Genomic DNA, 115343 nt, shown 5'->3' on the forward strand with positions numbered 1-115343 from the left:
CAAACCCCAAGGACTGGTTTTCCTGCCTCAGCCGCTTCCCGGATTTGTGTGATGACATCAGACGTCGAGGCAATGGCACCTGAACGCAGGTAGTCACCATAAGAGAAGCCGCCCGGCAGTAGAATCCCGTCATAGTTTGCTAGATTCGCTTCCTTATACCAGACAAGATCCGCTTCTGCTCCAAGCTGATCCTTCACAGCAAAGTACATATCACGGTCACAATTCGATCCTGGAAAAACGATGACAGCGAATTTCACGTTAACCCGCCTCCTCAATCGTGTAGCTGTAATTTTCGATGACAGGGTTGGCAAGAAGCTGGTCACACATGCGGTCGATTTCCGCTTCGAGGTTGTCACTGTCTTCAACCATCACTTCCATGTATTTTCCAACGCGTACGTCCTGGACATTGTTGTATTCCAACGATTGCAGAGAATTGTGGACGGCTTTCCCCTGCGGATCAAGGACACCTTCTTTTAATGTGATATGGATCTTTACTTTGCGCATATGCTCTCCTCCAGTCGATGTAGTATGTTTTTGTACGTATCGATCAAGTCACCGGTACTTTCCCGGAAGACGTCTTTATCCATTTTCTCGCCTGTTTCCTGATCCCAGAGCCTGCACGTATCCGGGGAAATTTCATCAGAAAGGACGATCGTGCCGTCATTGAGGCGGCCGAATTCCAATTTGAAGTCGACAAGCGTCAATCCTGCTGAGTGGAAAAGCTTTTGAAGTTCTATATTGATGTCTAACGCCTGCTGTTTAATAAACGTGAGTTCTTCTTCCGTGATGTTCGTCAGGTGATAGGCATGGACATCGTTGATGAGCGGGTCATTCAATTCGTCTTTCTTGTAAAACAATTCAATGATCGGTGGAGTGAAGCTCGTTTTTTCCTCGATCCCGAGCCGGCGTGTAATGCTGCCAGCCGCCTGGTTGCGGACGACGACTTCAAGGGGAATGATGTTCGTTCGTCTGACCAGTTGTTCGGTATCGTTCAGAGCTTTAATAAAGTGGGTCGTAATGTTGTGCTGGTGTAAGTATTGAAATACTTTCGAGGTAATCAAGTTATTGAGGCGTCCTTTGCCTGCGAACTCATCTTTTTTCTTGCCATTAAATGCTGTAGCGTCATCTTTATAAGATAAAACGAGCTGATCCGACTCATCCGTCGTATGATACACCCGTTTCGCCTTCCCTTCGTACAATAAAGAACCCTTCATACAAAAACACCTCGCTAAGGAATTGGGATTTTTTGTATGACCTGGTACACCAGTTTCTGGCGTACCAGGTCATACAGTATTTTCCATAATCTCACCGTTATCTTTCGGCTGCTTTTTACAGGCCGATGCGGTCGAAGATGCGGTCGACTTGTTTCAGGTGGTGCTTGTAGTCAAAGCATGCATCCAACTGTTCTTTGGACAGGGTGGATGTGATCTTATCATCTGCTTCAATCAGCTCACGGAACGGAATGCCGCGCTCCCAGGCTTCCATAGCTTTCGGCTGGACGAGGTCATACGCTTCTTCGCGCACGAGACCTTCATCGATGAGCGTCAGCAATACACGCTGGGAGAAGATGAGTCCGTATGTTTTCTCCATATTTTCCTGCATCCGTTCAGGGAAGACCGTCAAGTTCTTCACGATGTTGCCAAAACGGTTCAACATATAATTCAAAGCGATCGTTGCATCAGGCAGGATAATGCGCTCTGCGGAAGAGTGAGAGATGTCACGTTCATGCCAAAGCGGTACATTTTCAAAGGCCGTCAGCATATTACCGCGCAGCACGCGTGCCATTCCGGTCATATTTTCAGAACCGATCGGATTGCGTTTGTGTGGCATCGCTGAGGATCCTTTTTGCCCTTTAGCGAAAAATTCCTCAACTTCACGCGTTTCCGTTTTTTGCAGCCCACGGATTTCCACCGCAATTTTTTCAATGGAAGTAGCAACCAAAGCAAGTGTGGAAACATAATGAGCATGACGATCACGCTGCAAAGTCTGTGTTGAAACTGGGGCCGGCTTCAGGCCAAGCTTTTCACACACATATTCTTCAACAAAAGGATCGATGTTCGCATATGTTCCGACCGCTCCAGAAAGCTTACCGAACTGAATGTGGTCCATCGCAAGGTCCAAACGCTCTAAATTACGTTTCATTTCTTCATAGTATAGAGCAAGCTTCAGTCCAAACGTCGTCGGCTCAGCATGAACGCCATGGGTGCGCCCCATCATGACCGTGTGTTTGTGTTCCTTTGCCTTTTCACCAAGGATTTCGATGAAGTTGACGAGGTCTTTGCGGATGATTTCATTCGCCTGCTTCAATTGATAGGAGAGGGCCGTGTCCACAACGTCTGTCGAAGTCAGCCCGTAGTGCACCCACTTGCGTTCTTCTCCGACCGTTTCAGAAACGGCACGAGTGAAGGCTACCACGTCGTGACGGGTTTCTGCTTCAATTTCGTGAATACGGTCGATGGAGAAGGAAGCACCCTCGCGCAGCTTCTTCACGTCTTCTTTCGGGATGACCCCAAGTTCACTCCAGGCTTCACACGCTAAAAGTTCGACCTCAAGCCAGGCCTGGTATCTATTTTCTTCTGTCCAAATTGCACCCATTTCCGGGCGTGTATAACGTTCGATCATTGTCTTCCTCCTACCATAAATGGATCTGATTTTCTGTGATGCGTTTGTCGATTTCTTCTAAGTTGTCACCAACAAAGGTGATGTGCCCCATTTTTCGGGTCTGACGGGCTTCTTTCTTTCCATAGTCATGAAAATGAAAGCCGTGGTAATATTCCAGACGATCCAGCAAAATGCCCCGGTGTTTGCCGAGCACGTTCACCATCACCGCTGCGCCGAACGAATGAACAGGTAACAGTGGGAGACCGCAGATCGCACGGATGTGCTGTTCGAATTGCGATACGCTGCACGCTTCAATCGTATAGTGGCCGGAGTTGTGAGGTCGTGGAGCCATTTCGTTGATGAAAATATCATCACCTTTCACGAACATCTCCACAGCGAATGTACCGACCACTCCGATTCGTTCAGCTAAAACTTCAACCGCTTCACGCGCGCGCTCTTCCACATGACCAGGAACAGTTGCTGGAACTCTTGATTCATGCAAAATGTGGTTCTTATGGATATTTTCCGCAATCGGGAACGGGATGATACGTCCATCCATTCCTCTTGTGAACACTTGAGAAATTTCAAGGTCGAATTCAAGCCACTGCTCTACGATATAGGTGCCGCCTTCTTTCATAAAAGAGCGGACCTCTTCGAGATGCGTTTCATCTTCGATTTTCTGCTGTCCCTTGCCATCATAGCCGCCGCTGACCGTCTTGATGACAGCAGGGTAGCCTGTGACCTCCAGCGCGGGTCCCACCTCTTCAAAAGTGTTTACGATGCGATACTCAGGAACCGACAGTCCAGCATCGACCGCGACTTCCTTTTCTTTCGCTCTGTTCTGGGTCACCTCAAGCGCGAATGCTCCTTGCGGCAGCTTCCCTTTTTCTTCAAAAAGCCGGGCGACATCAAGGTCGACGTTTTCAAATTCATAGGTGATCACGTCACTGACCGTACTCAATCGCTCCGCTGCTTCCAAGTCATCGTATGCAGCGACGATGTGTTCCTCGGCAATCGAGGCACAAGGACAGTTTTCTGCAGGATCAAGCACGGCGATTCGATAGCCCATATGTCTCGCTGCGACAGCCATCATCCGGCCGAGCTGTCCGCCTCCTAGAATTCCAATCGTTCTTCCTGGTCGAATCACGTCAGCTTTCACGAGATCCCTCCTCATTCCGTCCACTTTATCTACCATCTGACGGCGATAGTCTGATAGTTTTGCTGCTACTTTCTGATCGAAAGCTCCAATCATTTCAGCTGCCAGAAGTCCAGCATTCTTCGCTCCTGCTTTCCCGATTGCAACGGTTGCAACGGGAACGCCCCCAGGCATCTGAACAATGGATAAGAGTGAATCCAGTCCTTGCAAAGCTTTCGATTCTACCGGAACTCCGATAACCGGCAGTGTCGTTTTGGATGCGACCATTCCTGGTAAGTGAGCCGCACCCCCTGCTCCTGCAATAATCACTTTCAACCCTTTTTCCCGGGCTGTATCTGCGTATGTGAACATATCTTCCGGTGTACGATGTGCCGAGATGATTTCTTTTTCATAATCGATCGAAAGCTCATCCAAAACGCTGCACGCTTCTTTCATCGTTTCCCAATCTGAAATGCTGCCCATGATGATGCCTACACTTGCCATCGAATCCCTCTTTTCTTTCGTAGCATTAAAAATGCCTGCTCGACGCCCCTCAAAAAATGAGAGGAGTCGAACAGGCACACGTGTGTCCGGTCTGAGAAAGCGTTAAAGCTTAAGCTCCCCTCATAGTCCGGAAATTTACGGTTCCCAGGTAGAGACGTACGGGCCATATCCCCGTCATATATGAGGTCGTCTATGCAATTCTGCCTTCATCATATCAATTCCTGTTTGCAGATGTCAACGCAAATATCGAACATTAACAAAAACCTAACAAATGATCGTTCGGTTTTATCCCTTTACAGCATGAAATACAATCGTTTTACCTACAGGTTCCATCACTTTTTCGCCATTACGAGTTTCTTCACGGAAAACAGGTTCTTCCGCGCGACGGATCGGAGTGTAACCTTCTTTCTTCATGCGGTCGAGACATTGACCGATCGTTTCATTTTCCCCGACTTCAAAGCGCTTCTTGTTGTTCTTTTTGGGCATCGCGAATTTTTCCTCTCTTTACGGATTTCACCCAGAATCCACCATGGATCTGCTTCGGTTCATACGCCACGATAAAAGCTTTTGGATCAATATCCCGGATCGTTTCGTACAACGACAGCTCATACTTCCGAGGCGTCAGAATCTGCATCGCTAAACGGTCACCTTCCATGCCATACGCGTACCAGCTTGTAACCCCGTATCCTTTTTCACGAAGTCTGCGGGTGAATTCGATGTCTGGGTCTGAAGATATCACATTAACTGTAATATACCCGAGAGCGAGCTTCTCTTCAATCTTCATCCCAACGATGACACCAAGACCATACCCGACGGCATAAGCAATGACGTTTTCAATTTGATCCAGGCGGTCGAGGACGAGCCCCAGCCCGAAAATGTACGTCACGATTTCGAACATGCTGATGAACGCAGCAAAATAACGCTGTCCCTTCAGTGTAAAAATCATCCGGAGGGTAAAAAACGAAACATAGACAATGTTGACAGCTAAAATGATTCCGATCAGCAATAATGGGTTTTCAAGCATATTAGAGAGCCTCCTACACTAGTGTTTGGCAAAAAACGTGACATTCACCTAGTCGATGTTCTTTGCATACACTATAAACCATGAGAAGAGACGTGCACAACAGATTTATAACGCAATCTATGACATTTTTTGGAGGCCGATGATATGAATCAATTCAAAGATTGGAAAACCAACCTCGACCGCTTCTTCGGGCAGGATTTCTGGGGAGACTTCGACGGCATGATGAAACCCGCCGTTCCGGCCATCAACCTGTATCAATACGACAATGAACTGCTTTGTTTCGTTAACATTCCCGGGATGAACCACCCGAAAAATGTTGACGTCCTTGTCGATCATTCAACATTGACTCTGAGTGGAAAGATTGAAATCAACAACCGCGGGGGACATCAGATCAAATCAGAGATCGCCGACGGCTCGTTTGAAAGAAGCATTGATCTTCCTTTTCCGGTAAGGCATGACAAAGTGGAAGCGACGTATAAGCATGGACTGCTTGTGATTCAGCTTCACCGCTATATATCCGATTCCACAAAACAGCGACCGATTACGATCCGCCATTTAGAGGATGAATAAAACCGGCAGCCGATTGCGGCATGCCGGTTTCTTTTTGCCGATCGTGGCGGGTCGCTCTAGCTTCCGCTGATATATTAGCAGCTTTGGTGCTGTTAATAGCAGGTTCATCGAATATATTAGCAACTTTCAGCATATATTAGCGAGTTTTCCTATTATATTAGCAACTCCACCTTATCGGTGGCTTTAGACACTTTATCGGTCAGTTACACCAGTTTATCAGCGACTTCAGCCCATTTATCAGTCAGTTTCGCTATTTTATCCGTATCTTTACGCCAGGAAGATAAAGTACAGCACAAAAATAACAAACAGGAAGTACATAATCGGGTGAATCTCTTTTCCGCGCCCCTTCAACAGCATCGTAATCGGATAGAAAATGAATCCGATGGCAATACCCGTCGCAATGCTGTAGGTCATCGGCATTGCAGCAATCGTAAAGAAGGCAGGAACAGCGATCTCAAACTGATCCCAATCGATATTTTTCAACGTAGAAGCCATGAGCACACCAACGATAATCAATGCTGGCGCCGTCACTTCCGCGGTAACCACAGATAGTAGTGGTGAGAAGAAAAGCGCCAAAATGAAGAATCCAGCGGTGACCACAGAGGTGAACCCTGTACGTCCTCCAGCTCCAACACCAGCGGTGGACTCAATGTAAGAGGTCGTCGTTGAAGTACCGACGGCCGCACCAACGACTGTCGCTGCTGAATCGGCAAATAATGCACGGTTGGCACGCGGCAATTTATTATCCTTCATAAAACCAGCTTGCGTCGCTACAGCTACAAGCGTCCCAGCTGTATCGAAAAAGTCGACGAATAAGAAAGTTAAAATGACGACAAGCATCTCAATCGTAAAAATTTCACCGAAATGTGTGAAGGCGGCACCGAAAGTCGGCGCAACACTTGGAGCAGTACTCACAATATCTCCAAAGCCAGACGGTGGAGCAATCAATCCTGTCACCATTCCTGCGATGGATGTCAGGACCATTCCGTAAAAAATACCGCCTTTCAAGCCCATCGCCATCAGCATGATACTGACAATGATTCCAAAGATCGAAAGCAACGTCGGCCCTGCCGTCAAGTCTCCGAGCTGTACGAGTGTCGCATCACTGTTCTGCACAATCCCGGAGTTCTGAAAACCGATGAAGGCGATAAACAAGCCGATTCCGGCACCGACCGCTAGCTTTAGGTTTGCAGGAATCGCATCGATGATCATCGTCCGCAGGCCTGTTACAGTTAATACAATAAAAATAAGTCCTGAAGCCAAAACGCCTGCGAGCGCTGTTTCCCAAGGAATTCCGAAACCTAAAACGACCGTGTAGGCGAAAAATGCGTTCAAACCCATGCCCGGAGCAAGAGCGATCGGATATTTCGCGAACAAACCCATAATCAGTGTACCGACAGCCGCTGCAACCGCCGTTGCTGTGAATACGGCTCCTTTATCAATCCTTGTTACACCTTCCGGAAGCTGCTCAATTCCATCAAGTGCAAGAGTAGATGGGTTGACGAACAAAATGTACGCCATCGCGAGGAAGGTCGTTAAACCTGCCATAAACTCTCTGCGATACGTCGTCCCAAACTTTTCAAACTTAAAAAACTTACTCATAACCATTTCCTCCCCTTTTCCCTCTATTTATCTCACGCCGCCACTCTATACGTGCCCAGTACGAAATAATAATTTCCTATACACGACACTTGGGTCGCCACCTGGTCCGCTTTCTCTTTTTATCGAACCAGGTACCAAAAAAAAGACACTCCTGGAAGCTCCAAGAGTGTCTACATCTATACGAAGGAAACGGACGAAAGGTGCAACCTATAGAGGTCTCCCTTATCATCTATTCACCAACGTAGTCAGACCGATTTACGGTAGTCTGGTAGAAACTCATGGGCCTTATCCCCAAAATTATACGACGGCGTTGCTTTATTCATTTGTCTCTATCTTACAAGCTTCGACATCGTTCGTCAACCCTAAACCCGAACATTATTATAAAAAATGAACCTAACGTTCGATTATTCCCACTCGATTGTTGCAGGTGGCTTACTCGTTACATCGTACACGACGCGGTTGATGTGGTCGACTTCGTTGACGATTCGAGTAGAGATTTTCTCAAGGACGTCCCATGGGATACGCGCCCAGTCTGATGTCATTCCATCAATGGATGTAACGGCACGGATCCCGATGGTGTAATCATACGTACGCTCATCGCCCATGACTCCAACGGAACGGATGTCCGGAAGCACGGTGAAGTACTGCCAAATGTCACGGTCAAGACCTGCTTTTTTAATTTCATCACGAAGGACATAGTCTGATTCGCGGACGATTTCAAGTTTCTCTTCGGTCACTTCACCAAGCACACGGATGGCAAGTCCCGGTCCCGGGAATGGCTGGCGCCAGACGATGTGCTCAGGCACACCCAGCTCTGTTCCAAGCGCACGGACTTCATCTTTGAACAAAGTGTTAAGAGGCTCAATCAATTCGAATTGCATGTCCTCAGGAAGGCCACCAACATTGTGGTGAGACTTGATCGTCTGTGCTGTCTCTGTACCACTTTCGATAATATCGGTGTACAACGTTCCTTGTGCCAGGAAGTCGATTTCCTTCAGTTTTTCTGCTTCATCATCAAAGACATAAATGAATTCATTGCCGATGATCTTACGCTTCTTCTCAGGATCGGATACACCCGCAAGCTTGCTCATGAAACGGTCTTTGGCGTCAATTTTAAGAATGTTCATATTAAAGCCGTCTCCAAGGGTGCGCATAACATCATCCGCTTCATTTTTACGAAGCAATCCATGATCGACAAAAATACATGTGAGCTGATCACCAATGGCACGGTGGATCAAAGCAGCGACGACAGAAGAATCCACGCCACCACTCAAGGCACACAATACTTTGCGGTCGCCGACTTGTTCACGGATTTTCTCCACTTCCATCTCGACGACATGTTCCATCGTCCAATCATCGGTCGCCTCACAAACATCGAAAACGAAACTGCGGAGGATGTCGTTTCCATATTCAGAATGACGGACTTCCGGGTGGAACTGAACCCCATACATGCGCGCTTCATCGTTACTGATAGCGGCTACCGGGCAGGACGGGCTTGTCGCATCCACCTGGAAACCTTCCGGAGCTTCGATGACTTTATCACTGTGACTCATCCAAACCGTTTGTTCTCTCGGTGTTTTAGCAAAAATAACCGGCTCTTTTGCCACGTTAATATCTGCTTTTCCATATTCACGCTCTTTGGCACGTTCGACTTTTCCACCGAAATGATGGGTCATCAATTGCATGCCATAGCAAATTCCAAGGACTGGAATACCAAGTTCAAAAATCTGCTCGTCACAACGGAAGCTGTCCTCTCCATAGACACTGTTCGGTCCACCGGATAGGATGATTCCACTCGGGTTCATTTCCTTAATCTCTTCGATGCTCATTTTGTGAGAGTGAAGCTCACTATACACACCGAATTCACGGATTCTTCGTGTGATCAATTGGTTATACTGGCTCCCGAAGTCCAGCACGAGAATCATGCCTTGTACTTGTTCCATTTGTTCCACTCCTTGATCTATAGACTTTGATTTTCATAAAAAAATGGATGGATCCCCTGCCTCAAATCAACGACGACGAAGGCAGAAATCCATCCATGTACATACATGTCACGTGATTCCCACCTTCATAGTCAGGGCGTTTACGGTGCCCCGGTAGAGACTCTCGGGCCATATTCCCGAGGATATACGAAGGAAGAATGCATCTGATAATTTTCATTCATTCTATCAACCGCATGAAAAGGAATCAAGACAATGTCTTTTTAATTAAATTTTCCCATAATTCAGTGACTTTAGGCCACTGTGTACTTTGAGCCTCATTCCTGTAGATGACACGTTCATAATGGTTGGTCAACCGCCGCATGTCATTCGACTGGTAATGCTGATCGACCGAGATCGCAAACTCCCGCAGCGTTTGTTCAGGCTTACGCTTGAATCCTTTATGATCAAGCACTTTCAATAAGTAATGATAGGCTTTTTCGTACGTTTCTTCATCTTTGTTCTTCCGGTACTTACGAATGAGCAGCGCTGTCATCCAACGGTACCTGGTAAAGTAAAGAATGATCGCTGCCACAAGAATTGCGCTTAACAGCACCCATAACCATGTGTAACTTTGATTGGATGAGCCTGCCGCTCCTGCAGCATCAGAACTTTCCTCTTCTTCCATTTGCTGCGGATTCCCCATTTGATCTTCCGGTGTTCCACTGTCCGGGGCCGCTGCTGGATCTTCCCCTTCTTCTGTATCCACGTCTGTATAAAAATCTGTGTTGTTTGTGAATCCTTTCGTCGGCTCGAAAGGCACCCAGCCGATCTCAGGGAAATAAACCTCAACCCAGGAGTGGGCGTTCCCGCTTGTGACTTGATATACATTCTGCAAATCATCACTAAGCTCAGTATCCCGTGTGTCTATACGCTCTCCTCCGGTGAACCCTTTTACCCAGCGGGCTGGAATTCCTTCAGAACGGAGCATGACGACCATGGATGTAGAAAAGTTATCACAATAACCGAGCTGGGACTCGAATAAGAACTGATCGACATAGTCTTCATTTTCGTCCGGCACCGGAACGTCAGTCGTCGAGTATTCAAAGCCATTGGAAGAAAAGTAAGACTCGATCGCTTTGGCACGATCATATCGATTGTCTTCGGCCTCTACAATTTGACCAGCCAGGTTTCGCACACGGTTCGGCAAACCATCCGGAAGTTGAAGGTACTGATCACGGATTTCTTGAGGGTCGTTATCTCCCGCTTCACGTAATTGGTTGTATGCAAAGGAAGGATACTCATAATTGGCGATGAACTCATTCACCTTCGCTGGCGAATCTCCTTTCACGGTATCCATCTCCCCTGTGTTCTCGTGGACACGAAGTTCATAGTCATTCGGGAACCTGACGAGGGAAGAGAGACCATAGGGATAGACCAACTTTTGGAAAGAAGCCTGTCGTGACATTTCAATCATGACCGTCTGCTCTTCCACTTCTACATTGTCCGTAAACAAGTCATAGGTGATATTTTGCGGGTCCATAGTGGTCACTGGCTCTTCCAGCGTATCTTCCCACCCTTTTCCGGTGTACGTATCTTTCGACTCGATCCGCCAATAACGCTCTCCATCAGCGGTCGCACGGAACACAGGGGTATCATCTTGAATGAAAGAGCCGCCCAGCCGGCTGTCGTCTTCTCCATACCCGACTTTTTGAACGGTGCCGCTGCCACTTCCTCCCGGTCCAGCTCCGCCTGCTGCACTTTCGATATAAGGGACAGGGTCCGGCCACTGCGGATCAAGTTTCGGTGAAGCGTAAGCAGCTGCAGAGGAAAACAGAATGATGGCAAGAAGTGGGAGAGCCCATACTTGCGCTTTCTGCAACCCTTTAAAGGAAATCGATTCTTGATCCATGACTTTTGCAAAACTCGATAAGCCGAGGGCAACCATACCCAGGATAAACGTTCTAACAATCGCCCATTTGCCATCAAAAATCGTAAATGTATCAACGACTGTGACGTAAATGAGTGTCAATACGACAAAAAAGAACATCCGGCGGGCTACGACGAACCAATAATAAAGCAGATAGCTCATCAGCCATAGAAGAATCAAAAACAATAAACTTCGGAAGAGCGGCGTCATCTGCCACCATTCCTGCGACTGGATCATCTGGATGTTGAATAGAACCTGCTCATATAAAACCGAAAACCAGTCACGTGAAAAAATCCGTTCTGCGATATAGAGTCCATCCATGATGAACGCAAGTCCAAGCCCTTTCAAAGGGATGGATAGATACCACGGCACTTGTAAGAAGGAGACAAAAAAGCAGAACGTCGCGTAGATGAAGAATACTCGCACATCATTTGTTTCAGAGATCTGCTCCATTGGCCGCATCCATTCACAGAATAATAGAAAACCAGTAATGTAGAGTATCAGTTTATAGATGAACGATTGTCGCTCTTCCATCATGTGTTCACCTCAAATTGTTGTTGCGTCAGCTGTTCCTCATTCAATACGTTGACAACGACGCCCTGAGTTTTCATCTGCTTCACTGCTTGATGATCCCGGAACGACATTTGTCCATGAGGACGCACATAGAAAAAGACGACACGTTTGCTTCTTTTTGCCAGTTTACTAATGGCCACCTGGATATCCTTATCCAAATGATGACTCACGATCATGAGCATCACACCACTTGGAATCAACGACTTTTCACGTTCCAGCTGTTGTGCAAATGGAATGCGCCCGACAGGACGGATTCTTGCTAAATGTCCCTGCATTTGCTGCTGGTGAGCGTGGTCCTGATGAAAAGGAAAGTATTGACGTCCGTCACCGAGGGACATAAAGGATAGCGGAGAAGATGTTTTATGGAACTCCTTCATCAAAGAAGCCGTAAACTCCACCGCTCCTTCAAAACTCAATTCACTCATCTCCGGATGATAGACGCCATTCAGGATGAGCATCATGTCGACACTTTTTTCCTGTTCAAATTCTTTCGTCATCATCTCATTCTTCTTCGCGGTCGTTTTCCAGTCCACCCAGGCAAAGCGGTCGCCAGGCATGTATTCACGGACACCTGTTACCATATTCGTGTTCTTTTCATTCAGCTTGAAGGATGGACTCGCCCCCTGTTCAAAGCTGTACACCCGGTCTTTCATTTTCACAGGTCTGATATAAGGAAAAACCAACAATTTACTTTCGTGATGATAGATGTGCTCTTTTTTTACAAAACCGAAGAAATCACCAGTCTTGATTCGGAGTGCTTTCAATTTATGGTCACCTCGGGGGACTTTATCAAGTTGGTACCGGTAAGTAATCGTCTTACTGAACCATGGAAAAACAACCTTTTTCACTTTACGAGATTCATAAAATTGATCTGTTTTAGCCATATCCTTGTATTTGTCCAGGTGCTCGTCCACTTTCTTCAGAGATTCCGGTAAGTGTTCTTCGATAATACAATAATAGATGGGAAAAGGAACTTTCCTCTTCAAATTCACTTCGACACCGATGGTTTCACTTCCCATCGCCATCCGTTTAGAAAGATTCCGTTCGATTTTCCAATTATGGACCGGATAAATGAGGACGGCCGCCATATATAGAAGAAACGGAAGAAATGCATAAAAAAGAAACCAGCTGACAAAACCACCCTGGAACATGGCATAGGAAAAGAGGATGACGAAGAGGATCGCTACGACAAGACTTCTAGCGATGATTCCAAGTTTCCGCCTCATTCACTAATGTTCCTCTTCACTGGAATGGACGTGGAGGAGAGCAGGCTGTCAATGATCGACTCAGCCGTCTGTCCTTCAAACCTTGCTTCCGATGTAAGAATCATCCGGTGGGAAAGGACATAAGGAGCCATGAATTGCACATCATCAGGAACGACATAGTCACGGTCGTGAATGAACGCATAGGCCTTAGCCGCTTTCATCAATGCCATCGATCCACGCGGGCTCACCCCAAGGTAAACGCCATCATGAGTCCGCGTTCCTGTTACAAGGTCGATGATATAACGGTTGACCGTTCGATCGACATAAACCTCCAACACTTCTTTTTGTAAACCAACGAGCTCTTCCCTTGTCAGCACAGCGGAAATCTCATCGATCGGGTGGCCATGCGAAGTTCTTGAAAGCATCTCCATTTCCTGCTTGGCTGTCGGATACCCCATCTTCATTTTTATAAGAAAACGGTCGAGCTGCGCTTCAGGCAATGGGTAAGTCCCTTCATACTCAATCGGGTTTTGCGTCGCCATGACGAAGAACGGATCACTGAGGGGCACTGTATTCCCATCCACCGTTATACTTGTCTCTTCCATCCCTTCCAAAAGAGCGGACTGCGTCTTCGGTGATGTCCGGTTGATCTCATCTGCTAGAACAATATTGCCGAGAATCGGGCCAGGTCTGAATTCGAATTCCATACTTTTCGGATTATATATGGATACACCCGTCACATCAGAAGGAAGCAAGTCTGGCGTGAATTGGATGCGTTTAAAGTCACAATCCAGAGATTTAGCGAGCGTCTTCACAAGCATCGTCTTTCCGACACCCGGAACATCCTCTAAAAGGACGTGCCCTTTCGCAAGTAATGCGACAAGGCTCAACATCGCTGCTTCTTCCTTCCCGATCATGACCTTCCTCATATTTTTAAGTACTTCCGATATTTTCGGTTGATACAAAAATGTCTGCTGAGTCATTTGGTGTACCCCTTTCTCCCTAAAATACTATTTTTTCTGAAAAATCAAGCTCATTTTAACTATACTATAACGCACGGGCATGAACAAAGGTTGTGAACCATTGGATATTATAGGAAATCGCGTCATTACAGGGTTTATACTTCATAAAAAAATTTGTCGATAGAAGAGGAATAAGATCCTGCTTGGACTTTTTTCTTTTTTCAAAAAAATGGTTAACTTCCATGACTATTTATGGTATCTTGAATTTGAGCCATCTTAATTAAAGATATATAAAGATGATAAGAGACGAAAGTTTGTATAGGTATAGGTGGCGGGGCCTCAGCGTTGAGCTGAGGCTTTATATATATTTAGGTTGTGAATGTATGAGCAGCAAGCCTGGCACCGTTGAGATTACTTGTAGTGGCACGCATTAGAGGCATATCCCCCAGCTCCACGCAGCAAAAAAGCGCAAACCTTTCGTCTACGCTTGCATTGGCAATGTTATAGAGAAACAGTGCTTCCGGCCGTCTGTTTCCAATTGAATCTGCCCTTCATGCCGTTCAACGATCTGTTTACTGATCGAAAGCCCAAGACCCGAACGACCGTCTGAACGGGAGGGATCGACACGATAAAAGCGATCAAAAACTCGATCCTTTTCATGCACAGGAATCGTTTTCCCTTCTCCTTTTACCTGAATGACGTAGGCTTCTCCTTCTGTCCTACCTACGATCTCTACTCCATCGGCACCCTCATGGTAATCCAGAGCATTTCTCAATAGATTCGTGAGAACCTGTTGGATGCCTTGTCTATTTATGGGAACTTTCGCAGCTTCAACCTCACTCTTCAATCCAATCCCTTTTTTCTCAAATTCCAAATTGAACATCTGGCTTACCTGTGAAATGACCTGTGTCATTTCCTCCAGGCTGACCTCCAGTGGCTTGGCGGGGGGCACCGTTCGCCATGATTCCATGTCATCCAGCCGGGATAACAGTTGAGAGACACGATCCGTTTCTTCTGCCAGGGAACGGTAGATCGCCTGGTCCCCTTCAATCACCCCTTTTTCAAGGGCCTCTAAATACCCCTGCAAGTTGGATAACGGTGTCCGGATTTCATGCGATAAATCACGAAGCATTTGGTGCCGGGAACGCTCCTGCTGCTGCAAACGTCGGTTCATGCGATTGAAGTGATCGACAAGCTCCCCTATTTCATCGTTGGTTTGGACGTCCAAATCTCCAGGGTAAGTCCCTGATTTCATTGTTTCCATGGCATTTGTCAGCTCTTTGACAGGTACAAGCACTTTCCTTGTTACCGTTGAATATAAAAAAGCGCCCATCACGATGACGACTCCCCCGATCACCCAGGCATAAATGAGCAAGGAGTTGTTGAAGGTCAGCTGGGCTTCACGCTCGACACCTGTAATATCAGCGGCGAGAAAACATGCCGTCTGATAGAGGGTCACGCCTGTAACGATGACGACTCCAATGAGAAGTGCAATGTTTACGATGGTCATTTTCACCCAAAGTTTTGGTGGCAGGAGACGTTCAATGAGACGCATATTTATACCCCATCCCTCTCACCGTCACAATCCTCTTCGGGACAGATGCATCCGCTTCTATTTTCCGACGAAGCTTTTTGATGTGCGCATCAATGGTACGGGCCATAATATCTGCTTCGCCGTACGGATGAATTTGTTCGAGGAGCTGCTCTCTCGTAAACACTTGATCTTTGTGGTCCATCATAAAATAAAGCAGGTTGAACTCATAGTGCGTTAACTCCAGACGTTCACCATCCAACCACACTTCCCCTTTACGCGGCTTCACTTCAAGCCCGTCATGAGAAAGCTTTTGACACACATGACCTGTCCTCCGCAAAACGGCTTCCGCATGCGCCATCAATTCTTCCGGGCTGAACGGTTTCGTCATATAATCATCCGCACCAAGGCGCAGTCCTGAAATCCGGTCTTCCGTCGTTCCCTTCGCAGACAGCATAATCACTCCCGGGGAATCTTTGCTTTCTTCTTTTACAAAGCGGCATAATTCTTCCCCACTCCATTTAGGCAGCATCAAATCAAGGATCAGCAGGCAGGGGCGGTGCAGAAGAAAGAGCTCTTTCCCTTCTTCCCCGTCATAAGCCTGTTTCACGCTGTACCCTTCATTCGTTAAGTAAATGCTTATCAAATTTGATATCTTCCGGTCATCTTCAACGATCAGTATTTCCGGTTTCATGTAATCACCCTTACATTTCTTCCATCCTTTGTACCATCATATCGTAATTCATCGCCCCGAGCATAACAGAACTGATCTTCCCTTCTTCATCGACAAAAACGGAAGTAGGGACGGGGTTGACCTCATATTGATTGGCAACGGACACATCTTTATCAAGCAAAACTGGAAACGTCAAGCCGAATTCATCTACGAAGTCCTGGACACCTTGTACACTCGCTTCCGTCTCTGTTAAATTGACAGCCAATACTTGGATGTCTTCATTTGCAGAAAACTCCTGCATGTCCGGCATTTCGGCCCGGCAAGGTGGGCACCAGGTGGCCCAGAAATTGATCATGACTTTTTCCCCACGATAATCGGATAAAGAAACCTCTTCGCCATTAAGCGTCTCCAGGGTGAAATCCGGCGCTTGCTGCCCTTTTTCCAATCCAATATCGACTTCCTCCGTGGCCGCACCTTCAGCGACCATCTTCTCGCCTTCCTCAACTGAATCCTGAGTTTCACCTTCATATACAAAGTCATAAACAGCCCACACAAATAAGGCGGTTACAATGACAATGAGGCCCCATTTTTTCATTCAATCCCCTTCCTTTCTATTAAAAAATCATCCCTAGATTGGCAAGCCACGTATCCTGGACTAAATTCAACAGCAACGTGGAAATTCTCGTCATATACCCGGTATAGAGAAACGCACCAGCTATAACCATTGCAACTCCGCCGATTTTCATAATCTGCTCACTATATTTCAAGATGACTCGTGTGGACCCTATGAAAAAGGAGAAGAGGAGAAACGGCAGGGCGAACCCGATGACATAAACGACGGTGTACAAGATCCCCTGTGTCGGGTTGCTTGCTGACAGCAGAAGAATGGATGCAAATATCGGGCCGATGCAAGGCGTCCACCCTGCTGCAAACCCCATACCTGCAAAAAAAGTTCCCGCCAGACTCAGTGACGTTTTCGGTTTCGTCTGCACCCTTTTCGTTTTCATAAACCAGCCGATTTTCAACCAGCCGGCGACGAACAGTCCCATTAAAATGATGAAAACTCCTGCGAGCCGCTGCAGCAGCAGCCCTGAGCTTCCGGTTAAAATATTCTGCACAGCACTCCCTACATAAGAAGCGCCAATCCCTAAACTAATAAAGATTGAAGATACGCCTAGAAGGAAGAGGATAGAATGCGTGAGTAACCTCTTTTTCACGTGAAGACTACGATTCTCCTTCATCTCTTTCACACTCATCCCGGTAATGTAAGATAAATAGGCCGGGAACAAGGGCAGGGTACACGGTGATAGAAAAGAAATGATCCCTGCGCCGAGTGCCAGCCAAAGCGTTACATCAGACCCCATTTTTCAAACCTCCCTATAATGTATTTCTCAGAACATCGACTTCCTTATGTTCTCCTAATCTATGTAGACATGTTTTCATGCCCGTTTTCTTCTGCTTAAAATATAGCCCCATACCATCAGACTGAGGATGACATAAAACCATACGTTGATCCTGTATCCCATGAGCTCCGGTGCTTGATACAGCCATCCGCAGACCACTCCAATTGTGGATGCAGCGGCGATTTTCACAGCAGGTTTGATCAAAAATAACACCAGAAGAAAAAAGACAAAAGCAAAGGCCACATCAACCAGATTCCCCTGAGCAAGCACAAGCTGACGTAAAAGCGCAAATGCCAGCAGACTAGTCGCAAGAACCAAAATGGAAGAGCCGGCAAAACGCCGGTGTACCATCCTTTTGCGCCATTCAAAAACAATAGTCAAAAATGTGGCAATGTACAATTCCATCGCCCCGCCAGGGTATGAGAGGACTGATAAAGGATAGTCAAACACGAGATCCCACCTCGTCACAAACTTCGCTCCTATAAAAACGAAAATCCATGTGGTCAACAAGGATAAAAAACTTTCAATGCTTTCCTTCTTCTCCTTCTCTTGCAAAATCCATAGAATTAGCACCCCGGCGGCAATGGATACTGCCCGAATTACCAGTATAGGCTGTATAATCATAGATTTCCTCCGCTCGAACCTGTTAAATTTACCGTTCCAAAATCCAGTATAAAACAAGTTTATGAAAATATGATGAAAGACAAAACCCTTTCACCTGGAATGGACCCGGCAAAAGGGGAAGCACGTTTTCCTTTTTGATTTTTAAAATACATGAGGGAACACTTTCCGATCTCTGATGATTGTGACATATGAACTTTCATACATTTCTGTAAAACCGGCTTAAGGTTCTCCTTTCTGTTTGACTTGACGATTGATCTCCACCCAATGGGGATTCCTCTCTAAAACATCCAAAAGATCCTGAAAGGTAAACGCCGGGTTGGTTGGATACAGATGCTCGAGAACGGTAGAGACAAATTGGAAATCTTCCAATGTATCAACGGTCCAGCGGTGATGACTTTCATCCGTGTCATGAGTAACCTGCGCGATCCCCTGGTCTCCGACTCTCTTGACAATGAATGGCGTCACATGTTCAAGGTCATGGGGGGAGTTTGCATTCATATAGGCATCTTTTAGAACTTCATAAGTGAAAACTTCTGTATCCAGGCCTCTTGGATAGGAACGGGTCCTTGTGTTCGACACATACAGGTAATTTGGAAAGTGATCTTGAAAATACGTGATGACTTTATCGATGACACCCGGATCAATGAATGGACAATCGGCAGTCAGCCTGACTACGGCATCTGCTTTATAATGTTCACATGTCTCATAAAACCTTCCAAGTACATCTTTTTCAGATCCTCTAAAAGTATCCACATTCAAATCTTTGCACAAATCAATAATCGGATCATCCAGGTCTTTCTTTGTTGTGCTGATCACCAGATGATCGATTTTTTTTGAACGCTTCATTCTTTCCACTTGATACTCAAGCAAAGATTTCCCATTGACATTTTTCAGCACTTTTCCAGGGAGCCTTGTCGACCCCATCCGAGCCTGAACAATAGCTATGATTTTCATGATTCCACCTCTTTTGTTACCCGATAAGGTTCCACGACATCGGTGTCCCCCTTGGCACATTTTTATTTACTTTTTTACCAAGAAGCAATTCATAATATTTAGGAGGCAGACCGAAACCAGGCCGGATGGATCGCAGGTTATCTTCCGTCAAAATGTCTCCTGCCTTGAGGTTTTCTGTAATGTATAAGGAACGCCGGTATTGACCTGACGCTTTTTCACTGTGGGTCGGACCGTAATTCACCGTCCCCAGAGCCAGCCAGGCTCGTTCTGTTTCTTCAACTAACCGAGCCATTTCATCGGGTTCCAATGAAAATTGTGCATCCACTCCACCGTCTTTGCGTGCGAGGGTAAAGTGTTTCTCGACAACGGTTGCACCGAGTGCTACGCTGGCAACTGCCACACCGGTGCCCAGCGTATGGTCGGACAAACCGACCTGGCACTGAAAAAGATCCCGCATATGGGGGATGGTGGCAATATGAGAATTTTCAGGTGTGGAAGGATAACTGCTTGTGCACTTCAACAGGATCAGATCTTTCCCTCCCGCTTCTCTGAAGGCTTGAGTCATTTCAGCCATCTCCCCTGCCGTAGCCATTCCTGTCGAGATAATGAGAGGTTTCCCTGTTCTCGCTACTCTCCGAATTAAAGGGAGGTCGGTATTTTCAAAGGATGCGATTTTGTAGAGAGGGACATGCAGGCTTTCTAAAAAATCCACCGAGGATGCATCGAATGGCGTGCTGAAACCGATGATCCCAAGCTCCCGGCATCGATCGAATATCTTTTCATGCCACTCCCACGGGGTGTAGGCTTCCTTATAAAGATCATAGAGGCTCTTTCCTTTCCAAAGACTCTCCGGATCTTCAATTTGAAATTCGTCACCCTTATGCTTAAGCGTCATTGTATCTGCGGTATAGGTCTGGATTTTCAAGGCATGCGCCCCCGTCTCTGCTGCCTTATCTACGATTTCCATGGCTCGAGCGAGTGACTGATTATGATTTCCCGACATTTCTGCAATGATGAATGGAGGATGATCAGGACCGACCTTTCTTCCTATGATTTCGATTTCCATCATCCTGCCCCCTTTTTAAGATTACACGCCTTTTGAGCCACCCATCTTTAAATAAACCCATAGGAATAACATCTATGAATTTCCCTTCACGCACTATTTGTTCGATCAGCCGCCCTTCAGGAACGAATCCAAGTTTTTCATGAAACCGAAGACTGGCAACATTAATATCCAGGACTTCTGCACAAACTTTCCGGATGCCGACCGTTTCGAACATAAAATCCAGCCCCAGGATACCCATAGCCGTCCCGGCGCCTTTTGGTGCCTCAGGATCACCAATATAAAAACCCCATTCACACGTTCCCTGTTTTTGATCGATATTGGTGAACCTGACAACCCCGAGCGGGCGCTCTTTGTAAATGAATAACTTGGTGTAAGAAGAAGGGTTCTGCTGATCCCTTTCAAACCATGAAACATGGTCCTCCCAGGGAATCCACTGGTCATGATACATATGAATCCGAATATGCTCGGCGTTCCGCCACTTCCAAATCATCGGCAGATCCGCACGCTCGACGTCACGTAAACGAAACTCATCCATCGTTTCCAACCCCCATCATCAACCGGGAAACGCCGTAAGGCTTATGGTCTTTCATCAAATGCTTTCCTGTTTCAAGAGCCTTCTTTATCAGGTCTGGTTCAGCTATGAATCTTTGTAAATGTTGAGAAAGAAGATTCACATCCACTTCTTCACTTTTCCCCAAGTAAAAGACCACACCTTTTTCCTGGAGGGTGGAAATGACTTCCCTTTGATTTGCCGCTGTTTCAATGATTAACGATGGTAGATCCATGTAACAACGTTCCCAAACAGAACTGCCCCCAGCTCCAACCGCAAGATCCGCATGTTCCATAAGCCGGGCCATTTCCTTCGTTTGTACGTGCAGCTGCATACCTTCCTTCCTCTCACAAATACGAGCAATGTCTTGCCTGCACGAGTGAGAGCTCCCAATTACGATATCAACCATAAGCGGAACGTTTAACTTCTCAATGGCCTTGAGTGTTTTCAACGTTTCATCGGTAGGATCACTACCGCCAAATGACACGAGGATGCGTCTTACGTTTCCATCCCATTTTCGGTTACACGTAGATTGTAAGAATTCTTCTCTTAAAAGGGTGAAGGCCGGACCAAGAAGAAGTTTCGTCCGATCAGGAACGAGTCCTTTGTACCTTTGTTCCATATTTTTATACAGATTCTGGTCAAGAAGCAGGTCACAATCATGAGGGCGGTCCGCAAGATCATCAATGACCATTAATTTTTGAATATGAGGTCCTACCGCTTTCTCCCAACGGGCGTCCAGCCCATAATGATCCACCACAAGCCATTCAGCAGTCCCAATGTTCTCTAAAATCTGGATCGTTCTTACTGCGTCTTCTTTCCAGGAGACATTGTAAGCCCCCGTCATTTCATAAACGCGGTAACCACTCTCCTGTATAAAGTCAACTAAATCTCCCGGCCGTCTTCTGCACATAAAAAAAACCTCTGCTCCAAGTGTTCGAAGCTCACCTGCGAGCGTAAGGCACCGCATCACATGTCCTGTGCCTCCTTTTGTAGAGGCATCTACTCTAAATCCTACTCTCATTGACCGGCACCTTCGGCCGTTTCATAATGACAGATCACTTTTTTTACTGCACACACAACATCTGCCACATCACTCTCTGTCATACCAGGAAATAACGGCAGGCTTACAATCCCTTCGTAAACCTCTTCAGCCACCGGACACATCCCTTTCGTATAACCACGGTCTTTGTAGTAGGGTTGGGTATGAACCGGCATGTAGTGCACATTCACCCCGATATTTTCTGCACGGAGCGCCTCAAAAATCTCTTTTCGGAGGCCTTTTAGAGTCCCTGTCATGCGTAGAATATAAAGGTGATGAGAAGAGTTGGCTTCCAGTAGTTGCTCGGGAGTGATGACATTTTCCATTTGGCAGAATTCCTTGTTATAGACGTTGACGAGAGCCCTTCGCTTCGCTACGAAAGCATCCAATTTAGTCAGCTGACTGCTACCTAGGGCTGCCTGCAGATCTGTCATGCGGTAATTGTATCCAAGAAACTGCATTTCATATTCCCATGGATGCCGCTTCTCGAGCATATGCCCGGCGTCTTTCGTTATCCCGTGCGTGCGGAACATCATCAACTTCTCATAATACACTCGGTTATTCGTAGTAATAATGCCCCCTTCGCCTGTGGTAATATGCTTCACTGGGTGGAAGCTGAACATGGTCATATCACTGTATGATCCCACTTTTTCTCCTTTGTACTCCGCCCCTAAAGCATGAGCGGCATCTTCAATGACGACCAGTCCATGCTGATCGGCCAGGGCTTGAATCTTTTCATAATCAGCCGGCTGACCTGTAAAATCCACAGGAATGATCGCTTTGGTTTTGGATGTCACTAAGGATGCAGCCGAATATGGATCAATATTATACGTCTTCGGATCAACATCAGCGAACACCGGCTTTCCTCCGGTGTACAACACACAATTAGCACTCGCAACAAACGTCAAAGGAGTCGTGATCACTTCATCTCCTTTGCCGATTCCCGCAGCAAAACAAGCGGCGTGCAACGCTGCTGTACCATTGGAAAAAGCTACAGCATACACCGCCCCTACGTAATCAGCCACCCCTTTTTCAAATGCTTCGATGGCAGGCCCGGTTGTAATATAGTCACTTTTCAAGGCATCGACAACGGCTCTGACATCCTGATCGTCGATGGACTGCTTCCCGTATGGAAGCAGCGAATCACGGACGGGTTCTCCTCCGAAAATCGCTAACTTTTCTTCCACATTCTTGAACTCCTTTAAATTAAATTCGTGCTGTCAATCCATTCCTCTGTTCTCCGAATTCCTTCCTTTAAAGAAATCGAAGGCTCCCATCCCAAGAGACGTTTAGCTTTATCATAGTCACAAAGCAGTTTAGGAATCTCGCTTTGGGGATGGATGTGTTCGACATGAAGGATATGATCAGGGCTCTTTGCAATCAACTCGGCAAGGTCATTAATCGCAATATCCTCCCCTAACCCCGCATTGACAATTTCTCCGTTCACTTCATCCCTGTAGCCTGCCTGCACTACAAACCGTGCACAGTCTTCCACGTAAAGCAGATCACGGGTCTGCTTTCCATCTCCATAGATTTGCAAAGGAAGTCCGTTCAACTTATTTTTAATAAAGATGGCCACGACACCACCTTCTCCTCCTGTTTTTTGATAGGGACCATACGTATTGAATGGCCGGATTACCGTTACTGGCAGCCCATACGCATAATAATAGGACAGAACCATATTTTCAGCGGCGATCTTCGCCCCTGCATAAGGGGATGCCGGTTTGATTGGATCTGTTTCTGATATCCCATCTTCATCTTCTGCCCGGTCATAGACCATACATGTGCTCATGAACACCATTTTGACCTTATGCTTCCGGCACTGCTCCAGTAAATAAAACGTCCCGATTGTATCATTGTTGAACGTTGTTTCTGGATCATCAATGCTATCCTGGACATTGATGCTTGCAGCCAGGTGATAACACAAATCAATGCCTGGATAAAAAAGACTCTCGACCGTTTTCCTGTCTTTGATATCCCCATGAATGAATGCCTTGAAATTTTTATGCACGAGTAGTTCCTCAATGTTTTCTATTCTTCCGTTCGACAGGTCATCGAGCACCCATACCTTGTGCTGTTCATCCAATAATCTTTTCACGACCCACCGTCCGATAAAGCCGGCTCCGCCTGTTACTAAAATATTCACGGACACACCCCTCCCTTATATTCCCATTCATATTTTTCTATGCTTGCCCTTATGTTAGCTTTCGTTCAAGCCCATCTCTTTAATAGATTCATCAAACGTTCCCTTAATGACTGTTCCCGTGTACCTCATCTTACTTGCACGGATGTAATCGGAGAATATTCTTGCTAATTCTCATCAGTCCTTCAGTTCGCAAGGCCCTAATTCGAGAAATAACTTGAATAACCTAATGGAACAATTCAAATTAAAGACCTTTTTGCAACCCAGATAAGGCCAACTGTTGGAAAATAGAGTACAACGACTTCATCTGATGGTAGAGGGTTAATCTTCACTGAGTTTATCTGCAAAATAAGATTCATCTGTAGAAGTTCAAAACACTTAGAACTAAGTATAAATCCCTATGATTTCCATCATTCGCACCCTTCCTATATCTCCTAAAACTTTTTGATTTAAATTAACCCTTGGCTTTTCAAGACCTCATACAATTGACCAGAACTGATAGGGCCATGGCCTGATGAACTGTACATTCCCGGTTTTGCTTTTTTTGCGTTTTTATAGGGTACGTCTTTTTTAAAGGAATAAGGAATCACATACATGTCAGGCAATTCCCAGGCAGTCAATGACTCTTCATGTGTCATTAACTCTTCGTACATCTTCTCCCCCGGTCGGAGTCCTATTTCTTCAACTATGATTTGCTCAGGGTCTTTACATAGTTGTATACACGTATCTTTGATTATCAATGAGGCAAGATCATCAAGAGAAACAACAGGCATCTTCAGAACAAAAATCTCTCCCCCTTGAGCTTCTTCCAACGCTTTTATCGTTAGGGAAGTTGCCTGTTCCAAGGTCATCATAAACCTTGTCATTGAACGGTCTGTTACAGTTATTTTCCCCTGATTGAGGATTTGTTTCTTGAAAAGGGGGATGACTGACCCGCGTGAGCCCATGACATTACCAAAACGAACACTCGCAAAGACCGTCTGTCCCTGCCCTTTGCTGTATTCGGCAGCTGTAATTAGACGCTCAGCCGTTAGTTTCGTCGCCCCATAAGCATTTGTCGGGGAAATGGCTTTATCCGTACTAGTGAAAACCACTTTTTTCACTCCTTGCGCCAGTGCTGCCCGGACCACATTGTTCGTTCCATGAACATTTGTCAGTACCGCTTCATAAGGATTGTATTCACACGATGGCACATGCTTCATAGCAGCCAAGTGAAAAACATAATCGATGCCCTGCATTGCTGTATGGACACGATCGTAATCCCTGACATCTCCTATTAAATAACGGAGGTCTTCTCTCTTCCCCCATTCAATCTGCAATTCATGCTGCTTATGTTCGTCTCTGCTGAAAACACGGATGACATCCGGTGATTGCCCAAGAAGCGTCTTTACGATCCCGCGGCCGATGGTTCCTGTACCTCCTATGACTAATACCTTTTTACCTTTAAAGAACAATTGCTTCCTTCTCCCTCTTCACGTAATCTAGTACCTTCACCCAGGGAAGGCAGTCTATTTCATCGTTGCTGATTACTATATATATTCAAAAACTAGAATTCGGTGAATATAATAGGTTTCAACCTAAGGAGCGTCATTAAAAGGTGGATTTCTCGGCTTTAAAAGTCTTAGTGTACAAAAAAAAGCGTTGATCGCTTCTTTTCGTACTTAGGTACGTAAAGAAGCGATCAACGCTTTCAAGAGAAATGTGGACTTTTGATGCGAAGGAATATAAAAATGCTCCCAAACCTGATCTGTATGCACACTGGATCTATCATTCCCTATATCTATAAAAGCAAGCACCTCATCTACAAGGGGTTCAGCGGATGGGAAGGTCGAAACAGGGAGCTTTGAAAAGTAGTCCGTCAGCCCAGCCTGATTCAACTTCCACACAAAGGTCTTCTTTCCATACAGCATAGACTCCAACACGAGGGTAGACTCGTAGCTGATAACCCCGTCCACATTGGCAAGCAAGTCATAGAGATGCATCCGTCTGACCAGGTGGACTCTTTTATACTTTGTATACTCATCAAAGGCGCGGACCCCTTTCTTAACCTTGACGATCAATTCTAGATCCGGGGCTTTATCCGATAGAAGATCCAAAATCCGATAGGTTATTCTTTTATCTGTATGATGATCAATGAGAAGGATTCTTTTCCGGGATGGGTGGATTCCCAATGTTTTATTGAATAACGAAGCTCTAAGAATATTCCTAGTTACCATTTCATCAAACCGTGGATGCCCGATGGCCGGCACAAATTCTTTATCCACGCCACGACTTTCGTAAAGCGTTTGCTCATACCTTCCGTAAACCCCTTGATAATCAGCTACTTTCGGAAAGTATCCAAAGGGGGAAATGATGGCTCCGTGCTGGAGGCTGATCGTAGGGATGCCTCTCTTTCTTGCTGCTAAAGCAAGTGCTCGCGTGTCGGTGCTGTTAGTTTCACCCAAAACAATAAGCGAGACATTCTCTACCATTAGAAATCGCTCGCATCCTTCTATAAAATGCAGGATTCTTTCTATCTGCTTTCTCATAGACAAAATGAAAGAACGTTTACCGAACAACGGATGATTTTTAAGCTTTCCTGCAATCGAAGTAAAACGCTTGATTTCCTTCTTGGCCTGCGCACTTATATCAACAGCATATTGATTTAGACCTCTTATGACAGCCCCCTCAACCTGCTTCTTTTTCACATTTGTGATGTCGGGTTTAAGGATAAGCGATTCAACCGGCGAAGTTAACTGTTTGTAGAAGGACGAAGGAATACCTAGTAACGGATCATAATAAACGACTTTCCCATGCTGCATTGTTTCCGCTTCTTTCATAGGAAAAAAAGCTTCAAATCGACTTTGCAAGACCTTTCCATTAGACCATGATTTTGCATAAGCCGGATCTATAAGAGACTTTCCGAGCCCTGCTACCCCCTTCACTAAAGTGGGAAAATGTACACATAAGGAAAGAGAGAGACCTCGATACGTCCAATCGTGGAAAGCGGTCAAGAAATCAAAGTAAAGTCCCCAATAGTTTTTCTCATACGTATTCATCATGAATGCCCCGGTGTCATTAACATTAAGCGATCAGCTAGGTGATTGATTTTAACCCGCATATTCTTGTGTTCCACTTCATTCACCTTATGGAAGAACGTTTGAATTTCTTCCTTTGATAAAGATGGAAAAAGATAGCGTATTTTTCTTCTCTTGTCTTTTTGATAGCGGTGCGAAATGGTTGGAACTACTGTATGGGAAGAGGAATCGATCCTTTTCATTTGGTCCAAGATCCTCTCATAGGCATACTCTCCTGTTTCTAGGTTTCCATACGAGTCTCTCAACAAAGATGAAGGACTTCTTTTTGTAGTGGTTTGATTTTTTAAATGAAGAATTAGCGCATCTGAATCATGGATGGTTACGCTAACATCCCTGGGAAGATCGACATCATAAATGGGTGAAGTCACAGGTTCATAGGAGTAAACGTTCTGATCAAGAAGGTAGGCTTCAATACCTGTAGTACACCCATTATGAATGAGCGCCTCTGCACCCATGACCCAGGGGATGACCGCCCCTTCATCTTTCACAATTACATTCCCACACCCCTTCAAATCTTCTTTATAGCTGTCTTTATTCTCCGAAGGATGGGGTCGTAAGATGATCGTCATGTCGGGCAGTTCTCTATTAATCTGTTTAATCATGAGAACAAAGTGCTGGTATAGCTCACGGATGTATCGTGCTTGAGGAGTTAGTCCGGATTCTTTCTTTCCTTTGATCGTGTTGTACAAAGTGAACCTGGTATTCACCAAGAGATAAGGACCATACGTTTTCTTCAGCTGGGCGGATCCCTTTCGGTACATGCTTCGATACTTAGGTGTAAGTAGATCAAAACGCGGGTTCCCTGTAATCAGGCAGCGTCCCTTCAATTCAGGATACTCTCCTTCAATCATCCTCTTCTGTCTCGCCCCCCAGCAGTATACATGATCATGGTAGGGGACCCATATCCTGTTCATCCTCGTTTTTAAATAAGTGGATTCATCAGTATAGATCAATCCTTCCTCATCCAGATTCGCTATGAAATGACCGGCCTGTTTTGCCCCGACAACTACGCGCTTCATGTAACCACTAGGATACCCCTTGCAAAAAAATACACCAGCGGGGTATATTCGGGACGCTTCTTCCACTTTGCTGTGCTCCCCAATAATCACACTCTTCCCCCTTAACAGGGCATGATAAGCGAGCAAGAGCTTGCCGTGCAGCTCTCTCGCCTTTATTTCAACCGGTAAATACAGCACCGAATCCCCCTCTCATTATAACCTCCTACGCTCTTCCAAAGACAAATTCAATTTCATATACTATAACCTTCTTCATTGTGACCGTTTATCATTTTTTGAGAGAACGGGAGACGTGATAAAGAGATTCACCACGCCTATCCGTGTCCCTGAAATCAGTTACATCAATTTTAGGATGATGTTTTCCCTTGCGGATAAGTATAGGCAAGGAACAACTTCCGTTTAGAGGACTTTATTTCACGAAACTTCTCACTAACAAATTAACGATTAACTAGATTTGAGAGACCAGTCCTTTGAAGTACATTGATAATTTTTCCACTTTGACAAAAGGTTGTCATTTATATATCAATCATGTCTTTGAATCGTTAATAAGAAGAGCAATACGTTCCACTTGGGTTTTAAACGCTTCTTTTAATGTCTAAAGTCAATTAAGAATGCATGTGTTTCTGGATCAACCAAAACTTGCTTTAAAATCGTTACCACATGAAGGTGGATGGATTGACCATAACAAACCAAATATCCCTCATAAATGTATTCATCATATTCACACTCTTATTTTGTGATCGAGTTAACCAAAGCTTTTAATTTCCCGCTGCTGGTTCCTGATTTATGCGGATAATAAATAGAAAGGAACTGCTCTCTCTCTTCCAACCAGCTGTTATTCCGAGGGGCGTCCATATCAGTAATCATCTGGTTGACGAGCTTCTGCGCGTTATCATAGATATACGTTCTGAGATCGTCATAATAATTAGTCGAACTAGCTTGAAGGCTTTTCAGTCTCCATATATAAACAGGCTTATTTGCAAGTATGGCTTCAAGCACGATTGTAGACTCATAGCTCACCACAGCATCCACATTATTCAATAAATCATACAGGTGCATATCATCGGCAAATTTGACTTGGGGGAATTTCTTTTGCAAAGCCAGTGTCTGAGATGTCTTCCTCTGTTTCCCATTTCTTTGTTTAATGATTACGTTGACCACTTCTTTTTGTTCCAGTTCTTCTATCAAGGTTTGCGGAAAGGTGGTTTCAATATGATGGATTACCAACAATACGGTTTTCTTATTCTCATCCAAATTGAAGTGACGGGCAAAGGCTACCTGGTTTAGCGTCTTCCTAGTAACTAATTCATCAAACCTCGGGTGTCCAATGGATTTCAACGAATTATTAGGTACACCTTTACTGGTGTACCACTGAACATCCTTAGGTCCATACACAGCTTGATAGGAGGAAACCCTCGGGAGGTACCCGAATTCTAGCATTACGACGCCATGCTGAAGACAAACACTCGGGATCCCTTTTGAAGCAGCAATTAAGGTTAGTATTCTTGTGTCACTGCTGTTCGTTGTACCTGTCACAAGGCAAGATACTTCATTCACCTCAAAAAATCCCTTCGCTGCCCCAATTAGTTTCATCATGTTGGGAATCTGTTTGACAAACTCCTTCTGAAATTCCTTATTCTTGTAAATGGGATGATTTTTGGCTTTATTAAAATAGGTCCACGCTCGCCGTTGATACGCCTGAATCGTTTTAGACTGAATGGTTTGGTACCGTTCAAGGCTATCGACAGGAATTGCATTTTCAGATTTCGCCCCATAAGCGTTCGATTTTCTCTTGAGGATGAGGGACTCTGTTGGAGTGAAATTTGCTCTCATAAGTGGATCAGGGAAGCGCAGGACATTATCATAGAAAACGACTTTTCCTTCCCTTTTGCTCTCTTTTCTCTTAAATGTCGAGAAGTGAGCATCGAATAAAGATTGAATTTGTTTGGAGCTGGTTAATTTTGTATTCAACTTTGTGGACTTACTTTCCAATTTATTCAGAAGAGCTTTCTTCCCGTTTACAAGAACATAATAAGGACAAACGAGGGAAAGTGGTATCCCTAGGTAAGCAAAATGTTTAAAATCCTGAATGAAATCCAGACAGGAGGACCAATAATTACGTTCGAAATGGTTCATCTTTTCCTATCCCCTCCTCCCATCCCATGTATAAGAATGGTTATTAGCTAACATCTATACTGAATCATCTTATGTAGAAGTTTTCGGAAAAATTAACCAAAGTAAAAAGCCAGGGTGCAACCCTGCACCCTGGCTTCCGTTATTCCTATTCTTTTTCTATTTCTTTCGTACTCCTCACTGTGTCGATCGGACGTACATAATTCTCAATTTCTGTTCTTTTCGGTTCAAGTTTAGGAGGAAGGGACAATTTCTCTCCAAGAGTTTCATACGGCTCATCCCCCATGAATCCCGGTCCATCCGTCGCCCATTCAAAGAGGATTTGTGGAGCAACTTTAGCGTATAAAGAACCAAAGTAATGACGATTGACGAATCCTGAGTTCCTCAAACCAAACTTCGATAAACGTTCGATCCAGGACTCCAGTGCTTCTTTGTCTTCCACACGGAAAGCAGCATGGTGGACGGTTCCATATCCTTGGCGCGCCGGAGGGAGAATGGAGTTATATTCCACAATCACAGAAGCACCATTTCCACCTTCCCCCACTTCGAACAAGGTGAACGCTCCTTCTTCATCCACTTCCCTGAAATTCATGACTTTCACAAGCATTTCCTTGAAGTATTCCTTATTATCGACTCGCACGAACAAGGGACCGAGGCCGGTAATGGCGTACTCCAATGGAACAGGCCCGTTCTGCCATGGTGTACCTGGTGCTACTCCATCATCGGATTCATCGGATACAAGTTCATAAGCTTGGTCATCGAAATCGACGAACGGAAGCACTTTTCTGCCGAACCGTTCCTGGATTCCTTTGTGTTTCACTTCCAAACGGTTGAATCGTTTCACCCAGTAGTCCAAAGCCTCGTCACTCGGTACACGGAAAGATGTTTTCGCAATCTCATTCGTTCCATGGGATCCTTTCGGAATGCCAGGAAAATCAAAAAAGGTCATATCCGTACCTGGATTCCCTTCATCGTCCGCGAAAAATAAATGGTATGTTTCAATATCATCCTGGTTGACCGTCTTTTTCACAAGACGCATGCCAAGGACATAGGTGAAAAATTCATAATTTTTCTCTGCACTGCTTGTTATGGCGGTGACATGGTGAATCCCTTTCAATTCATTCATTCGATCGCCTCCCATTTATATATAGCTACTTGGTAATTATCTCAGTTTCAAGATAAATATAATACATCTCCTTTTCCTTGTCAATTTATTGAGTTCATACATTAAACCTCCTGCTCATACCTTCTGTATATGGAGGCTCCATTTATTTTTCTTATTGACAGATGTTAAATACTGGTGTAAATTTAAAGCCGACCATTTCAATCGGTTTAATATACTAATGTTTAAAAGGAGGTAGTAAGAACATGGAAACATTTCTCGTTATCGTCAACATCGCTCTTATTTTAGCGCTTATATTTGTACTCATCCGTATGCAGCAAAAACACGTCTCTTTCAGCAAACGCGTCTTTGCGGGGCTTGGACTCGGGGTGCTCTTAGGTGTGTACTTACAGTTCGCTTTTGGAACTGATTCCAGCATCACCGCACAGACAACAGATTGGTACAACATTGCCGGACGTGGGTATGTACGCTTACTTATGATGATTGTCATCCCGTTAATTATGGTGTCCATCATCCAATCCATTATCAACCTTGAAAAAACGTCACAGTTAGGGAAAATCTCCCTATGGATCATCGGTGTCCTTGTTGGAACCACGGCAATTGCAGCACTTGTGGGAATCGGAAGCTCCTTTTTGTTCGATTTGAATGCAAGTGAAATTGAAGCCGGTCAAGCGGAAGAAAGCCGGGGGTTATATTTAGAAGAACGCCTGACCGATGTTCAGGATATGTCCACACCACAAAAGATACTCGAATTTATTCCAGCGAACCCTTTTCTTGACATGACTGGAGATCGCGCGACGTCTACCATCGCCGTCGTCATCTTCTCTGCCATCATCGGAATCGCTGTCCTCGGGGTGCGTCGTAAACAGCCGGAACAAGCAGAAATGTTCGTAAAAATTGTTAACTCTTTTTACGCAGTTGTCATGCGGATTGTCACGCTTGTCCTACGCCTCACACCAATCGGAATTTTAGGACTGATGGCAACCACTGTAGCGAACACGGATATAGCCGGAATCCTTGAATTAGGAAAGTTCGTCCTCGCTTCCTATGCCGCCTTAGGTGTGATGTTCATCATCCACCTTGTGTTGATCGGGATCTTCGGGTTAAATCCTTTCACATATTTACGGAAAGTATTGCCTGTGCTAAGCTTTGCCTTCACATCAAGGTCCAGTGCAGGAACAATCCCACTGAATATTTCTGCACAGAAAAACAGCCTCGGAGTTGATGAAGGGGTTGCAAACATGTCAGCTTCCTTCGGTGCGACCATCGGGCAAAATGGCTGTGCCGGCATTTATCCAGCCATGCTCGCTGTTATGATTGCCCCTTCTGTCGGAATCGATCCATTGAGCCCTGGATTCCTTATCCAGCTCGTGTTGATTGTGGCCATCAGTTCATTTGGTGTGGCTGGTGTCGGTGGCGGAGCAACATTTGCGGCATTAATCGTGCTCTCTTCCATGAACCTCCCTGTCGCCCTTGCCGGATTACTTATTTCGGTTGAACCTTTAATTGACATGGGACGTACAGCATTGAATGTTAATGGTGCAATGACATCGGGAACATTGACCTCACGTGTCATGAAGACCTTGAATCTCGAGCGATTCAACGATAAAAAAGCCGTTGAAAAAGATATTGCGGTTTAACCCAAAAAAGGCCCCTCCATTTAAGGAGAGGCCTTTTTCATCTATTGTGCTGTACTCACATCATCCATACCATCCTGGTTCCCAATCTGCCATGTTCCTAAACGTCTAGGATCTCCGCCTCCGTACATTTGGAGGACATCCCCATTCGTGCGTATCCCAAGTCCCTGGATACCGCCATAGAAAACAGGAGAATCATGCTCAATGACAGAGTAGCCTTTCAGATCCCTTAAGCGGGCGATCGGCTGCTGCTCAATCAAATTCTCAACATGGACGACGTTATCTTCTGTATAAAAACGACTGCGGCTGATTGCCTGCTGCAACGTCAGCTGTTCACCAGTGTCTTCATTCCGCCCATATTCGTATTGGATCAAGGTTTGGATCAGCATGGCCGGGATTCTTTTCCCACCAGGAGAACCGATGCCGAGGACTGCTTTTCCGTCTCTTGCGAAGATCATCGGTGAGACGAACGAACGAGGGCGTTTGCCTGGTTCATAAGCGTTCATCGAATCTTCGGCAGTATCAAAGTTGTTCATTTGATGATTTAAGAAGAACCCATCCACGTACAGTCCTGAACCGAAGAATTTACCGAGTGAGTTCGTCGCGGAAACCATCATCCCGTCCTTATCAACAACCACAAAATGTGTTGTATTACGGTGATCCGCTTTTTCACCTGGTGCGGTATACAAGTCCGCAGAGCTTGTCAGTGCCTCACCACCGACAGAGAATTCCTCTTCAAACAACTGGTTTGTATATTCCGTTGAGGTCAATTTCTCCTGCTCGACTTCTTCAAACTCAGGGTCGCCCAGGGTGTAGACCCTGTCGGTGTAGACTTTGTCGACGATCTTATTCACAAGGTGGATATAGATATCTTCATATTGTTGGTCATTGACAATCTGTTCCATATTCTCAGGAAGGTTGCCATCAAGGAACGCTGGCCATCCGCCACCAGGCAGGGCATATTCCTCTTCCAGCACTTCATCCAGGTTCACTTCCAACTGTTCCAGCATCTTCAATGCCTGGATCACAATGATCCCAGATGTCGGAGAGGATCCGGCATACAAAGTCTGTCCCTTGAACTCCCCTTTAGGTGCAGGGCGCTTACCGACTTCATAAGCTCCAAGGTCGCCCGGTTGGAAACCGAGCTGGCTTGTTAATGAGTCAGCAATCTCCCCTTCATAAAAAGATTCTGCCCCTTGCTGCTGCAGTGTTTTTAATGTTTCCGCAAGTTCTGCCTGCACAAGAGTATCATTGATCTGTAACGGCCGGTCTTCAGGGTAAAACATGTTGTAAATGGCCGGATCTTCATTCCCTGATTGAATGAAACGCCTGGAGTTCTGAAGCTGCTCATTGAAGATCCGCCCGACTTTAATGCCTTCTTCACTGTGAGTAACGGCATCTTCCAGCAGCTCATTCCACTCCATTTTGTCTCCGTAATCTTCGTAAACCTCGCCCATCCCTTTCACAAAGCCAGGCACAGCAATCCCACGTTGTGGGCGCGCCCCGCTGACAGGAGCCGCTTCGCGGTAATCATACGTGATGGCTCCTTCATCCGGTTCGTGGACAATCATTTGTCCACCCCCGCCAATCCCGGAGCCATAAGGTTCAACGACATTCAGTACAAAGGAAACAGCAATGGCTGCTTCGGCAGCATTCCCTCCATCGTTTAACACCTTCATCCCTGCTTCTACAGCAAGGGGATGTACAGCACTGACGCCATACACAAAAGCTTCTTCCCCTGAAGAAGTATCCACTTCAACCGTCTCCTCACGACCTTGGACTTCGTAAGGTTCACGGAACTGGTCAAACTCTTCTTCAAAATAAACATTCCATCCAACTAAGCCGACAAAGATGATGCCGGCTAGTATATAGGTCACTTTCAAATCATTCAAACCTGTGGACCTCCTATCCTTCAATGACGCCAGCTTTTTTCAAATCGATCACAAGTCTGCCGTCTTCCATCCGCCATAGTTCATCGTCCAGTTCTTTCCTGAGCGTGCGGAAAATACGGTAATCACGGAATGGCTTCAAAATTCCATCTGTTTCTCTCGGTCTCGTATCGGATATTTGCATTGGGACGAAGGAAAGTTCCGCCCCCCCGTTTTGTAAAAAGTCGAGTTGAGCAAGTGTGGAGTCTTTCGTACGCGACCATCCCTGGTCAAAGACGAAATTCCCGAGACTGTTCATGACGATCGACGTCTTATCTTCACTCTGTGGGTCATCCGGATCTCTCTCGATATGTACACGAGTGATGGGCTCAAGCACGTGAGAGTGGTGGCCGATGATGACATCCGCACCCATATCGGTCATCAAATACGCTAGCGTTTCCTGCGTATCATTTGAACCGACCTGGTATTCATCTCCCCAGTGCGTATGGACCATAACGATGTCTGCCTGTTCTTTCGCTTCACGAATACGACTTTGCAAAACACCGAGACCAGCATTCGTCAAAACCCCGCCGACGTATTCACTGGCACTGTAACCTTGTACGAATACATCCGTGAATCCTAGAATCGCGACATTTCTTCCGTCCGCATCGAAATAATGAATTTCACCTGCATCCGTCAATGTTTCCTCTTCCTCAAACATTCCTTCTGCAGGGTCCAGGGCCCGGCCGATTCCCAGCAGATCAAGATCGAGACCTTCCATATGTTTCAGGGTTTCTTCTAATGAAAGATTCCCATAGTCCATCATATGGTTGTTTGCTAGATTGACAGAATCGAAGCCAGCATCCACCAGCGCCTCTTCAGCACCTTTGTCTGCATACAGGTGGATGTCTTTATTACGTAGTTCAAAATCTTCCATGACGGCCTCAACTTCAGGATTATCTGCATCAATGACCGGGTTTTCAAAATTCCCTGTGACATAATCAGACTCTTCAAAGTATGGAGTCACATAATCAAACACACGGCCAATCGGTTCTCCACTTCTCACCGCGGCATCACGGACGTGACGCCCAAGCATCATATCCCCGACCATCGAAATTCTGAACTCTACATCATCCGGGCGTGTATCTTGCGGCATCTCCGGCTTATCGATCCATTGATGACCGAAAAAAGGCACAGCCAATAGGGCTGCGAGAACCATGGAGTGGAAAGGCGCCTTTTTCTTATGCTTCTTGGTCCATACTTTCATCTTATATTTAAGATCTTTTTCTTCCATTGAAAAATCTCCTCTAAATCAAATGGTACGCCGAAATCAATACAAAAGTTGCGAACGCAATAAGGAAAGTGGCACTAAATGTAGGCAGCACTCCCTGCTTTTGTATCGAGTTTGCGATCAATCCAGGGACAATGACTCCGATTCCCCTTAATTCCATGACAGGAAATGGGGTGAGGGGATATAAATAATCCATCGACATCTTCATCAAAACCCCGACGGTCAACATCGCAGCAAATTTACGACGACCGTAAAGAACCGTAAACCTTGAGAGAACTTGAGAAACGAGTAAGTATGTAACCAAGCTGATCAATCCAACAGCTAATACGTACATCACTTGATCGAATATCAAAGCTATGTAGCCCGGGACAACCAGACCCGCGGGCACAATTCCTGTTTTCTCTGCATACAACAAACTTAATAAAACACCAATGACAATCGCGATATATAAATCAGTACCGAACACGTGGACTCCAACTCCCTACCATTATTTGTTCGTCTGCAGAACCTTTCGAGAAAAAGATCGGCTCGTTTCCGACTCTTCTATGACATCCCAGCCTGTTTCTTCTCGGGAAGAAGGACGGAATTCAAGCTCCTCGACAGCCGCCGCCACTTTCTCACCAGCTCCGACGATGTTTCCAATTCCGTAAATGACACTATCATCCGGAAGCTCTTTCAGATGATCGACAATAACCTCCGTCGATGCTTTTTCCAAGTTTATAAGATTGAGAGGCCTGATTTCCCCTTCCTCATAGGCTTTGGTAATCGGCCACACACTTTCTCCCATGACAATTAACCGCTCCATTTCGATATGGGGCAGGACATTTTCTGCAAAGTCGATCGTCCGCTCTACCCGGTCGCTTCGGCAGCTCATAACGACCGTACGCTCCTGATCCGGGTAATCCAACTGTTGAATTCTTTCCCAAATGTTCAACGTTGATGTCGTATCATTCGCAGCGAAACCGTTAAAGAAGTACTTAGGCGCTTCCTCCTTACCGAAACGGTGGACACGCATCGCTCCTGGATCGACAGGTGCCTGCAGCATGCCTTCGAGCGCAACTTCACGATCGATATCCAAAATTTCTGCAACCGCCATCGCAAGAGCCGCATTTTGAGGGAAAATCATGAACGGGAACTTTTGTAAGTACGCTTCATCAATCCAGCTTTCATCCGCAACGACGACTTTCGAATTCTTCCGGCGCGCGACTTTCTCAAAATACTTCTGATATGGCGTTTCCGGTATGATGACATAGCCGTTTTCCGGAATGGTCGAACTGAAAGCTTCCGCAATATCATCAAGGGTCGGACCCATCACATCCATATGGTCTTCAATGACATTGGCGATAATGGTAATATTCGCCTTCACCAGGCGCTCCTGGAAGACCTTCTGATATTCAGGGTTTACAGCCATACATTCACTGACAAAAGCATCCGCTCGCCGCTTCACCACTTGTTCCGTAATTTTCATTTGTTCATTAATATTCGGACCTTGCAGACCACGGACAATCGGTTCTTCCTCATCCTTATCCCAATAAAACATCCGTGCTGACGTCCCTGTCGTTTTTCCAACCACTTTCCGCCCGTCCTGTTTCAGAATTCCCATAACAAGACGAGTGACCGTCGACTTACCCCGGATTCCATTTACAAGAATCCTTGTAGGAATTTTTTTCAATCGGCGATCAAGCTTATATTTTTCCCAAAGACCTACAACAAGCACAAAAACAAAGAAGATCATCAGGTACGCTAACTCATCCACTAACTTTCACATCCTTATCTAGTTCCAAAGATACCATGAACTCACTCTCTCTAAAACTAACAGATTATTACAACATACGCCACCGCTCGGCATAAGTCCTAGTATTCTACCATACCCTATTGAGAGATTTTTAATTAGAATTTTCGAAATACTTACGCAGAAATAACCTTCGCTTAGAAGAATTGTCCACACCTATTTACCGGAGAATAATTGGTGCTTTTTCAACTGTTCTTGAACACCCATTAATACCCAATAAATCACATACTCCTTATGCTCAGCGCCTCCTCTTTTTGGCATGATAATTGCTTATTAATTATTGAAATGAAAAATTAGAAAGGAGCATGCACGATGTACAATCGAAAATGGCTATTCATAGTGTTCGTGACGATTATGACTTTTTCGTCTTTCGTTCCTTCTGTCTCAGCGGTAAAAAGTGAAAAAGAGGGGATTAAAGGGAGCCTGGTCATTGTAGGAGGAGCTCTTGGCTCAAGCAACCGTGAAGTGTATAAGAAGTTCATCAATCTTGCCGGGGGAGCAGAAAAAGCCCGGATTGGTATCGTCCCCGCCGCTTCAGGTTCCTTGAGGTCCTCGGAACAATTCAAAGAAGACATGATCACCTTTGGACTGGATCCATCAGATGTGGAAATTCTCGAATTATCAAATCATGACTTTAAAGAAACGGAAGCGAATGAACGAAAATGGAAAAGCAACGCACAAAAAAATAAAGTGACCAATCAAATTAAGGAGCTTACAGGCATTTGGTTTGTTGGGGGAGATCAATTAAAGATCACAGACACCCTTCTCAAACCGAACGGAAAGAACACAAAAGCCCTTGACGCTATATGGGAAATCTACAAAGACGGAGCCGTTCTTGGCGGGACAAGCGCAGGAGCAGCGATCATGAGTGACGTCATGATCACAGGGGGAGATAGTCTTGGTGGATTCAATCAATCATTCATTTATGAAGATATTTCAAACCCTGATGAAGAATCTTCGCCTGTTTTCATTGAACAAGGTCTCGGTTTCTTTCAATGGGGGATTGTTGACCAACATTTTAACGAACGATCAAGGCTTGGCAGGTTAGCTGCCACTGCACTGAAGTATGAAGACCAAGGGAACTTTGCTTATGGAATTGACGAAGACACGGCAATGGTTGTATCCAATGAACAACAAACCATTGAAGTGATTGGCAGAAGTACCGTTACAGTCCTTGATGTTTCCCATGCTTCTGTTGACGGAGGGTCCATAAACGGATTGGGTTTAAGCTACCTGGCAGCAGGAGATCAAGTGAACGTACAAGATAAAAGTTTTCATATAGATGAAGCACGCAGCCTCGAAACAACAGGCTATGAGTATTTCAACTTTGAACCTCTCCCTGCTACGGGTGTGCTGACTTCCTATGGTACATTACCAAATTATCTTTCCTACTCTCTTGTAGATAACGCTGCAGCTGAAAAAGTAAAGAGTTACCTTTATGACAGTACAGGGGAAGGGTATGAACTGACTTTTAAACAGACGACTGATACGAAAGGATATTGGGGATATGAGGACGGGCAAAAAGATTCCTACTCTATTACACATGTCACAATGAATGTAACCCCTGTTAACGTACAGTTCAAAGACAATACAGACCTTTTTAACGATTACCAGTCGTCCTCTTTCATTATGCCTGACTATTCCTTTAACCCCGATACCCAAGGATCGCTTATCATGGCAGGTGGTGCCCTGGGAAGCTCAAACGAAGATGTGTACGAAGCGTTCATCGCAAGAGCTGGAGAGGATGGAAAGTATGGAATCATCCCTGCTGCAAGTTCAAGTCTGAAAAGTTCCAACCAATTCAAGGAAGATTTAATATCCTATGGAGTTGATTCAGAAAAGGTAGACATCCTCCCTCTATCGAATCATGATTTTAAGAATACGAAAGAGGATGAGAGTCAGTGGTTAAAGAACAGAAATGATGAAGGTTTAGCAGAACAAGTAGAAAGCTATGACGCCATATGGTTTGTTGGTGGCGATCAGACGGATATTACAGATTCCCTGCTGAATAAGGATGGATCACAGTCTAAAGTTCTGGATAGTCTATGGACGATTTACGAGGAAGGCGCTGTATTAGGAGGAACCAGTGCAGGCGCTGCGATTATGAGCGATGTGATGATTGCTGGCGGTGGAAGCTTTGATACATTAAGCAAAGGATTCACAAAAACCTATGACAGCATGTCTCAGCAGGAAGGCGGCCCTGCGTATCTTGAAAAAGGTCTGGGCTTCTTCCCCTACGGGATCATCGACCAGCATTTTGATAATAAAGCACGAATAGGTCGATTGATTGCGACAGACGCTGCTCATGGGGCCAACGATGAATTTTCCTATGGCATTGACGAAGATACCGCTCTAATTCTGGACAACAAAGAAAAAAATTTAAGCGTGGTCGGTCGTGCAGGGGTTTCTGTCATCGATATGGATGAACAAAAAGAAGACGATGATTGGAAAGGTTACGAGGGGATCGGTCTATCATGGCTTACTTCCGGCGATCAACTGAACCTCGATACGAAAGAATTCTTGATCAGTGACCATAAAGTGTCGACCAAAGACTATGAGTATTTCGATTATGAAGCCGCTCCAAACTCAGGTGTGTTAACTCCACATGCAGATTTAAACAAATATTTATCTTATGCTTTATTGGATAACGTTCGCGAAACAGAGGTTAAAAGCTACAGCTTTAATAAAGGAAAAGGTTTCGAACTGACCTTCAGAGAAGGAGATGACACTGAAGGATTCTGGGGCTACAAAGATGGTAACAAGGATGACTACTCTTTCTTGAATGTCTACTTAGATATTCACCCCGTTGAAGTGAACATCCAACACCGTTAAGAACAGATCAAAAAGGTATAGACAAATGACAAAAGGTTCTTCCCGAAAAGGGAAGAACCTTTTGTTTTATTGCAACTCTTCGAAAATATTCTTCACTTTCGGCACAACATAGTGACTTCCACCCTCAGCATCTTCAATCATCATCGAAACCATAAGATCCTGACTTTCCGTATCCCACGCAATGAACCATCCATTCTCCTGTCCATCCTCCTCCTGGGATTGTTTTAATTCGGCCGTTCCTGTTTTCCCAGCAAGAGTCATCCCTTGCATGACAGCCTCATGAGCTGTCCCTGCCGGATCCTCCACAACAGCTTTCAAATCTTCCCTTATGATCGAAGCTGTTTCTTCACTCATCACGTTCTCATGCCAGATCTTCCCCTCTTCTTCAGAAGCGACCAACCTTGGTTTCATAACGTCCCCACCGGTCACGAAAGGCGTGTAAGTAAGCGCTAAGTGAAGACTGCTCATTTGGACTTCCCCTTGACCAAAACCGGTGTCACCGAGTAATGCGTCCCTGTCGAATTGCTCTCCATTCAACAGCTGAGAATTTTCAATTGGAAAACTCAATGGAAGCTCTTCACCAAAGCCGAATTCACGTGCCTCCTGAAGGAAGGTTTCCCCACCGATTTCGAGGATCTTGCGGGCAAAATAAATGTTATCTGAACGCACAAGCGCGTCTCTTAAATTCACTTGTTCATCTTCGGCTGCCCCTGGCACCCTTGTTACTGTGTATCCGTTCTGCTCAAACGTCGTTCCTTTAATGGAGAGTTCTTCTTCTGGTGTAATGATCCCTTGTTCCAGACCTACGGATGCGGTGATCGGCTTGAATGTCGATCCGGGTGAATAGGTGCGGTTGAATTTGTTCAAGGTCGACTTTTCGTCGCGACCTAGTAAAATCGCATTTGGATCATATGCAGGAGCACTGACAAGAGCAAGGACATCACCTGTCATCGGATTTACTGCAGAAGCTGCCCCTGATTCTCCTGACAATTGTTTGTGAAGGGATTCCTGCACTTCCGATGATATCGTCAGGTTAAAATCTTTTCCGTCCTTCGCCGCTGTTTCAGCTAAGACCTCTTTCGTTTCTTCCGCGTCTGTCTGTATAACGACCTTTCCACCTTCCTCCCCCCTCAATTGATCTTCAAGAACACTTTCAAGCCCCGTTTTCCCTAGTTGATCTGCAGCTGTATAGCCTTCACCTTCCAGCTCTTCAAGTTCATCTGCTTGAATCGGCCCTACATATCCAATTAAGTGAGCAGCCGCTTCTCCTAAAGGATAGCTCCTCGCTTCTTGATCAGCTTGGAATGTAACTCCACTGGGCAGGTCATCATCCTTAAGTGCCTCGATCGTCTCTTGATCATTTTCAGCTACAGCTCCCACAGGTACGAATGTATCTGCCGTAACCCAGGATTGATTCAACTGCTGATCGATGTCCTCTACAGTTGTATCCAAAATCTCAGCGACCGCTTTTTTCAGCGTCTCTGTTTCCTCTTCCGTGTGTTCTTCCATCCAATCCGGTACGAGACCAACCTCAAGAACACCTCCATTTACAGCCAGCGGACTTCCATTTGCATCAAAAATTTCACCACGTTCCGGATCCAATGTCCATGCTCTTACCTCGTCTCCCTCTTCCATTTGAGGAAAGATCATCGAAGAGTTCCACTGCACAGCCCATTGGTCACTCTCCTCTCCTTCTTCATAGACGAGCGTGGCCGCGTGAGAAAATTTAATCGATCCTCCCAATGAATCCAACGCCCCTTCAAATTCAAAGGAAGGTGTATCTTCTGTTTCATACTCCTGTTCTTCATCTGGAAGTTCGTATGTAAGCGAGAGGTTTGCCATGTCAATTCCTTCATAAATCGTTGTATATCGATCGACAAACTCCTCTTTACTCAAGAGTTGCTTGGAATTCTCACTGAGAGCCTCATACATTTTCCCATATTCTCCATTCTCCCAGTGATCCATATAGGAATGGAAAGCATCTCCCGGCTTCGGCTGTTCCGAGCAGGATACTAGTAAAATCAACCCAATTCCAACAAACATGAACCGCCACCACTTCATATTTACCTCTCCCCTTTACATATATAGACAAAAATAACCTATTTTCATCATAGTACATTCCTGACTAAATGAACAGAAAGCCACACCACATATAAAACCCCCTCCTCATAACATTATGAAGAGGGGTACGGTTTACCTTATATTATGGCTCCATGCACGATCTTCATCGATCATGCGCTTCGCAGCGTAAATGAGGATGAATTGAATGATGATGACTGGTAGACCCATTAATCCAGAAATGACCTCCAGCGGTGCCAACCCACCGATCCTCATCAGAACAAGAGCAAACCCAGTAATAATTGCGGCAATGATAATCCTTAATATCTTCGGTGGTTCAAATTTACTCATGTCCCTTGTACTTGTGTAGGCGGCGACGGTGTAGGTGGTCGAATCCAGTGTTGTCGTCAGGAAAATGAGAGCGACAATCATGAAAATAATGATAGCCACTTCACCGAATGGAAGAGTAGAAAGAATATCAGGAATCGCAGCCATTCGATCATTTTCTTTAACCAGATTCAAAACGGAAAGATCTCCAGAGAGATAGCGGTGGACACCCAGTCCACCGAGTACCCCTGTCGCTATCCAGGAAATCAGTGTAGGTGCGAGCAAATATGTCAAAATCATTTCCTTGATTGTCCGCCCCCTTGAGATCTTTGCAGCAAACACACTGTGCAGCATCGCCCAAGTCGCACTGTAGGCGTACCAGAAAACGGTATTACTCTGAACATGCGAAGCTTCTCCCTGATGAACGGAGTCTGTATTCAGTGACATATTCAAATAATTGGATAATAAGAACGATACGCTGTCCGAGAAGTAATTGAGGATGAACACACCAGGTCCGCCAATTAAAATAAACACAGCAAAGAAACCTGCAATACACATGTTCCACGTACTCAATCTCTTGATTCCCCGCTCGATGCCGAGATAGGCACTTAACGAGAATAAAAGCACCCAAATGATTGTAACGGTAATCGTCAGGGTGAAGTTCACTTCAATTCCAAACAAGTGAGATAAATTCTGCGTTATTATCGGTGCTCCAAGACCTAACGTTACAGATGCACCTGCAAGAATACTGATTAAGAACAGAACATCCAGCATTCGGCCTCCGATGCCGTCTGTAAACTTATCACCGAACAGCACCCGGCACGCTTCTGAAATTCTCATCAACGGTCGCTTGCGGACATGAAGAATGTACCCCATGGCAGGAGCTATCATGACGAAAATGGCGAATACTTGGAACCCCCATAAAAACATACTGTAAGCATTCCCCCACAGCAATGCTTCAGCGGATCCTGCTTCCACCCCGGCAGGTGGATCGTTAGCTACAGAAGTCCATTGCAGCATCCCTGTCCGCATGATGGTCGAACCGACGCCCATCGCAATTAAGATGGAGGCATATTCAAATAATGTAAAACGTGGCTTTTCTTTGGGATCACCAAGAACCACCTGTCCATATTTAGAAAAAGATAAATACAACCCGGCTGCCACTAAAATGACACCATACCAAAGATAACCCCAACTGAAGTTATTCACGATGGAATCAAAAATGGCATTCAGCAGTTCCAGTGATTCTGCCTCATACAAGGCGAATGGAATGCTGATGCCAATCATTATGATCAATGATGGAACAAAAATTTTATAGTCGATCAACTTCTTTCTCATCCAATCCTCCTAAGTTATGTAAGATTCTCCTCCCTTTCTACCCGCTGGAGCCTTATCCATAACTTAAATGAAACAATTTTCATATAACGATTTGGATGATGGGATTCTTCTAATTCACTCTCTTCAATTCTTGAGCGTTTTCCACACCTTCACCATCTTCTTGTTCCTCATCTTCCTCCTTCTTTATCTGCTCATAACGCTGGCGCTGGCGGTAGCCATAAGTGGAAGAAAGAACCACCTCTTCTTTTTCAAGTGCAGAACCGAGTGCTCCAATAATCGTAGAAACACTCGTTGCGGTCCAGGCGATATAAAAATAATTGATATACCCTACCTCACCCGTTAACTGTGACTTCAACATACCCATTGGAATGAAGGCAACCACCGCAAGAGAGAAAATAAAGAACAGAAGCATATAATACAAACTGACAGAAACCAAAAGGGTCAATACTGTAGCCCCGTTATACAGCTTTCGTAAATACGGTGCTCTCTTGTCGTTCGGTTTTTCCCATAGTTTATGAGCAAGGATGATCCACCCGACCATCGCTGCTATGGATACAACTGAAAGCATGAACATGCGCCATATGCCGTAATTGTTGCTCAGATTCCATAATGTCGGGAACACCAGGGCATAAGCACCTGTCGTAAAAGCAAACACGATGACTTTCAGGAAAGCCGGAAACATGGCCCATGGACGATTGGCACGAACCATACCAGTCAACAGCCGCAAAGCGCCACTGATCCGGGACTTCACCGTGAACCGGACATCGATGTTTGAATCCTCTTCATGAGGGGTTTCTCTCTGGATCGGTGAAAGCCATTCAACCCCCCTTTTCCCCATCAGTCTTGTTGAGCTTTTATTTCTCAATTCTTCATGCTGGTCATCATCTTTCGACCGAATTCTATGTTCTGCCTGCTCGCGTTCTTTGTCAGAACTGCCATAATAAATTTCATTCACAAGTTGTAGAATAGACTCTCTGACTCTCTTAATCATAGGAGTTGATCCAAGGCCCGGCAGACTAATCAAAGCAACATGTCCATCTTCATACGCTTCCGCTACAACCGGAAATTTCCCTTTGAATAATGGCAGGTCTGTCAGACATACAGCAAAATCCCAGTTTTTCTTTTCACTTCTGTCCATCGTCGCTTTCAGAACATCCTCTGAATTTTCCGTAACTCCTGTAAGCGCATCGACGGTATATTCCACTTCCCAGTTGTAATTGTCTTCTACATAATAGCTGAGGAGCTCAGGAAGTTCTTTTACCAAAGCCTCTCCCAATTTTTTAGGATATCCTGGTGCTGTAATTAAACCCAGCCTTTTTTCTTCTCGTCCCATAGCCTTCCCTCCAAATCCCTACAAAACTATTTTTTAAGAATATATATCCGTAATAAAAGATTTTAAACGGAAAAAAATGACACGATTCATGAAATTGCAGGGTGGAGAGGATCTCAAATTCAATCATGTTGGAGGTAGATAGGTGCCCACGGATTAGATCGCACGCGCAAAGGTGAAAAAAAGTCCCGAAATATAAAAAAACTACAGCCCTTGTCCATTTGGGCTGCAGGTTCTGTATGTTCAGATATAATAAGGAAAGGTCTCTATCATTCGCCGAATTGTTGTATTTGGTCAAGAAGGCTTGTAAGCTCGTTGAGTGTCTGGAAGACTTCTGTATTTTCAAGCACTGACGGATCAAGCTGTCCATCTTCCATATTGGCGAGGTAAATATCAATTCCCTCAAGGGCTCGGTTATTTTGATCGACCACTTGTTGGTGCAAATCATAAGCAACCTCCGGGGCATCAAGTTCGTTGAATTCCTCGATATCTTCTTTCATACCTTCAAGTTTTGTTTCCAGTTCCCGGGCTGCTTGCGGATCTGTTATGGCACGCTCAGCTAGTGTCGGGGCTTCTTCTGCAAACGTGTTGGCTTCATTGGCATATTCTGTTGCTTCGTTGACGTACGAGAGAGTGTCATTCACTCCATCGATCAGTCCACATCCTCCAAGAAGGGATACACTTAACAAAACCGTAAGAGCCGTTTTTTTCATAGTCTTCTCCCCTTTCCCCTCACATTCATCTACTATTGATAGAATGCACGCTCCTATTTGTTAAACTCAATAATATTTCCATCCGGATCACTGATGTAAACCTGATGCCATTCGGTTTTGTTCTCAGGCTTGTTCAGCATTTCCACACCATGTTCATCCAAGCGGCGAATGAAAGCCTCCATATCCTTCACCCTTACTGCAAAATGTCCATCCCGGGAATCAATTTCGGTTGTCCCACGGAAAGTTCGTCCTTCCTTATGTACAATAAGATGAATCTGCGTGGAACCAACCTGATACCAGGCACCAGGAAAACCAAAGTCAGGGCGATCCCGACTTTCTTCAAATCCTAATACATTTCCATAAAAGTGCTTCGCTCTTTCAATATCCATTACTAATAAGGACACGTGGTGTATACCTTCGTACATCTCTTCCACTCCTTTTTCCTTTTCTAACAGTGTAATGGAAAAGATGACGAGTAGCTACCGGAACCACTCCACCACTCCAATCATACTAAGAAGCCCGAGGAGAAAAGAAAATGTAGCAAGCCTCTCATATCCATGACCATGCGTTTCCGGAATCAATTCTTTATAGACGATGAATAACATCGCTCCAGCAGCAAACGCAAGACCATACGGAACGAGAAACAAGGCGATATGAACCATAAAGAAGCCAAACACACTAGCTAAGCATTCGATGGCTCCTGTTAAAAAGGCCATTGCCACCCCTAACGATTTACGCACGCCCTGATTCAATAAAAACAAGGCGACAAGAAAGCCTTCCGGAGCATTCTGCAAGCCCATCGATAAGGCGACAACCAGTCCAAGGTTTTCAATTTCACTCGCCAGGCTTGCTCCAACAGACAGACCTTCCGGGATATTATGCAACGTCATAGCCGCAACAAACATAAGTCCCTGCTGAGGAAGTTGTACATCACTTCGTTCATGGTCAAGATCGATGTGTGGGATCAAGTATTCCATTACGTTCAATAACAAGGCACCCACAAGAACTCCAAAACACAGTACATATAAATTGGTTAATTTAAGCGAAGCAGGGATTAACCCATACGTCGAAGCGGCCACCATAATCCCAGCTGTATAAGCTAGAATACTATCCATCCGTCTGTGGGAAATGGAACGTATGAATAATACAGGAAGAGCCCCAACACTTGTTGCAAACGCGGACATAATCATCACCCACAGACTCCACTCCATAGCATCCCCCCTGTTATGGACAAAGCTTTTCTTTTTTACCCTATGACCAAGCCTCCCAAATTAGACTCCCCCAAGCGTGCCAGACCGAAATTTCCATACCGTCCATCTCATAGTTTCAGAGGGAAAGCACCTATTTTTAAAGCCTATCGTCACTCGTCCATTCACCTTCCTTCATAGAGACATATAGTATTAATGAGTCAAAAGGAACTTGTCTGAAAGAAAGATAGACTTTTGACAAAAATATAGAAGGAGTGAACAATATGAAGAAAAACACAGGATGTGGAAATGGATATGGACACGGTAAAAAATGTCCACCACTATCTAGCGATGTAGCCAAATCCAGGAGTCTCTTCACTGAATCGACAGAGTTTTCTTCTGATGATACAGAACAAACGGTCATTCTTGGTGACGTGTTGATCCAGTCTCTTACCGAGGCGGACTTCAAACTACCATCGTATGCCAGAGCCATTAAAAACATCGAGAAGAACGTTTCCTTGACGCAGTGTAAAGCGATTCCTGTCGTAGGAAACCCAGGGTATGTAAAATTGTTTGTTGAGGGAGTTGTACACAAAAACATTCAGTACGTAGAAGACGGTTATGGATATGTCAAAGACTACAGCATCGACATCCCATTCAAAGCGTACGACCAAGTACAGCTTGCAAACCCAGTGGACTACCCATTTGGTTTCGAATACAGCATTAAAGAAAATGTTCTTCAGCGCCGTGAGCTTGCTAAAGGCGGCATGGGTGCCAACCGTTGCGAATTTGGTTCTTTGACGTTCGAAATTAACAACGAACCTATCAAATGTAAGCTTCTTGCTTCTGCTGTGAACCAGTGGGACATCGTGCATCATTTTGATAACTGGGGACGTTTCAACAAAGTAACGGAAAAAATGGACATCAATCTTGTCGTCAAATTGACCCAAAAACAGCAACCTGAATTCACCCCTCCAACGCTTCCGCCAACGGATAATGGCGATAACGGCGGAGAAGAAGATGCTCAAGCTTCAACAACTCAACAACAAGAAACGGTTTACAGCCGCTTCAGAAAAATCATCGGTCAATAAAAAAACAAGAGATGCTCCTTAATGGGGCATCTCTTATTTAATAGAATTATATGTGTACATATTGTTTCTGAAAAAAATCATAGAGAATTTGAGCGGAACCGTCAATATGGAGTTTCCCATCCGTTACAGAGGCATCGCTATAACTGATAAAATCCACACTCTGCGCTTCTACTTCTACCGGATCAGCAAAGGTTTGAACAAACTCATAGTGGACGTTTCCTGTCCCGTCACGATCAAACGTATATTCCTTTCGATCTGCAAATGGGATCTGCGGCTTGCTCTTCCAATTTACACATACTGTCTTCTCCCATGGCATGGTCTGTTTGAGTTGCTGCAATGATTCTCCATTGTCATAAATGACCTCCACCATGAGTACACCGCTGAGAAAAACATAAGAAGACGGCAGAACAACCGTTTCATTCTGAGAGTGAATAGATAAATGTATTTCTATGATTTCACAAAGATCATCAGGAATATTCAACGCTTCCATAAGGTTCACGTCAACTATCTTAGTAGACAATAAGACGGGCACTTTTACGGTCATGTTCCACGAGGGACTCGACGATTCTTCCACTTCTTCACATAGGAATTCCAAAGAAGAGGAACTCTCCATCACTTCCTGCTCGTGCTCACAAAGAGGTTCTTCTTCTTCCAACATACAAGATGGACTTTCATCCAGAGAAGGGAAGATTGCGGAAGATTCTTCCTCCTCGTAAGACCATTCAATTTTTTCTGACCAGGAACTGGATTCATCCAGCATGGAGCAAACCTCATGAAAAAGGTTGTCGGATGTGCTTTCTTTCATTGCCTTTTCGTCTAACTTTTCTTCCTCTAAGAACATGGAAGATTCGCTATCCAAGATGATGTTTTTTTGAGCCTGGTAGTGGTCTTTAAATCCTTGACGATCGTCCGAAGACTCTCCCATGGAAGAAACGATATCCGTTAATATCGAGTAGTCTTTAAAATCAATGTCTTCCTTTTCTTGAGGATCATTCATTGAACTCCAGTCTGGACTAGGATCCTCTTTTAATAAGGCTAGTATTTCTGGCAAGAACGGGTTGTTGTTCTTCCATCCCCTTTCAGATTCCACATGAGGAGGATCCAATGATTCATCAAAGAAATCTTCCTTCATATCTGAACTTTCGATGATGGACCTGGAGTCTTTCCGGAACGAAGACATCCGTTTCCGGTTCTCTGCTAATACATGTTCTTCCGTATCATGATCCAAAATTTTTGAAGGTGGGGAAATGACGGGGCGAGGCATTTCTCCACCTGAGTCGTAAGGAGAATAGATGTCATGGTGATCTTCTGAAACTGAGAGATCTTCCTCGAATTGAAAATTATAGGAAGGATTTTCTTTTCTACGCTCTCGCTTTGTTATTTTTGGCGGTGTATCATACGATCGTTTCGTCCAACGCGTTTGATTGAACTTGATTTCATCTCTCTTCATATTACTCAGAAAGGTGCTTGCCCTTCAGCATCCTTTCTCCCCTCCTTTCTGTCCTATACTTGTCACTCAGCAATCATCATTGGAAGCTGAAGCTACGCGGATTTGCTGGTCTTGAAGAACTTTCAAGCAAATGTCGAGCACCATTTTTTCTTCAACTTGAGTAAAGTACCCTTCATTGAATGGTGAAGAACCAGGAAGAGGTTGACGATCGATGGCCTCATCCCATTCGATAATCTTACTGGAAAGAAGTTCACAATAAGGAAGCTCATTATAATATTGGCTGCTCTCCTGGTGGTATTGAGAAAGATCACTGCTCAACAGTTCATCCTTTTCAGGGAATCCAGAAGGTAAAGGTTGAGATACGGCAAAGTCAAATTCTTCACGCTTATTATTTTTCGGCATGACCGGCATGGATAAGAAGTCTTTGACTTCAATGACCGTATCGAATGGAATATCAACGGTGAATGAATGTAGATCTGAAGCGACCGTCGTATCCGTGCTCATTTCAATTTCGTTCGATGGACTTGCATATTGGATATTTTTACGGACGAATCCTTTAATGAATATTTTTTTTGTCGGGAGGAGTAAACGACATTGAGTCAAAGCGACTCTTTTCTTAATATCTTTGATTTCAAGAACAGGTTCTGGAAAAGTGATGGTTTCATTTATGTTCAGCTGGACATTAAGTTCGGCGAGAACGACCGGCACCTTTGTGACGATTTTGCCAATACTCACATGAGGCTTGCATGGCTTACAATACCCTTTTTCACACTCATAAGAATCGTTATGTTTATCAGACATTCGATGGCCTCCTAAACGAAAGATATCCCCATGGTATGTAGAAGAACTGACAATGTCTGGGCTCTTATCTCGAGTTTGAGATACGTTCAAGCCAACAAGCTTATGAAGGATGAACCATCAGACGCCTATGGAATAAAATATGAAAAACACGGCCCCTTTCATGGGGCCGTGTTTTCTTTGTTTCAATACTTACCCGTTTCCATTAAAGTTCTACTTGTTGCTTTTGCAAAACTTTAATACGGAACCTGAGCATCATCTTCTCAACCATGTGGTGGAAGTAGCCTTCATCAACCGGACCGTAAGAATGGCGGTCTGTTGCTTCATCCCACTCGATGATGTCACTTGCGACAAGCTCACAGTACGGGAGCTCGTTGTACGCTTGTGTGCTCTCCTGGTGGTACTGAGAAAGATCGCTTGATAGAAGTTGATCTTTTTCAGGGAAACCTTCACCCAAGTCCTGAGCACGGAAGAAGTCAAATTCCCTTCTTGTATTGGCTACAGGAAGTTGGACGGATCCCTCAAGATCTACAGTAGTCATGCACTCAAAGTGAATTTTAGTCGTCAATGACTTCATATCCGATGATACACAATCACCTGATGCACCGTAAACCGGGCTTGCATATTGGATATTTTTGCGAACGTACCCTTTGATGAACAACGGAAATTCTCCGTCGCTGAACAGATCATCGCTGCCTGTTGAAGTACGAGTCATCAAACGACATTGAGTGATTACCACTCTTTTCTTAATGTCTTTGATTTCCAGTACAGGGTGCTCGAACTTGATGTTTGCTACAAGGTGAGTCGTAACATCATAGGCTCCGAGTTCTACAGGAACTTTGATTGTAGGATTCATATCCGGGTTTACTGGAGTATCCGCTTCCGTGTTTGTGCAATTGTCAACTGAGGCTGACGCATTAAGGTTTACACATTGATCGTGACAATTATCTTTTTTCATCACTATTTTCCTCCTTTATATTAACCTCACTGTATTCTATGCAATCTACTCTATTAAGCATGGTCAGATGATGGAGTATAAACGTGGAACTTTGAACAAGTCTTCCATTTAATAGATAACCTGCAGTCTTTATCTACTTTCCTTAAAAGTTTCTTATACTGTAAGTTCTATCTTCTCTCATTGGCTCATGGTTTCCACCCTTTTTGGCGCAATTCTCACCTCCTTTCGGTCGGTTCGCACTCCATCTCGATCTGAATTTTGCAGATTTCGAGACAGTAAATTGGGTATTCGCACAGGGACGGCCACTTCTACATAGGTTGTAGAATGAGGAGGTTGAAAATGAACAGAAACAATTTTCTTGCCGTAGATGTCGGAAACAGCTGGTACAAAGCGTTGGTATCCGATCAAGGAGAAACATTTGATTATCAGATGCCGAATGCAATTGCCTTGTTTGATGAGGAGTTTTACGAGAAACCTTATGATGAAGAGGATGTGGATCTTGAGGAAAGTTTGATCGTTGAAATCAAAAGCCCTTCCATACAGGATCGGCGAGAGATCTTTTATATTGGTAAGTCAGCGATGCAGCAGAAAAATGTCAGTTTAACGTCATTCAATAATCAAAAAGTTGACGAAGAACGCACCTACCTTCTGCTTTTTGCAACCGCTGCGTATCATGCTTTACTGACAAACCCAGCTGAAGGGGATCTGCAATTTACAATCGACCAGCTGGCGGTATCGTTACCAACGACCCAGTACAAGGAAAAGAAAGATATCTTTAAACAGCGTTTAATTGGAAATCATACGGTCATTTTTCATAAAGTGCCGGGCATACGAGAACCGAAGGAAGTCGCTGTCAAAATACAAATTGAAGATGTCATTGTAGGTGCGGAAGGCGCGCTTGCCTACTTAGCTTTGACGCGAGATCAGGAGACGCTGATGATTTCTGACGATTCACTCGTAAAGGATTCTTCCAAAGGCATCCTCATCGGTGACCTCGGTGGAGATTCTGTGGACTTTGTAGGGATCAAAAAAAATAAACCGGTGGCATCTGTCGAAGGTGAGCCGTTCGGCATCAACCAATTCCTCGACCATATCATACAAAAAGTAAGTAAAAATGAAATGTACAGCTTCAATTCTCGTTCGGAGCTTGAAGAAAAACTTGTGGCCGGACAGTCCGAATGGTATGTTGAACCATTCGCAGGAGTACGAAAAGATATTAGCAAATACATCACCCCACAGCTGCGTTTAATGGCCATCAAGTATCTTGAACATTTCGACCGAGTGAGAAGCCGTTCCAATGAAATCAAGGGTGCCTCACGTTATATTGCGGTCGGCGGAGCCGCTGAAATCGCTGAAAAACAAATAAAAGAAGCAGCCGTGAAATGGAATGAGCGCGGCCGTCCGATCGATTTGTTGTTCCCTGAAAACATGTCGCAATTGAATGTCCAGGGATTGATGATTCTTGCTAAGATGCAGTGGATCAGCAAAAACAAAGAATACGCGGACGATTACGCCTATACCAATAGTTAGAGGGTGAAGGAATGTCAAACGTATATCACGATTACTTTAAAGAAACCGTGCTTACGATCCCTGATTCCTTCATTGACATAAAAACAGGAGACCACCACGCAGTCTCCGATGAAATTAAAAAGGAAATTTCCTATCATTCAGAAAATAACACCTTGAATCATTTGATATTCTCTGCCTTGAACCACTACTTTCATAAAGCGGCTGCTTCTCAGCCAGAGGGTACAAATGGGGTCTTATCTGAATTGCTGGAAATAAAAAGATTGCTGGCGGGAGGCTCTTACCAGAAGGGAAATGTACCACTTTCCAACAAAAAAACAACGGGTTCACAGGAGATGGACATTCAGGAAATCGAGGAGCTGTTAGAAGCTTTCGGAGGGTAAGCACATATGTACAGAAGGTAGGCTGCTGAAGCTACCTTCTTTTTTTGCCGGTTCATGCATAGGAAAGGTCATTCGTTATTTCGACACTTTGAAACAGGACGTTCTTTTATAAGTGAACGGCTGGCAGACAGGTAATTGCACAGAAACAAGACAAATCCACAGTGATGCAGATCCCAGTTCCGACGAGGTCATTCAGGCTCTTATGGTCTAGCTGATGACAGGCGGACCCATGCTTGCTGTGACAATGCTTCGGATGCTTTTCTTTCAAGTCTGATTTAAAGTCAAGAAGCTCAAGAACCGCACAGTCTTTATTCAATTCTTTAATTTTAAAAATGTGGGTATGGATACACTTGATTTTATCTTTTGAATGACAGGAATAAGTAGCTACTCCTGTGCCTTTGAAAGGTTCACAACCGCAATATAAAAGGAAAGGAATGGTGTTTTTCTTCACACGCTTCTCCCCCAGCAGCTCATTGATGGATTGCTGGCAGGACGTGTGGCAATCATCTTTTTTCACTTTCTTTTGCGCATAAAGGATCGCCTCTAAAACTTCTTCTACACAGTTTTTATAATGTTTCATTTTATGTTGTTTATCTTTTTTTCCACAGCACCCACTTTTAGGGTGGTGATCGTAGTCATAGTCATACGCTCGATAACTCATATTTTCACTCCTTAATGATTCAGTTACCGTATTATACGTGTGGAGATGATTTTCGTTTGATATGTGCGCCCACAACAAGGGAATTTTCTTCTCCTTCAGAAGAAAAGGATGAATCCTGGACACACCCACCACCAAAGTCCTATTATAGGACTTTTTCATTATGAGCGTATCGTACCTTGGTTCACTTCTTTCCTTCACTTATACTAAGAATAATAGAAAGGAAAGGTCAGTGATTTTCATGCTTTACATACGGCAGGTTGAAGATATTATTAAGGAGACACTGCTTGAACATCAACTGGATATCAATTATGAAATCAATAATAAACTTCCAGCACCTATGAGTTATAATGTATCCACAAATACAGTGAATTTTAACTATCTACAAATCAATGGATATATGAGTAAAATAAAAGTAAATGAACCTGAAGAAAACATTGTGAGAATCATCCTTTATCATGAAATCGGCTACTACCTGACATTTAAGAAACATAGACATGACCTGCGCACACTTATGTACGGTGAAGATAAGGAGATTGAAGAGCTGAAGTCTGTTATTGAAACGAATGCATGGAACTATGGCCGTGCATTGGTTCCCGATTATTTGGTTGAAACTTACGACCTTGTGCGGGAGAAGGACGAGAGCCTTCTGCAAGGGTTGAAATAAAAAATTCCTTTATTCTACAAATTATCCTTGAAAATGGAAGGTCATCGTATAGATCTTGTAGAAATAGTTATACAGTCACTACATGATTAGGCTTAATAAAAAAGGAAGGTGAATGGCATGTTCAAGAATCGTTTATTCAAGAATGTTCTATTCCGATGGATGCCACATAAAGAGCAAAGCATTTGCGAAAAAAGATTAATCAAAGTGGTCAAACGCCTGAAGGTTGAGAATTTCAATTTTAATTGGGACCGTAACAGTTGTTTTGTGGAGTTTACATATCAAGGGGAGAGCTATCGTCTCGAGCATTCCGTTGATAAAGCCAAAGAAAAAGGCATTATTTTAAGGAATGGTTTGGACTGCTTGAATGAATTGACACAGTCACTCGAAGATTTGGGGTTGATTATTGACCGTGGCATGTATGACTTCGACACTTGGATTGCCGGCATGAGACAGTCACCTTCCGTTGAGGAACCGCATGAAGTGCAGGATGAGTTCCAACTCAAATATAAGTCTCTCGGAAAACAAGCGGGAGAAGAAACGATTGCACTTAAACCAGAAACTTCTTTTAAAAAGTATGACGACAGCCATTCATCATCAAAACCACGAACGCAAATCAAATAAAGAAATGACCTGCCTCTTCATCAATAAGGGGCAGGTCATTTTTTATTGATTTTTTTCTTCCCAATGTAGGTCCACATGGCTACATAAGTGGTAAAAAGCAGGATCAAAAACATAGGCACAGATAACACATCACGTATAATCACGGTTTCATGACATCCTTTCTATTTTAAACTGTCCAAGGGAAACGGAAAGAATACGTAGAAAAGGACAACAATGGGCACGGATACCAGAAGACCCCGGACTGGGTTTCTGTAATGAAGATAAAGGACGACGAATAGCACGGTGTTCAACGGAATGTTAAGCCAGTTGTTCCACCCATGATCATAGACGTACATCCCCTTTAGTGAAAACAACCATTCCAATACCGTGTAAAATACGACCCAGACTGTGATATAGATGAACTGGTTGCTTCGCGTTTGGGGAAATCGCTGCAAATAGATTATTAAGCCGACAGGGCAGATGAAAAAAGTGAACGCCATGTTGATGATGGAATGGTTCAGCCACTCCATCGTCACTCCACGGAATGCCCACAGTGTGTGATTGTAATAAAGGAAATTATAGGTCATGTTAACAGCAATGAAAAATAGAATCGTCGGATATTGCTTCCCTACCTGCTTCCAGTCAACAAATCGATAAGCAAAAAGGATCCACACCACGATGACTAATAATAGGTACATATACCACCACTCCAAGGAATTAATTATCTCCATTTTCACCCTTTCTTAATGGTTACATACCTTTCTCACCTCATCTTTCAATCATCTGTTACAAAACTCTTCCTATCTTTCTTATTAATAGTCTTCTATCTATACAATATCTTCTAAAAAACATACACTATCTCAAGTTGTCTATTACATGAAAAGAGGTGATGATATGTCAAATATTAAATTATTGGACTGTACATTGAGAGATGGTGGATATTATAATGCTTGGGATTTTGATTTAAGTTTAATTGAAGATTACCTTCGTTCCATGGATGCCATATCCATCGATTATGTAGAAATAGGTTTCCGGAGTCTTATCGCTGACGGTTTTAAGGGGGCGTGTGCTTTTTCTACTGATCATTTCATCCGCAGTATCCATGTTCCAAAGGGCATGAAAATTGGAGTGATGGTAAACGCAAAAGAGTTACTAGCGCACACGGATAATATGGAAAACATCCTTGAATGTATGTTTACACACGCAAATCAATCTCCAGTTTCTCTAATACGAGTAGCATGCCATTTCAATGAATTTAAAAAAGCTTTGCCAGCAGTTCACTGGCTAAAAAAGCACGGATATGAAGTGGGATTCAACCTTATGCAAATTGCTGATAGGTCACCAGAGGAAATTAAAATTATAGCCGCAGAAGCAAGTCATTATCCCCTAGATGTGTTGTATTTCGCCGATAGTATGGGTAGCCTTAACCCTGAAAAAACAGCAAATGTCATTAGAGCACTCAGAGAAGGTTGGAAAGGACCTTTAGGAATTCACACTCACGACAATATGAACTTTGCATTGGCTAATACGATGACAGCAATAGAAGAAGGAGTCACATGGGTAGACGGAACGGTAACTGGTATGGGCAGAGGACCAGGAAATGCCAAAACAGAATATCTAGTAAACGAAATAGAACCTTACAGAAAGAAAACACCAAACAACCTCCCACTATTAACCCTTATTAAAGAACACTTCACTCCTCTTCTCAAAAAATATGGATGGGGAACTAATTTGTATTACTATTTATCAGGGCAATATAGCATCCACCCAACCTATATCCAAGAAATGATCAGTGACTCAAGATATGAAGAAGAAGATTTTCTAACCGTTATTGATTATTTAAGATCTCAAGGAGGAAGGAAATTCAACATCCATACTTTGGAGGCGGCACGACATTTCTACAATAAAAAACCGAAAGGGAAGTGGAAGCCTGTGGATTCGTTACTTCAAAAAGAAATACTAATTATAGGTTCCGGTCCTACATCAACCAGACACAAAAAAGCCATTGAGGAATATATACAAAAAAAGAAACCTTATACGATCGTTCTTAATACAAGAACAAATATAGCTTCACACTTAGTTGATGCAAGAGCAGTCTGTCATCCAATTCGCGTTCTGTCAGAAACTAAGGAAGATAAATTTTCCCAACCTCTAATCATGCCTCTGTCCATGCTTGAAAATCAAGTCAGTTTATCCTTTCAAAGTGATTACTTCTATGATTTCGGACTTTGTGTGAATGAGAATTGTTTCGCTTTCTACGATACCTATGCTGTCCTGCCAAACTCGCTAGCCCTTTCCTATGCGCTTGCTGTAGCTGCCAGTGGTAAAGCAAAACAAATATCCTTAGTTGGATTTGATGGTTACGGGGCTGGAGATCCACGTACCGATGAGGTAAACAAGACATTAAAAAAATTCTTAGAAGCAGAAGGAGCACCTACTGTCAGAGCATTAACTCCGACAGAATATTCGATTCCTCAAACCTCAATATATGCTTATTAAAAAGGAGTGATTGAATGGATTTTTGCATTATTATCCCTGCCCGTTACCAATCCAGTCGTCTACCTGGTAAACCACTAGTGGATTTGGGTGGTCTTCCTATGATTGTCAGGACGTATAACCAATGTATCCAAGCTTGTTCCCCTGATAAAGTTTTTGTAGCAACGGATGATGAACGTATTCAAAAGGTTTGCGAATCCTATAACATACAAACCCTGTTGACTTCTGAAGAATGTCTGACAGGTACGGACCGGGTAGCAGAGGCTGCCACGCTTGTTAAAGCTGATGTTTATATCAACGTCCAAGGGGACGAACCGTTAATTAATCCTCAAGACATTAAAACTATAATAAAAGAAGTAAAAAAACGCCCTGGGGACATCTTGAATGGATATTGCCCAATTACAACAGAGAATGAATTTCGTAATTACTCCATTCCAAAAGTTGTTTTCAGAGAGGATCAAAGACTTCTTTACATGTCACGCGCCCCTATACCCGCAACAAAAAAAGCAAGTTTCAAACGTTCATGGAGACAGGTTTGTATTTATTCCTTTCCTAGAGAATCTCTTCTTGCATTTAAAAAATCCCAGCAAAAAAGTGCCTTAGAAGAAATTGAGGATATAGAAATTCTGCGCTTTCTCGAAATGGGATGGGATGTAAAAATGGTTAAGTTATCTGACCAATCTATTGCAGTTGATAACCCTGAAGACATAAAGCGAGTGGAAGATGTTTTAGATATATCTGAAAAGAAATTTGATGCCAAAAAGAATGATAAGAAGGATGAATAGGGTTAACTTAAATAAATATGACGTGATCATCTTTGACTGTGATGGAGTACTCATAGATGTTAATGATAAGAAGGCTGAAGCTTTCGGGAAGGCCGTAAACGGGTACCCACAACCGGTCATTGATAGTTTCGTAGATTATTGTAAAAATTCTTTTGGAGAATCAAGATACGTAAAGTTCAACAAATTCTTCGAGGAATTTCTGAAAGAAGAATTTGACGAAGAAAAATACAATATTTTTTTAACACGCTATGCCACTGAATGCAAAAATATCTATATGAACGCCCCTCTAACTCCCGGGTGTTGGGATACTCTCAAGGCATTAAAAGCACGTGGAAAGCATTTATATGTAGCTTCTGGTAGTGATGAACGTGAGCTTAACGAAGTATTAAACAAAAAAGGAATAAAAAAGTATTTCAATCGCATTTTTGGCTCTCCAAGAACAAAAAAAGAAGCAGTCAGTAGCATCTTTCAAAACCATGCAGCTAAGCGTATAGTTTTAATCGGCGATGCTCTATCAGATATGGAGACTTCAAAGTCGTGCGATACTAACTTTATCTATATGAAAAAATATAGCATTCATTCTAGAGAAAATCATATCTTATGCCAGAAGGAAGCCACATATGAAATACAGGACCTAAGAGGGCTAACTATTTAGACCTTTTTAGGACAAAATAAAGAAAGGTAGTTAAATAATGAACATCCACGAGGAGAATTTCTGGTCTTTGTACTATGAGTTCTTGGAAACTTACAAAGACTTAACTTATAAGGGATATTCGATCCCTTATTTGTGTCATTTCAAAAGTTTAATTAAGCTTTGTACTAAAGTTAAAACAGGTTTAGACTCAAAGTCATTCAGTAAAAAGCTAAAGTATAAAATCCACAAGGAGAAAGATTTCCAGAAAATATTTACTGATTACAAAAATTCTTATAAAAACAAGAAAAGATTACATGATCCAAAAGGAAAAATTATTCTTTACAATGCAGCTAATCTATTGAGATTCCCTAATAATATTGTTGAAGAAAACTTCCCCACTAAAAACACAGCATTCATTCACGATCGAAGGCCCTCGAAAGAAAAACAGAAGAAATTAGAAAAGAGACAAAAACAAAATGGAAAGCAGAATCAACAGTTCTCACATTATTATTTAAATGAATATAACTCAGGTGTAAATCATGAAATTGAGCGAGTACGATTAGAGGCTAATAAAATAAGTAAAACATTCACTAATCATCCTATGTTCAACGACGAGCACTTCAGAAATAGTTTCGATAAACAAATAAAAGGGATCGTAAACAGGATTGAAGAAGCAGAAAAATTCCTTGCTCAAGTCCCGGTATCCTGTCTTGTCTTTTCTTCTACACATTACTACCAAAGCAGGACAATCGCTATTGTTGCTGCCAAAAAAGGAATTCCTACCGTGTGTATGCAGCATAGTATTTTAGCTAGCACATCTGTTTATATGCCTAAAATTGCTGACATTGATGCTGTTTACGGGCCTTTTGATGTGGAATGGTATAAATCTATAGGCGTATCTGAAGATTCATTAGCCATTATCGGTCATCCTAGATTTGATAATGTGAAGACTCCACCTTCTTTCACAAAGAAACAAATAGAAGATTCGCTCGGTTTAAGAAAAGGGAAAACAAACATTTTAATCACTGTGAGAAAACAAGCTCATGTAAAAAAATGGACTGAATTAATCAATGAATTAATAACGGACGACAATTTAAACATGATCGTCAAAGACTTTCCAAGTACGGCACCCCATAAACTGACCAAACTACACCCTAACGTATTCTCTGCCAAGAACATTCCTTTATACGATTTGATACAGCACTGTGATAGCGTAGTATCCTATACTTCTACCATAGGGTTAGAAACGATCTTAAAAAATAAACCAGCCTATATCCTAGCAACGCCTTCTAAATTTGATACCGGATTCTATGATTCCTTAGGAGAATCTTCACAATTGGATCCTAAAGCCCTTGCTGTAGTAATTAAAAAATCCTTGAAGAACAAAGCTTACCAAAAGGAAATTCTAAAGAAACAACGCTCCTTCTTATCATCCAATTACCCTACTGCAGAACCATCCGGCAAGAGACTTTTACAAATCATAAAGGAGCTAACGAAGTGATTCTCTCAATGTTTTTTCTAACTCCAAGTAAAGGATTGAACAACGTTGAATATTGTTGAGAAAAGATACTGGGAGACATATTGTGATTTCATTGAAGACTTCTCAAAGATTAAGTACTTTGGTGTCCCTCTTGCTCTTGTCCTTCCTTATTACACGCTAATCGCCGATCCAGCACTCCATATATTAAACTCAGATTCAGTGGATAAAGTATTGAGAAATCGTATAAGTTCCCCCTTTGAAATCCAGTCCAAAATAAACCAGTACATCTCACCCTTTATTAAGAAAAATAGAAAGAGGAAAGGGAAAGTCGTATTCCATGAGAATGTATTAAGAATCCCTGACAAGATATTACGTTCACAGTTCAAGGATTATGAAATAATACTACTAAAATTAAGGATAGCTCCTTGGGAAAATTCAGAAGATCGTCCATTGATATCTTCCATAGATGAATTTGAAAATGTAAAACAAGAAGCTATTTTCAGATTAAAGTCACAGACAAATGAAATATTATTATCAAAAGAAGGTCACCCTGTTTATAGTAATGAAATATTCAAAAAGAACCTGTTCCGATTGATCCCGATCGTCATCAAACAAATTAACGGTGCTTACAACTTCTTGAAATCAAACAATATCTCCTGTTTAGTTTTAGGTACTACGAACAGCAGTGATACAAGGATCTTGTCATTACTTTCTTCTAAGATGAAAATCCCAAGTATTTGTTTGCAACACGGCATCGCTGTGAATGATTTCGGATACCTTCCTCGGATCGCTACGTATCAGGCTGTTTATGGGAACTTTGAAGTAGACTGGTATATTAAAAAAGGTGTACATCCCTCAGCAATAAAAATACTAGGACATCCTAGGTTCGATGAAATATGGAAAAGAAAACCTATGAAAAAAGAAACATTCTTCACAAAATTAAATCTAAACCCTAATAAAAAAACAATTCTCTTCATTCTCCACCACATTGAGACTAAGGTACCCGAAGCGATTATTGAAACTTTGTTAAAAAGTGATGAATGGAATATTTTAATTAAAAGGAGAAACGGGAAACAACGCTATTCAGAACAGACAATTTCTTTTCATAAGAAATTCCCAAAATTGAATTATGTAGATGATATTCATCTATATGATGTATTGCATAATATTGATGCAGTAATCAGCTATGAATCGACGATTGTGCTTGAAGCGCTTCTTGCCAAAAAAAATGTATTTATGTGGCACCTCCAGTCATTAGATGTCAGCTCCACTAACTATTACAAAGAAATGAACAACCATATATATGAAACCCCCCATGATTTAGTGGACCAATTGCTTCAATCCTTAAAAGATGAAAAACATTATTCAGACCGTATAATTTCCTTGGAGAAGTTTATCGATTATTATTACCCTATAAAGTATAAATCTTCCACGGAAGAACTAAAAAAACTAATACAAACCGTAACAAAATAACATTAAAAAACGTCTGCTTCTCCGTTACTTAAACGGTAGAAACAGACGTTTTCAGCTTAGTAAGCGAGAGCAAATAGTCCCTTGATATGGGAAAGATAGCGCACGTTACTTGCTTCTTTCATGACAGAAGCCGGAAGACCTTTCAATGGTGTCTGGTTGGCACCGATGAAAGCGACCGCGTCTTTACGGCCAAGGCTTGCAAGTGTACCTGAGTTGACAGGTTCGAACTCTTCAAAGCTCTTGTCTTCAAGGAAGGCATATAGGTTATAACCGACGGTCTCACCCATCTGCCAAGCGATTTGTGCAGTTGGTGGCTGCGGGCGTTCATCACCTGGTTTGAAGTAAACGGCACTGTCACCAACAACAAAGACGTCTTTGTGGGATACGGACTGAAGATAGTTGTTCACAGACGCACGTCCGCGATTCACTTCAATGCCGGATTCGCCGACAAGTGGGTTTCCTGCAACTCCACCCGTCCAAACGAACGTATTCGCCGTCAGCTTACGGCCGTCTTTCAACTCGATGACGTTTCCTTCAACATTTGTGACAGGAAGTTCTGTCAGGAATTCTACGCCGCGTTTTTCAAGGCTCTTCGTTGCTCTTTCGATCAAGTGATCAGGAAGCATCGGCAAAATTTTCGGCATGGCTTCTACAAGTGTCAGCTTGATTTCATCAGGGTTGACACCATATTTTTTAGCCATTGCTGGTGTTTCATCAGCCAATTCACCAACAAGCTCAACACCAGTCAAGCCGCCGCCACCGATAACGATGTGGGCATCTGCTTCGTTATTCGTCGCTGCATAATCACGAATACGAGCTTCCACATGTTCGCGGATTTTATTTGCATCTTCTGCGGATTTAAGGACCATGCTGTGTTCCTGTAGTCCCGGGATGCCGAAGTAGTTCGTTACACTACCCAGTGCCACGACCAAAGCATCATAGAACAGTTCAGAACCATCTTCCAGTGAAATCTTTTTGTCATTGACAGAAAAGGACTCGATGGTCGCAACCTTAAGGTTGATGTCTTTTCCTTTCAATAACTTTTCAAGAGGAAGCGCTGCCGCCTGCTCAGAAATGTTACCTGCTGCCAAACGGTGCAATTCTGTAATGATTTGGTGTGTCGGGGTTTTGTTAATGATTGTGACGTTCGCTTCAGAAGCGTCCATGTATTGGCGCACAGACAAAGCGGCAAGAAGCCCGCCATAACCGCCGCCTAGAATGACGATTTCTTTTGACATGTTGATTCCTCCAATTCCTACTCTTTGTGATTGCGTTCAGCGGATACTTTTAAGTATGCGTTAACGAAACGGAACATTTTTTGAGCTTGAGGGTCTTTCAACATCTTCATCAAGCCGAATAGTCCGATGACTTCTGAGCTGCTTTCCGCATGATCTTTCGCTTCGATTGCGTTCTGAGCTACTTCCTTCACGGAATGTTTGAGAGGCTCAGCCACTTCTGACATGAACTCAACCGTGTCTTTTTTCAGAACTTCATCCGTCGCAAGCGCTTGAACGGTGTCGTAGGAGCTTGAAAGAATCTTCACCAATTCGGTAAGCTTCGGAAGCTCTTTCACAAGAACAGTCAAAGATTCCTGTACTTCAGGTTCCAGTAGTTGGTCGAGCAGTTCACGCTCGTCACGAGCAACGTTTGTCTGCCCGTCTTTTTCTGTTGTGAATGAATCTGCCATATCCACTTCTCCTTTTTTGAGCCCGAGGCTCATTTTTTTATAAGTAAATAACTAGTACAAGCAACGAAAGCTCTACCTGTTATAAAACAGTAAGAGTGCCATTTTATAGCTAACGTTACTAGAGTAAAATATAATCTTGTGAAGCACAACACATTCTTACAAAATAAACGCTTACAATCGTGATTTTTTTCATAATCCCCGTTCTTTTTACAGCATTTTCAATCAAAAAGACGGATTTATCGCTCTTCTTATCATTCGCTAAAGATATTTTCTCATTCTAATTTCTCCCTGTTTTATATGAAGAAAGGTTCTCCATATGAGAAAGAGGCTAACCATGACCCGATTAGCCTCCTCCAACAGATGTTAAGGTAAGTCATTACCAGCAGCTCGATAAAGCTCGTACCATTCTTCTCTGGAAAGGACAATATGAGAAGCTTTAGCAATGTCCTGCATTCGCTGCGTATTCATTGACCCCACGACTGGTTGAATGTTTGCAGGGTGACGAAGAATCCAGGCAATCGCGATGGCAGAATCCGTCACGTCATACTTTTCAGCCAGTTCCTGAAGTTTGGCGTTCACTTCCGGGAAAGCGTCATTGCCTACAAAAGGACCCTCAATCATTCCGTGCTGGAATGGCGACCATGCTTGAATGGTAATATCATTCAGTCGGCAGTACTCCAAGACGTTGCTGTCCCTGACGACGGCCGGATCGTTTTGCATGTTCACGTTGAATCCTGCATCAAGCATCGGCGTATGGACGATACTGAGTTGCAGCTGGTTGACGATCAGGCTTTCTCCCATATATTTCTTTAGTAGTTCCATTTGCATCGGGTTTTGGTTGCTGACACCGAAGTAACGTACCTTTCCGCTTTCTTTCAGTGTGGTAAATGCTTCAGCTACTTCTTCCGGCTCCATTAATGCATCTGGACGGTGGAGCAGAAAACTGTCCAGGTAATCTGTATTCAACCGCTTCAGACTTCCGTCTACAGACTCTAAAATGTGTTCTTTAGAAAAATCGAAGAAACCATTGCGAATGCCACACTTCGATTGGAGCATGATGTCCTCACGTGACACATCCGTCGTTTTGAGGGCGTCAGCAAATACGGACTCCGATTCGCCTTTTCCATAAATATCGGCGTGATCAAATAAGTCGACCCCATTCTCGACTGCATTTGTAATCACTTCCGCTGCATCCTTCGTGCTCAATTCACTCATTCTCATACAGCCGAGCGCAATCTCCCCGACCTGTAAATCACTTTTCCCTAATTGAATTTTCTTCACTATGCTTCCACCTTTCATTCCAAACCTATCTTTATCTTATCACTTTCCCTCAAAACCTTAAGAAATAACGCTTACCAGTAAAAGGAGTACCAGGTCATCCAGATTATGGATGACCTGGTACTCCTTTTATTTCCAATTATCCTCATTCCCTTATATAATCCAAGGTAGACAGATCATTTCAGAGGAGGAACTTTGAATGGGGAACATGGAAACACTTAACCAGTCGAACTTCAAAAAAGGGGCCTATCCGTTTTACGAAGAACTTCGTAGAGATCAACCAATTTTTCCGATGAACAGTGACGCGATGAATCATTCCTGGATGATTACAAAATACGATCACGTAAAAGAGCTGTTGAAATTACCCAGTTTCATTAAGGATCAAAGCAAAATATTTTCTTCTTCACCTCAAGACACGGACCCAAACGACTTCAATATCTTCCAAAACATGATGCTCGACGTGGATCCACCCGACCATACACGTCTGCGCAAACTTGTCCAACCTTACTTCAACCCTAAGACCATTAAACAGCTGGAACCAAGGATCCGTGAAATTGCGGATGAACTATTAAACAAAATGAATCAAAAACACACAACGGTCGATTTAATTGATGATTATGCTTTTCCACTGCCCATCATCGTCATTAGTGAGATGCTCGGTGTCCCCGCAGAGGACCGGGACAAATTCAGAAAATGGTCCAACACCATAGTCTCTGCCTCCAACGAAATGGACCCTGACTTCATGGGTGATGTAGAAGCGTTCACTACATACCTGACAGAACTTTTTGAACAACGAAAAGCAGAGCCTCAGGATGATCTCGTTTCCCACCTCATCAAAACGGAAGAGGACGGGGAGCAGCTGACACGTAACGAACTCTATTCTATGATCGTCCTTTTGATCATCGCCGGCCACGAAACAACGGTCAATTTGATCGGGAATACCATGTACGCCCTGTTTGAGCATCCCGAACAGTTGGAAAAAGTAAAAGCTGACCTGTCTCTCATTCCTGGTGCTATTGAAGAAGGCCTCCGCTTTTACAGCCCTGTGGATTTCTCGACGGCACGCTGGGCAGATGAGGACATCGATTTTCACGGCCAGCCCATCCGACGTGGCGATTTCATTGTTGCATCGATCAGTTCAGCCAACCGTGATGAAGAGAAATTTGAAGGTGCTTCACATTTTGATGTGACGAGAGAAAGAAATGCGCATGTCGCATTCGGCTTCGGCATCCACTTTTGTCTCGGCGCCCCTCTCGCCCGACTCGAAGGGAAAATTGCACTGGAAAAATTACTAACCACTTTCCCTGATATTGATCTGAAACGCGATGGAAAACAGCCCGAATGGCGGTCTGTTTTCCTATTAAGAGGACTAGATTCCCTCCCCGTTTCTTTATAAAAAAAGGCCACTTGATGAACTCATCAAGTGGTTTTTCTTCTAAATGCATAGATAAGCGTGAGCACAAAGAGAAGGCCTGCAAGAATAAAAGCGGAGTTCACAACAAGAGGGACGTCATTCCCCTGATTTTTAACCCCGATGCCGATAAACGCCCAGACAAAAACGAGCGGGTACACCCAGTCATCCTGGCTCTTCATAAAGAAAACCGCAAGCAGTGTGCCCACAATCATCAACAGGATCGTCCATACAGAGGCCGAAATGCCGAATCCATCCCAACCGATGTAGGTTAAGTAATAGCTGATATTCGCGATGGTCGCGACACTGATCCAGCCAAGGTAAACAGAGAACGGAAGCCGGTCGAAAAAAGAAGCATCATTTTTCTGTAAGGTTCGATACAAGCGGATCAATGTTAACAGCAACGCAATCATGACCACTACCGAGATTCCAAAAAACTCATAGTGCCACATAAAGATCCAGAGAGCATTCAGTAAGCTGCTTAAGACGAAGAGGCCGCTTGTCTCTTGATAGATAGGCAGGTCGCGTCTACTCTTCGGAAACTGTCGAATTACCCAGATTCCTAGTAAAATGTAAATAAGTCCCCATATACTGAAAACATACCCTGCAGGAGTGAATAACACGTTTAAACGGTTGGAGATTTCACCTGTCGTCTGACCATTCAAGGGCAACGCATTGGCAAGTCCATTCACAGTGACTACAAGAATGAATGCCAGGACATTCATGACCCACTTCCCCATAAAAACTCCTCCTCTATACTCCGATTGATACATAGTATTCCTTTTCATGTCCTAATAAAACACGATCACCCACATCCATAGGAAAAACTCTTCTTTCATTTCAGGTTATGCATGTCCAATTTAAGGGAACAGTAAAAAGGGAAATTTTTCACACTAATAAAAAGGAGTGGAAAACATGAATAATAAGCAATTTGAAAAAATGAAGAATGGTAATGGATTTATCGCAGCGCTTGACCAAAGTGGTGGAAGTACACCTAAGGCGCTGGCAGCTTATGGCGTCCCCGAAGATTCTTATTCAGGCGAGGATGAGATGTTCGACCTTGTCCACCAGATGCGGACAAGAATCATCACCTCTCCTTCTTTTGATGCCGACCATATTCTTGGTGCCATTCTCTTTGAGCAAACGATGGATCGTGAAATTGAAGGACAGTTCACGGCGGATTACTTGGCGAGCAAAGGCGTTGTTCCTTTCCTTAAAGTTGACAAAGGACTGGCAGAAAAAGAAAACGGTGTCCAACTCATGAAACCGATCGATGACCTGGACGAAACACTCCGTCGTGCCAATGAACGCAACATTTTCGGCACAAAGATGCGTTCTGTCATCCATGAACCGAACCCTAGCGGAATCAAAGAAGTGGTTCAGCAGCAGTTCGACATCGGAAAAAGAATCATCGCTTCCGATCTTGTACCCATCATCGAACCAGAAGTCGATATTCACAGCAGTGACAAGGAAAAATGCGAAGAACTTCTCCGAGATGAGATCTTGAAACACTTGAATGAGTTATCTGAAGAGGAGAACGTAATGCTGAAGCTCACGATCCCTACGCAGCCGAACGCATACAAAGAACTCGTCGACCATCCTCGAGTCGTCCGTGTCGTTGCACTTTCCGGTGGTTATTCCCGTGAAGAAGCAAACGAAAAGCTGAAAGAGAACCATGGCGTCATCGCAAGTTTCTCCCGTGCCCTGGCCGCAGACTTGAATGCCAATCAGTCTGATGAGGAATTTGATGCAGAGCTTAAGAAAGCCGTAGATTCTATCTATGATGCTTCAGTCAATAAAAAATAGCAGCAAAAAAGGTGCGATCTATAGATCGCACCTTTCTTTTATCATTTACTTCTTAATAACCTCATACTGTTGAGAATGACAAGTAGAGCTGCCCCTGTATCACTCAACACAGCCATCCATAAAGTCAGGACACCCGGGAAAATAAGCAGCAGTGCCGCGAGCTTTGTAACTAAGGAAAACCACACATTCTGTTTGATGATTTTCAACGCTTTCCTACTCAAGCGAATCGTGTGAGGAAGCTTCTCCAGGTTATCGGCCATCAGAACAATATCCGCCGTTTCCATAGCGGTATCTGTCCCCGCTCCCCCCATAGCGATACCAAGATCAGAGGTCGCTAGAGCCGGGGCATCATTGATTCCATCCCCAACCATGGCTACACTCTTTCCTTCTGCTTGAAGCTTCTTTACAGCTGAAACTTTATCCTCAGGTAAGAGCTCCGCGAAATAACGATCGACGCCTGTTTCCCTGGCAATCTTATCCGCTGTTCCATTGTTGTCCCCTGTGAGCATCACCATTTCCTGCATTCCAACCTGCTTCAACTTTTGGATTGATTGAACGGTGATATCCCGAATGGTATCGGCAACAGCGATGAGGCCTAGAACTTTCTCAGAAGTTCCAACAACGACAATGGTGTTGCCCTCTTTTTGCAACTGATCAATCCGTTCTTTTATATCAGAAAGAGGCACCTGCATGTCTTCATACCACTTCGGACTTCCAGCAAAATATTCTACGCCATCCAACTTCGCTTTTGCACCTTTTCCTGCAATGGCTTGAAAGTCTTCCCCTTCTATCGATGCGATGTTTCGCTCAGTGGCATACGTCGTAATCGCCTGAGCAATCGGATGAGTGGAGTGTTCTTCAATGGTTCTTGTCACACGAATCAGTTCATCTTCTCTTATGCCTAGTGCGTAAACTTGAGATACCTTTGGACGACCTTCTGTAAGGGTCCCGGTCTTATCGAAAGCGATGGCTTTAATGGTGCCGGCTTTCTCAAGAAAAGTACCACCCTTGATGAGGACACCATTTTTAGCCGCATTTCCAATGGCCGAAACAATCGCGACCGGTGTGGAAATGACAAGCGCACAAGGACAGGCAACCACGAGTAAAGCGAGTCCCTTATAGAGCCACTCTCCCCACGTGCCAAAACCGAAGAGTGGCGGAAGGACCATCACCAACAGAGCTAGAGTGAAAACAACCGGGGTATAGACGCGCGCAAATCGGTCAACGAAAGCCTGAGTGGGAGCCCTTTTTTCTTGAGCCTCTTCCACAAGGTGGATGATTTTTGCTATCGTTGTATCTTCCACGAGCTTCGTGACTTCGATCTCTAACGATCCACTTTCATTCACCGTACCTGCATAAACGATATCCCCTGTTTGTTTGTCTACAGGCAGGGATTCACCAGTGATCGGAGCTTGGTTGACACTGGATGTTCCGGTCATGACATCACCATCTAACGGTATCTTCTCTCCTGGTTTAACGATAATGACTTCACCAATCCCAACCTCTTCTACCGCTTTACGGACGAGCTGGTTCCCCAATTTGACCGTAGCTTCTTTAGGCGTGAGATTGATCAAACTCCTGATCGATTCCCTCGTGCGTTCAATCGACCGGTTTTGAAGGGTATTACCTAATGCAAAAAGCCACACGACCATGGCCCCCTCAAACCACTCGCCGATAAGGGCTGCACCAATGGCGGCCGATGCCATGAGCACGTTCATATCCAATGAACCACTCTTTATTGCATAAAAAGCACTTCTCGCAGGCTTGAACCCGCCAATCAGAATGGCTGCCGCATAAAAAGCAGTGATAAATTCTACTGGTACATTTGTGAAGGAACCGATAAAACCTAGGCCAAGAAACACCCCGGATAAAGTGGTCGTGGATATACCTTCAGGTTTAGAAGATTTCTGTTCGTGATTGTCTTCTTTTCCTTCCAAGGAAGCTTGAAAGCCAGCCCTGCCTACTTCTTTAATGATTTCCTTCGGTTCTGTCGTATGTTCAATTTGCATCTTCCCTGTTGAAAATTGGACTTGAACGTCTTGAACCGCAGGATTTTTGCTCAAATGCTTTTCAATCGTCTTGGCACAAGAGCTACAATCCATCCCGTCTATTTTATAAGTTTGTTGATTCTTATGACGGTCCACCCGTTCCGCTTCAAAGCCCAAGCGTCGTATATGTTTCGGAATCTGGTCATAGAGAGATTCATTCTCGGCACCTACTGTCATCTTCCCCGTCCCGTACTGAACACTAATCGATTGGACACCGCTGATTTTCTGCAAACCTTTTTCAATCGTGGCTGCACAAGAAGGACAGTCCATACCCTTCACATCGAATTTCACTACGTTTGAACCTTCCGGTCTGTCTGAGGTACAGCATGAAACCTCTTCTTGTTCCGTTCCACAACCATCGGCCTGGGATTCTTCACCACCCTTGGTATCACTAGAACAACACGTGGTGGCTGCCTCCGCTTCTTCCGTAGAAGAGGAGCAGGATGTTTCCATTTTATCTTCATCCTTAGAGCTGGAACTGGAACAACAAGTGACTTCCGGCTCCTGTTCTTCTTTCGTACTCGAGCAACAGGACACCGCTTCATCTTTCAAAACCTTTTCCGAACTTGAACAACAGCTCGATTTCTTCTCCTCATTCATTCCTCTCACCTCTGTTTCTCTCTAAACTTCTTTCGAATGTTGAATCGCAATAGAGACCAACTGGTGTACATGTTCGTCAGCTAAAGAATAAAAAACGAGCTTCCCTTCCTTACGGTATTTAGCTAATTTCATATTACGCAGTAATCGGAGGTGATGCGAAGCGGTAGCTGTTGTTGAACCAATAATGTTCGCTACATCACATACACAGAGCTCGTTTTCGAGAGTCAAGGCATAGGCAATTTTCAAGCGCGTGGCATCAGACAGGGCTTTGAAAATCAACTCTACACCAAGAACTTCCTCCACCTTCGGCTGGACTCTTTGCACAAGTTCTTCGTCATAACAAAAAGTGTCGCACGTATCTTTAGGCGTTTTCTTCATAACTTTTTCACTCAATATATTCACCTTCATTCAAATAATCATTTTAATGTTTAATTATAGTGTATGCCCTTTCTTTCAATCTCGTCAATGATAATAATCAAATATTCATTTGAATATAAAAATGACCCGATGTACCATGAGGCACTGATCAGGATTCTATCCTTTTTTTCATCAGCACGATATTTTGTTGCGATTTGCATCTCCCTTTCGCTCGATCCGCATCCCCTTTGGCGCGACCAACATAAAAAAAGCCTTCCCTCAACTAAAATTGAGAGAAGACTTTTCTTCATCTGAACAAATCCAACAAGCGATCCCAGAAACTCTTTTCCTCTTCTTTTTTGGGGGCCTCTTCTTGTTCTTCATCCTTTTTGATGCTTTCTGTTTTGATGACGAACTGTACTGATCCAACCTTTTCATTCTTCTCTGAAACGAAGGAAGTGGGTTCGAAATCGGATTTATCGTATTCCTCAACCATTTTTTCAATTTCAGAGTCCATCTCACCAGGTAAATTGCTCGTGTTGGACGCTAATTCGGATGTACCTTCGTGGAGTTCTGCTGCTCCATTTTCGAGCTCGGAGGTTCCGTTTGTCAGACTTCCCATGCCACTGTGGATGTCTGCATAAGACCCTGCCAACTGATCAACTCCACCTGTATAGTCCTTGAGTCCCTCGTGGAATTCACCATATTTTGATGAAAGTGACTGTAATCCTTGCTGCAATTGTTGGACAGACTCACCGATATCCATACTTTCCATACCGGTACCGATTTGGTCAGCCATCGTGTTCAGGTTTGTAGTCATTTCATTCAATGAACCTGCACTCTGTTCCAAGGCTGGGCCGACGGCTTGATACGCTTCTTTTACATTAGCGTACGTTCCTTTCGCGGTTTGTGCAGCCTGGTATGTTTCTACCAGCTTATTGACGACTTCCTGGTCCGCCCCACTTTCACGCAAGGCCTGGATTTCCTGTTCTGAAATCTGATATCCCGGAATGGCTTCAATGGACTGACTCATTGCCTGATGGGCTTGGCTGTACTGATCCTTCAGATTCGTCAATCCTTTTTCAGCTTCATTCAAACCTGCTGAAAGCTGACGCAACCCATCTTCCATTTTTGCAAAATCACTCACGTTCACTTCACCAGATCCGGAAGCCACAGCCTCATTCATCTGTTGCAGCGCGGTTTTGATAGAAGCTGAGCCTTCCACAAGCTCTGCTGAACCACTGCTTACCCCCTGGATGCCGCTGTTAAATCGTTCTGATCCGTCATAGAGACTCGCTGCGCCATCATTCAGTTCAGCAATCCCATTTTTGAGTTCTCCGACACCCTGGTTGATTTCCGCCGTGGCATTCGATAATGAGCCCATGTCGTTTTTCATCCCGCCAATGTCCGGAGCGTCAATAGACATCGAGGAGGGAATCGCTGCAAACTCAATGCTTTCCATTTCCAAGTCGGTAACGTCCGCGCTCAGAGTGAAGCTTCCTTCTTTTTCAGGCATGACGGTGAAGGTCACTTGCCGGTCTTTCCCGGCGTTCGCAACCGTTCCTTCAGGAGCTTGAATGTTCTCATAAACCATGGAATCAAGCTTCATCGTGATCTGCATCAAGTAGTTGTTGAAAAAGCTATCATCTGCCTTTTCATTTTGCGTTGTATCAATACTCACTTTGAGCTTGCCGTCTTTTCCGACCAGCTCTTCAGGATTCAAGGCTTCTCCATCTAATTGATAGGATACATCGATATCCCATGGCAGTGGTTTGCCTTCCAAATTGCCTTGATAGTAATACTCTTCTTCTTTCGCGTGCAATTCAACTTTTTCATTCTGCTGCTCAATTTCTGTGACATCCGTCAGGTTCTGAACACTTGTGTAAGGGCCATAATCTACGATTTCCCCAGGTTCTTCGATGGTAAAATTGTTGACGACGTACATTTCTTCTTGATCGCCGGAAGCATCAAGCGTGGTGTACACAACTTCATGCTTTTTTGAGTAGGAGCCTTTCCCTTCCGGCTCTGTTTTTTCGTTGTCCTCTGCCGACACAGGAACGGCCGGCAAGACGAGAAGAAATGCTGTGAACATCGCTGTCGCACGTTTGAATCTCATTCTCCCTTCTCCTCCTTATAAAAGTCAGCTTTCCAAGTTGTTCTTTTAATCACACCGTCAAAAATGACGAGCAGGGCTGGAAGTACGAACACAACCATTAGGAAAGCAAGCAAAGCTCCCCGCCCTAACAGCAACCCAATCGAAGATACAATCGGATTGGAGGATGTGATCCATAAAATGAATCCGACACTCGACAATATGGCCGCTGATACGAAAATCGCGAAAATCTTATCATCGATGGTTTTCTTAATTGCTTTTAGTGCAGGCATTTCTTTTCTCAAATGATTATAGTTTTCCGTAAATAAAATCGCGTAGTCCACCGTAGCTGCGAGCTGGATGGTACTGATTAAGAGATAACCTACGTAAACAAGAGACGTATCCATAAAGTACGGAAACGATAAGTTGATCCATACGGAAGCCTGGATCGTCACAAGCAGAACGACAGGGATTGAAATCGAACGGAACGTGAGCAGCAGCACGAGCGCTACGGTCACGACCGTCAGAATATTGACCAGCCGGTTATCGTCCTGGACGATATTCTTCATATCATACAAGGTGACACTCTCACCGAGCATATGCGTTTCATCATAATATTTCCCGGTGGTCTCCTTAATTTCATCTATAAGAGAAAAAGCTTTTTCTCCTTCGGCATCCGTTTCGGTGTATAGAGTGATCCGTGCATAGTTCTCTGAATAAAACGATTCGGTAATCGACTCCTCCAAATAAGCGGGCGGTATGGCAGGGCTGACCCTGTTGACGTAGGAGATGACATTTGAAACAAGCGGAAGGCTTTCCAACTCCCGTACAAGCTCTTCCTCCTTGGCCCGATCCCCTTCAGGTACGAGCAGAACCATTGGCATATTCTTGCCGAACTCCTCCTGAATCGCTCTTGCATCCTGGCCTGCTCGTGTATTTTCAGGGTGTTCTCCTGTTCCATAAATGAAAGAAGTTTCGTTTTGTGCCAGGAAGGCAGGACCGATGATCAAAATGACAAAGATCAAACTCGGAATACGGAATTTCATGACACGTTTGCCAATTCCTTTGAAATCTGGAACAAACGGACGGTGCTGGGTACGATCAATCCAGTGATAGAACATCAGCGTAAGCGCCGGAAGGAAAATCATCACACTGAGGAAACTCAGCAAAATTCCCTTCAGCAAGTTGAGACCTAAGTCTGCACCGATGCCGAAGTCCATAAACGTGAGAGCCGTAAATCCGAAGAAGGTCGTGGAGGCGCTGGCGATAATTGCCGGGAACGACCGTTTCATCGCAAGCAACATCGCTTCTTTGGGATCGGACACTTCTTTTCGATAATCAGAAAAGCTGTGCAGCAGGAAGATCGCATAGTCGAGCGACACCGCGAGCTGTAAAATGGGTGCGACCGATTGAGTGACAAACGACACTTCTCCAATGAAGATATTCGTCCCCAGGTTGATCAGGACAGAAACTCCGATCGCTGTTAAAAAGAAGACCGGTTCCATCCAGGATGTCGTAGACACAATCAATATGAGGATAATGATCGGAACAAGCAGTGCAGCTGCATACATCGACTCACTGCCCGCCATCTTCTGAGAAACCGCCGTGTTGACCGCTTCACCTGCGACTGCATTTTCTTCACCGATCAAATCATAAATGGCATCGGTCGCTTCCACTTCGTAGCCTTCTTCAATCGTCACGGAAAAAAGGGCCGACCGTTTCTGGTAATATGTTTCGACTGTATCCGGGTCTGCCATTTCCAGCGGGACTTTCAAGTCGATGACATCATCGAGCCACATCACATTTGTGACACCTTCGATTGAATCGAGGTCTTCTTTATAACTCAAGGCTTCGGTGACGGAGATGTCCTGGATCATGACCCGGGTATTTTCCACCGGCTCATCAAACTCTTCCTCCATCAACTCCATCGCTTCCATGGACGGAGAGTTTCCAGGCAGATAATCGACCATGTTGTAATTGACCGATACCCCGAACTGAGCCACCGTACTGAGAATGGTTAGGATCATAAAAATGATGACAATGCTTTTCTTATGTTTAATTATTCTTGATGCCCAGCCAATAAGGCCTCACCTCTCTTGCAAATGACATTCATACATTCTATCATTTTATTAACACCGTGTTGGATATTCAACAAACAGTTCCTTAACTATCGTTAGTTTCCCAACACAACTTTATTTTGTGTTGGATTGTCACAGAAATGTAACAAAAAGGGGCCAGAACAATGAGCGAGAAACTCGACCGAAGAAAGAAATATACCCGAAAAGTACTGAAAGAAAGTCTGATCAGCCTGCTTGCAAAGAAGCCCATATCAGATATTACCGTAAAAGAATTGTGTGCACTTGCTGATATTAACCGCTCGACCTTCTACACCCATTACTCTGACCATTACGACCTGCTCAGCAAGATTGAAGAAGAAATCACAGAAGATATGAATCGCTACCTCCACAGCTATAACTACGAGCATGAAGAAGAATCCATACAGATGACTGAAAAAATACTGGAATACGTCATCGAGAACAAACTCATGTTCCAGACTCTACTAAATAAAGAAGCGGCTCCGACTTTCGAAAAACGAATGATGGAGCTGACGCGGGGATTCATGAGGAAGAATTGGATGGACGAGCATGTGGCAAATAAGCATGAATCAGAGTATTTAAGTTCCTTCGTCATCAGCGGCGCGATTCATGTCATCAAAGATTGGATTGAAAAAGATATGGATCAGTCGCCGAGAGAGATGGCGGTCATGATCAATCATTTTATTAATTATGGGTTTTCTTATTTAGAATGATACATAAGAGGGAGGTTTGCTCCTTCCCTCTTGAAATATTCCGTCTTCCAGCCTCTTTCCTCGAGTTATTTTGTACCGTGACTTATTAAAGAAACATCGGTATATGCTCACCGCCCCCTTCAGAAGGCCACCTTCTCCAACCACCTTAAACCCCACAAACGTCTCAATCTTCAATCCGAGGAGGATTTTTCCTGACCCTTCAACAACTTCGTAAACATCAATACCAACGTTTAACAATACCTTAAGAGAAAACTACTCTCCCACCCCATCATAGGTCATTAGAACTACAATAAAATCGGCACTTTTGTCAACCAATCTTATCCTTTGTCGAATCTCCTCCCTTCTTGTCCTTGCATGGCAACCATTTATAGGAAGAAGTTCACTTGTAATAATATTCCATTTTATCTACCATTAATCTTACAAGTACTTTTTTAATAATTTTTTGTAAAGGAGTCTGCCATGCTCACGAAAGTCAAACAAATCATCTTTATGAAACGATTAGAAAAGATGTTAGCCGCCTATCGTATAAAAATCATGCACTTCATCCCAGGAAGAGTACGTATATCCTCCCCCTATTGGGAAGGTAATTCTAAAATCGTCTCCCGGCTGGTTCCTTTACTTGAATTAGAACCAAAAATCATTTCAGTAAAACACACGCCTGAAACAGGAACCGTCTTAGTTGAATACGACTCAAGTCCGGATGTGGATGAAAAACAAATCGAACAATGGTTTGAAATTGTCCAAAGGGTTCATAATGATGTGATCACAAGAGAAGTGTCTGGCTCATGATGCAGTCACTGATCGGTTTAGGCGCATCTTTTGCTATCCCAGGTATTATGAAACGATTGAAGGATCAAAAAGTACAAGTACTGCATGCCATGCCAGGTCGCGTCCGCTTGCAGAGCGATCATTGGAAGGAAGAGAAAATTGCTCAAGCGTTAGAATTACAAATGGGACAAGTTCCGTTAGTGAGCCGAGTGAAAGCTTCCGGAATCACAGGAAGCTTACTTTTAGAATTCACGACCGATCACCTCACATCAGAACAATTCGACGCCCTTGTACAAATGGCTGTGGACACTTCTATTTCGACGTATCCTTACATAGAATCCAAGGTGAAAAATTCCTTAAGGAAAGGCGTCGACTCCTTTGACGACCTTATCAAAAAGCAAACAGGCGGAAAGACGGATGCAGAATCTTTACTCATCCTCTGGCTGCTTTTCAAAGGAGCGACAGGATTCGGCACCAATCCTGCATTCGCCAGCAGTCTTTTGTATTGGGCATACACATTAATTAAGAAGGATGGTGATGGATGATCGTGAACGGAGGAGCCATTGTTCATGCAATACCCGGCAGAACCAGGCTGAAGATTCCCACAGGCTTGACACAGGGTCAAGTGGAAGCCTCTTACCGGCTCATCCCTGGGGTTCACTCTGCTATCTATACTCGAGAATCGGGTTCAGTGGTTCTTCATCATGACCGAGAGCTGAACGCAAAGACGATTCTATATGGTCGGACTTCCGCACCATCTCAAATGAAAAGCCACCCATACAAAAAAGAATTAACTGCAAGCGGCCTTGCCTTTCTCCTTGATTTCCTGCTTCCAACGGCAAGGTTTACAGGAATGATGAAATTGATTTCCCCCGCCTCCCTTGCCAGTCTTTTTGCTTGCAAGTCCATGATCGTCAATGGTTTGAGACCGTTAACGGAAGGGAGACGTCCAAATGCTGACACACTCAGTACGACAGCCATTATCGCCTCCATTTTGAAAGGCAATCCAAAATCAGCGATCGTCATCCTCTTCATGTCCACCTTGAGCGAAATCATCACAGACTTCACCGCTCACAGGACGAAGAATTACGTGAGGGAAATGATGAATGTGGATACCCCTTATGTTTGGAAAGTGGATGCCCAGGGGGACGAGAGAAAAGTATCCATTGATGAAATAAGCATCGGGGATCAAATTGCCGTATTTGAAGGAGAGAAGATCTCCGCTGATGGTAAGGTAATCAGCGGCTGGGCAAGTGTCGATCAATCAGCCATCACCGGAGAATACATGCCTCAGGAAATTTCAAGTGGTCAAACCGTTTATGCCGGCACCATCGTCCAATCAGGCAACATACGGCTAGAGGTCTCTCAAGTCGGAGATGAAACAGCCGTGGCACGGATTTTACAGATGATTGAAGAAGCACAGGATTCAAAAGCACCGATTCAATCCTATGCAGATGACATGTCTGAACGACTGGTACCGGTATCCTTTTTACTGGCCTTGCTTACGTTTGGAGTCACAAGAAGTTGGGATCGTGTCTTGAATATGCTTGTCATTGACTATGTCTGTGGCATTAAACTGGCGACGGCGACCGCTATATCTGCTTCCATCGGAAAAGCAGCTCGCAGCGGAGCTCTCATCAAGGGCGGTGAATACTTACAGAAGCTTTCCTCCATCGATACAGCCATTCTTGATAAGACAGGGACCATTACAGAAGGAAAGCCTGAAATCGTTAAAATTGCTCCATATAATGGATTCACAGAACATGAAATTTTAAGATATGCCGCTTCAGCCGAAGAACATTCTTCTCACCCGCTTGCTGAAGCCATTCTCACAAAAGCGAAAGATTTAAACTTAACAGCTTACGACCATGACCATGACAGCATCGAAAACATTGTCGGACACGGAGTGAAAGCCACGGTCAACGACAAAGAAGTGTTGATTGGAAATCAATCCTTACTTGTGAAACATGAGGTTGACACGAATAGTCTCACCTTCCTGAACAAGTCCATCAAGGAAAAAAATACGATTTTCGTGGCAATTGATAAAAAAATGGCCGGTGCCATTGTTATTGAAGATTCGTTACGCGAAGGTATGAAAAGAACGATCAATCAGTTGAGAAGAAACGGTGTCGATGAAATCGTTATGATTACTGGCGACAAACGCGAAGTTGCTGAAGAAGTCTACCATGAACTCCGGTTAGACCAATTTCATTCCGAAGTTCTCCCTCACGAAAAAGCGGCCTTTGTAAAACAATATAAATCACAGGGAAGTCACGTATTAATGGTAGGTGACGGAATTAACGATGCCCCAGCCCTCGCGTTAGCTGATGTAGGCGTAAGTATGGGAGGCAAGCGTACCGATATCGCCGTGGAAGCAAGCGATCTTGTCATTACATCGGATGATCCTATCATTCTCTCAGATGTTATTCAGCTCTCAAAGTCTACCATGTCTATGATTCGTCAAAACTTTGTCATCACGATTGCCGTCAATAGTGCAGCGATTCTTTTCGGTCTTTTTGGATGGATTACTCCAACGATCGGCGCGGCTATACACAATTCAGCAACCATCGCTGTCGTTTTGAACAGTACCCGATTATTAGTGAATAAGGAGCGAGTAACATGCAGGCAACCTTCTCCATCGTCCATGACATACCTGGTCGACTCCGCTTAATAATCCCTGCATTGTACGATAAGCGGGATTACGACCAGATCCAGGATATGTTCACTTCCATCAAAGGAATCGAATCGGTGAGAATTGAACCAACGATTCAATCGATGACGATTTCGTATGTCAAAGAGCTGATCAATCGAAAAGTCATCTTGCGGTTTATCAGTCTGTTTTTCAAACAAACCCGTTTTGATCCATTAGACAATATTATGGTCAACATTGCACCTGCCCAGCGTAAAGACTTTTTACGCAGTCTGGTTACAGGCTTTCTCATATTGATCGCCTACTTGAACAATAAACCAGGAAAAGTCCCAGGGATGCTTGATTACGCGGTCGTCATATCAACCGCCTACACCGTGCTTTCCCACGGAGAGAACAAATTCCGACATCCTGATGTCATTACAGGAATCGTCAGCATGCTTTCCATCGGTGCAGGCAACATCCTGCAGGTGGCTATGGTGACTTGGGCAGTCAATGTCATCGAGCTATTGAATGATGCGAGTAAGAGCAAATTGCTTTTATAAATAAAAAATTTCCAGGAGGTTTTATACGATGGTATTAAACAAAGATTTCATGATGGGATTCGTTTCAGGAACAGTGGTAGGAGCTGTAGGGTATCGTCTATATGAACAAAATCAAGGACAGCTGTCGCAACTGATCCAAAATCCAGCGGCACAAAATTTAAATCCTTTAGCACAAGCACCATCCCCTAATCATAATGAATTGAGTGTTGAAGATTTGATTGCACAAAAAGAGCGTTTGGAAGATTATATCGCTGAAAAGAAAGTGAGCAGCGGGCAATAAATATGCCTGGATGATTAGACTCCAAACAAAGGTACATTCCATCCGGAGTGTACCTTTGTTTGTAAATTTTTATACTTTTCACGAAATAAGGTTGACTTATTTTGTATTCATCTATATATTTTGCACTAAGGAAACTTTTTAGATGCACATCAATTCTTAGCAACTTTTTCTAAGATCGCCCATATAGTAAAAGGATCCAATTTTTTTACCCAAAAAGTTGCGCAAAGGAAAATTAAATGAACCACATAAATTTTTGTGAGAATACGACAAAACCATGAACATATCTAAACCTTTTCAGAGGAGGATGACGATATTCATGTCAAAGGAGGAGAAAAGATGGCGGATGCTGCCCTATCCATCAAAGATCTGCATGTTTCTTACTATGGGAATGAAGCGGTGAAAGAAGTCAGCTTAACCGTGAACCCAGGAAACCTCGTCGGCATTATCGGCCCAAACGGTGCCGGTAAATCTACTTTTTTAAAAGCCATGTTGAACTTGATTCCACGGGATAAAGGGGAAATTAGAATTCTTGGAAAAACGGTGAAAGAAGTGAGGAAAAAAATCGCTTACGTCCCTCAGCGCAATGATATTGACTGGGATTTCCCGATTACTGTTCTTGATGCTGTTCTGATCGGCACGTACCCCAACTTGAAATTATTCAGACGACCGAAAAAGAAAGACAAAGAGTGGGCGATGGAATGTCTTCGCAGGGTCGGTATGGAAGATTTCAGCAAAAGACAAATTGGTGAATTATCCGGTGGTCAGCAGCAACGCGTATTTTTAGCCAGGGCACTCGCGCAAGAAGCTGAGATGTTCTTCCTTGATGAACCGTTCGTCGGCGTGGATGTGTCGAGTGAAGAAACGATTGTACGGATCTTGAAAGAATTGTGCTGGCAGGGAAAAACGGTCATTGTCGTCCATCACGACTTGAGCAAAGCCAATGATTACTTCAATCAACTGATTCTACTAAACAAAGAACTGATTGGTTTCGGCTCTGTGCAGGAAGTCTTTCAAACAGAAATCATCGAAAAAGCCTATCAAGGACAGTTTGCTTTCATGAAAGAGATAGGAGTGTAAGTCATGGCTTTTATTGAAGCAATTATGCAATACGGATTTTTGCAAAAGGCATTACTAACTTCCATTATGGTTGGAATCATTTGTGGAGTTATTGGTTGTTTCATCATTCTCAGAGGGATGGCCCTTATGGGAGATGCCATCTCTCATGCGGTCTTACCTGGAGTTGCCATTTCCTACATGTTCGGAATCAACTTTTTCTTTGGAGCGGTCTTCAGTGGTGTCCTCACGGCAATTGCTATCGGATTCGTCACTCAGAACAGCCGGATCAAACACGATACATCAATCGGCATTATGTTCACCGCGGCCTTTGCTGCAGGGATCATCATCATTACCATGTTAAAAAGCAGCACGGACCTCTATCACATACTATTCGGGAATGTTCTCGCAGTCAGAGCCTCTGATATGTGGATCACGCTCGGAATCGGTGTTGTCATCCTGGCAGCGGTATACCTCTTTTATAAGGAGTTGCTGGTCACCTCCTTCGATGAAACGATGGGCGCAGCTTACGGGTTGCCAGTAAGGCTGATTCACTATTTTCTGATGACTCTGCTGACAATGGGAACCGTAGCATCTTTACAAACCGTAGGTATCGTTCTCGTTGTTGCGATGTTGATCACCCCGGCAGCGGCTGCCTACCTTTTGACCGATCGTTTGTGGATCATGGTTTTTCTTGCTTCTGGGATCGGTATTCTATCGTCGGTCATCGGTCTTTACTTCAGCTTCACCTATAACCTGGCTTCAGGAGCGACCATTGTTATGGCAGCAACAGCGATCTTTGTCCTTGTCTTCCTGTTCTCACCTAAACATGGGTGGCTGTGGAAAATGTTGAAAGTCAAAAAGAAAAAGGCATCTCTTGTATAGTTTGAAAATTTTCATAGATAAATGAGGAGGAACATTCATGTTTAAGAAAAAGTTTATTCTGTTAGCAGCAACACTATTTACCCTGCTACTTCTAGCCGCCTGTGGTGGTGAGGAAGCCAATGGAAACACAGATGAAGGTGATGGTAAAGTTCAAGTCGTGACCACGTACTCAATTGTGTATGACATCGTGAAAAACGTCGGTGGTGATCAGGTTGAAATTCACAGCTTAGCACCTATCGGGTCCAACCCCCACGAATATGATCCGCTTCCGGAAGATGTAAAACAAGCCACTGATGCGGATGCAGTCTTCTACAATGGTTTAAACCTTGAAGCAGGAAACTCCTGGTTTAACAAATTAATGGAAACGGCAGGAAAAGACGGCGAAGATGCGCCCGTTTTCCTAATGAGTGAAGGTGTTGAAGCGATGTACCTAACATCAGAAGGCAACGAAGGCGAAGAAGATCCTCACGCATGGCTGGATGTCCGCAATGGAATTAAATACGCCGAAAATGCAAGAGATGGCCTCATTAAAGTTGATCCGGATAACAAGGAAGTTTACGAAGAAAATGCTGAGGAATACATTGCTGAGCTGCAAGCTTTACACGACAAAGCCGTAGAGCAATTCAATGATATCCCGGAAGAAGAACGTGTACTTGTAACAAGTGAAGGGGCGTTCAAGTACTTCAGTGACGCCTACGGGTTCCAAGCAGAATACATTTGGGAGATCAACCAGGAAAATCAAGGTACCCCGGAACAAATCACAAGAATTGTAGATATCATCAATGAAAAACAAATCACAGGATTGTTCTTGGAGACGAGTATCGATGCGCGTAGCATGGAAGCTGTCTCAGAAGAAACCGGTGTTCCAATCATGGGCGATGTTTTCACCGACTCTTTAGCTGAACCAGGTGAAGAAGGCGATACGTACATTTCCATGATGGAGTCCAATATCAATACGATCAAAGAAGGATTAAGCAAGTAACTCGAAAGCTGCCAACACCCGGTTCATGTTGGCAGCTTTTTTCATAAAAAATTTTTCGCATACATGGATGGAAGCTAATGGAATAACATGGTATAGTTATACTACCTTGCATTGCAAGTTATTTTAAACCCCACTACCTTGTTATGCAATATAGTTATGAAAGTGGTGAAACTTTGTCTTCCAGTCAAATATTAAAAGGCATTCTAGAAGGTTGTCTCCTTTCCATCATCGCTAAAGGAGAAACTTATGGATACGAAATGATTGAAAAACTCGACCATTATGGATTTACCATGGTCAAAGAAGGCAGTATTTATCCCCTCCTCTTACGAATGAAAAAACAAGGGCTTGTCGAGACAAGTCAAAAACAGCTCCCTTCCGGTGGTCCGATGCGGAAGTATTACACGATTACAGAAAACGGAAAGAGAGAACTGGAAACATTTAAAGGGAACTGGGAGGCTATTTCCACCAGTGTTACAAAAGTGATGAGGGAGGAATTCCATAGTGCACTTATCAAAGAAGAGTGAAAAATTCTTAGAAAGTTTACACCTCTACCTGATTTCAAGTGGGAAAAAGGAAACGGATACCCGTGAAATTGTCGAAGAACTACGTGATCATTTAACAGAGGCTGAAAAGGAAGGAAAGAATGTTGATGACATGATCGGACGATCACCAAAAGAATTTATGGAACAAGTTTCTAAGGAGATGCCTTTTGACTTCCGTATGCTCATCAGCGCCTTTACTGTCTTTGTTTTCGGCACTCTTTCCTATCTTCTATTAGGGGATATCATCAATGGGGGAGCGGAATTATCGATGATTCAAATGATTGGCTACCCTATCCTAATGATTGTGTACCTTCTCTCTCTTACGACCCTCTTGCGTTATACGTCTCTATATCAATTTGATAAAAAGAAAGAGTATATGCTGATCGGTATTTTTGGCTTTCTGAAAATTTCACTTTTCATCGCCGTCCTTACTTTGGATCAAACGATCAACTCTCCGGTTATTGTTCTTTCACCTGTGGGCAACGTAATCGCTGCTTTATTGACGATCAGCTTCTTTATCGGGGCTTCCCTTTGGGCAAGGACATGGATTATGATTGTCACTGTTCTTATCATGATCATCCCCGAAGTTCTCGTCCAAATCCTTTCGTTCAGCGAAGAAGCCAGCCTCATAACGAAAAGTGTATTAATCTTCGGGGGACTGTTTCTTTACTTTTGGATTCTTAACCGTAGAGAAAAGTCCAAAGAATCGTATGCCACACCCTGAAATAAAAGTTCCACACCTAGGTGTGGAACTTTTTAAATCTATTTACTTTTCCCCGGCAATCTCTGAAGGAGAAGATTCCTGTCCATCTTGATTTACTGTCGTCACATAATACTGATGAGCAGAAGCTTCTGCATCCACAAAGGTTTTTCGTTCATGTTTGGATATGCTTGCCACCTTTTGAAAATCCTCTCCGTCATTACTTTTATACACCCTGTATCCCGCTACATAATCCTCCCGGACAGCATGCCAGGTTATGAAAGTACCTTGCACCTGGACTTTGGCCGGAGGAGTGATATCTTTTTGGTTCATTTCCGGTTCCTTCAATTTAGAATAGACAACCAGTCGATCTTGGTGCCCGCCGCGTTCACGAACAAATTCCCCCGTGCAAGTAATAAGATTCAACCGTTTCTCATTCGTGCTCCCGAAAATCTTTTGAATCGGTGACTCTTCCATCGGATAACTTTCCAGCTTTTCCACGATGTAGACTTTTTCATCGCCCTCTTCATTCCGGATTTTGATTTCATCCCCTTTTTGAAGTTTCTTCAAATCATAAAAAACAGCAGGTCCTGTGCGACTATCGACGTGCCCTGCGATGACAGCGTTCCCCCGGTTTCCTGGCTGTGTGCCCGGTTCAAACCAGCCGGATGCCTGCGGATCTTCAGGTACTCCCATTTGTCCATTGTCCAGGATCCCTACATCCTCAATGGAGGCATCAACCCCAATGGAAGGGATATGAATGTGAGAAGGTATAATTCCAGGGTCAGATTGTTCTTGGTTTTTAACTACCTTTTCATCATTGAGGTCCTTTTCTTTGTTCAATACCGTAAATTCGCCATCTAATATTTCTTTTTTATCATCCGAAGAAGCTCCTTGTACCTGTAAACTTTGAGAGGCATTCTCCACCCTTACAAGATCAGGGTTCGTCTCTGTTTCAGATCCCAATGTCCACATATCCATTTCATATGAAATCATCACCATAGCGACCAAACCTACAACTGTGAAATACAGCCTCCATCCGATTTTCATAATAAGCTCACCTCTATATGATTAAAAGGAAGGGAAGAGGTGCCTTCCCCTCCCTGCCTAATTATTGTTGGTTCACTCTTCTCACATAAATGAAGCTTGCTGAAACAGCAGCCAATAGACCAAACGCTACCCATACCCAAGTAGAAATACCTTGATCACTTGTTCCACCAAATCCAGTATCAGGCATCTCTTCCGGCATCATGTCCTGATTAAACTGTTCCGGCATCTGTTTTACAATGGCATCTCCAAGCGTCTCACCAATTCCGAACATGAATCCGTACCCTTCACGGAAAGAAGTGTAAGCTGTCTCATAATCTCCATCTACATAGGCGTCAAAAGTTTTCAACACTTGCTCTTCGTGCATCCATACCGCTTCAGTAGCCGCTTCTTCTGGTAGGTTGCCTTCAGTCGCAGCACCTAGGAATGCACCAAAATCTTCAGCGAACATCTGCAAGCTTTCTTCTGCCATTTTTCGAGCTTCTTCATCTTCTTCAAGTGCAGCGGTTACAAGATCAGATTGAGCGTTGATATGGTCCTGCTGCCATACTTGTTCAAACTGCTCTGCACCTTCTTGTCCATAAATAGACGCCATCGCTGCTTTGAAATCCTGTGTATGCTGATTTTCTGCCCATGTCACAAAATCGTAGTCCGCAGATTGATTATATCCTTTCTGCATTTCCAGTACAGCTAAAGCAAAATGTTCTGAAGCAAGAGCATTCAAATTGGAACGAAGATCAGCGGTTGGTGCATCCGCTTTCGTATTTTCAAATTGATCAGGCATTTGTGTGACAATCGCCGAGGAAAGAGCCTTACTAATATCAAACATACGCTGGAACCCTTCGCGATAAGTAGCATAGGCTTGCTCATATTCTTCATTCACATAGTGATCGAAGACTTTCACTACATCTTGTTCGTGAGCGGTAAGCACTTCTTTAGCTGCTTCTTCTGAAAGGTTACCTTCCGTTGCCGTTGCAAGAAAGCTGCCGAATTCATTCACGAACTCATCCACTTCCGCCTCTGCCATCTCACGTGCTTCTTGATCATCGTTTTTTGCAGCTTCTACAAAGCCGTCCGAATAATCATTATGTCCACGAAAAATCTCTTCAAATTTATTCGCTGCTTCTTCTCCATATACAGAAGCAATTGCAGGCGTCATGTCTTTCGCGTTTTGATCGAGCTTTTCCCAAACTTGATCTGCGTCAGGAGCATCTTCATAAGATTTCATCATGTATGTTGTGGCCAAAACAAAGTGTTCAGAGAGCAGCTGATCCAAATCAGCCCTTAAATCTGCTGCCGGAGTTTTCACTGTGGCACTACCATTTGCCATACTGAGTGAAGGAACAAGCAGAACAAACGCCATCATTAATACCAATACTTTTTTCAAGTGTTTCATTTTGTCCTCTCCTTTTAACTTTTTATTTGTTATCAACAAGCTAACGAGAGGAAAATGAAATTGGATCACTATTTTCTACATTTTTTTATTATTTTTTCTATAGATCAATAGAAGCTAAAAAACACCACTCGAAAATGAGTGGTGTTTCCTTAGTCTTGCTTTCTGGCTTCCCGTTCTTCCGAAACTTGAATCACTGGCTCGTCCCAAGGGTGATAAGGATAAATCCCTTCTTCAATCACCCTTCTTAATAAGACGTCATCCCTTGGAATAGAAAATTCAATCCGAAGCGAAGTGAGGGTCGTTTTTTCTCCAGCCTCCCCCTCTGTAGGAACGGATGCTTCCCCTGGCACAAACTGCTCCATTCCATCCTTCGACTGCCACATCACGTTTTTATAATTTCCTACTCTCAAATCATCAACGCTCAGTATTCCCTGTACCACAGCATCCACATGTTCTGGCACAACAAATGTTTTTACTCGGTATATATCCACCAATTTCATTAGACCCTGCCTCCTTCATACTTTTCTAAGGATAGTATCTTCCAGCAAGAAGAACTTACCCACTTGCGTTAATGAATGGAACTTTTCCTTATTCTTAACCGTATTGAAAAGTACCACTTAAAAAGGAGAAAATCAAATGACGACTTTACGCCGGATGTCAGAAGAAGAATTTGTGCAATACATGGATTTTTCAATCGCTGCCTATGCAAAAGAAAAGGTGGCTGCGGGAAATTGGACGGAGGATGAAGCGCTTGAAAAAGCCAGAACCAGTCATGCAGAACTGCTCCCTGATGGAAGGGATACCGAACATCATTTTCTTTATTCGATCCTCAGTGAAAAGGGAGAAAATGCAGGTTCCCTGTGGATTTGTAAGCAGTCCTCTGATAAGGCATTCATTTATGATATTCGGGTTTCAGATGAGCATCAAGGACAGGGACACGGAAAAAATGCCATGAGGCTGGCAGAAGAAGAAGCCAGAAAAATCGGGGTTAAGAAAATCGGCCTGCACGTATTCGGTCATAACACAGTAGCAAGGAAATTGTACGAGAACCTATCTTACAAAACGACCAATGTTGTGATGGAGAAATCCATCTACCCCAGCCATGATGAAGAATAAACCAAAAAGAACCCTTTAATCAAGGGTTCTTTTTGGTTTATTTTGCATTTTCATCAGGTTGGTGAACACCGAAGATATTCCCTTCCGTATCCACGTAATATCCCTGCCACGCCATACCGGGAAGGGCGTATTTAGGCAAAGCGACCTTGCCTCCGTGTTCCAGGATTTTAGCTTCACTCACATCGTAGTCTTCTACTCCGATTGTACAGGCAAAGCCATTCACTGCCTGATTCAATTCCGGCGGTGCACTTTGGCGCTGCATTAAAGCTCCGTTGATCCCCAGCTGATCCTCTGCCCCTGTCACCACTCCGAAATAAGGCATTCCTGCGTACTCACTCCAGTCTTCGAATTTCCACTCAAAGACCTCTCCATAAAATTTCTTTGCTCGTTCCATATCATCGACATGAACTTCAAAATGCACAACTCTTCCCATCATCTCCACCCACTTTTTCAAAGAATTTAATCAAACGTAAAATGATCTTCACATACATATTCGCCTAACAATCATCTACTCCTGCCTGTTTATATTATTAAACTATATGGCAGGTTTCTTGAAGACTCAGTTTCGAGACTTTCCGGGGTTCGTTGCCAGGGTTGAGCGTCAGGGGTGGTTGGGAAGCTACTCGCTTTCCTGTGGGGGAGTGCCGAGCTTCCTCGGACTACGCCCTGCGGGATCTCGCCTATCTCCTTTCTCCCACGGGAGTCTCGCAGCTTCCCAACCACCCCTTTTGATGTAAGAGAGAAACGAACGAACCCCTTCACTGTTGGAGAGGCTGGCTTTCACTATCCTGGTGTTTGTAAGCATAAAACGCTCTATCATAAGCTTTCCGCATACATAATAGCTTCATTAAGAGTTAATTCCCTTTTAATTGCCATATGAATGAAAGCAGCTTGTTCCAGAAGGGGTTTCGAGATACTTATAGACAAAGGGGCGGAGGGGAATGGCGAGACTCCTAACTTAAGTGTGCAGGCGCCTTGATCAGCGGCGTATGGACTGGACTGAGCTGGCGGAGATAAAGGAAACACGAAGAACGGAGTGATTCGATGTTGACTTATCGTACAGAAGCGAAGGAAGTCTCACTAGCCGCTAGGCGCCGGAACCGGATATCGAAGAGGAAAAAAGTGCAGGGTGAGACCCCGGAAGGCGTAGCCTGAGGAGGCTCACCGCCCGCCCCATGGAAAGCGAATCTTTTCCCGGAGCCCCTAGAACCACATAATCGTCTCGAAACTGAGTCTTCCAGAATAGGGAGCTTATATGTAAGTGGAAAGTGTGGTTTAAAATGAAAAAGCTTGCAGGGAAAATCGATTCCCTGCAAGCTCATGGTTTATTTCTTATCTTTTGAAGAATCCTTTTCTTCAATCATTTCAATTTCATCAAGGTAACGAAGTAAATCTCCGTAAACCACAGAATCAGATAAGGCTAGTTCTTCTTCTGCCTGCTTGAATCCAGATGCACAAGACTCACCTTCTACGGGTTCACCTGATTCTCTGTCATAACAGTTTCCATTCACACCAACATACTTTTCATTGGCGAAGTTTCCATCTCGTGTGACCATCATTTCGCGACGATCTTCACTGAAGAGATCCTGACCAAATTGAACAGGGTTTTCATCTTCGACACCTAGAAGATTCATAAGCGTCGGACGTAGGTCAATTTGTCCACCGACGGTGTCGTTTTCCTGCGGTTCAATGCCTTCTCCCAGAACTAGAAGCGGCACGCGCTGCAATTGGAACTGTTCGTAATCGTTGATGTCTTTATCAAGATACTCTCCCATTGCCTGCTTATGGTTTTCGGAAATACCGAAGTGGTCCCCATAAATGACAAGGATCGTATCATCATAAAGATCGGATTTCTTAAATTTCTCAACAAACTGCTTCAGTGCTTCGTCCTGATAACGGATCGTCTGGAAATAACGGTTCAAGGTTTCGCTGGACGTATTACCTTCTTCAATGAATTTCTTATCTTCAGGCAATGTGAACGGATGGTGGTTCGTCAGCGTGATCATTTTATTGTAGAACGGCTGCTCCATCTGTTCCATTTTATCTATAGAATCACTAAAGAAATACTCATCCAGGTAGCCCCAACCATATGACTTCTCTTCGGTTACGTTGAAATCTTTTTTAGAGTAGTACTCATCATACCCGAGAGAGTCATACATGACGTTACGGTTCCAGAACGTTTCATCATTGGCATGCATCGTTGAGGTGAAGTATCCTTGTTCACCCAGCACTTCAGGAGTCGCTTGATATTCGTTTCCTGAGTGAGTGAAGAACGCGGCTCCACGGTTCAGGCCATACAATGAATTATCAAGCAGAAACTCAGAATCAGACGTACGGCCTTGTTTGACCTGGTGGTAGAAGTTACTGAAGTAAGCCCCTTCTTCTTTCAGATCGTTGAAATAAGGTGTCAATTCTTTTCCGTTCACCGAATTATCAACAACAAAGGTCTGCGTACTCTCAAGGGACAATGCGATGACGTTTTTCCCTTCAGCTACGCCTGTCATCTCACTGTTCGGCTCTGTTTTCTGCTCATTAATATAGTTCAGAACAGGTGAAAGTTCATTACTATCCGCAAACGTCTTCTTCGCTTCTGTCTGACCTTGCAGGACAATATCGTACGCGTGGAAGTTCAGCACACCGATATACTTCACGAGCATGTTGCGGTCAAAGGCACGCTCCAATAGTTCCGTACGCTCCGTCGTCGCCCAGCCTAAGTTCACAAGGAACAGAGGAATCGCGAGGACAGCCAAAATCAAACCTTCTTTTCTTTTAGGCATAAAGCTTTGGAAGCGTTCCGGCTTCAAATAGAATAGTAGGAACGCAGCAATCAGTACATCGACGAATAAGAAAATGTCTGTCACAGATAGAATTTTAGTGATACTTCCACCCATACCAGCCAGGTTCGCGGCTTGCCCTAACATCGGGATCGTGAGGAAGTCACTGTATTCCCTGTAGAACAGGACGTTTACATATAATAAGAGGGAACCAAAGATATACGTAACCAGCATCCCTTTACGACCTGCCAGCATAATCCCCACTCCAAATAAGAGGAAAATACTGCTCAATGGGTTAAAAGCTAAAATAGCCGCTTCATTGGCGTTTTCAATATCAAGGGTGAAAATACCTCCCTGGATGAAGTACATCTTCGCCCAGAAAATCGCCATCACTGCAGCATATATCATACTTTTCTTTTTAAATGCGGGGTCTTTCATTTTCGTTTTTAATTTTGAAAACATGATCAAACCTCCGTTGATTTAACCTTTATCTATTTTCATCAGTCTTTCCATCATTAAGTCTCGTATACTCGCATTTTTTCATGACGATGTAAATGACGACGAAACTCATCATAACACATGTTCGATAGAAATATACCATTATCATAAAACTGTTAAACTCATTTAAAGAGATGACATAACCGTTACAAAGAAGATAAAAAACAGACAAAAAATCCCACCAACCTTGATAAAGGTTAATAGAATTTCCTAGTAAGTTCTTATAAACTATTCTTTTACGCATTTCTCTTTAATAATTCAAACCACTTCTCGTCACTCGGATCTGCTTGCTTAGATTCCCTACTCTAGACGAGGAAAAGAAGTGCCCCATACTCCACGTCATGATCATGTCATAGTACATACCTATAAATGAAGAAAACCGCCTGTTCAGACGGTTTCCTTCATTTATCGAAAGAAATTATTTACTTTTTCCAGTGTCTGTTCAATGTCTGAAGATGATTCATGAAAAGCCACATGGCCATCCGGTCGTATAAGTAGCGTATGGCCTTTCTTCATACCAAGCTTATTGCCCAGATGCCGATGCACGTCGTAAATGATTGAAAGCTCACCACCATCTGTTCTTACCGTCCCTCCTTTAGCCACGAGAAAAACCTTGATGAGTCCACCATACGTTCTGTCGACCTTTTTTGAAAAAGTGTACGCTTTATCAATAAGTGACTGTTCCTGTGCGTCTATATATATGAAGCAGACGTATCCATACCTCCGTATCAACGGGTACACACTTTTATCATTCGAACCATCAAAGAATAAAAGGTGGTCTGGTACCCGTTCGCCTGCTCGTATCGCTTCTTTAGAAAGAGACGAGTCTTGCAACGACTTGTTTTTGAAGGTCTCGTCATATTCGTTATATATATTGGAAAGGTGGTTAGCGATCTTCTTTTGAACCCAGTCCTGCGTTAGAGCCGCTTTCCCCGTCCAGTTCCGTATTTTCCCTTTCGTGCCTTGAAGGTCGATAATTTTAAGCATGCGCGATGTTTCTTTCAATACATCCAATCCAATCGGGGCACGTTCGTGATGATAGCTGTCGAGGAAAGGATCATCCGCGTAGCCGTTAAGAACGGCATCCAGCTTCCAGACGATATTCGCTGCATCCTGCAAACCAAGGTTCATCCCCTGCCCACCAATCGGGTTATGAATATGCGCTGCGTCCCCAACGAAAAACACTTTCCCCTCCCTGTAGTTGGGCACCTGCCGATGAGCGGTCCCAAAGTAAGAAAGCCATTTAGGGTTCTCTACTTGGTAAGACTCCGACAATACCGTATTCAAACTTTCCTGCAAATCCTCCAAAGTCAACTCATCCTGGTGAGGAAGCCCTTGTCTGGATCGGTTCATTCCAACCACCCGGTAACTGCCGTCCTTATATGGAAAGAAGGCGACAGCCCCCCGATCATTCAAGTGCATGTTAATATAAATTTCGTTCAGGGCAGGAACATCAACGTCCCCGAGGAAAAACGTGTACCCTTCATCCTCGCCATCAAAAGGCACATTCAAATCCTGGCGAACTTTACTATGAGCACCATCACAAGCGAGCAGGTACTTAGCGACATATCTCTTGATTTCTCCGTTATGCTTCGCAGTGACATACACACTCTCGTCAGATTCTATCACTTCCACCACTTCGTGTTCTCTGTTGATCCTCCCCCCTAATGATGAAAGGTGATCTTCTAATATACTCTCGGTTTCACTCTGAGGAATAATAAGGAGATATGGATATTGACTCTCGATATGATAGAGTTCCACCACAGAAGGGTTTTCTCCTCCTAGATGGAGCTTGGATCCAGGCCCCGGATAGCCTTTCTTCAAGAATTCCTGATGAACGCCCAAGAGTTCAAACATTTCAAGTGTCCGCGCCTGAATACCGAGAGCTTTGGAGAGTTCTGAAGGACTCGATCTCTGTTCTAAACAGATAAAATCCATGTCCCGCTTTTGCAATTCATTAGCCGCCATAAGACCGGCTGGTCCTGCTCCAATAATAACCACATCGGTTTCTATTATAGAAGTCATCATTTAAACCCCTTTCAACCTGGCTGTGCGGAAATAAAAGGATTAACCTGAAAAATAGATTCCCATTTACTTTACCCCTCTCCCTTTTACTCAACCATGTATAGACACATTAAGAGGCTTATTTGTATGCAGATCCAGGGTTTGTTCCTCAGAACACTTTTTAAGAAGCACGAGCTCGAACATGTATATTACCCAGCAACAAAAAGGCAGCTTGAATGATATCAAGCTGCCACTTTTTCAATTCATCTATTCGTTTTACAAGGAGTGAAGCGCGTCTTTCACCGCTTGTTCTCCGCCTACGACCTGAAACTCTTTGCCAATCGTTGAATCATCCTCCAACGTAGCCAGGATCACCCGAGCCACATCTTCGCGAGGGATTTCGCCTCTTTCGACGGTTTCAGCCGCCTTGACGTTCCCGCTTCCCTCGTCATTGGTAAGCATACCAGGATGGATGATTGTATAATCCAAATCCGTTCTTCTCAGCCAATCATCTGCATAGTGTTTCGCTACGACATAGGGAGCGAATGACGAAGGAGCGCCCTGAATCGCTTCACGCGTTGTATCAAACGAACTGATCATCACGTAGCGATCCACGCCTTTTTGTTTCGCTGCTTCTATTGTTTTCACTGCGCCGTCCAGGTCAATCATAACCGTCTTATCAGGTCCCGTGTTTGGTCCCGATCCAGCCGTGAATACGACGGCATCCACACCCTTATAAGCTTCGGCAATCGTGTTTGTATCATCTTCAAGGTCGACTAAAACCGTTTCTGCGCCGAGTTCCTTAAAATAAGATGCTTGTTCTTCTTTGCGGATCATTGCTACTGCTTCCATATCATCCGTTTCCTGAATAAACTTGACGAGATGTTTGCCTACTTGACCATTTGCACCTACAACAAGTACCTTCATTCTCTTCATCCTTTCTGTGCCTCTCCATTAAATCTTATTCCTACCTTAAATGTTACCCAAATCAAAAGAAAGAAAACCGATTTACGCTTCATAGAACGTCACAAGGGATCCTTTTTTAGAAGCACAACTAAGAGACTATTTTATCCAAAGAAAGGTTACAGGTGGATAGAACGGGTATCAACCTATTAACGAAACCTTAAAGGAGGAAACCCATTATGGATAAAAGAATCATAGGCGGTGTTTTTTCAAAAGTCGGCCACGCTGAGAAAGCGATTACAGATTTACAGCATCACGGATATGGATCGAACGACATCTCTGTTTTTGCAAGAGACAAAAACAAAGTCAATGTGTTGGAGGAAGAAATGGATACTTCGGTCACCTCTAACCATAGCAGTCGTGGCAGGAAAGCAGGAAAAGGTGCAGGGATCGGGGCCCTTTCTGGAGGTGCCTTAGGTGGTATTGGTGGACTCATTGCAGGATTAGGTCTCCTCGCCATCCCTGGAATCGGACAAATTGCTGCCGCAGGGCCCATTGCTGCCGCTCTTACAGGAGCAGGCGTAGGCGCTGGTGGCGGTGGAATTGTCGGGGCTCTTGTCGGAGCAGGTATGTCAGAGAAGGATGCCCATCAGTACGAGAACCATTTGAAGGATGGAAAGATCATTGTCATCGTGGAAGCGACGGAAAAATTACAGGACAAAGTCTACCGCACGTTCCTTTCGAATAAAACGGAAAACTCATCCATGTACCCGAACGATTACCAAAACCATGACCACTCCACTCGTCATGATTCTGATGTGAGAGACCCTGATCATTCTACTCATCATGATTCCGTTTCAAGAGAGCATGATCATCAAAATAAAACAGATGTAGTGAAGGAAAAATCGTATGCCGGCCATTCATCTAAGGATTCAACACCTATGTCAAATACTTCAAAAGAAACACGTTCTCGAACGGCCGAAAGACATCGTTCCACCAAACACACCTGATCGGCTTTTGAAGCGTCGAAAAAAAGATTTCTTATGAAAATTTTTGAACCTTTTCCTTCTAACCGTTCGTATAATCAAGTGAAGGAGGAGATCCGCATGTTCAAAAAATTATTAGCAAGTGTTGGCGTAGGCGCTGCAAAAGTGGATACACAACTAGAAAAAGACCAATTCATCCCAGGTGAAACCGTCCACGGTAAGGTGGTCATCCAGGGAGGAGACGTTGAGCAATCCATCGACTCCATCCATATCTTCCTCATGACCGAGGCCATTCGTGAAGTGGATGATAAAAAAGTGAAAGAAAAAGTGGCTTTGCAAAAGTACCCGGTTGCCGGTCAGGAAATGATCAAGGAAGGGGAAACGAAAGAGATCCCATTCTCCATTCAACTTCCTTATCATGTCCCTGCTTCGCACGGAAGACTTCCGATCTGGTTCGAAACCGGACTCGACATTCCGATGGCTCTGGACCCGGAGGACCGCGATCCGATTAAAATCGCCCCACACCCTTACATCGACCAAGTATTGCAGGCTTTAGAAAGCCATTTAGGTTTCCATTTAAGAAAAGTCGAAATGGAATATTCGAAGCGCTACGGATATGTACAGGAATTCGAATTCGCCCCTGGTGGAGAATACCGTTCCTATTTAGATGAACTGGAAGCCATCTTCTTCCTGCACGAAGACCGTATCGATGTCATGCTTGAAGTCGACCGTCGGGCGCGGGGACTCGGAGGACTATTTGCCGAAGCTTTGGAAATGGACGAAAGCCGCGCGGGAGTGACGTTCACAGACCGCGAGCTGAACGGTTCGTTAGAGACAGTTGCCCGTAAGTTGAAGCAGACAATCGATCAATATAAAAAATAAAGAAAGCGGACCCTCTCCAATCTTTGGCGAGGATCCGCTTTTTATCTTTCATCCATTAAAAGGCACATACAATTAGGACTGTTCCCTTTCAGGGTGGTATGTTTTTGTCCAAAGAATGAGGACTGTAAAGAAGACGCCACCAAAGATGAAACCAGCCCTCAACAACGGATGAGATGTGATATAAAAAGCTGAAAATAAAAAAGAAAACCAAATCATGATGAGCAGCGATATCTTTGCACGAACAGGAATTCCACGGCCAGCTTTATAATTTTTAATATAAGACCCGAACCATTTATTCGACATCAGCCAGTTATACAGACGATCTGAACTACGCACATAACAAGCTCCCGTCAACAGTAAAAAAGGGGTCGTTGGAACAAGGGGAAGCACAATCCCCAAGACGCCCAAAACCAGAGATATACTTCCAATCACAATGAATAATACTCTAACCATTTGTTTCATAGACGATCTCCTCAACACATCGTTACACCTTTGCTTTTCCTTGTACATTTAATAGTTTCAGACAACAAAAGCTCTCTCTTCTTCCAAGCTTACTCCACATTCTGTTCATTGTTCAACCAATGGCATTTCATTGAAACTAATTAAGAATGTTTTATAGCAAATTTTGAGGGGTAAACACCCTTTGTTTGTTCACTTTCTACGTAAAAGTAATCCACTAAAATGGTAAATACATAAGGAGAATGTACACATGGTCGTATCTGGAAGAGTCCATTACAAGCATCATCAGATTGATTTTGAAGTCAGAATGAACCATGAAGACATAAAAGAAGGCGGAATTGCCTCTGAAGAAGCAAAGCACGAATTGATCCATGCCATAAACCGTAAATTCCGAGTAAAATATCCTCTCTCAAGTACCATCGATCCCGTTCATGTCCGGGAATTCTAAACATACCCTTCTATTCTTACTGAAAAAGAGGTCGAACCAACGAATGGTTTGACCTCTTTTTTTAACCTCTATATTTGATCGTTAATCCTTTTAAGAAATTCCTGGCATATTGATCACCGAACTGCCTATAATTCTTATGCCCTTCTTTCCTTAGTAAACCGCTTAGTTCCCCTTTAGTGATTTTCACGTCTGCTGCATCCATAATATCAATGACATCCTCGTTCGTCAGTTTCAAGGCGATTTTCACTTTTTTCAGCATGACATTATTTACACTTGAGTAATTCTTAATCGAACGATCAGGTTTATTCGATTGTCCAGGCTTAGAAGGTTGTGGTCCACGCTTGAATGTAATGAATCCATTCAAAAAGGACTCCAGCATGCTGTTGGTGCATTTGATGTGATCATCATCTTCATAAACTTCATCATCTTCCTCATCATAACTATCCTCTGACTTTGTGAGGACCTTTTGAACTTCTTCTTTCGTAAGATCTACTCCGCCAAGCTTGAATATTTCAATCATATCTTGATCTTTAATGTCGAGGGCGTATCGTAGTCGAATCAGTATATCATTATTATCCATATATAAACCTCCAAGATTTCGGCATTTATAGGCTAGTGATTAAAAGACAATCATAACATGTTCAGATACATATTAGTCTAACCGAAGTGAAAAAGTTCTAAGCGCACAACCACTTCCCCATAAAAATTAGTCCAAACAATCCCTACTTTTTTACATATATTGTTGAATAGAAAGCATGTTTGTTTAACTTGTGACCTCTTTTATTAACAAGCTTATTCCATGATCAATAAAAGAGTCCATAGATTGGAAAGGAGGCAAAAGCTAGTTTATGGATCAAACCCATCGCCCCATTATTGCGATTACCGGAAGCGCAGGTAAGACGACTACGAAAGAGATGATTGCCAGTATATTGAATACGCGGTTCAACACCTTTAAAAGCATAAGAAACCGCAATCTCACCCATACGGAGCGCTATTCGAGGTCGATTAAACCTCACCATCAAGCTGTCATACTAGAGTATGGCCTGCTTAAAACAGGGGATATTAAAAAACATTGTGACATTATACAGCCAAACATAAGCGTTATCACCAATATCGGGTCTGCTCATGTAGGGAATTTCAATAGTAGTTTAGAAAAGTTGGCGAAAGAAAAGTCTGAGATCATTGCAGGTATGGACTCTAAAGGTTCTTTATATTTGAATGCAGATGACTCTAACTCCAAATTACTGACCATCGAACCGTTTAGCGGGAACATCAAAACGATTGGTATTAAGACCAAAGCAGATTATAAAGCTACCCACATCCGTTTTCACAAAAATGGAATGAAATTTAAAGTCAGACTAAATAAAAAGCGACGGAAGTTTACTATTCCTGTTTACGGCATCCACCATATTTACAATGCACTTTTCTCAATTGCTGTCACAGATTCGCTTGGCTTCACTCCTGAAGAAATGCAAAAAGGATTTAATGACTCTTTTAAGTCTCTTAAGAACAATAGAAGATTAAGTTTATACAACCTCATGGACAATATACAAATTTTAGATGATACATGGAGTGCAAACCCGCAAGCGATGAAAGCAGCTATCGATGTGTTATCGAAAATAGGTAAAGGCCGCAATGTGGCTGTTCTAGGGAGTATGTTGGAGCTTGGAAAGCATACGGTAGACAGTCATTTGGATGTTGGGAAACATTTAGCAGCGAAGAAGGTAGATGTTCTAATCACTTATGGAAAAGATGCCAAGCATATCGGTCTTGGTGCTATAGCTGCTGGTTTCCCCGCAGATCATGTCTTCCATTTTAATAAAGTCAAAGATTTGCAACATTCCTTGCTGGACGCTATTTCCCCAATGACAACTGTTCTGGTTAAAGGATCTCACTCCATGCGAATGCACCGAACGGTTCATTTTCTGCGTTCTACCTTTAAAGAGTTGGAGTAGAAAGTCATCAAATTCTAAAAAATGCGTGGGAGAGGTGATATAAAATGCGTAAATCCAGAAGCAAATGGAAAAAGTATAAACTCATAAGACAACGAAATGACCTCTCCGCACACTTACCCGAAACACGTCTACTGACTGAAGAATCTTTTTGGGAAATGATTGAGAAATACGATGTGGTGATGATGAAACCTACCAGAGGGTACCAAGGAAAAGGTGTCATCCAAGTATCCTGTATAGGTGGAGAACGGTATGAGTTCCACAGCTTATACACTAAGTATGTGGTGGAAGGGAAAAAAGACGTATTCGAACACATAAATACCCACTATTCTTCAAACAAACATTATATTGTTCAACAAAAAATCCCTTTATCACAAATCAATGGATGCCCATATGATATACGCGTCATGATCCAACGTAAGAAAAACAGCGATACGTGGGAAGTAACCGGAACATTAGCCAAAGTTGCTGCCCCTAACTTTGTTATTACGAACTATCCGCAACAAATACTTCCCTTACAAGAAGCCTTTGCAATTTCAATAAATGGTCGTCCAGAAAAACTCCAATCGAAAGTTGAAAGGGTATGTATATTAACAGCCGAACAGCTTGGGACCTATTATGAAAACACCCGCATTTTCGGTTTTGATATTGGGGTGGACGATGAAGGAAAAGTCTGGATTATTGAGGCGAACTTGAAACCCAGCATTTCCATGTTTAAAAGCCTTGAAGATTTGTCTATGTACAAAAAAATCAAAAAGTATAAAAGAAGAAGTTTTCAATAAAAAAAACCCTTGCACAAAGTGAACAGAATCACGTCTGTCACTATGAACAAGGGTTTTCACTTATTCTATATTCTACTACATCCCTCTTAACAAAACGGACAAGTTAGATTGTTGAATGTCTTAAAACGAACGAATTGGTCATCAATATGGTTTCCACCTAGGTCATAAGACGTTTGGAGTTCACTTATCACTTCTTCTACAGTTAGGGGGTAATTAACATCGGGGTGTCCTGCATTTAAAAGAGCTGCTATAGACTCTCTCACTAGCCCATTGATTCCTTCTAATGATCTATCAAAGTTTATAGCAGTGGTGAAATTTAATGTTGTACCGAATACATTTCTGTCAAATTGTTCAATATACACAGTACTTGGCACATAATCTACCCACAAAGCATAATTATTACGCCAGAAATCCACACTGCATCCTTGTAATGCTCCCATAATTTCTCACCTCCTCTACATGGTTATTGTATTTTATGGAAATGAAAAAAAGTGGACACGGCACGTTTAGGATTTTTCATGCGTTGAAAAGCCCGAAAGGAATTTGGCATATTCCAAAGGAGATTTATAGATTCTCTCTTTTAACGGTGTATTCTTAAGTTTAAGTAAACTTGTATGACCATAATTACCGTTCACTTCCAGAAAATAAACCTTTCCTTGAGAATCCAAGATGAAATCAAGCGCCAGATCTCCGAAATGTCCTAAATACTGATCTAAACTCATCCCAGCTTGAATACAAGCCTCTTCAATATTCCTTCCCACATGTTCAATTTGACCTTCATCAAAACCGTAAAACTCTCGCAGCGCCTCCCTGCCTGGTAATATTTTTTCTGTATATCGGAGGTTTGTAATTACACTTTCCCGTTTGGCGCGTCTCCCTATATATTCACGAAGCTGCCAAGCTCCTTCTCTCCCTTTCTGGAGATACCCTCTGAAGTCTACTTGTTTTCCATCCGCTTCAAATGGGACACCTTGCTGGATAATATAGCGATCCTTTTTCACCAGTGATGAGAAGAACCGCTTCACCTCATCCTCTGAGGTAAGTGTCTTTTTGCTTTGCTCTCCTTTGACGACCCTCGTCACTTCGATGGCTTGTTCTTTTTTTCTGACTTGAATGATGCCATACCCTCTCGCTCCGAACCTTCTTTTAAGATAAAGCACGTGATACTCATTTAGAAGCTTCGTCAGTTGACCTATCTCTCTGTAGATCTCTGTATAGGGTAAAAGCGACCTTGTTTCCGTACGTTTGGAAAGAGCCGAATAAAACTCCCATTTCCCTGTACCTCTACTGTTGAAAAATCTCCCTTCTGTTATCCGATCTAATAAGCGATACTTACGCCCTCCGCCTGCCACGGGACGATTAAAGACCGCTGTTGGAAAAGGGAAAACTCCTTCCTGCCACTTCCTCCCTTCAGCATTCGGAAGAAACGCATACCCTTTTACAGAATCTACCCTTTCCTGAACTTCAGACAAAGGGAATACTACGACTAAACCTTTAATGTTTGCATAGTCTGTTACCCAACGAAGTAAAATTTTCAGACTGTAATTCGTGATTTTGTTAAAAGATGAGCCTCTGATGATACCGATGACAGGGCCGACGAAGAGATTTCCACCATCCACATACCATTCAAATGCCAGTTCCTCCGGGATGGTGTATGGCCGCATCAAATCAGGAGACACCCCTAATTCATCCTCCGCAATAAGTTCTGTATAGTGCACTCGTACTTCTTTTTTCCAGGATCCAAAATGAAAAACAATGGAATCACCTTCACTTACATGAAGGAGCTTGATAAAGGATGAGTTCAGGCAAATAGAAAAAGCATCCTTCGTTTCTATCTTTTTTATATACAATGCTCCACCTTCTTCATAGGAAAATAAATACACGGTCTTTTCATAAATGAAAAGCGTGTTCCTCTCTGTATTTATATATGTATCTTTGATTTTGATGTCCATAGAACTTGCCCGCTAGTCACACGGAAGAGCTACCGCTGAATAACATAATGCTGTACTTATTATTTATTAGTGGAGGCGTTGAATGATCGGCACAATAAAACTAAAAGTAAACGATATGAAAAACGTACTGGAAATTCCCTCCTCCCTCCTTCAACGGACAGGAATGACACATGGCAAGAAAACTATTTTACATTTCGGATCAAGATCGTGCCCTGTAACTGTCATGATTTCGAGAGGGAGTCACGGAAGTCTTTCCAACAGCTGTATAAATGAGCTGCTTTTTCCTATACACGCCATAGCTGACATTAAAGCTATGGGAGATGAACTTGTCATTGGTCCTTATATGGGGATACTTGCTTCATCAAAAGAGAAATACCTTCCTGCCAGATTGAAAATGTGGAAGAACATCTTAAAGAATTCACCCCAGGACCATGGCATCATTCTGGTTTTTTCAGCAGAGGGGATCAATCAGGAACAATTATGTTTGAAAGGTCATATTTATGATTCAGAACAACAGGATTGGAAAGAAGGAGTCTTCCCTTATCCCGATGCCATTTACAAACGGATGGGGTTAAACAAGAAACTGCTCAACCATCTCACAGGTCAGATCGGAAACAAAATCTTTAATGAAACCAGCTTATCTAAATGGAAAGTGTACCAATACCTCTCCGAAGAGGAAGGTTTAAAGCCATATCTCCCCGTAACACATAAATATGAATCTCCACAGGAGGTAATCAAACTTACCGATACTTTCAAATCGATATTCTTGAAACCTATCCACGGCTCTTACGGAAAAAACACGTACCAAATCAGTGTTAAACAGCCATCCTCATTCATCGTCAAACACAGGTCAGGTGGAAAAAACCATGAATCCGTTCTTTATGTTGATGAACTGAAGGATTATTTGGCCTCTCATCTAGGCAGGAAAAAATATATCGTCCAGCAGGGATTGAACATCACATTTCGGGATAACAAAGTCATTGATTATCGCTTGTATATGTCTAAAAACACTTCTGGAGAATGGCAGTGTACAGGATGGATTGCCAAAGCTGGCGTTCCGAACAGCATCGTAAGTAATCACAGCAATGGTGGTTCTGTGGAGAACGCAGATGAACTCCTTCAGGAATCTTTAGGAGGCGACCTGAAACGCGCGGAGACGACTAAACAAAAAGCCCATGCCATTGCGTGTATGGCAGCCGCTTGCCTTGAAAAGAATTCAGGTAAACAATTTGGATATTTTGGAGTGGATCTGGCGGTTGATGCTGATGGCCGGATATGGATCATCGAGTTGAATCACCGCTATGTGGATGACAAATTACCTTTAGCTATTGGAGATCGAGAACTTTATGGAAAAATCCAAACTTCCCACTTATCTTGTCTCAAGTTTTTATCCGGATTTTAGCTGGACAGATAAGAAAAATGATCAAATCGTAAGTAAGGAGGTTGCACACTTGCTATGCAGACTATTGTATTTCTTGGCACCAATAAATCCGGATCCAGTCGCGAAGCTATACAATCAGCAAAGAAAATGGGCTATTTCACAGTTTTACTTACAGACAGTCAAAAGAGACTTAAGCAAAGAGAAGAATATCCGGATGTCCATCAAATGATTTTTGTGCAGGACTTAACAGAAAAACAACGGATTAAAAAACAAATAACCCTTATTAAAAAGCAAGGCAAAGAAATTAGAGCGGTTGTAAGCTTTGTGGATCCATTAGTCAGTATGGCTGCACAAATTTCCATGGAATTAGGCCTTTCCTCATTATCAGTAAAAGCTCTGTATAATATGGAAGATAAAACAAGATTCAGGAAAGTACTAAAAGGAAATCCTTATAATCCTGTCTACTCCATTGCCTCTTTAGAAATGGGAGCAAAGGAAATTTTTAATCGCTATGTTAAAAGTCTACCTGCCATCGTAAAGTCACCTGTTTCAAACGGATCGAAAGACGTATTGCTTGTTACAACGCTACAAGAGTTTGAAAAAGCCTATCATTATATGAAAAAGCGTTTCCCAGATACTCCTATTCTCATTGAAGAGTATTTAGATGGTCCCCAGTACTTAATTGAAGTGGTGGTTCATCAGGGCAACATCCATATTGTAGCTATTATTGAACAGGAAATCTCTAAAGAAAACCGTTTTATCATTATGGGATATCACATGCCGGCTGACCTTCCAGAAAAATCAGGGAAGGATCTCCAGACTGCCATCCAAAGCATTGCAAGTGACCTAAGCTTCACAAACGGAACCTGCCATTTGGAAATGAGAATCGTCAAAGGAAAGTGGAAACTCATTGAAATTAATCCGAGGATTTCAGGTGGAGCTGTAAATCGTCTCATCCAAGTAGCAACAGGAATTTGTCTAGTAGAGGAAACGCTAAAATTGAACCTGGGCCTTGAGCCCGACCTTATTCCAAAGAAGAACGCTTCGTCATTCGTCCAATTTATAACGGTACGGTCTCCAGGCAAATTAGTGAAAGTCACCGGAAAGCGTAAGGCGAAAAAAATGAACGGCGTAAAAAAGGTGTATGTCAAACCGAGGAGAGGCAGTATTCTCACTCCCCCTTTATCCATGGGACATCGATATGCTTATGTGTTAGCAAGCTCGCAAGATCCGTTAAAAGCGAAGGAAATCGCAAAAAAGGCAGCAAAAGAAATAAAATTCTATTTAGAACCATTATAGGGTGTTGCTCATGACCTTAATTGGTATGCTCCATTATCGAAAAAAACCTTACCATGTAAAAAAAGCCTACGCCTGCGCGGCTGAAGCGAAGATGCAGAACATAGGTTTTTTCTATTTCTCTTACAGTGCGATAGACTTCAGCCGAAAGAAAATCAACGGCTGGTTTTTTGAAAATGGTGACTGGCTCCAAAAAGAAACCGACTTCCCAGACACGATCATCAATATCAGTGCACCAAAAACAAAACAGCAGTCCATCATCAGGAAAAGCTTAAAGAAAAACATTCCTTTTGTCAGTCATTCCATCGGGAGTAAGATGAACGTCTTTAAGAAGATTGAAAAAGGGAAGCAATTTGCTAAACACCTGATTCCAACCTTGAATTTTTCAACCCCTGACGAAGTCATCCCTTTTTTAGAAGAACACCAGCGCATTGTAATTAAGCCCCACTCAGGAAGAAAAGGGCTTTTCGTTCATTTCGTAAATGTAACAATGGATGGACACATTCAATGCATAGTTGGGGACCAGACACATATTTATACCATGGAGGAATTCAAACATTACATGCGAGCCCTCCTTTCTGAGCAAAAATATTTAGTCCAGTCGTTCATTGAATGCAAGACAAGAGCTGGGTTAACTTATGACTTTCGATTACATGTACAGAAGAACGAAAACAGGAGATGGGAGATCACCTTGATTTACCCGAGGATCAGTGGAGGAGAAAAGCTGACTAGCAACATTAGCACTGGCGGTTATCGAGGCGAACTGGTCCCCTTTTTAAAAAATGAATTCGGAAATGAATATTTTGATATCAAGCAATTGTTGGAATATTTCGCTGTCACGTTTGCTACCCACTTTGAAAGCCTTTATGAAAATAAATCCTTTGATGAATTAGGGATCGACGTTGCCATTGATCAAAACCGGTGTTTATGGATTTTCGAGGTAAATTGGCGTCCTGGAAGCAAAAATCGAGAATTTTCCGTAGCTCAAAAGCTGATTCCATATGCTAAAGCCATAGCTGAGCAAACAAAAGAATAAAAGGGGGGGAGAAAGTTGGAAACAAACAAAAAAATTTTCAAAGGCTTACAATGGTTGAAAAATCAACAAAACCTCCTTAGAGGAGACCCCTCGGATGTGTACAGCAGTTTGTTAGTGAAAATGGCAAGAGTGGATACACTCCCTTTCATTCTTTACGAAACAGGGTCTTCCTCACCTTTCCGAACAACAGCGGATACAGAAGGAGGGCCATTCCAAACCTTTTGTTTCCGTATAGAAAACCTCGATGAACAAGCCAATAGTGCCCTTGTCTCCTTACTGCACCCCCTCAATGTATATGGAGAGACAGCACTGGATTTAGATGAACTGTACCTTTTGAAACGGACCTCCCTATTTTCTTCCTTGCCTATAAATAGATTCACAGCCGTCCGCTGTCTCAATATCGACTTGATGAAACGAGAAGTCATTATAGAACCGAAATGGTAAACCCTTGTTTTCTAAAAGGAGGATACTGTGAAAAAGTTAAAGCTTGAAGAGATACTCCCCCACATCAACGGTGTGATTGTAAAAGAAGGAGCTTCCACGAATTTCAATAAAGTGATTACTCGTAAGAAACAGTTAAATGACGAGATGTTGTTTTTTTGCGTCGACCGTAACCTTAAAAAAAGAAACACGGAAGGACCTCTCCCCCCTTGTGTCGTGATCACCGACCGTGTAAAAGATGTGAAAGCTTTACCAGGAGAAGCCACAATCGTAGAAGTGAAGAATATTAAAGAGGCTTATCAACAGTTTTTATGCTTTTACAGAAGTCTATTTTCGGTACCTGTAATAGCCATCACAGGTACCTACGGAAAAACAACAACGAAAGAAATGATCAAGCATATTTTGTCCGAAGGCTACGACGTCAAAGCCACAAAAGGAAACTACAATCTATTTCGTTCCAATTCAAGCGTGCTGGCTAATTTTGAGGAGAGAACAGATGCTGGCATTTTTGAGTTCGGGGTCGGAAAACCAGGTCACTTAGAGAAATGCTGCCGTTGCTTCGGTCCCTTTTCCGCTCTTATTACAGGAATAGGTGCGGACCACATTGAACGATTTGGTGATCAGAAAAAATATATAGAAGAAAAGGCGAAGATCCTTAACGGGGTCGGAAATAATCAAGTAGCCATCCTGAATTCAGACTGTATGTCCAGCCGCAGAGTCAGTCGTACCTCCAACAAAAAAATTCTCTGGTTTGGTATTAGGGAAGAAGCTGATTACAAGGCAGACCATGTGAGATATGCAAAAGGCGGAATGGAATTCCTTCTCACCCATGATCACCATTCCATTCCTGTTTATGTGCCAGGTTATGGCAGCCATAATGTTTCCAACGCGCTTGCCGCGCTTGCCGCCACTCATGCCCATGGCTTTAACCTTAATGAGGCTGTGAAGCGGCTAAAAACGTTCAAACCCCTTAGAAGGCACCTGGAAATGACAGAAGGAATCAAAGGTGCGACACTCATTGATGATTCTTGGAATACAAATTCCGGCTCTATAAAAGCTGCTCTTGCCGTCCTGAACCAAATCTCGATTGGAAAGAAAACCATTGCTGTACTTGGAAGGATCAGCGAACTTGGAGAAGAAGAGGAAAATGAACATCAAAAAATCGGTCGAATCATTTACAACAATCAACCGAGTCATTTGATTACCATCGGAAGTACGGCATCCATCATTGCCAGAGAAGCTTTGAAACAAGGGATGAACCCTAAGTACATCAGCACCTTTAATGAACCTGAAGAAGCCTTACCTCTTCTGCATGAGATGGCCGATCCGGAGACAATCATTTTAGTGAAAGCTTCGATGCGTGATTCATTCAGAAGTTTTGTTAAACAATTGAAAGCAGATAAATAAGTGAAAAGAACGACCTTTCCTGTATAAGAAAGGTCGTTCTTTATATTTTCAGGTTTTCTTTTTTTATAAGTCCTGAAGTGAAACGGTCCTCTCTTTTAACCGAACCCCGCTAACTTCTTTGCATACATCATATTGGCGAAACGGATCACATTCACTAGATTCTTATCTCCTGAAAAGGAAGCAACAAAATCATTTGGGTTCCTGTGATTAATCTCAATCAGCCAAACATGACCATCCGAATCAATTCCGATATCAATGCCCAGCTTCCCGAAATGGAAACCGCAATTCTCTATGGTCAAAGCCGCTAAAAGAGCAACCTTCTCCATTTGTTGTTTGTATTCCTGTATCCTTTGTTTGCCCCTGAACATGCGGTCAAGGGGGATATCAGCATGTTCGACCTTTCCACCTCTGTGGCGGTTACTTACTATCTGACCTTTGACTCCATTTCTCCCCATGATCCCATAATTTTTCCATCTTCCTGTATGGTCTTTCACCATGATTACCCGGAAATCTATAATCGAGTCATCAAATCGAAGATTGAGAGGCTGTTGGAGAATGAACTTTTCTCCTCCAAAGTTTGTTTCAATAAAACCTTTAGCCTCATACAAACTACCAAAGATATAATCTTCTTTCGAATCCTGTTGAATATACTGAATCGTCACTTCTCTTCCTTGCTGCTGGACTTTCGCTACCCTCTTCCCCTGCATTCCTTTGATTGGTTTGATATAGACAGCCCCGAACTTTTCTAGCATTTGCTGAACATCCACCAGATTCCGAAAAATACTTGTCTGTGGTAGATAGGGGGTCAACTCCGAAGAGTTTTTAAACCATGTGTACATTTCCCACTTATTAAAAGTAGAAGAATTAAAGATCCGCTTCCCTATCACCGACTCAAAGTGCCGGTGTAAGTCTTTCTTTAAGGAGGACTTCTTAAAAATGGCCATTGGGTATGGGTAGATTCCTTTCTGCCATTTCTTGTTCACAGGATTATATAAATACCCGAACACCATATTTTTATCGCGGTCCACCCCATCATTGGTGAAAGCAAGGATAGCACCGCCGATCTTTTCGTAACTTTTCACATACCTTCCAAGCCTCAAGCCTTTTTCAAAAAGCTTCTTTAATGACTTAGCTGCCACAATGCCAATCAGAGGACCGATATGAACGTCTCCCTGCTTGTGAATGATTTCATAAATAGGTTCTTCTGGAAGCATCAACGTACGAAGAACACCTTCCGACATAAGGACCTCATCTTCCCTAATTTGATCAGAAACCCTGACTTCCGCTTCACAACTCTGAAGACCGAATTTCCATGTAACTTTGTTCTTTTCGGGAATTTTCCAACGTTCGGCGTTTGAGGGGTGTACGACGACCTCCGCACCCGTGTCTCCTCCACTTTTTATTCGGTACATCTTCCGCAATGTCACCTCTTTTATAAATTCCATGCCTTTTTCACACATTTACATACTATGAATCCCGCTTTTTGTTTGCGAATGGTTTTTAACACATCAGGCCCGCTTGAAATATATATACAAAGGACGATTAAAAGGGGGAGATGAAGCATATGGAAAAGGAATATATCGGTGTAATCCTGCCTGATGGCATATACCAAAGACTGTCAGAGGGGAAAAGTCAGATCAATGTCCGCGCCTATCAGGAAGCCGGAGAACACTATCAATTTACGCCTGTATTCATGAGGTTGAAAAGTTTAAATCCTGGGAACGATTATGTGGAAGGATTTATAAAAAAAGAGAAGACCTTTGAACTTGAAAAGGTTGATATCCCTAAAGTCATTTACACAAGAAGCTTTTTATCCAAGAAACAAAAGCGTTTCTTAGAAAAGAAAAAAGTACAGTTCTACAACAAAAAAGGCATAGGACATGACAAATACAAGATGCATCAAATAATTAGTGAAGACCCGGATTTAATCCCTTTCCTTCCTGAAACTGTGGAAGCATCTATACCTAATTTGAAAAAGATGATGAATCAATACGATCAACTCATTCTTAAACCCTCAAAAGGAAGCTTAGGCGGTGGAATTATGAAATTATCGAGAAAGGGACCCGAGCGTTGGCATTTGAGTTACCCTGTCGCAAGGCGGGAATGGTCGGAACTTACCTTTACAACCTACATGGATGGAGTTCCTGAGGTGATAAGAGAAGCTTTTGAAAAGAAGTCCTACATCATTCAGAGACAGATCGAACTCGCCACATACAAAGACAAACCTTTTGACCTTCGTATCGTTGCCCAGCGCAACCATACAGGGAACTGGGTCGTGTCTGGAATGTTATGTAAGGTTTCTCCATCTAAAGACCAGTTTGTCACGAATATCAGCCAGGGAGGAAGCTCACTTGGTTTTGACAAAGTTTTAAAAGGGCACCCTTACCTTCCTTATAAGAAAACGACAGAAAACTTGTCGAACCTTACTTTAAAATTAGCCAAACACCTTGAGAAGTACACCGACCACATCGCGGATGTCGCTTTTGATTTTGCCTTAGATCGATCCGGACACCCTTACTTCATTGAAAGTAACTTTCGAGGACGGTATGGAAATGTTAAGTATAAAGGAAAAAGATATGAAGAATGGAAAGCGAAGCATTTTAACCCAATTGGTTATGGGAGATACTTGTATGATCAAATAAAAGATGAATCTTAAGCACCACATTTAAATCCCCTCTCCTCACTTGAGAAAAGGGGATTTTTCAGAGATCCGGCATGTGTGATTCCACGTACGTATATTTCCTCAGCCTCCCCCTCTTCATAAAGCCATTCTTCAAATAAACAGGGAGACTGTTTTTGTTGCAGTAAGCATACACCTTGTCAGCCCGGAGTTCGGTGATCCTCTTCAGTCTTTCTTGAAATAAACGGTGGTAGATGCCCCTCTTGCGGTATGGTTCCAAAACTAGATCACTCTTACATTTCACCCCGTACCTGGTACGGCGATAAGCACATACCCCAACCAGTTCTCTGCCATGTCTGGCACCTATCCAGACCGTTCTTTTTAAATTCTTTAACTTAAGCCCCGCTTCCGTGAAGGCTGATTCCAGCTTTAATACTTCAGAAAAGGTGACTTCCTCAATGTCTATGTGCACACATTTCACCTCAAATAACGTCTTCCTTTCTACTCTATTCTTACTTGGAGGTGTTTGTATGGACCTACGCACAGTGCATGCGATTCTATCGGTAAACCAGCCATTCCTGTCGATTTCTAGAAGGTCGTACAAAAAAGGCCACCTGCTGGGTTGCAGATGGCCTTACATTGATTCATTTTTTGAGGTTACATAAGGTTTTGGACTCGATCCGCAAAAACTTGCCCGTCCATCAGCCTCTTTCCTCCCCCTTGAACAAAGTTAGGTTTACCTCCGCCTTTTCCTTCGATCAGGGCCATCGCTTGTTTGGCTACGTCATTCATATTACGATCGATGTGATCTCCGCGAGCAAGAACGAACTGCAGTTGTTCTTCCTGTTCACTGATTAAAATCACATACGCTTCAGGAGCTTCGTCGATGATGGCTTTCCCTAAAGTCTGAAGCGTCTTGATTGGGCGATTGTTGAAAACGCACTGGATCACTGATTGTTCCTTGGACGCTGAAAGGATCTCCTTCGCTTCATAGGAAAGGAGCTGTTCCTCCTGCTCAGCAATTCTTTTGTCTTTCTCCTTGCTTGCCTTGATCAGTTCTCCAACCTCCCCGACAAGCTGTTGTTCCGGCTTCGGAACGATCCGCTTCATTTCGGTCAGTACCTGATGCTTCTGACCGAGCTTTTGCAAGACACGATTACCACAAACAAACTCTAAGCGCACCTGCTTCTTGTTTTTGGTCCACCCTAAAAACTTGGCAGCCATGACTTCCCCCGTTGAGCGAGGATGCGTGCCACCACAGCCGTTGTAATCAACCTCTGGTATGATGACTAGGCGCACATCTCCTTGAACAGCGAGTGGTTTGCGAAGCGGATACTTTCCTGCGTCCTCTATCGACATCCACTTCGTTTCAACCAGATAATTGGAACGGATGATTCGATTCACCTGCTCTTCTACTTTCTCCAACGTTTCGCCAGACAGCGTTTCCGTATCCAAATCAATGGTCACCGTATCTTTTCCTAAATGAAAGCTCGTGGTCTGGATATCGAATTGATCGTCGAACACAGCTGAAATGATATGCTGACCGCAGTGCTGCTGCATGTGGTCCATCCGTCGATCATGATCCACGCATCCATGCACTATTTCTGTACCGGCGGGAAGGCTGCCTGCTATGTAATGGCGCACCTCGCCATCGACTTCTTCAACATCGAACACCACAACTCCATTCAATGTGCCTTCGTCGTGAGGCTGCCCGCCCCCTGTTGGATAAAAGGCCGTTTCCTCAAGCACAACAAACAAGCCATGTTTATCTTCATCTATTTTAATTACATTTGAATTAAATTCCATCTTGTAAGCATCTTCATAGTACAGCTTCCTTGTCATTGTTCGTTCCTCCTCTAAATTCCTAAGGATATCGTAACATGATTGGGAATGACCGTGCTCCTTTGCAATTGTATAAAGAATCCAACCAATAATTGGGTGACTAGGTCTTACATATTATACCAGCATCACCCATTCCCCCTCATCAGTGGAATAAATCTCTTCAAAGAAAGAAGGAAGGATCAACGTCTATCACGCTGTCCTTCCTTCTCCGTTTATATAGACATTCTCCCTAATAACTCATACATCCCTTCATCAATTTGAGACGTTTGTGAAAAGACATCGTCGAATGCATAGCTCTCGAGAGTATTGTTTTTCAGTCCGACGACCTTGCCGGATTCCTTTGAGAGCAGCAGATCAATAGCATGTGCCCCTAATCGGCTGGCCAACACTCGATCTCTCGCTGTTGGAGCTCCCCCGCGTTGTGTGTGGCCCAACACAGTGACGCGGGATTCGATCCCTGCTTCTTCTTTCAACTTGGCATTGAGATCGATTCCACTCACACCACTACCTTCAGCTACAATGATGATACTGTATCTTTTGTCCCTGGAAGGGCCACTTTTTATCTCTGCTATAATGCTGTTCATGTCCTCTTTCTTCTCAGGGATCAAAATATTCTCGGCTCCACCAGCAAGCCCTGACCATAACGCCAGATTCCCTGTATCTCTTCCCATCACTTCAATAATTGAGGATTTTTCATGAGAAGACGCCGTATCACGAAGGCGATCAATATAATCAATGATTGTATTTAACCCTGTATCAAAGCCGATGGCCTCAGCCACACCCGGGATATCGTTATCAATCGTAGCCGGGATGCCGACACATGGAAAGTTCTTTTTTTGTAAGGAAGCAGCTACCGCTAAGTCTTTTCTTCCACCAATCACAATTAAGGAATCGATTCCTTGTTTGTGCAGGTTCTCAATGGCTTTCTCCTGACCTGCATCCGTGTGAAGCTCATCACATGTGTAGGATTGCAGGATCGTCCCTCCACGTTGAATAATAGCACCTACAGATGATGCATCCATTTTTTCCAACGTGTCATTCAACAGACCTTGAAAACCATACTTGATTCCAACCATTTCCACGCCGTAATAGATGCCTGACCTTACGACTGATCGTATGGCTGCGTTCATTCCGGGAGCATCTGCTCCACTCGTCAACACACCGATTCTATCCATCGTCATCACTCACTTTCCTACGAATCAACACTATATATTCTATACCCTTCCAATGCTTGCCACAAGTCGACCCTGCCATGGCAAAAGATTTGCGGTAAGGACCAGCGCGTTCATCCATAGAATAACCTTTTCCCAAACCGTTCATAATGAAACTAATGACAGGCAAAGGAGGGATTAGGAATGAAATCGAAAGCCCAAATTTCCAAAGAAAAAAGAAGTACATTAACCAAAGCACAAGAAGTAAAGTTCCAGCAGGCATTTAAAAGAGCGAATAAAATCGCAGAAAACACAAGAATGAAGTAATGGTTCTTACAGCGGCTTATCCTTTCTGTCATAAGAAAAACACCCAGCATTGCCACACTTAGGGCACTACTGGGTGTTTCATTATGTTTTAAATCGCCATTCCTCTACGGCGCTGTCTTTACTTATATTGTTTTCTCCTCACCCACATCGTGGCTGCCCATTTTTCTCCGATTGTTACCGGCGATCCTCCATGCAGAGTACGCTCATTGATCTCAGGATCGGAATAAAAATATTCGAAATAGACGCCCATGCCTTTTTGAGGGGAGACAGATAAATTCATCTGTGGAAAGTACGTTTCTCCACCCTCTTCCACATCATTCAAATAAAGAACAAGCGTACTGATTCTCGGATTGTTCTTTGCCTGGACCTTCGATTTGAAGTAATCATAATGTGCTTTATATTCCTGGCCTTGCTTATAATTCAAGATGTGAAGTCCTTCTCCATGTTCAACAGGTACATTCATGATGTGCGCCAACCGCTTTTCAATGCGTGTGGTGATATCATCCTCAGGTAAAAATGTGCTGCTGCTTGTCCGAATGTCACTCACTTCATGACGTGACCCGATTTTTGAACGGTTCATCCTGTTCTGAGAAAGACGGATAAGCTCATTGCATTCTGCATCACTGACGACATTTCCCAATATAGCAATCTTAGGATCTTCCATTTTGGCAATGATGGAAATCTCACGGTCTTCGGTCATAATCCTGTTGCCCTTGTGGTCAAAAATGGAAGCTTCTTTCACTGTTAATGTCAACTTTTCATCAACCTCTTCTTGTTTTAATAGAACGCTTTCAAAAAAACGTATATCCTTGAGGAAGATCGGATATGAGAAATATCTTACCACCTTTTTATGATTTATTCCTGAGTTTTTATAAAAATTACAAAATTGTTCACAAATGGTAAAGAGATTACTATTTTTATTCGTCTGACCCCCAAAGAATGATTGATTCTATTAAAAAAACACTACCTATTCCACATTGTAAAAAGATAGTGTTTCCTCTCTGGGAAAGCCAAGAGTGTCCTTGATGTGTAGTTTTGCAGGGAGGGCGGGGGAAACTAAATGTTCTGAACGAAAAATGCCTGCCTCCTTGCGCGAATGGGTTCACACATAGAGAGGCAGGCACCGAGTAACACATCTAACTTTTTTCTTCCGCTTTCTTTTTAAAATCGAATTTGATCTTGAAATCTTCATCCAGGGTTAGAGCCGTACTGAACGTCTTCTTTCCCTTAAAACCTTTTAGAACCTTCGTACGTTTTTTCTCGCAAAGCGTTTTAATCATATTGGCACTCAGCGACTTCCCTGCCAACCTTTTGGGAAAGCTTACCTTGCACCCATTTTTGTATTCGGAACACGCGTAAAACTTATATCGGTCCATAATGGAACCCGTCTGGCAGGCCGGGCATTTGGCAATGGGTGTAT

The 115343-nt window shown here is 43.5% G+C and carries 109 protein-coding genes and 3 riboswitches (2 of these 112 cut by a window edge); of the genes, 39 read left to right on the forward strand and 70 right to left on the reverse strand.

Annotated elements, in window-relative coordinates; translation table 11 throughout:
• The 7 genes from purQ to ACQ4XT_RS02105 form a co-directional block, all read right to left on the reverse strand.
• A protein-coding gene (purQ, locus tag ACQ4XT_RS02075) for a phosphoribosylformylglycinamidine synthase subunit PurQ (RefSeq protein ID WP_446852294.1) crosses the window boundary here: on the reverse strand, positions 1 to 257 show its start. 427 nt of this gene lie to the left of the window's left edge; 257 of the gene's 684 nt are visible here — the first part of the coding sequence; its start codon is at positions 255 to 257; its stop codon lies off the left edge, out of view.
• 1 nt (position 258) lies between these two features.
• Positions 259 to 504 (reverse strand): phosphoribosylformylglycinamidine synthase subunit PurS, encoded by a 246-nt coding sequence (gene purS, locus ACQ4XT_RS02080; RefSeq protein ID WP_089651512.1) that lies wholly within the window; start codon positions 502 to 504, stop codon positions 259 to 261.
• On the reverse strand, positions 492 to 1214 hold the full coding sequence (gene purC, locus ACQ4XT_RS02085) for a phosphoribosylaminoimidazolesuccinocarboxamide synthase (protein WP_446852295.1): 723 nt from the start codon (positions 1212 to 1214) through the stop codon (positions 492 to 494). The genes purS and purC overlap by 13 nt, the downstream gene beginning before the upstream one ends.
• 115 nt (positions 1215 to 1329) lie before the next feature.
• A complete protein-coding gene (purB, locus tag ACQ4XT_RS02090) occupies positions 1330 to 2622 on the reverse strand; it encodes an adenylosuccinate lyase (protein ID WP_446852296.1) in 1293 nt (430 codons plus the stop codon).
• Between the two features lie 10 nt (positions 2623 to 2632).
• Positions 2633 to 4240, reverse strand: coding sequence for a 5-(carboxyamino)imidazole ribonucleotide synthase (purK, locus tag ACQ4XT_RS02095; RefSeq protein ID WP_446852297.1), 1608 nt, complete (start codon positions 4238 to 4240; stop codon positions 2633 to 2635).
• A 103-nt stretch (positions 4241 to 4343) separates the two neighbouring features.
• Positions 4344 to 4444: riboswitch (purine riboswitch) on the reverse strand.
• 81 nt (positions 4445 to 4525) lie between these two features.
• The gene (locus ACQ4XT_RS02100) at positions 4526 to 4726 is read right to left on the reverse strand and encodes an NETI motif-containing protein (RefSeq protein ID WP_446852298.1); all 201 of its coding nucleotides are present in this window, start codon (positions 4724 to 4726) and stop codon (positions 4526 to 4528) included.
• Entirely contained in the window at positions 4695 to 5264 is a 570-nt protein-coding gene (locus ACQ4XT_RS02105; protein WP_146815706.1) for a DUF2179 domain-containing protein, read from the reverse strand. The genes ACQ4XT_RS02100 and ACQ4XT_RS02105 overlap by 32 nt, the downstream gene beginning before the upstream one ends.
• A 144-nt stretch (positions 5265 to 5408) precedes the next feature.
• On the opposite strand from ACQ4XT_RS02105, the gene ACQ4XT_RS02110 reads away from it, so the two are divergent.
• Positions 5409 to 5834 (forward strand): Hsp20/alpha crystallin family protein, encoded by a 426-nt coding sequence (locus tag ACQ4XT_RS02110; protein ID WP_146815708.1) that lies wholly within the window; start codon positions 5409 to 5411, stop codon positions 5832 to 5834.
• Positions 5835 to 6101: 267 nt separating this feature from the next.
• Here ACQ4XT_RS02110 and ACQ4XT_RS02115 read toward each other — a convergent pair whose 3' ends face one another.
• From ACQ4XT_RS02115 to ACQ4XT_RS02215, 21 genes are all read right to left on the reverse strand, one after another.
• A complete protein-coding gene (locus ACQ4XT_RS02115; protein WP_446852299.1) occupies positions 6102 to 7436 on the reverse strand; it encodes an NCS2 family permease in 1335 nt (444 codons plus the stop codon).
• 222 nt (positions 7437 to 7658) lie between these two features.
• A riboswitch (purine riboswitch) is annotated at positions 7659 to 7761 on the reverse strand.
• 79 nt (positions 7762 to 7840) lie between these two features.
• Entirely contained in the window at positions 7841 to 9379 is a 1539-nt protein-coding gene (gene guaA, locus ACQ4XT_RS02120) for a glutamine-hydrolyzing GMP synthase (protein ID WP_446852300.1), read from the reverse strand.
• Positions 9380 to 9487: 108 nt separating this feature from the next.
• A riboswitch (purine riboswitch) is annotated at positions 9488 to 9589 on the reverse strand.
• Between the two features lie 34 nt (positions 9590 to 9623).
• Positions 9624 to 11819, reverse strand: a complete 2196-nt coding sequence (locus ACQ4XT_RS02125) for a transglutaminase TgpA family protein (RefSeq protein ID WP_446852301.1) — start codon at positions 11817 to 11819, stop codon at positions 9624 to 9626.
• On the reverse strand, positions 11819 to 13084 hold the full coding sequence (locus ACQ4XT_RS02130) for a DUF58 domain-containing protein (RefSeq protein WP_446852302.1): 1266 nt from the start codon (positions 13082 to 13084) through the stop codon (positions 11819 to 11821). The genes ACQ4XT_RS02125 and ACQ4XT_RS02130 overlap by 1 nt, the downstream gene beginning before the upstream one ends.
• Positions 13081 to 14046, reverse strand: coding sequence for an AAA family ATPase (locus ACQ4XT_RS02135; RefSeq protein WP_446852303.1), 966 nt, complete (start codon positions 14044 to 14046; stop codon positions 13081 to 13083). Before ACQ4XT_RS02135 ends, ACQ4XT_RS02130 begins: the two co-directional genes overlap by 4 nt.
• Positions 14047 to 14506: 460 nt before the next feature.
• Positions 14507 to 15580 (reverse strand): HAMP domain-containing sensor histidine kinase, encoded by a 1074-nt coding sequence (locus ACQ4XT_RS02140; protein ID WP_446852304.1) that lies wholly within the window; start codon positions 15578 to 15580, stop codon positions 14507 to 14509.
• Positions 15567 to 16250 (reverse strand): response regulator transcription factor, encoded by a 684-nt coding sequence (locus tag ACQ4XT_RS02145; RefSeq protein WP_446852305.1) that lies wholly within the window; start codon positions 16248 to 16250, stop codon positions 15567 to 15569. The genes ACQ4XT_RS02140 and ACQ4XT_RS02145 overlap by 14 nt, the downstream gene beginning before the upstream one ends.
• 10 nt (positions 16251 to 16260) lie before the next feature.
• Positions 16261 to 16824 carry a redoxin domain-containing protein gene (locus ACQ4XT_RS02150; protein WP_446852306.1) on the reverse strand — a complete coding sequence of 188 codons (564 nt, stop codon included), beginning with the start codon at positions 16822 to 16824 and terminating at the stop codon, positions 16261 to 16263.
• Between the two features lie 19 nt (positions 16825 to 16843).
• On the reverse strand, positions 16844 to 17593 hold the full coding sequence (locus ACQ4XT_RS02155; protein ID WP_446852307.1) for a cytochrome c biogenesis CcdA family protein: 750 nt from the start codon (positions 17591 to 17593) through the stop codon (positions 16844 to 16846).
• Positions 17594 to 17668: 75 nt separating this feature from the next.
• Positions 17669 to 18256, reverse strand: coding sequence for a hypothetical protein (locus ACQ4XT_RS02160; RefSeq protein WP_446852308.1), 588 nt, complete (start codon positions 18254 to 18256; stop codon positions 17669 to 17671).
• Positions 18257 to 18475: 219 nt separating this feature from the next.
• Positions 18476 to 19210, reverse strand: coding sequence for a cytidylyltransferase domain-containing protein (locus ACQ4XT_RS02165; protein WP_446852309.1), 735 nt, complete (start codon positions 19208 to 19210; stop codon positions 18476 to 18478).
• Between the two features lie 16 nt (positions 19211 to 19226).
• Complete coding sequence (pseI, locus tag ACQ4XT_RS02170) at positions 19227 to 20279, reverse strand: pseudaminic acid synthase (protein ID WP_446852310.1); 1053 nt, start codon at positions 20277 to 20279, stop codon at positions 19227 to 19229.
• Complete coding sequence (gene pseH, locus ACQ4XT_RS02175) at positions 20239 to 20811, reverse strand: UDP-4-amino-4,6-dideoxy-N-acetyl-beta-L-altrosamine N-acetyltransferase (RefSeq protein WP_446852311.1); 573 nt, start codon at positions 20809 to 20811, stop codon at positions 20239 to 20241. Before pseH ends, pseI begins: the two co-directional genes overlap by 41 nt.
• Positions 20804 to 21850, reverse strand: a complete 1047-nt coding sequence (gene pseG / locus ACQ4XT_RS02180; protein ID WP_446852312.1) for a UDP-2,4-diacetamido-2,4,6-trideoxy-beta-L-altropyranose hydrolase — start codon at positions 21848 to 21850, stop codon at positions 20804 to 20806. The genes pseH and pseG overlap by 8 nt, the downstream gene beginning before the upstream one ends.
• Positions 21847 to 23055, reverse strand: coding sequence for a UDP-4-amino-4,6-dideoxy-N-acetyl-beta-L-altrosamine transaminase (pseC, locus tag ACQ4XT_RS02185; RefSeq protein WP_446852313.1), 1209 nt, complete (start codon positions 23053 to 23055; stop codon positions 21847 to 21849). The genes pseG and pseC overlap by 4 nt, the downstream gene beginning before the upstream one ends.
• A 14-nt stretch (positions 23056 to 23069) precedes the next feature.
• A complete protein-coding gene (locus tag ACQ4XT_RS02190) occupies positions 23070 to 24014 on the reverse strand; it encodes a dTDP-glucose 4,6-dehydratase (protein ID WP_446852314.1) in 945 nt (314 codons plus the stop codon).
• Positions 24015 to 24460: 446 nt separating this feature from the next.
• Entirely contained in the window at positions 24461 to 25465 is a 1005-nt protein-coding gene (locus ACQ4XT_RS02195; RefSeq protein WP_446852315.1) for an SDR family NAD(P)-dependent oxidoreductase, read from the reverse strand.
• A 207-nt stretch (positions 25466 to 25672) separates the two neighbouring features.
• Positions 25673 to 26830: a hypothetical protein gene (locus ACQ4XT_RS02200; protein WP_446852316.1), complete on the reverse strand. Its 1158-nt coding sequence runs from the start codon at positions 26828 to 26830 to the stop codon at positions 25673 to 25675.
• Positions 26831 to 27048: 218 nt separating this feature from the next.
• Positions 27049 to 28284, reverse strand: coding sequence for a surface carbohydrate biosynthesis protein (locus ACQ4XT_RS02205; RefSeq protein ID WP_446852317.1), 1236 nt, complete (start codon positions 28282 to 28284; stop codon positions 27049 to 27051).
• 549 nt (positions 28285 to 28833) lie between these two features.
• Positions 28834 to 30240, reverse strand: coding sequence for a glycosyltransferase family protein (locus ACQ4XT_RS02210; RefSeq protein WP_446852318.1), 1407 nt, complete (start codon positions 30238 to 30240; stop codon positions 28834 to 28836).
• Between the two features lie 145 nt (positions 30241 to 30385).
• Positions 30386 to 31363 carry a ring-cleaving dioxygenase gene (locus tag ACQ4XT_RS02215; RefSeq protein ID WP_446852319.1) on the reverse strand — a complete coding sequence of 326 codons (978 nt, stop codon included), beginning with the start codon at positions 31361 to 31363 and terminating at the stop codon, positions 30386 to 30388.
• Positions 31364 to 31605: 242 nt separating this feature from the next.
• Here ACQ4XT_RS02215 and ACQ4XT_RS02220 point away from each other — a divergent pair, with 242 nt between their 5' ends.
• A complete protein-coding gene (locus tag ACQ4XT_RS02220; RefSeq protein ID WP_446852320.1) occupies positions 31606 to 33000 on the forward strand; it encodes an L-cystine transporter in 1395 nt (464 codons plus the stop codon).
• Between the two features lie 41 nt (positions 33001 to 33041).
• Here ACQ4XT_RS02220 and ACQ4XT_RS02225 read toward each other — a convergent pair whose 3' ends face one another.
• Genes ACQ4XT_RS02225 through pgsB form a run of 4 tightly spaced genes read right to left on the reverse strand, consistent with a single transcriptional unit; the run spans position 33042 to position 37891 of the window.
• A complete protein-coding gene (locus ACQ4XT_RS02225) occupies positions 33042 to 34889 on the reverse strand; it encodes a gamma-glutamyltransferase family protein (protein WP_446852321.1) in 1848 nt (615 codons plus the stop codon).
• A 13-nt stretch (positions 34890 to 34902) separates the two neighbouring features.
• Complete coding sequence (locus ACQ4XT_RS02230; protein ID WP_446852322.1) at positions 34903 to 36159, reverse strand: CapA family protein; 1257 nt, start codon at positions 36157 to 36159, stop codon at positions 34903 to 34905.
• A 13-nt stretch (positions 36160 to 36172) separates the two neighbouring features.
• Positions 36173 to 36622 (reverse strand): poly-gamma-glutamate biosynthesis protein PgsC, encoded by a 450-nt coding sequence (gene pgsC / locus ACQ4XT_RS02235; RefSeq protein ID WP_446852323.1) that lies wholly within the window; start codon positions 36620 to 36622, stop codon positions 36173 to 36175.
• Positions 36623 to 36643: 21 nt separating this feature from the next.
• A complete protein-coding gene (pgsB, locus tag ACQ4XT_RS02240) occupies positions 36644 to 37891 on the reverse strand; it encodes a poly-gamma-glutamate synthase PgsB (RefSeq protein WP_446855555.1) in 1248 nt (415 codons plus the stop codon).
• A gap of 369 nt (positions 37892 to 38260) precedes the next feature.
• Between pgsB and ACQ4XT_RS02245 the strand changes: the two genes are divergently transcribed.
• On the forward strand, positions 38261 to 40780 hold the full coding sequence (locus ACQ4XT_RS02245; RefSeq protein ID WP_446852324.1) for a cyanophycinase: 2520 nt from the start codon (positions 38261 to 38263) through the stop codon (positions 40778 to 40780).
• Between the two features lie 66 nt (positions 40781 to 40846).
• On the opposite strand, the gene ACQ4XT_RS02250 is transcribed toward ACQ4XT_RS02245, so the two are convergent.
• The 6 genes from ACQ4XT_RS02250 to ACQ4XT_RS02275 form a co-directional block, all read right to left on the reverse strand.
• On the reverse strand, positions 40847 to 42841 hold the full coding sequence (locus ACQ4XT_RS02250; protein WP_446852325.1) for a penicillin-binding transpeptidase domain-containing protein: 1995 nt from the start codon (positions 42839 to 42841) through the stop codon (positions 40847 to 40849).
• Between the two features lie 132 nt (positions 42842 to 42973).
• Complete coding sequence (locus ACQ4XT_RS02255; protein WP_446852326.1) at positions 42974 to 44503, reverse strand: BCCT family transporter; 1530 nt, start codon at positions 44501 to 44503, stop codon at positions 42974 to 42976.
• Positions 44504 to 44612: 109 nt separating this feature from the next.
• Positions 44613 to 45836: an MFS transporter gene (locus ACQ4XT_RS02260; RefSeq protein WP_446852327.1), complete on the reverse strand. Its 1224-nt coding sequence runs from the start codon at positions 45834 to 45836 to the stop codon at positions 44613 to 44615.
• Positions 45837 to 46102: 266 nt separating this feature from the next.
• Positions 46103 to 46546 carry a DUF6376 family protein gene (locus ACQ4XT_RS02265; protein ID WP_446852328.1) on the reverse strand — a complete coding sequence of 148 codons (444 nt, stop codon included), beginning with the start codon at positions 46544 to 46546 and terminating at the stop codon, positions 46103 to 46105.
• Positions 46547 to 46599: 53 nt separating this feature from the next.
• Positions 46600 to 46971: a VOC family protein gene (locus tag ACQ4XT_RS02270; protein ID WP_446852329.1), complete on the reverse strand. Its 372-nt coding sequence runs from the start codon at positions 46969 to 46971 to the stop codon at positions 46600 to 46602.
• Between the two features lie 54 nt (positions 46972 to 47025).
• On the reverse strand, positions 47026 to 47757 hold the full coding sequence (locus tag ACQ4XT_RS02275) for a ZIP family metal transporter (protein ID WP_446852330.1): 732 nt from the start codon (positions 47755 to 47757) through the stop codon (positions 47026 to 47028).
• A 260-nt stretch (positions 47758 to 48017) separates the two neighbouring features.
• On the opposite strand from ACQ4XT_RS02275, the gene ACQ4XT_RS02280 reads away from it, so the two are divergent.
• Positions 48018 to 48824, forward strand: coding sequence for a CsxC family protein (locus ACQ4XT_RS02280; RefSeq protein WP_446852331.1), 807 nt, complete (start codon positions 48018 to 48020; stop codon positions 48822 to 48824).
• A 46-nt stretch (positions 48825 to 48870) separates the two neighbouring features.
• On the opposite strand, the gene ACQ4XT_RS02285 is transcribed toward ACQ4XT_RS02280, so the two are convergent.
• The 3 genes from ACQ4XT_RS02285 to ACQ4XT_RS02295 all read right to left on the reverse strand — a co-directional run bounded on the left by ACQ4XT_RS02285 (position 48871) and on the right by ACQ4XT_RS02295 (position 52030).
• A complete protein-coding gene (locus ACQ4XT_RS02285; protein ID WP_446852332.1) occupies positions 48871 to 50274 on the reverse strand; it encodes a hypothetical protein in 1404 nt (467 codons plus the stop codon).
• A 66-nt stretch (positions 50275 to 50340) separates the two neighbouring features.
• Positions 50341 to 51075 carry a CsxC family protein gene (locus ACQ4XT_RS02290; RefSeq protein ID WP_446852333.1) on the reverse strand — a complete coding sequence of 245 codons (735 nt, stop codon included), beginning with the start codon at positions 51073 to 51075 and terminating at the stop codon, positions 50341 to 50343.
• 202 nt (positions 51076 to 51277) lie between these two features.
• On the reverse strand, positions 51278 to 52030 hold the full coding sequence (locus ACQ4XT_RS02295) for a CsxC family protein (protein ID WP_446852334.1): 753 nt from the start codon (positions 52028 to 52030) through the stop codon (positions 51278 to 51280).
• Positions 52031 to 52369: 339 nt separating this feature from the next.
• Between ACQ4XT_RS02295 and ACQ4XT_RS02300 the strand changes: the two genes are divergently transcribed.
• Entirely contained in the window at positions 52370 to 53560 is a 1191-nt protein-coding gene (locus ACQ4XT_RS02300; protein WP_446852335.1) for a ParM/StbA family protein, read from the forward strand.
• An 11-nt stretch (positions 53561 to 53571) separates the two neighbouring features.
• A complete protein-coding gene (locus tag ACQ4XT_RS02305; protein WP_446852336.1) occupies positions 53572 to 53940 on the forward strand; it encodes a dehydrogenase in 369 nt (122 codons plus the stop codon).
• 106 nt (positions 53941 to 54046) lie between these two features.
• On the opposite strand, the gene ACQ4XT_RS02310 is transcribed toward ACQ4XT_RS02305, so the two are convergent.
• On the reverse strand, positions 54047 to 54601 hold the full coding sequence (locus ACQ4XT_RS02310) for a CotY/CotZ family spore coat protein (protein ID WP_446852337.1): 555 nt from the start codon (positions 54599 to 54601) through the stop codon (positions 54047 to 54049).
• 238 nt (positions 54602 to 54839) lie between these two features.
• Here ACQ4XT_RS02310 and ACQ4XT_RS02315 point away from each other — a divergent pair, with 238 nt between their 5' ends.
• Positions 54840 to 55265: a hypothetical protein gene (locus tag ACQ4XT_RS02315; RefSeq protein ID WP_446852338.1), complete on the forward strand. Its 426-nt coding sequence runs from the start codon at positions 54840 to 54842 to the stop codon at positions 55263 to 55265.
• Between the two features lie 117 nt (positions 55266 to 55382).
• Positions 55383 to 55886, forward strand: a complete 504-nt coding sequence (locus ACQ4XT_RS02320; RefSeq protein WP_446852339.1) for a hypothetical protein — start codon at positions 55383 to 55385, stop codon at positions 55884 to 55886.
• Between the two features lie 161 nt (positions 55887 to 56047).
• Here ACQ4XT_RS02320 and ACQ4XT_RS02325 read toward each other — a convergent pair whose 3' ends face one another.
• Positions 56048 to 56563, reverse strand: coding sequence for a CBO0543 family protein (locus ACQ4XT_RS02325; protein WP_446852340.1), 516 nt, complete (start codon positions 56561 to 56563; stop codon positions 56048 to 56050).
• A 196-nt stretch (positions 56564 to 56759) separates the two neighbouring features.
• Here ACQ4XT_RS02325 and ACQ4XT_RS02330 point away from each other — a divergent pair, with 196 nt between their 5' ends.
• The 5 genes from ACQ4XT_RS02330 to ACQ4XT_RS02350 all read left to right on the forward strand — a co-directional run bounded on the left by ACQ4XT_RS02330 (position 56760) and on the right by ACQ4XT_RS02350 (position 62733).
• Positions 56760 to 58364, forward strand: a complete 1605-nt coding sequence (locus tag ACQ4XT_RS02330) for an aldolase catalytic domain-containing protein (protein ID WP_446852341.1) — start codon at positions 56760 to 56762, stop codon at positions 58362 to 58364.
• A 14-nt stretch (positions 58365 to 58378) separates the two neighbouring features.
• Positions 58379 to 59146 (forward strand): 3-deoxy-manno-octulosonate cytidylyltransferase, encoded by a 768-nt coding sequence (locus tag ACQ4XT_RS02335; protein ID WP_446852342.1) that lies wholly within the window; start codon positions 58379 to 58381, stop codon positions 59144 to 59146.
• Positions 59115 to 59801: an HAD family hydrolase gene (locus ACQ4XT_RS02340; RefSeq protein ID WP_446852343.1), complete on the forward strand. Its 687-nt coding sequence runs from the start codon at positions 59115 to 59117 to the stop codon at positions 59799 to 59801. Before ACQ4XT_RS02335 ends, ACQ4XT_RS02340 begins: the two co-directional genes overlap by 32 nt.
• A gap of 82 nt (positions 59802 to 59883) precedes the next feature.
• Positions 59884 to 61281, forward strand: a complete 1398-nt coding sequence (locus ACQ4XT_RS02345) for a capsular polysaccharide export protein, LipB/KpsS family (RefSeq protein ID WP_446852344.1) — start codon at positions 59884 to 59886, stop codon at positions 61279 to 61281.
• A gap of 45 nt (positions 61282 to 61326) precedes the next feature.
• Positions 61327 to 62733 (forward strand): hypothetical protein, encoded by a 1407-nt coding sequence (locus tag ACQ4XT_RS02350; RefSeq protein WP_446852345.1) that lies wholly within the window; start codon positions 61327 to 61329, stop codon positions 62731 to 62733.
• Positions 62734 to 62789: 56 nt separating this feature from the next.
• Here ACQ4XT_RS02350 and ACQ4XT_RS02355 read toward each other — a convergent pair whose 3' ends face one another.
• From ACQ4XT_RS02355 to ACQ4XT_RS02365, 3 genes are all read right to left on the reverse strand, one after another.
• A complete protein-coding gene (locus tag ACQ4XT_RS02355) occupies positions 62790 to 63971 on the reverse strand; it encodes an NAD(P)/FAD-dependent oxidoreductase (RefSeq protein WP_446852346.1) in 1182 nt (393 codons plus the stop codon).
• Positions 63972 to 63988: 17 nt separating this feature from the next.
• Positions 63989 to 64420, reverse strand: a complete 432-nt coding sequence (locus ACQ4XT_RS02360) for a helical membrane plugin domain-containing protein (RefSeq protein ID WP_226593705.1) — start codon at positions 64418 to 64420, stop codon at positions 63989 to 63991.
• A gap of 363 nt (positions 64421 to 64783) precedes the next feature.
• A complete protein-coding gene (locus ACQ4XT_RS02365; RefSeq protein ID WP_446852347.1) occupies positions 64784 to 65701 on the reverse strand; it encodes an aldo/keto reductase in 918 nt (305 codons plus the stop codon).
• A gap of 196 nt (positions 65702 to 65897) precedes the next feature.
• On the opposite strand from ACQ4XT_RS02365, the gene ACQ4XT_RS02370 reads away from it, so the two are divergent.
• Positions 65898 to 67094, forward strand: coding sequence for a cytochrome P450 family protein (locus ACQ4XT_RS02370; protein WP_446852348.1), 1197 nt, complete (start codon positions 65898 to 65900; stop codon positions 67092 to 67094).
• A 23-nt stretch (positions 67095 to 67117) separates the two neighbouring features.
• Here the strand turns inward: ACQ4XT_RS02370 and ACQ4XT_RS02375 are convergent, their stop codons facing one another.
• Complete coding sequence (locus ACQ4XT_RS02375) at positions 67118 to 67849, reverse strand: TspO/MBR family protein (RefSeq protein ID WP_446852349.1); 732 nt, start codon at positions 67847 to 67849, stop codon at positions 67118 to 67120.
• Positions 67850 to 68024: 175 nt separating this feature from the next.
• On the opposite strand from ACQ4XT_RS02375, the gene ACQ4XT_RS02380 reads away from it, so the two are divergent.
• Positions 68025 to 68915, forward strand: coding sequence for a fructose bisphosphate aldolase (locus tag ACQ4XT_RS02380; protein WP_446852350.1), 891 nt, complete (start codon positions 68025 to 68027; stop codon positions 68913 to 68915).
• Between the two features lie 41 nt (positions 68916 to 68956).
• Here ACQ4XT_RS02380 and ACQ4XT_RS02385 read toward each other — a convergent pair whose 3' ends face one another.
• The 5 genes from ACQ4XT_RS02385 to ACQ4XT_RS02405 form a co-directional block, all read right to left on the reverse strand.
• The gene (locus tag ACQ4XT_RS02385) at positions 68957 to 71416 is read right to left on the reverse strand and encodes a heavy metal translocating P-type ATPase (RefSeq protein ID WP_446855557.1); all 2460 of its coding nucleotides are present in this window, start codon (positions 71414 to 71416) and stop codon (positions 68957 to 68959) included.
• Between the two features lie 168 nt (positions 71417 to 71584).
• Positions 71585 to 71941, reverse strand: a complete 357-nt coding sequence (locus ACQ4XT_RS02390; protein ID WP_206947252.1) for an ArsR/SmtB family transcription factor — start codon at positions 71939 to 71941, stop codon at positions 71585 to 71587.
• Between the two features lie 50 nt (positions 71942 to 71991).
• Positions 71992 to 72231, reverse strand: coding sequence for a hypothetical protein (locus tag ACQ4XT_RS02395; protein ID WP_446852351.1), 240 nt, complete (start codon positions 72229 to 72231; stop codon positions 71992 to 71994).
• Positions 72228 to 74036, reverse strand: a complete 1809-nt coding sequence (locus tag ACQ4XT_RS02400; RefSeq protein ID WP_446852352.1) for a YhgE/Pip domain-containing protein — start codon at positions 74034 to 74036, stop codon at positions 72228 to 72230. The genes ACQ4XT_RS02395 and ACQ4XT_RS02400 overlap by 4 nt, the downstream gene beginning before the upstream one ends.
• Positions 74033 to 76039 (reverse strand): efflux RND transporter permease subunit, encoded by a 2007-nt coding sequence (locus ACQ4XT_RS02405; protein ID WP_446852353.1) that lies wholly within the window; start codon positions 76037 to 76039, stop codon positions 74033 to 74035. Before ACQ4XT_RS02405 ends, ACQ4XT_RS02400 begins: the two co-directional genes overlap by 4 nt.
• Positions 76040 to 76254: 215 nt before the next feature.
• On the opposite strand from ACQ4XT_RS02405, the gene ACQ4XT_RS02410 reads away from it, so the two are divergent.
• On the forward strand, positions 76255 to 76821 hold the full coding sequence (locus ACQ4XT_RS02410) for a TetR/AcrR family transcriptional regulator (RefSeq protein ID WP_446852354.1): 567 nt from the start codon (positions 76255 to 76257) through the stop codon (positions 76819 to 76821).
• On the opposite strand, the gene ACQ4XT_RS02415 is transcribed toward ACQ4XT_RS02410, so the two are convergent.
• The gene (locus ACQ4XT_RS02415; protein ID WP_446852355.1) at positions 76813 to 77058 is read right to left on the reverse strand and encodes a hypothetical protein; all 246 of its coding nucleotides are present in this window, start codon (positions 77056 to 77058) and stop codon (positions 76813 to 76815) included. The two genes, ACQ4XT_RS02410 and ACQ4XT_RS02415, sit on opposite strands and share 9 nt — an antisense overlap.
• Before the next feature lie 222 nt (positions 77059 to 77280).
• On the opposite strand from ACQ4XT_RS02415, the gene ACQ4XT_RS02420 reads away from it, so the two are divergent.
• From ACQ4XT_RS02420 to ACQ4XT_RS02465, 10 genes are all read left to right on the forward strand, one after another.
• Positions 77281 to 77610 carry an HMA2 domain-containing protein gene (locus tag ACQ4XT_RS02420; RefSeq protein ID WP_446852356.1) on the forward strand — a complete coding sequence of 110 codons (330 nt, stop codon included), beginning with the start codon at positions 77281 to 77283 and terminating at the stop codon, positions 77608 to 77610.
• The gene (locus tag ACQ4XT_RS02425) at positions 77607 to 78134 is read left to right on the forward strand and encodes an HMA2 domain-containing protein (RefSeq protein ID WP_446852357.1); all 528 of its coding nucleotides are present in this window, start codon (positions 77607 to 77609) and stop codon (positions 78132 to 78134) included. Before ACQ4XT_RS02420 ends, ACQ4XT_RS02425 begins: the two co-directional genes overlap by 4 nt.
• Positions 78131 to 80260 carry a heavy metal translocating P-type ATPase gene (locus ACQ4XT_RS02430; protein WP_446852358.1) on the forward strand — a complete coding sequence of 710 codons (2130 nt, stop codon included), beginning with the start codon at positions 78131 to 78133 and terminating at the stop codon, positions 80258 to 80260. Before ACQ4XT_RS02425 ends, ACQ4XT_RS02430 begins: the two co-directional genes overlap by 4 nt.
• Positions 80209 to 80781 (forward strand): HMA2 domain-containing protein, encoded by a 573-nt coding sequence (locus ACQ4XT_RS02435; protein ID WP_446852359.1) that lies wholly within the window; start codon positions 80209 to 80211, stop codon positions 80779 to 80781. The genes ACQ4XT_RS02430 and ACQ4XT_RS02435 overlap by 52 nt, the downstream gene beginning before the upstream one ends.
• A gap of 28 nt (positions 80782 to 80809) precedes the next feature.
• The gene (locus tag ACQ4XT_RS02440) at positions 80810 to 81061 is read left to right on the forward strand and encodes a hypothetical protein (RefSeq protein ID WP_446852360.1); all 252 of its coding nucleotides are present in this window, start codon (positions 80810 to 80812) and stop codon (positions 81059 to 81061) included.
• A gap of 336 nt (positions 81062 to 81397) precedes the next feature.
• A complete protein-coding gene (locus ACQ4XT_RS02445; protein ID WP_446852361.1) occupies positions 81398 to 82138 on the forward strand; it encodes a metal ABC transporter ATP-binding protein in 741 nt (246 codons plus the stop codon).
• A gap of 3 nt (positions 82139 to 82141) precedes the next feature.
• A complete protein-coding gene (locus tag ACQ4XT_RS02450; protein WP_446852362.1) occupies positions 82142 to 82999 on the forward strand; it encodes a metal ABC transporter permease in 858 nt (285 codons plus the stop codon).
• Between the two features lie 37 nt (positions 83000 to 83036).
• Positions 83037 to 83981 (forward strand): metal ABC transporter solute-binding protein, Zn/Mn family, encoded by a 945-nt coding sequence (locus tag ACQ4XT_RS02455; protein WP_446852363.1) that lies wholly within the window; start codon positions 83037 to 83039, stop codon positions 83979 to 83981.
• A gap of 173 nt (positions 83982 to 84154) precedes the next feature.
• Complete coding sequence (locus ACQ4XT_RS02460; protein ID WP_446852364.1) at positions 84155 to 84505, forward strand: PadR family transcriptional regulator; 351 nt, start codon at positions 84155 to 84157, stop codon at positions 84503 to 84505.
• Positions 84483 to 85247, forward strand: a complete 765-nt coding sequence (locus ACQ4XT_RS02465) for an HAAS domain-containing protein (protein WP_446852365.1) — start codon at positions 84483 to 84485, stop codon at positions 85245 to 85247. The genes ACQ4XT_RS02460 and ACQ4XT_RS02465 overlap by 23 nt, the downstream gene beginning before the upstream one ends.
• 42 nt (positions 85248 to 85289) lie before the next feature.
• Here the strand turns inward: ACQ4XT_RS02465 and ACQ4XT_RS02470 are convergent, their stop codons facing one another.
• The 3 genes from ACQ4XT_RS02470 to ACQ4XT_RS02480 form a co-directional block, all read right to left on the reverse strand.
• A complete protein-coding gene (locus ACQ4XT_RS02470) occupies positions 85290 to 86273 on the reverse strand; it encodes a class F sortase (RefSeq protein WP_446852366.1) in 984 nt (327 codons plus the stop codon).
• Positions 86274 to 86334: 61 nt separating this feature from the next.
• A complete protein-coding gene (locus ACQ4XT_RS02475; RefSeq protein WP_446852367.1) occupies positions 86335 to 87666 on the reverse strand; it encodes a copper amine oxidase in 1332 nt (443 codons plus the stop codon).
• 149 nt (positions 87667 to 87815) lie between these two features.
• The gene (locus ACQ4XT_RS02480; protein ID WP_446852368.1) at positions 87816 to 88166 is read right to left on the reverse strand and encodes a YqfO family protein; all 351 of its coding nucleotides are present in this window, start codon (positions 88164 to 88166) and stop codon (positions 87816 to 87818) included.
• Positions 88167 to 88302: 136 nt separating this feature from the next.
• On the opposite strand from ACQ4XT_RS02480, the gene ACQ4XT_RS02485 reads away from it, so the two are divergent.
• Positions 88303 to 88782 (forward strand): GNAT family N-acetyltransferase, encoded by a 480-nt coding sequence (locus ACQ4XT_RS02485; protein ID WP_446852369.1) that lies wholly within the window; start codon positions 88303 to 88305, stop codon positions 88780 to 88782.
• A 37-nt stretch (positions 88783 to 88819) separates the two neighbouring features.
• On the opposite strand, the gene ACQ4XT_RS02490 is transcribed toward ACQ4XT_RS02485, so the two are convergent.
• The 4 genes from ACQ4XT_RS02490 to ACQ4XT_RS02505 all read right to left on the reverse strand — a co-directional run bounded on the left by ACQ4XT_RS02490 (position 88820) and on the right by ACQ4XT_RS02505 (position 94985).
• Positions 88820 to 89215, reverse strand: coding sequence for a VOC family protein (locus ACQ4XT_RS02490; RefSeq protein ID WP_446852370.1), 396 nt, complete (start codon positions 89213 to 89215; stop codon positions 88820 to 88822).
• 892 nt (positions 89216 to 90107) lie between these two features.
• The gene (locus ACQ4XT_RS02495; RefSeq protein ID WP_446852371.1) at positions 90108 to 92018 is read right to left on the reverse strand and encodes an LTA synthase family protein; all 1911 of its coding nucleotides are present in this window, start codon (positions 92016 to 92018) and stop codon (positions 90108 to 90110) included.
• 441 nt (positions 92019 to 92459) lie between these two features.
• The gene (locus tag ACQ4XT_RS02500) at positions 92460 to 94079 is read right to left on the reverse strand and encodes an FAD-dependent monooxygenase (RefSeq protein WP_446852372.1); all 1620 of its coding nucleotides are present in this window, start codon (positions 94077 to 94079) and stop codon (positions 92460 to 92462) included.
• 255 nt (positions 94080 to 94334) lie between these two features.
• Positions 94335 to 94985, reverse strand: coding sequence for an SDR family oxidoreductase (locus tag ACQ4XT_RS02505; RefSeq protein ID WP_446852373.1), 651 nt, complete (start codon positions 94983 to 94985; stop codon positions 94335 to 94337).
• A gap of 215 nt (positions 94986 to 95200) precedes the next feature.
• Between ACQ4XT_RS02505 and ACQ4XT_RS02510 the strand changes: the two genes are divergently transcribed.
• Both ACQ4XT_RS02510 and ACQ4XT_RS02515 read left to right on the forward strand, forming a co-directional pair.
• Positions 95201 to 95971 carry a general stress protein gene (locus tag ACQ4XT_RS02510; RefSeq protein WP_446852374.1) on the forward strand — a complete coding sequence of 257 codons (771 nt, stop codon included), beginning with the start codon at positions 95201 to 95203 and terminating at the stop codon, positions 95969 to 95971.
• A 96-nt stretch (positions 95972 to 96067) separates the two neighbouring features.
• Positions 96068 to 96829, forward strand: a complete 762-nt coding sequence (locus ACQ4XT_RS02515) for a sporulation protein (RefSeq protein WP_446852375.1) — start codon at positions 96068 to 96070, stop codon at positions 96827 to 96829.
• A 72-nt stretch (positions 96830 to 96901) separates the two neighbouring features.
• On the opposite strand, the gene ACQ4XT_RS02520 is transcribed toward ACQ4XT_RS02515, so the two are convergent.
• Complete coding sequence (locus ACQ4XT_RS02520) at positions 96902 to 97291, reverse strand: YbaN family protein (RefSeq protein WP_446852376.1); 390 nt, start codon at positions 97289 to 97291, stop codon at positions 96902 to 96904.
• 247 nt (positions 97292 to 97538) lie between these two features.
• On the opposite strand from ACQ4XT_RS02520, the gene ACQ4XT_RS02525 reads away from it, so the two are divergent.
• The gene (locus ACQ4XT_RS02525) at positions 97539 to 97736 is read left to right on the forward strand and encodes a hypothetical protein (RefSeq protein ID WP_446852377.1); all 198 of its coding nucleotides are present in this window, start codon (positions 97539 to 97541) and stop codon (positions 97734 to 97736) included.
• Between the two features lie 61 nt (positions 97737 to 97797).
• On the opposite strand, the gene ACQ4XT_RS02530 is transcribed toward ACQ4XT_RS02525, so the two are convergent.
• The gene (locus tag ACQ4XT_RS02530) at positions 97798 to 98316 is read right to left on the reverse strand and encodes a YehS family protein (protein ID WP_446852378.1); all 519 of its coding nucleotides are present in this window, start codon (positions 98314 to 98316) and stop codon (positions 97798 to 97800) included.
• 268 nt (positions 98317 to 98584) lie between these two features.
• Between ACQ4XT_RS02530 and ACQ4XT_RS02535 the strand changes: the two genes are divergently transcribed.
• Positions 98585 to 99691, forward strand: coding sequence for a UDP-N-acetylmuramoyl-tripeptide--D-alanyl-D-alanine ligase (locus tag ACQ4XT_RS02535; RefSeq protein WP_446852379.1), 1107 nt, complete (start codon positions 98585 to 98587; stop codon positions 99689 to 99691).
• Positions 99692 to 99735: 44 nt separating this feature from the next.
• On the forward strand, positions 99736 to 100470 hold the full coding sequence (locus ACQ4XT_RS02540; RefSeq protein WP_446852380.1) for a YheC/YheD family protein: 735 nt from the start codon (positions 99736 to 99738) through the stop codon (positions 100468 to 100470).
• A gap of 86 nt (positions 100471 to 100556) precedes the next feature.
• Here the strand turns inward: ACQ4XT_RS02540 and ACQ4XT_RS02545 are convergent, their stop codons facing one another.
• Both ACQ4XT_RS02545 and ACQ4XT_RS02550 read right to left on the reverse strand, forming a co-directional pair.
• Positions 100557 to 100910: a hypothetical protein gene (locus ACQ4XT_RS02545; RefSeq protein WP_446852381.1), complete on the reverse strand. Its 354-nt coding sequence runs from the start codon at positions 100908 to 100910 to the stop codon at positions 100557 to 100559.
• A gap of 66 nt (positions 100911 to 100976) precedes the next feature.
• On the reverse strand, positions 100977 to 102422 hold the full coding sequence (locus ACQ4XT_RS02550) for a YheC/YheD family endospore coat-associated protein (RefSeq protein ID WP_446852382.1): 1446 nt from the start codon (positions 102420 to 102422) through the stop codon (positions 100977 to 100979).
• Positions 102423 to 102504: 82 nt separating this feature from the next.
• Between ACQ4XT_RS02550 and ACQ4XT_RS02555 the strand changes: the two genes are divergently transcribed.
• Genes ACQ4XT_RS02555 through ACQ4XT_RS02575 form a run of 5 tightly spaced genes read left to right on the forward strand, consistent with a single transcriptional unit; the run spans position 102505 to position 107983 of the window.
• Positions 102505 to 103824: a YheC/YheD family endospore coat-associated protein gene (locus tag ACQ4XT_RS02555; RefSeq protein ID WP_446852383.1), complete on the forward strand. Its 1320-nt coding sequence runs from the start codon at positions 102505 to 102507 to the stop codon at positions 103822 to 103824.
• Positions 103825 to 103878: 54 nt separating this feature from the next.
• The gene (locus tag ACQ4XT_RS02560; protein ID WP_446852384.1) at positions 103879 to 105102 is read left to right on the forward strand and encodes an ATP-grasp domain-containing protein; all 1224 of its coding nucleotides are present in this window, start codon (positions 103879 to 103881) and stop codon (positions 105100 to 105102) included.
• A 10-nt stretch (positions 105103 to 105112) separates the two neighbouring features.
• Positions 105113 to 106135 carry a YheC/YheD family protein gene (locus ACQ4XT_RS02565; RefSeq protein WP_446852385.1) on the forward strand — a complete coding sequence of 341 codons (1023 nt, stop codon included), beginning with the start codon at positions 105113 to 105115 and terminating at the stop codon, positions 106133 to 106135.
• Positions 106136 to 106150: 15 nt separating this feature from the next.
• Positions 106151 to 106579 carry a hypothetical protein gene (locus ACQ4XT_RS02570; RefSeq protein WP_446852386.1) on the forward strand — a complete coding sequence of 143 codons (429 nt, stop codon included), beginning with the start codon at positions 106151 to 106153 and terminating at the stop codon, positions 106577 to 106579.
• Positions 106580 to 106606: 27 nt separating this feature from the next.
• Positions 106607 to 107983 (forward strand): Mur ligase family protein, encoded by a 1377-nt coding sequence (locus ACQ4XT_RS02575; RefSeq protein ID WP_446852387.1) that lies wholly within the window; start codon positions 106607 to 106609, stop codon positions 107981 to 107983.
• A 95-nt stretch (positions 107984 to 108078) separates the two neighbouring features.
• Here the strand turns inward: ACQ4XT_RS02575 and ACQ4XT_RS02580 are convergent, their stop codons facing one another.
• Positions 108079 to 109428: a YheC/YheD family endospore coat-associated protein gene (locus tag ACQ4XT_RS02580; protein ID WP_446852388.1), complete on the reverse strand. Its 1350-nt coding sequence runs from the start codon at positions 109426 to 109428 to the stop codon at positions 108079 to 108081.
• A gap of 119 nt (positions 109429 to 109547) precedes the next feature.
• Between ACQ4XT_RS02580 and ACQ4XT_RS02585 the strand changes: the two genes are divergently transcribed.
• A complete protein-coding gene (locus ACQ4XT_RS02585) occupies positions 109548 to 110639 on the forward strand; it encodes a YheC/YheD family protein (protein ID WP_446852389.1) in 1092 nt (363 codons plus the stop codon).
• A gap of 46 nt (positions 110640 to 110685) precedes the next feature.
• On the opposite strand, the gene ACQ4XT_RS02590 is transcribed toward ACQ4XT_RS02585, so the two are convergent.
• From ACQ4XT_RS02590 to ACQ4XT_RS02600, 3 genes are all read right to left on the reverse strand, one after another.
• Positions 110686 to 111207: a GNAT family N-acetyltransferase gene (locus tag ACQ4XT_RS02590; RefSeq protein WP_446852390.1), complete on the reverse strand. Its 522-nt coding sequence runs from the start codon at positions 111205 to 111207 to the stop codon at positions 110686 to 110688.
• Positions 111208 to 111260: 53 nt separating this feature from the next.
• Positions 111261 to 112445, reverse strand: a complete 1185-nt coding sequence (locus tag ACQ4XT_RS02595; RefSeq protein ID WP_446852391.1) for an alanyl-tRNA editing protein — start codon at positions 112443 to 112445, stop codon at positions 111261 to 111263.
• Positions 112446 to 112657: 212 nt separating this feature from the next.
• Positions 112658 to 113620: an ATP-dependent 6-phosphofructokinase gene (locus ACQ4XT_RS02600; RefSeq protein WP_446855559.1), complete on the reverse strand. Its 963-nt coding sequence runs from the start codon at positions 113618 to 113620 to the stop codon at positions 112658 to 112660.
• A 180-nt stretch (positions 113621 to 113800) separates the two neighbouring features.
• On the opposite strand from ACQ4XT_RS02600, the gene ACQ4XT_RS02605 reads away from it, so the two are divergent.
• Positions 113801 to 113923, forward strand: a complete 123-nt coding sequence (locus tag ACQ4XT_RS02605) for a YfhE family protein (RefSeq protein ID WP_446852392.1) — start codon at positions 113801 to 113803, stop codon at positions 113921 to 113923.
• Positions 113924 to 114041: 118 nt separating this feature from the next.
• On the opposite strand, the gene ACQ4XT_RS02610 is transcribed toward ACQ4XT_RS02605, so the two are convergent.
• Positions 114042 to 114623: a 2OG-Fe(II) oxygenase gene (locus ACQ4XT_RS02610; RefSeq protein WP_446855560.1), complete on the reverse strand. Its 582-nt coding sequence runs from the start codon at positions 114621 to 114623 to the stop codon at positions 114042 to 114044.
• 436 nt (positions 114624 to 115059) lie between these two features.
• Positions 115060 to 115343, reverse strand: partial view of a type IA DNA topoisomerase gene (locus ACQ4XT_RS02615; RefSeq protein WP_446852393.1) — the 3' end only. The gene runs 1864 nt beyond the window's last position; the window shows 284 of its 2148 coding nt (coding positions 1865-2148); the start codon falls outside the window, past its right edge; its stop codon occupies positions 115060 to 115062.

Source organism: Halobacillus sp. 12SKB (assembly GCF_052941655.1).

Bases quoted from the DNA above. Each gene is read 5' to 3' on its own strand.
- purS (WP_089651512.1), bottom strand. From the start codon at position 504: ATGCGCAAAGTAAAGATCCATATCACATTAAAAGAAGGTGTCCTTGAT.
- purC (WP_446852295.1), bottom strand. From the start codon at position 1,214: ATGAAGGGTTCTTTATTGTACGAAGGGAAGGCGAAACGGGTGTATCAT.
- purB (WP_446852296.1), bottom strand. From the start codon at position 2,622: ATGATCGAACGTTATACACGCCCGGAAATGGGTGCAATTTGGACAGAA.
- purK (WP_446852297.1), bottom strand. From the start codon at position 4,240: ATGGCAAGTGTAGGCATCATCATGGGCAGCATTTCAGATTGGGAAACG.
- ACQ4XT_RS02100 (WP_446852298.1), bottom strand. From the start codon at position 4,726: ATGCCCAAAAAGAACAACAAGAAGCGCTTTGAAGTCGGGGAAAATGAA.
- ACQ4XT_RS02105 (WP_146815706.1), bottom strand. From the start codon at position 5,264: ATGCTTGAAAACCCATTATTGCTGATCGGAATCATTTTAGCTGTCAAC.
- ACQ4XT_RS02110 (WP_146815708.1), top strand. From the start codon at position 5,409: ATGAATCAATTCAAAGATTGGAAAACCAACCTCGACCGCTTCTTCGGG.
- ACQ4XT_RS02115 (WP_446852299.1), bottom strand. From the start codon at position 7,436: ATGAGTAAGTTTTTTAAGTTTGAAAAGTTTGGGACGACGTATCGCAGA.
- guaA (WP_446852300.1), bottom strand. From the start codon at position 9,379: ATGGAACAAGTACAAGGCATGATTCTCGTGCTGGACTTCGGGAGCCAG.
- ACQ4XT_RS02125 (WP_446852301.1), bottom strand. From the start codon at position 11,819: ATGGAAGAGCGACAATCGTTCATCTATAAACTGATACTCTACATTACT.
- ACQ4XT_RS02130 (WP_446852302.1), bottom strand. From the start codon at position 13,084: ATGAGGCGGAAACTTGGAATCATCGCTAGAAGTCTTGTCGTAGCGATC.
- ACQ4XT_RS02135 (WP_446852303.1), bottom strand. From the start codon at position 14,046: ATGACTCAGCAGACATTTTTGTATCAACCGAAAATATCGGAAGTACTT.
- ACQ4XT_RS02140 (WP_446852304.1), bottom strand. From the start codon at position 15,580: ATGCGTCTCATTGAACGTCTCCTGCCACCAAAACTTTGGGTGAAAATG.
- ACQ4XT_RS02145 (WP_446852305.1), bottom strand. From the start codon at position 16,250: ATGAAACCGGAAATACTGATCGTTGAAGATGACCGGAAGATATCAAAT.
- ACQ4XT_RS02150 (WP_446852306.1), bottom strand. From the start codon at position 16,824: ATGAAAAAATGGGGCCTCATTGTCATTGTAACCGCCTTATTTGTGTGG.
- ACQ4XT_RS02155 (WP_446852307.1), bottom strand. From the start codon at position 17,593: ATGGGGTCTGATGTAACGCTTTGGCTGGCACTCGGCGCAGGGATCATT.
- ACQ4XT_RS02160 (WP_446852308.1), bottom strand. From the start codon at position 18,256: ATGATTATACAGCCTATACTGGTAATTCGGGCAGTATCCATTGCCGCC.
- ACQ4XT_RS02165 (WP_446852309.1), bottom strand. From the start codon at position 19,210: ATGAAAATCATAGCTATTGTTCAGGCTCGGATGGGGTCGACAAGGCTC.
- pseI (WP_446852310.1), bottom strand. From the start codon at position 20,279: ATGATGGAAATCGAAATCATAGGAAGAAAGGTCGGTCCTGATCATCCT.
- pseH (WP_446852311.1), bottom strand. From the start codon at position 20,811: ATGGATGAGTTTCGTTTACGTGACGTCGAGCGTGCGGATCTGCCGATG.
- pseG (WP_446852312.1), bottom strand. From the start codon at position 21,850: ATGAGAGTAGGATTTAGAGTAGATGCCTCTACAAAAGGAGGCACAGGA.
- ACQ4XT_RS02200 (WP_446852316.1), bottom strand. From the start codon at position 26,830: ATGAAAGAAGCGGAAACAATGCAGCATGGGAAAGTCGTTTATTATGAT.
- ACQ4XT_RS02210 (WP_446852318.1), bottom strand. From the start codon at position 30,240: ATGAACCATTTCGAACGTAATTATTGGTCCTCCTGTCTGGATTTCATT.
- ACQ4XT_RS02215 (WP_446852319.1), bottom strand. From the start codon at position 31,363: ATGAATGAATTGAAAGGGATTCACCATGTCACCGCCATAACAAGCAGT.
- ACQ4XT_RS02220 (WP_446852320.1), top strand. From the start codon at position 31,606: ATGGAAACATTTCTCGTTATCGTCAACATCGCTCTTATTTTAGCGCTT.
- ACQ4XT_RS02230 (WP_446852322.1), bottom strand. From the start codon at position 36,159: ATGGAAGAAAAAGATCTTAAATATAAGATGAAAGTATGGACCAAGAAG.
- pgsB (WP_446855555.1), bottom strand. From the start codon at position 37,891: ATGATCTTCTTTGTTTTTGTGCTTGTTGTAGGTCTTTGGGAAAAATAT.
- ACQ4XT_RS02245 (WP_446852324.1), top strand. From the start codon at position 38,261: ATGTACAATCGAAAATGGCTATTCATAGTGTTCGTGACGATTATGACT.
- ACQ4XT_RS02250 (WP_446852325.1), bottom strand. From the start codon at position 42,841: ATGAAGTGGTGGCGGTTCATGTTTGTTGGAATTGGGTTGATTTTACTA.
- ACQ4XT_RS02255 (WP_446852326.1), bottom strand. From the start codon at position 44,503: ATGAGAAAGAAGTTGATCGACTATAAAATTTTTGTTCCATCATTGATC.
- ACQ4XT_RS02260 (WP_446852327.1), bottom strand. From the start codon at position 45,836: ATGGGACGAGAAGAAAAAAGGCTGGGTTTAATTACAGCACCAGGATAT.
- ACQ4XT_RS02265 (WP_446852328.1), bottom strand. From the start codon at position 46,546: ATGAAAAAAACGGCTCTTACGGTTTTGTTAAGTGTATCCCTTCTTGGA.
- ACQ4XT_RS02270 (WP_446852329.1), bottom strand. From the start codon at position 46,971: ATGTACGAAGGTATACACCACGTGTCCTTATTAGTAATGGATATTGAA.
- ACQ4XT_RS02275 (WP_446852330.1), bottom strand. From the start codon at position 47,757: ATGGAGTGGAGTCTGTGGGTGATGATTATGTCCGCGTTTGCAACAAGT.
- ACQ4XT_RS02280 (WP_446852331.1), top strand. From the start codon at position 48,018: ATGAAGAAAAACACAGGATGTGGAAATGGATATGGACACGGTAAAAAA.
- ACQ4XT_RS02285 (WP_446852332.1), bottom strand. From the start codon at position 50,274: ATGAAGAGAGATGAAATCAAGTTCAATCAAACGCGTTGGACGAAACGA.
- ACQ4XT_RS02290 (WP_446852333.1), bottom strand. From the start codon at position 51,075: ATGTCTGATAAACATAACGATTCTTATGAGTGTGAAAAAGGGTATTGT.
- ACQ4XT_RS02295 (WP_446852334.1), bottom strand. From the start codon at position 52,030: ATGAAAAAAGATAATTGTCACGATCAATGTGTAAACCTTAATGCGTCA.
- ACQ4XT_RS02300 (WP_446852335.1), top strand. From the start codon at position 52,370: ATGAACAGAAACAATTTTCTTGCCGTAGATGTCGGAAACAGCTGGTAC.
- ACQ4XT_RS02305 (WP_446852336.1), top strand. From the start codon at position 53,572: ATGTCAAACGTATATCACGATTACTTTAAAGAAACCGTGCTTACGATC.
- ACQ4XT_RS02310 (WP_446852337.1), bottom strand. From the start codon at position 54,601: ATGAGTTATCGAGCGTATGACTATGACTACGATCACCACCCTAAAAGT.
- ACQ4XT_RS02315 (WP_446852338.1), top strand. From the start codon at position 54,840: ATGCTTTACATACGGCAGGTTGAAGATATTATTAAGGAGACACTGCTT.
- ACQ4XT_RS02320 (WP_446852339.1), top strand. From the start codon at position 55,383: ATGTTCAAGAATCGTTTATTCAAGAATGTTCTATTCCGATGGATGCCA.
- ACQ4XT_RS02325 (WP_446852340.1), bottom strand. From the start codon at position 56,563: ATGTACCTATTATTAGTCATCGTGGTGTGGATCCTTTTTGCTTATCGA.
- ACQ4XT_RS02330 (WP_446852341.1), top strand. From the start codon at position 56,760: ATGTCAAATATTAAATTATTGGACTGTACATTGAGAGATGGTGGATAT.
- ACQ4XT_RS02335 (WP_446852342.1), top strand. From the start codon at position 58,379: ATGGATTTTTGCATTATTATCCCTGCCCGTTACCAATCCAGTCGTCTA.
- ACQ4XT_RS02340 (WP_446852343.1), top strand. From the start codon at position 59,115: ATGCCAAAAAGAATGATAAGAAGGATGAATAGGGTTAACTTAAATAAA.
- ACQ4XT_RS02355 (WP_446852346.1), bottom strand. From the start codon at position 63,971: ATGTCAAAAGAAATCGTCATTCTAGGCGGCGGTTATGGCGGGCTTCTT.
- ACQ4XT_RS02360 (WP_226593705.1), bottom strand. From the start codon at position 64,420: ATGGCAGATTCATTCACAACAGAAAAAGACGGGCAGACAAACGTTGCT.
- ACQ4XT_RS02370 (WP_446852348.1), top strand. From the start codon at position 65,898: ATGGGGAACATGGAAACACTTAACCAGTCGAACTTCAAAAAAGGGGCC.
- ACQ4XT_RS02375 (WP_446852349.1), bottom strand. From the start codon at position 67,849: ATGGGGAAGTGGGTCATGAATGTCCTGGCATTCATTCTTGTAGTCACT.
- ACQ4XT_RS02380 (WP_446852350.1), top strand. From the start codon at position 68,025: ATGAATAATAAGCAATTTGAAAAAATGAAGAATGGTAATGGATTTATC.
- ACQ4XT_RS02385 (WP_446855557.1), bottom strand. From the start codon at position 71,416: ATGGAAACATCCTGCTCCTCTTCTACGGAAGAAGCGGAGGCAGCCACC.
- ACQ4XT_RS02390 (WP_206947252.1), bottom strand. From the start codon at position 71,941: ATGAAGAAAACGCCTAAAGATACGTGCGACACTTTTTGTTATGACGAA.
- ACQ4XT_RS02395 (WP_446852351.1), bottom strand. From the start codon at position 72,231: ATGAAGAAAAGTCTTCTCTCAATTTTAGTTGAGGGAAGGCTTTTTTTA.
- ACQ4XT_RS02400 (WP_446852352.1), bottom strand. From the start codon at position 74,036: ATGAGATTCAAACGTGCGACAGCGATGTTCACAGCATTTCTTCTCGTC.
- ACQ4XT_RS02405 (WP_446852353.1), bottom strand. From the start codon at position 76,039: ATGATCCTAACCATTCTCAGTACGGTGGCTCAGTTCGGGGTATCGGTC.
- ACQ4XT_RS02410 (WP_446852354.1), top strand. From the start codon at position 76,255: ATGAGCGAGAAACTCGACCGAAGAAAGAAATATACCCGAAAAGTACTG.
- ACQ4XT_RS02420 (WP_446852356.1), top strand. From the start codon at position 77,281: ATGCTCACGAAAGTCAAACAAATCATCTTTATGAAACGATTAGAAAAG.
- ACQ4XT_RS02425 (WP_446852357.1), top strand. From the start codon at position 77,607: ATGATGCAGTCACTGATCGGTTTAGGCGCATCTTTTGCTATCCCAGGT.
- ACQ4XT_RS02430 (WP_446852358.1), top strand. From the start codon at position 78,131: ATGATCGTGAACGGAGGAGCCATTGTTCATGCAATACCCGGCAGAACC.
- ACQ4XT_RS02435 (WP_446852359.1), top strand. From the start codon at position 80,209: ATGCAGGCAACCTTCTCCATCGTCCATGACATACCTGGTCGACTCCGC.
- ACQ4XT_RS02440 (WP_446852360.1), top strand. From the start codon at position 80,810: ATGGTATTAAACAAAGATTTCATGATGGGATTCGTTTCAGGAACAGTG.
- ACQ4XT_RS02445 (WP_446852361.1), top strand. From the start codon at position 81,398: ATGGCGGATGCTGCCCTATCCATCAAAGATCTGCATGTTTCTTACTAT.
- ACQ4XT_RS02450 (WP_446852362.1), top strand. From the start codon at position 82,142: ATGGCTTTTATTGAAGCAATTATGCAATACGGATTTTTGCAAAAGGCA.
- ACQ4XT_RS02455 (WP_446852363.1), top strand. From the start codon at position 83,037: ATGTTTAAGAAAAAGTTTATTCTGTTAGCAGCAACACTATTTACCCTG.
- ACQ4XT_RS02470 (WP_446852366.1), bottom strand. From the start codon at position 86,273: ATGAAAATCGGATGGAGGCTGTATTTCACAGTTGTAGGTTTGGTCGCT.
- ACQ4XT_RS02475 (WP_446852367.1), bottom strand. From the start codon at position 87,666: ATGAAACACTTGAAAAAAGTATTGGTATTAATGATGGCGTTTGTTCTG.
- ACQ4XT_RS02480 (WP_446852368.1), bottom strand. From the start codon at position 88,166: ATGAAATTGGTGGATATATACCGAGTAAAAACATTTGTTGTGCCAGAA.
- ACQ4XT_RS02485 (WP_446852369.1), top strand. From the start codon at position 88,303: ATGACGACTTTACGCCGGATGTCAGAAGAAGAATTTGTGCAATACATG.
- ACQ4XT_RS02490 (WP_446852370.1), bottom strand. From the start codon at position 89,215: ATGGGAAGAGTTGTGCATTTTGAAGTTCATGTCGATGATATGGAACGA.
- ACQ4XT_RS02495 (WP_446852371.1), bottom strand. From the start codon at position 92,018: ATGTTTTCAAAATTAAAAACGAAAATGAAAGACCCCGCATTTAAAAAG.
- ACQ4XT_RS02500 (WP_446852372.1), bottom strand. From the start codon at position 94,079: ATGACTTCTATAATAGAAACCGATGTGGTTATTATTGGAGCAGGACCA.
- ACQ4XT_RS02505 (WP_446852373.1), bottom strand. From the start codon at position 94,985: ATGAAGGTACTTGTTGTAGGTGCAAATGGTCAAGTAGGCAAACATCTC.
- ACQ4XT_RS02510 (WP_446852374.1), top strand. From the start codon at position 95,201: ATGGATAAAAGAATCATAGGCGGTGTTTTTTCAAAAGTCGGCCACGCT.
- ACQ4XT_RS02515 (WP_446852375.1), top strand. From the start codon at position 96,068: ATGTTCAAAAAATTATTAGCAAGTGTTGGCGTAGGCGCTGCAAAAGTG.
- ACQ4XT_RS02520 (WP_446852376.1), bottom strand. From the start codon at position 97,291: ATGAAACAAATGGTTAGAGTATTATTCATTGTGATTGGAAGTATATCT.
- ACQ4XT_RS02525 (WP_446852377.1), top strand. From the start codon at position 97,539: ATGGTCGTATCTGGAAGAGTCCATTACAAGCATCATCAGATTGATTTT.
- ACQ4XT_RS02530 (WP_446852378.1), bottom strand. From the start codon at position 98,316: ATGGATAATAATGATATACTGATTCGACTACGATACGCCCTCGACATT.
- ACQ4XT_RS02535 (WP_446852379.1), top strand. From the start codon at position 98,585: ATGGATCAAACCCATCGCCCCATTATTGCGATTACCGGAAGCGCAGGT.
- ACQ4XT_RS02540 (WP_446852380.1), top strand. From the start codon at position 99,736: ATGCGTAAATCCAGAAGCAAATGGAAAAAGTATAAACTCATAAGACAA.
- ACQ4XT_RS02545 (WP_446852381.1), bottom strand. From the start codon at position 100,910: ATGGGAGCATTACAAGGATGCAGTGTGGATTTCTGGCGTAATAATTAT.
- ACQ4XT_RS02550 (WP_446852382.1), bottom strand. From the start codon at position 102,422: ATGGACATCAAAATCAAAGATACATATATAAATACAGAGAGGAACACG.
- ACQ4XT_RS02555 (WP_446852383.1), top strand. From the start codon at position 102,505: ATGATCGGCACAATAAAACTAAAAGTAAACGATATGAAAAACGTACTG.
- ACQ4XT_RS02560 (WP_446852384.1), top strand. From the start codon at position 103,879: ATGCAGACTATTGTATTTCTTGGCACCAATAAATCCGGATCCAGTCGC.
- ACQ4XT_RS02565 (WP_446852385.1), top strand. From the start codon at position 105,113: ATGACCTTAATTGGTATGCTCCATTATCGAAAAAAACCTTACCATGTA.
- ACQ4XT_RS02580 (WP_446852388.1), bottom strand. From the start codon at position 109,428: ATGGAATTTATAAAAGAGGTGACATTGCGGAAGATGTACCGAATAAAA.
- ACQ4XT_RS02585 (WP_446852389.1), top strand. From the start codon at position 109,548: ATGGAAAAGGAATATATCGGTGTAATCCTGCCTGATGGCATATACCAA.
- ACQ4XT_RS02595 (WP_446852391.1), bottom strand. From the start codon at position 112,445: ATGACAAGGAAGCTGTACTATGAAGATGCTTACAAGATGGAATTTAAT.
- ACQ4XT_RS02600 (WP_446855559.1), bottom strand. From the start codon at position 113,620: ATGGATAGAATCGGTGTGTTGACGAGTGGAGCAGATGCTCCCGGAATG.
- ACQ4XT_RS02605 (WP_446852392.1), top strand. From the start codon at position 113,801: ATGAAATCGAAAGCCCAAATTTCCAAAGAAAAAAGAAGTACATTAACC.
- ACQ4XT_RS02610 (WP_446855560.1), bottom strand. From the start codon at position 114,623: ATGACCGAAGACCGTGAGATTTCCATCATTGCCAAAATGGAAGATCCT.